Source organism: Lysobacter sp. ESA13C (assembly GCF_019970005.1).
In the GTDB taxonomy this organism is placed as follows: domain Bacteria; phylum Pseudomonadota; class Gammaproteobacteria; order Xanthomonadales; family Xanthomonadaceae; genus Lysobacter; species Lysobacter antibioticus_B.
In genome coordinates, this window is the sequence record NZ_JAHXYK010000003.1 from 1 (window position 1) to 115,343 (window position 115,343).

96 protein-coding genes, 2 tRNA genes and 1 pseudogene are annotated in these 115,343 nt (G+C 67.2%); 62 read left to right on the top strand and 37 right to left on the bottom strand.

Annotated features, from left to right (window positions below; genetic code table 11):
- The 10 genes and pseudogenes from LC490_RS06165 to LC490_RS06210 all read left to right on the top strand — a co-directional run.
- Positions 1-728: pseudogene (locus tag LC490_RS06165) on the top strand (hypothetical protein); the annotation flags it as partial.
- Between the two features lie 376 nt (positions 729-1,104).
- Complete coding sequence (locus tag LC490_RS06170) at positions 1,105-4,524, top strand: CshA/CshB family fibrillar adhesin-related protein (protein ID WP_223619625.1); 3,420 nt, start codon at positions 1,105-1,107, stop codon at positions 4,522-4,524.
- A 364-nt stretch (positions 4,525-4,888) separates the two neighbouring features.
- Entirely contained in the window at positions 4,889-7,234 is a 2,346-nt protein-coding gene (locus tag LC490_RS06175; protein ID WP_223619626.1) for a DUF11 domain-containing protein, read from the top strand.
- 1,328 nt (positions 7,235-8,562) lie between these two features.
- Positions 8,563-8,955 (top strand): transposase, encoded by a 393-nt coding sequence (locus LC490_RS06180; RefSeq protein ID WP_152566274.1) that lies wholly within the window; start codon positions 8,563-8,565, stop codon positions 8,953-8,955.
- 451 nt (positions 8,956-9,406) lie between these two features.
- Positions 9,407-10,117, top strand: a complete 711-nt coding sequence (locus LC490_RS06185) for an HAD family hydrolase (protein ID WP_031372660.1) — start codon at positions 9,407-9,409, stop codon at positions 10,115-10,117.
- An 806-nt stretch (positions 10,118-10,923) separates the two neighbouring features.
- A complete protein-coding gene (locus LC490_RS06190; RefSeq protein WP_223619977.1) occupies positions 10,924-12,081 on the top strand; it encodes a hypothetical protein in 1,158 nt (385 codons plus the stop codon).
- A gap of 840 nt (positions 12,082-12,921) precedes the next feature.
- Positions 12,922-13,380, top strand: coding sequence for a hypothetical protein (locus LC490_RS06195; protein ID WP_223619627.1), 459 nt, complete (start codon positions 12,922-12,924; stop codon positions 13,378-13,380).
- A gap of 164 nt (positions 13,381-13,544) precedes the next feature.
- On the top strand, positions 13,545-14,048 hold the full coding sequence (locus LC490_RS06200; protein WP_223619628.1) for a hypothetical protein: 504 nt from the start codon (positions 13,545-13,547) through the stop codon (positions 14,046-14,048).
- Between the two features lie 88 nt (positions 14,049-14,136).
- Positions 14,137-14,790, top strand: a complete 654-nt coding sequence (locus tag LC490_RS06205) for a hypothetical protein (protein ID WP_223619629.1) — start codon at positions 14,137-14,139, stop codon at positions 14,788-14,790.
- A gap of 91 nt (positions 14,791-14,881) precedes the next feature.
- Positions 14,882-15,412 carry a GNAT family N-acetyltransferase gene (locus LC490_RS06210; RefSeq protein ID WP_223619630.1) on the top strand — a complete coding sequence of 177 codons (531 nt, stop codon included), beginning with the start codon at positions 14,882-14,884 and terminating at the stop codon, positions 15,410-15,412.
- A gap of 52 nt (positions 15,413-15,464) precedes the next feature.
- Here LC490_RS06210 and LC490_RS06215 read toward each other — a convergent pair whose 3' ends face one another.
- Positions 15,465-17,297 carry an ABC transporter ATP-binding protein/permease gene (locus tag LC490_RS06215; RefSeq protein WP_223619631.1) on the bottom strand — a complete coding sequence of 611 codons (1,833 nt, stop codon included), beginning with the start codon at positions 17,295-17,297 and terminating at the stop codon, positions 15,465-15,467.
- Between the two features lie 226 nt (positions 17,298-17,523).
- On the opposite strand from LC490_RS06215, the gene LC490_RS06220 reads away from it, so the two are divergent.
- From LC490_RS06220 to LC490_RS06230, 3 genes are all read left to right on the top strand, one after another.
- Positions 17,524-18,345 carry a penicillin-binding transpeptidase domain-containing protein gene (locus LC490_RS06220; RefSeq protein WP_223619632.1) on the top strand — a complete coding sequence of 274 codons (822 nt, stop codon included), beginning with the start codon at positions 17,524-17,526 and terminating at the stop codon, positions 18,343-18,345.
- A gap of 307 nt (positions 18,346-18,652) precedes the next feature.
- Entirely contained in the window at positions 18,653-18,832 is a 180-nt protein-coding gene (locus LC490_RS06225; protein WP_031372668.1) for a hypothetical protein, read from the top strand.
- 84 nt (positions 18,833-18,916) lie between these two features.
- A complete protein-coding gene (locus tag LC490_RS06230) occupies positions 18,917-20,203 on the top strand; it encodes a YcaO-like family protein (protein WP_223619633.1) in 1,287 nt (428 codons plus the stop codon).
- Positions 20,204-20,233: 30 nt separating this feature from the next.
- Here the strand turns inward: LC490_RS06230 and rtcR are convergent, their stop codons facing one another.
- Positions 20,234-21,826 (bottom strand): RNA repair transcriptional activator RtcR, encoded by a 1,593-nt coding sequence (gene rtcR, locus LC490_RS06235; protein ID WP_223619634.1) that lies wholly within the window; start codon positions 21,824-21,826, stop codon positions 20,234-20,236.
- Positions 21,827-22,528: 702 nt separating this feature from the next.
- Between rtcR and LC490_RS06240 the strand changes: the two genes are divergently transcribed.
- Positions 22,529-23,755: an RtcB family protein gene (locus LC490_RS06240; RefSeq protein ID WP_223619635.1), complete on the top strand. Its 1,227-nt coding sequence runs from the start codon at positions 22,529-22,531 to the stop codon at positions 23,753-23,755.
- A gap of 123 nt (positions 23,756-23,878) precedes the next feature.
- Positions 23,879-24,898: an RNA 3'-terminal phosphate cyclase gene (gene rtcA / locus LC490_RS06245; RefSeq protein WP_036148966.1), complete on the top strand. Its 1,020-nt coding sequence runs from the start codon at positions 23,879-23,881 to the stop codon at positions 24,896-24,898.
- Positions 24,899-25,049: 151 nt separating this feature from the next.
- Here rtcA and LC490_RS06250 read toward each other — a convergent pair whose 3' ends face one another.
- From LC490_RS06250 to LC490_RS06300, 11 genes are all read right to left on the bottom strand, one after another.
- Positions 25,050-25,505: a hypothetical protein gene (locus LC490_RS06250; RefSeq protein ID WP_223619636.1), complete on the bottom strand. Its 456-nt coding sequence runs from the start codon at positions 25,503-25,505 to the stop codon at positions 25,050-25,052.
- Between the two features lie 134 nt (positions 25,506-25,639).
- Positions 25,640-26,845: a polymorphic toxin type 44 domain-containing protein gene (locus LC490_RS06255; RefSeq protein WP_051885124.1), complete on the bottom strand. Its 1,206-nt coding sequence runs from the start codon at positions 26,843-26,845 to the stop codon at positions 25,640-25,642.
- A 302-nt stretch (positions 26,846-27,147) separates the two neighbouring features.
- Entirely contained in the window at positions 27,148-28,035 is an 888-nt protein-coding gene (locus tag LC490_RS06260; protein WP_031372675.1) for a hypothetical protein, read from the bottom strand.
- The gene (locus tag LC490_RS06265) at positions 28,032-29,930 is read right to left on the bottom strand and encodes an iron-containing redox enzyme family protein (RefSeq protein ID WP_223619637.1); all 1,899 of its coding nucleotides are present in this window, start codon (positions 29,928-29,930) and stop codon (positions 28,032-28,034) included. Before LC490_RS06265 ends, LC490_RS06260 begins: the two co-directional genes overlap by 4 nt.
- The gene (locus tag LC490_RS06270) at positions 29,930-30,925 is read right to left on the bottom strand and encodes a fatty acid desaturase (protein ID WP_223619638.1); all 996 of its coding nucleotides are present in this window, start codon (positions 30,923-30,925) and stop codon (positions 29,930-29,932) included. The genes LC490_RS06265 and LC490_RS06270 overlap by 1 nt, the downstream gene beginning before the upstream one ends.
- Positions 30,922-31,689 carry a sterol desaturase family protein gene (locus LC490_RS06275; protein WP_223619639.1) on the bottom strand — a complete coding sequence of 256 codons (768 nt, stop codon included), beginning with the start codon at positions 31,687-31,689 and terminating at the stop codon, positions 30,922-30,924. The genes LC490_RS06270 and LC490_RS06275 overlap by 4 nt, the downstream gene beginning before the upstream one ends.
- A gap of 216 nt (positions 31,690-31,905) precedes the next feature.
- Positions 31,906-35,787, bottom strand: a complete 3,882-nt coding sequence (locus LC490_RS06280) for a peptidoglycan-binding protein (RefSeq protein WP_223619640.1) — start codon at positions 35,785-35,787, stop codon at positions 31,906-31,908.
- Positions 35,784-36,239, bottom strand: coding sequence for a hypothetical protein (locus LC490_RS06285; RefSeq protein ID WP_223619641.1), 456 nt, complete (start codon positions 36,237-36,239; stop codon positions 35,784-35,786). Before LC490_RS06285 ends, LC490_RS06280 begins: the two co-directional genes overlap by 4 nt.
- A gap of 73 nt (positions 36,240-36,312) precedes the next feature.
- Positions 36,313-36,717: a hypothetical protein gene (locus LC490_RS06290; protein WP_223619642.1), complete on the bottom strand. Its 405-nt coding sequence runs from the start codon at positions 36,715-36,717 to the stop codon at positions 36,313-36,315.
- A gap of 85 nt (positions 36,718-36,802) precedes the next feature.
- Positions 36,803-37,153 carry a hypothetical protein gene (locus tag LC490_RS06295; RefSeq protein WP_223619643.1) on the bottom strand — a complete coding sequence of 117 codons (351 nt, stop codon included), beginning with the start codon at positions 37,151-37,153 and terminating at the stop codon, positions 36,803-36,805.
- 54 nt (positions 37,154-37,207) lie between these two features.
- Positions 37,208-37,633, bottom strand: coding sequence for a hypothetical protein (locus LC490_RS06300; protein ID WP_223619644.1), 426 nt, complete (start codon positions 37,631-37,633; stop codon positions 37,208-37,210).
- Positions 37,634-37,942: 309 nt separating this feature from the next.
- Here LC490_RS06300 and dusA point away from each other — a divergent pair, with 309 nt between their 5' ends.
- The 5 genes from dusA (at position 37,943) to LC490_RS06325 (ending at position 42,728) form a co-directional block, all read left to right on the top strand.
- Positions 37,943-38,953, top strand: coding sequence for a tRNA dihydrouridine(20/20a) synthase DusA (gene dusA, locus LC490_RS06305; protein WP_223619645.1), 1,011 nt, complete (start codon positions 37,943-37,945; stop codon positions 38,951-38,953).
- A gap of 80 nt (positions 38,954-39,033) precedes the next feature.
- Entirely contained in the window at positions 39,034-39,975 is a 942-nt protein-coding gene (locus LC490_RS06310) for an arginine deiminase-related protein (protein WP_223619646.1), read from the top strand.
- A gap of 179 nt (positions 39,976-40,154) precedes the next feature.
- A complete protein-coding gene (locus LC490_RS06315) occupies positions 40,155-40,499 on the top strand; it encodes a hypothetical protein (RefSeq protein ID WP_343223003.1) in 345 nt (114 codons plus the stop codon).
- Positions 40,500-40,558: 59 nt separating this feature from the next.
- A complete protein-coding gene (locus LC490_RS06320; RefSeq protein ID WP_031372686.1) occupies positions 40,559-41,242 on the top strand; it encodes a response regulator transcription factor in 684 nt (227 codons plus the stop codon).
- 73 nt (positions 41,243-41,315) lie between these two features.
- Positions 41,316-42,728 carry an ATP-binding protein gene (locus tag LC490_RS06325; RefSeq protein WP_057916805.1) on the top strand — a complete coding sequence of 471 codons (1,413 nt, stop codon included), beginning with the start codon at positions 41,316-41,318 and terminating at the stop codon, positions 42,726-42,728.
- 968 nt (positions 42,729-43,696) lie between these two features.
- On the opposite strand, the gene LC490_RS06330 is transcribed toward LC490_RS06325, so the two are convergent.
- Together LC490_RS06330 and LC490_RS06335 are read right to left on the bottom strand one after the other, a co-directional pair.
- Positions 43,697-44,443, bottom strand: a complete 747-nt coding sequence (locus tag LC490_RS06330; RefSeq protein WP_223619647.1) for a M90 family metallopeptidase — start codon at positions 44,441-44,443, stop codon at positions 43,697-43,699.
- A gap of 19 nt (positions 44,444-44,462) precedes the next feature.
- A complete protein-coding gene (locus LC490_RS06335) occupies positions 44,463-44,744 on the bottom strand; it encodes a hypothetical protein (protein ID WP_031372689.1) in 282 nt (93 codons plus the stop codon).
- Positions 44,745-44,894: 150 nt separating this feature from the next.
- Between LC490_RS06335 and LC490_RS06340 the strand changes: the two genes are divergently transcribed.
- From LC490_RS06340 to LC490_RS06380, 9 genes are all read left to right on the top strand, one after another.
- On the top strand, positions 44,895-46,718 hold the full coding sequence (locus tag LC490_RS06340) for a DegV family protein (RefSeq protein ID WP_223619648.1): 1,824 nt from the start codon (positions 44,895-44,897) through the stop codon (positions 46,716-46,718).
- Between the two features lie 235 nt (positions 46,719-46,953).
- On the top strand, positions 46,954-47,634 hold the full coding sequence (plsY, locus tag LC490_RS06345) for a glycerol-3-phosphate 1-O-acyltransferase PlsY (protein WP_223619649.1): 681 nt from the start codon (positions 46,954-46,956) through the stop codon (positions 47,632-47,634).
- Positions 47,634-48,632, top strand: a complete 999-nt coding sequence (gene birA / locus LC490_RS06350; protein WP_223619650.1) for a bifunctional biotin--[acetyl-CoA-carboxylase] ligase/biotin operon repressor BirA — start codon at positions 47,634-47,636, stop codon at positions 48,630-48,632. Before plsY ends, birA begins: the two co-directional genes overlap by 1 nt.
- Positions 48,629-49,405 (top strand): type III pantothenate kinase, encoded by a 777-nt coding sequence (locus tag LC490_RS06355; protein ID WP_223619651.1) that lies wholly within the window; start codon positions 48,629-48,631, stop codon positions 49,403-49,405. Before birA ends, LC490_RS06355 begins: the two co-directional genes overlap by 4 nt.
- 22 nt (positions 49,406-49,427) lie before the next feature.
- A complete protein-coding gene (locus LC490_RS06360; protein ID WP_031372694.1) occupies positions 49,428-50,288 on the top strand; it encodes an SPOR domain-containing protein in 861 nt (286 codons plus the stop codon).
- A 98-nt stretch (positions 50,289-50,386) separates the two neighbouring features.
- Positions 50,387-50,462, top strand: a tRNA-Thr gene (locus LC490_RS06365).
- Positions 50,463-50,930: 468 nt separating this feature from the next.
- Positions 50,931-51,854, top strand: coding sequence for an arginase (gene rocF, locus LC490_RS06370; RefSeq protein ID WP_223619652.1), 924 nt, complete (start codon positions 50,931-50,933; stop codon positions 51,852-51,854).
- Between the two features lie 189 nt (positions 51,855-52,043).
- The gene (locus tag LC490_RS06375) at positions 52,044-52,193 is read left to right on the top strand and encodes an entericidin A/B family lipoprotein (protein ID WP_031372696.1); all 150 of its coding nucleotides are present in this window, start codon (positions 52,044-52,046) and stop codon (positions 52,191-52,193) included.
- A gap of 341 nt (positions 52,194-52,534) precedes the next feature.
- Positions 52,535-52,735, top strand: coding sequence for a CsbD family protein (locus LC490_RS06380; RefSeq protein WP_031372697.1), 201 nt, complete (start codon positions 52,535-52,537; stop codon positions 52,733-52,735).
- A gap of 133 nt (positions 52,736-52,868) precedes the next feature.
- Here the strand turns inward: LC490_RS06380 and LC490_RS06385 are convergent, their stop codons facing one another.
- The gene (locus LC490_RS06385) at positions 52,869-53,723 is read right to left on the bottom strand and encodes a hypothetical protein (protein WP_223619653.1); all 855 of its coding nucleotides are present in this window, start codon (positions 53,721-53,723) and stop codon (positions 52,869-52,871) included.
- Positions 53,724-53,923: 200 nt separating this feature from the next.
- Between LC490_RS06385 and LC490_RS06390 the strand changes: the two genes are divergently transcribed.
- From LC490_RS06390 to LC490_RS06400, 3 genes are all read left to right on the top strand, one after another.
- Positions 53,924-55,255 (top strand): tryptophan--tRNA ligase, encoded by a 1,332-nt coding sequence (locus tag LC490_RS06390; RefSeq protein ID WP_051885128.1) that lies wholly within the window; start codon positions 53,924-53,926, stop codon positions 55,253-55,255.
- A complete protein-coding gene (locus tag LC490_RS06395; RefSeq protein WP_031372700.1) occupies positions 55,252-55,575 on the top strand; it encodes a hypothetical protein in 324 nt (107 codons plus the stop codon). The genes LC490_RS06390 and LC490_RS06395 overlap by 4 nt, the downstream gene beginning before the upstream one ends.
- A 140-nt stretch (positions 55,576-55,715) precedes the next feature.
- Positions 55,716-56,678, top strand: coding sequence for an MBL fold metallo-hydrolase (locus LC490_RS06400; protein ID WP_223619654.1), 963 nt, complete (start codon positions 55,716-55,718; stop codon positions 56,676-56,678).
- A gap of 145 nt (positions 56,679-56,823) precedes the next feature.
- Here LC490_RS06400 and LC490_RS06405 read toward each other — a convergent pair whose 3' ends face one another.
- The 8 genes from LC490_RS06405 to LC490_RS06440 form a co-directional block, all read right to left on the bottom strand.
- The gene (locus LC490_RS06405) at positions 56,824-57,207 is read right to left on the bottom strand and encodes a VOC family protein (RefSeq protein WP_223619655.1); all 384 of its coding nucleotides are present in this window, start codon (positions 57,205-57,207) and stop codon (positions 56,824-56,826) included.
- Between the two features lie 106 nt (positions 57,208-57,313).
- Positions 57,314-58,279: a hypothetical protein gene (locus tag LC490_RS06410; RefSeq protein WP_223619656.1), complete on the bottom strand. Its 966-nt coding sequence runs from the start codon at positions 58,277-58,279 to the stop codon at positions 57,314-57,316.
- A gap of 78 nt (positions 58,280-58,357) precedes the next feature.
- On the bottom strand, positions 58,358-59,164 hold the full coding sequence (locus LC490_RS06415; protein ID WP_031372704.1) for a M23 family metallopeptidase: 807 nt from the start codon (positions 59,162-59,164) through the stop codon (positions 58,358-58,360).
- A gap of 431 nt (positions 59,165-59,595) precedes the next feature.
- Positions 59,596-60,954 (bottom strand): dihydrolipoamide acetyltransferase family protein, encoded by a 1,359-nt coding sequence (locus LC490_RS06420; protein WP_031372705.1) that lies wholly within the window; start codon positions 60,952-60,954, stop codon positions 59,596-59,598.
- 124 nt (positions 60,955-61,078) lie between these two features.
- Positions 61,079-62,110 carry an alpha-ketoacid dehydrogenase subunit beta gene (locus LC490_RS06425; protein WP_051885130.1) on the bottom strand — a complete coding sequence of 344 codons (1,032 nt, stop codon included), beginning with the start codon at positions 62,108-62,110 and terminating at the stop codon, positions 61,079-61,081.
- On the bottom strand, positions 62,107-63,180 hold the full coding sequence (gene pdhA / locus LC490_RS06430) for a pyruvate dehydrogenase (acetyl-transferring) E1 component subunit alpha (RefSeq protein ID WP_031372707.1): 1,074 nt from the start codon (positions 63,178-63,180) through the stop codon (positions 62,107-62,109). Before pdhA ends, LC490_RS06425 begins: the two co-directional genes overlap by 4 nt.
- A 709-nt stretch (positions 63,181-63,889) precedes the next feature.
- Entirely contained in the window at positions 63,890-67,453 is a 3,564-nt protein-coding gene (locus tag LC490_RS06435) for a lamin tail domain-containing protein (protein ID WP_223619657.1), read from the bottom strand.
- A 200-nt stretch (positions 67,454-67,653) separates the two neighbouring features.
- Positions 67,654-71,226 (bottom strand): lamin tail domain-containing protein, encoded by a 3,573-nt coding sequence (locus LC490_RS06440; protein WP_223619658.1) that lies wholly within the window; start codon positions 71,224-71,226, stop codon positions 67,654-67,656.
- A 172-nt stretch (positions 71,227-71,398) separates the two neighbouring features.
- Here LC490_RS06440 and LC490_RS06445 point away from each other — a divergent pair, with 172 nt between their 5' ends.
- The gene (locus LC490_RS06445) at positions 71,399-72,277 is read left to right on the top strand and encodes a tryptophan 2,3-dioxygenase family protein (protein ID WP_223619659.1); all 879 of its coding nucleotides are present in this window, start codon (positions 71,399-71,401) and stop codon (positions 72,275-72,277) included.
- A gap of 623 nt (positions 72,278-72,900) precedes the next feature.
- A complete protein-coding gene (locus LC490_RS06450; RefSeq protein ID WP_031372712.1) occupies positions 72,901-74,403 on the top strand; it encodes an oligopeptide:H+ symporter in 1,503 nt (500 codons plus the stop codon).
- 854 nt (positions 74,404-75,257) lie between these two features.
- Here the strand turns inward: LC490_RS06450 and LC490_RS06455 are convergent.
- Positions 75,258-75,815, bottom strand: a complete 558-nt coding sequence (locus tag LC490_RS06455) for a MarR family winged helix-turn-helix transcriptional regulator (protein ID WP_081931369.1) — start codon at positions 75,813-75,815, stop codon at positions 75,258-75,260.
- 98 nt (positions 75,816-75,913) lie between these two features.
- Between LC490_RS06455 and hppD the strand changes: the two genes are divergently transcribed.
- The 7 genes from hppD to LC490_RS06490 all read left to right on the top strand — a co-directional run bounded on the left by hppD (position 75,914) and on the right by LC490_RS06490 (position 83,056).
- Positions 75,914-77,005 (top strand): 4-hydroxyphenylpyruvate dioxygenase, encoded by a 1,092-nt coding sequence (hppD, locus tag LC490_RS06460; RefSeq protein ID WP_031374104.1) that lies wholly within the window; start codon positions 75,914-75,916, stop codon positions 77,003-77,005.
- A 38-nt stretch (positions 77,006-77,043) separates the two neighbouring features.
- Entirely contained in the window at positions 77,044-77,544 is a 501-nt protein-coding gene (locus tag LC490_RS06465; protein WP_152566416.1) for a hypothetical protein, read from the top strand.
- 143 nt (positions 77,545-77,687) lie between these two features.
- Positions 77,688-79,013: a homogentisate 1,2-dioxygenase gene (gene hmgA / locus LC490_RS06470; protein ID WP_223619953.1), complete on the top strand. Its 1,326-nt coding sequence runs from the start codon at positions 77,688-77,690 to the stop codon at positions 79,011-79,013.
- A 152-nt stretch (positions 79,014-79,165) separates the two neighbouring features.
- On the top strand, positions 79,166-79,798 hold the full coding sequence (locus LC490_RS06475; RefSeq protein WP_223619660.1) for a lectin: 633 nt from the start codon (positions 79,166-79,168) through the stop codon (positions 79,796-79,798).
- Positions 79,799-79,888: 90 nt separating this feature from the next.
- Positions 79,889-80,911 carry a sodium:calcium antiporter gene (locus tag LC490_RS06480; RefSeq protein WP_223619661.1) on the top strand — a complete coding sequence of 341 codons (1,023 nt, stop codon included), beginning with the start codon at positions 79,889-79,891 and terminating at the stop codon, positions 80,909-80,911.
- 47 nt (positions 80,912-80,958) lie between these two features.
- Positions 80,959-82,185, top strand: a complete 1,227-nt coding sequence (gene nhaA / locus LC490_RS06485) for a Na+/H+ antiporter NhaA (RefSeq protein ID WP_223619662.1) — start codon at positions 80,959-80,961, stop codon at positions 82,183-82,185.
- A gap of 4 nt (positions 82,186-82,189) precedes the next feature.
- Positions 82,190-83,056 carry an NAD-dependent epimerase/dehydratase family protein gene (locus LC490_RS06490; protein ID WP_031374098.1) on the top strand — a complete coding sequence of 289 codons (867 nt, stop codon included), beginning with the start codon at positions 82,190-82,192 and terminating at the stop codon, positions 83,054-83,056.
- Between the two features lie 1,056 nt (positions 83,057-84,112).
- Here LC490_RS06490 and LC490_RS06495 read toward each other — a convergent pair.
- Positions 84,113-85,000, bottom strand: a complete 888-nt coding sequence (locus tag LC490_RS06495; RefSeq protein ID WP_223619663.1) for an EamA family transporter — start codon at positions 84,998-85,000, stop codon at positions 84,113-84,115.
- 70 nt (positions 85,001-85,070) lie between these two features.
- Here LC490_RS06495 and LC490_RS06500 point away from each other — a divergent pair, with 70 nt between their 5' ends.
- Complete coding sequence (locus tag LC490_RS06500) at positions 85,071-85,499, top strand: hypothetical protein (RefSeq protein ID WP_223619664.1); 429 nt, start codon at positions 85,071-85,073, stop codon at positions 85,497-85,499.
- Between the two features lie 136 nt (positions 85,500-85,635).
- Here the strand turns inward: LC490_RS06500 and LC490_RS06505 are convergent, their stop codons facing one another.
- The 3 genes from LC490_RS06505 to LC490_RS06515 all read right to left on the bottom strand — a co-directional run bounded on the left by LC490_RS06505 (position 85,636) and on the right by LC490_RS06515 (position 87,658).
- Positions 85,636-86,127 (bottom strand): Mpo1-like protein, encoded by a 492-nt coding sequence (locus tag LC490_RS06505; RefSeq protein ID WP_031374180.1) that lies wholly within the window; start codon positions 86,125-86,127, stop codon positions 85,636-85,638.
- A 55-nt stretch (positions 86,128-86,182) separates the two neighbouring features.
- Positions 86,183-86,518, bottom strand: a complete 336-nt coding sequence (locus LC490_RS06510) for an SMR family transporter (RefSeq protein ID WP_031374181.1) — start codon at positions 86,516-86,518, stop codon at positions 86,183-86,185.
- A gap of 210 nt (positions 86,519-86,728) precedes the next feature.
- Positions 86,729-87,658, bottom strand: a complete 930-nt coding sequence (locus LC490_RS06515; RefSeq protein ID WP_223619665.1) for a phosphoribosylaminoimidazolesuccinocarboxamide synthase — start codon at positions 87,656-87,658, stop codon at positions 86,729-86,731.
- 196 nt (positions 87,659-87,854) lie between these two features.
- On the opposite strand from LC490_RS06515, the gene LC490_RS06520 reads away from it, so the two are divergent.
- The 5 genes from LC490_RS06520 (at position 87,855) to trpE (ending at position 93,075) form a co-directional block, all read left to right on the top strand.
- Entirely contained in the window at positions 87,855-88,190 is a 336-nt protein-coding gene (locus LC490_RS06520; protein ID WP_031374183.1) for a J domain-containing protein, read from the top strand.
- A gap of 68 nt (positions 88,191-88,258) precedes the next feature.
- Complete coding sequence (gene rpe, locus LC490_RS06525; protein ID WP_036149824.1) at positions 88,259-88,939, top strand: ribulose-phosphate 3-epimerase; 681 nt, start codon at positions 88,259-88,261, stop codon at positions 88,937-88,939.
- Entirely contained in the window at positions 88,936-89,409 is a 474-nt protein-coding gene (gene rraA / locus LC490_RS06530; RefSeq protein ID WP_031374185.1) for a ribonuclease E activity regulator RraA, read from the top strand. Before rpe ends, rraA begins: the two co-directional genes overlap by 4 nt.
- A 1,071-nt stretch (positions 89,410-90,480) precedes the next feature.
- On the top strand, positions 90,481-91,452 hold the full coding sequence (yegS, locus tag LC490_RS06535; RefSeq protein ID WP_223619666.1) for a lipid kinase YegS: 972 nt from the start codon (positions 90,481-90,483) through the stop codon (positions 91,450-91,452).
- Positions 91,453-91,599: 147 nt separating this feature from the next.
- Positions 91,600-93,075: an anthranilate synthase component I gene (trpE, locus tag LC490_RS06540; protein WP_031371479.1), complete on the top strand. Its 1,476-nt coding sequence runs from the start codon at positions 91,600-91,602 to the stop codon at positions 93,073-93,075.
- A gap of 267 nt (positions 93,076-93,342) precedes the next feature.
- On the opposite strand, the gene LC490_RS06545 is transcribed toward trpE, so the two are convergent.
- Complete coding sequence (locus LC490_RS06545) at positions 93,343-93,639, bottom strand: antibiotic biosynthesis monooxygenase (protein ID WP_223619667.1); 297 nt, start codon at positions 93,637-93,639, stop codon at positions 93,343-93,345.
- 317 nt (positions 93,640-93,956) lie between these two features.
- Here LC490_RS06545 and LC490_RS06550 point away from each other — a divergent pair, with 317 nt between their 5' ends.
- From LC490_RS06550 to LC490_RS06560, 3 genes are all read left to right on the top strand, one after another.
- Entirely contained in the window at positions 93,957-94,139 is a 183-nt protein-coding gene (locus tag LC490_RS06550; RefSeq protein WP_031371481.1) for a hypothetical protein, read from the top strand.
- A 124-nt stretch (positions 94,140-94,263) separates the two neighbouring features.
- Positions 94,264-94,938 (top strand): response regulator transcription factor, encoded by a 675-nt coding sequence (locus tag LC490_RS06555; protein WP_223619668.1) that lies wholly within the window; start codon positions 94,264-94,266, stop codon positions 94,936-94,938.
- Positions 94,939-95,041: 103 nt separating this feature from the next.
- On the top strand, positions 95,042-96,403 hold the full coding sequence (locus LC490_RS06560) for a HAMP domain-containing sensor histidine kinase (RefSeq protein ID WP_223619669.1): 1,362 nt from the start codon (positions 95,042-95,044) through the stop codon (positions 96,401-96,403).
- A gap of 78 nt (positions 96,404-96,481) precedes the next feature.
- On the opposite strand, the gene LC490_RS06565 is transcribed toward LC490_RS06560, so the two are convergent.
- The gene (locus LC490_RS06565; RefSeq protein ID WP_223619670.1) at positions 96,482-98,050 is read right to left on the bottom strand and encodes an endo-1,3-alpha-glucanase family glycosylhydrolase; all 1,569 of its coding nucleotides are present in this window, start codon (positions 98,048-98,050) and stop codon (positions 96,482-96,484) included.
- Positions 98,051-98,241: 191 nt separating this feature from the next.
- Between LC490_RS06565 and LC490_RS06570 the strand changes: the two genes are divergently transcribed.
- The 6 genes from LC490_RS06570 to LC490_RS06595 all read left to right on the top strand — a co-directional run bounded on the left by LC490_RS06570 (position 98,242) and on the right by LC490_RS06595 (position 102,896).
- Positions 98,242-98,598 carry a hypothetical protein gene (locus LC490_RS06570; protein WP_152566163.1) on the top strand — a complete coding sequence of 119 codons (357 nt, stop codon included), beginning with the start codon at positions 98,242-98,244 and terminating at the stop codon, positions 98,596-98,598.
- A gap of 571 nt (positions 98,599-99,169) precedes the next feature.
- Entirely contained in the window at positions 99,170-99,751 is a 582-nt protein-coding gene (locus tag LC490_RS06575; RefSeq protein ID WP_031371486.1) for an aminodeoxychorismate/anthranilate synthase component II, read from the top strand.
- Between the two features lie 42 nt (positions 99,752-99,793).
- Positions 99,794-100,828, top strand: a complete 1,035-nt coding sequence (trpD, locus tag LC490_RS06580; RefSeq protein WP_223619671.1) for an anthranilate phosphoribosyltransferase — start codon at positions 99,794-99,796, stop codon at positions 100,826-100,828.
- Positions 100,829-101,023: 195 nt separating this feature from the next.
- A complete protein-coding gene (locus tag LC490_RS06585; RefSeq protein WP_031371488.1) occupies positions 101,024-101,365 on the top strand; it encodes an antibiotic biosynthesis monooxygenase in 342 nt (113 codons plus the stop codon).
- Positions 101,362-102,153 (top strand): indole-3-glycerol phosphate synthase TrpC, encoded by a 792-nt coding sequence (gene trpC / locus LC490_RS06590; protein ID WP_223619672.1) that lies wholly within the window; start codon positions 101,362-101,364, stop codon positions 102,151-102,153. The genes LC490_RS06585 and trpC overlap by 4 nt, the downstream gene beginning before the upstream one ends.
- Positions 102,150-102,896 carry a haloacid dehalogenase-like hydrolase gene (locus tag LC490_RS06595; RefSeq protein WP_223619673.1) on the top strand — a complete coding sequence of 249 codons (747 nt, stop codon included), beginning with the start codon at positions 102,150-102,152 and terminating at the stop codon, positions 102,894-102,896. Before trpC ends, LC490_RS06595 begins: the two co-directional genes overlap by 4 nt.
- Before the next feature lie 175 nt (positions 102,897-103,071).
- Here LC490_RS06595 and LC490_RS06600 read toward each other — a convergent pair whose 3' ends face one another.
- Together LC490_RS06600 and crp are read right to left on the bottom strand one after the other, a co-directional pair.
- Positions 103,072-103,497, bottom strand: coding sequence for a global regulator CLP-associated N-acetyltransferase (locus tag LC490_RS06600; protein ID WP_343223004.1), 426 nt, complete (start codon positions 103,495-103,497; stop codon positions 103,072-103,074).
- Positions 103,498-103,544: 47 nt separating this feature from the next.
- Positions 103,545-104,234, bottom strand: coding sequence for a cAMP-activated global transcriptional regulator CRP (crp, locus tag LC490_RS06605; protein WP_031371492.1), 690 nt, complete (start codon positions 104,232-104,234; stop codon positions 103,545-103,547).
- Between the two features lie 216 nt (positions 104,235-104,450).
- Between crp and speD the strand changes: the two genes are divergently transcribed.
- Positions 104,451-105,245: an adenosylmethionine decarboxylase gene (gene speD / locus LC490_RS06610; RefSeq protein WP_031371493.1), complete on the top strand. Its 795-nt coding sequence runs from the start codon at positions 104,451-104,453 to the stop codon at positions 105,243-105,245.
- A gap of 303 nt (positions 105,246-105,548) precedes the next feature.
- Here the strand turns inward: speD and coq7 are convergent, their stop codons facing one another.
- Positions 105,549-106,190, bottom strand: coding sequence for a 2-polyprenyl-3-methyl-6-methoxy-1,4-benzoquinone monooxygenase (gene coq7, locus LC490_RS06615; RefSeq protein ID WP_057916849.1), 642 nt, complete (start codon positions 106,188-106,190; stop codon positions 105,549-105,551).
- A 37-nt stretch (positions 106,191-106,227) separates the two neighbouring features.
- Positions 106,228-107,400, bottom strand: coding sequence for a (Fe-S)-binding protein (locus tag LC490_RS06620; RefSeq protein WP_223619675.1), 1,173 nt, complete (start codon positions 107,398-107,400; stop codon positions 106,228-106,230).
- 171 nt (positions 107,401-107,571) lie between these two features.
- Between LC490_RS06620 and rplM the strand changes: the two genes are divergently transcribed.
- The 3 genes from rplM to LC490_RS06635 all read left to right on the top strand — a co-directional run bounded on the left by rplM (position 107,572) and on the right by LC490_RS06635 (position 108,523).
- On the top strand, positions 107,572-108,000 hold the full coding sequence (gene rplM / locus LC490_RS06625) for a 50S ribosomal protein L13 (RefSeq protein WP_031371496.1): 429 nt from the start codon (positions 107,572-107,574) through the stop codon (positions 107,998-108,000).
- A gap of 10 nt (positions 108,001-108,010) precedes the next feature.
- A complete protein-coding gene (gene rpsI / locus LC490_RS06630) occupies positions 108,011-108,403 on the top strand; it encodes a 30S ribosomal protein S9 (protein ID WP_031371497.1) in 393 nt (130 codons plus the stop codon).
- A gap of 45 nt (positions 108,404-108,448) precedes the next feature.
- Positions 108,449-108,523: transfer RNA gene (locus tag LC490_RS06635), tRNA-Gln, on the top strand.
- A gap of 188 nt (positions 108,524-108,711) precedes the next feature.
- Here the strand turns inward: LC490_RS06635 and LC490_RS06640 are convergent.
- Complete coding sequence (locus tag LC490_RS06640) at positions 108,712-109,200, bottom strand: GNAT family N-acetyltransferase (protein WP_223619676.1); 489 nt, start codon at positions 109,198-109,200, stop codon at positions 108,712-108,714.
- Positions 109,201-109,426: 226 nt separating this feature from the next.
- Between LC490_RS06640 and LC490_RS06645 the strand changes: the two genes are divergently transcribed.
- The gene (locus tag LC490_RS06645) at positions 109,427-109,978 is read left to right on the top strand and encodes an ECF-type sigma factor (protein WP_031371499.1); all 552 of its coding nucleotides are present in this window, start codon (positions 109,427-109,429) and stop codon (positions 109,976-109,978) included.
- 32 nt (positions 109,979-110,010) lie between these two features.
- Positions 110,011-112,797: a serine/threonine-protein kinase gene (locus tag LC490_RS06650; protein WP_223619677.1), complete on the top strand. Its 2,787-nt coding sequence runs from the start codon at positions 110,011-110,013 to the stop codon at positions 112,795-112,797.
- 197 nt (positions 112,798-112,994) lie between these two features.
- Here LC490_RS06650 and LC490_RS06655 read toward each other — a convergent pair whose 3' ends face one another.
- Positions 112,995-114,965 carry a M23 family metallopeptidase gene (locus LC490_RS06655; protein WP_223619678.1) on the bottom strand — a complete coding sequence of 657 codons (1,971 nt, stop codon included), beginning with the start codon at positions 114,963-114,965 and terminating at the stop codon, positions 112,995-112,997.
- Positions 114,966-115,343: the final 378 nt, after the last annotated feature.

Below are 115,343 nucleotides of genomic sequence, written 5' to 3' on the forward strand. Positions count from 1 at the left end.
TCGATCGTCGTGCGGTCAGCCTCAGCGGCGGCCACACCTCGGCGGCGACGCAGTGGCAGAGCAAGCTGGAATGGCGCGAGGACACCGGTGCGGAGCGTCGCGAGCAGTGGGTCACGACCAACAACCTGACCCACAAGATCAACGAAAGCTTCCGCATCGCCGCTCGCTTCAACTACTCCAAGACCACCGACCAGATCAACGCCGAGGCCGGCGCCAAGTTCATCGAAGGCAACGTCGGTTTCGCCTGGCGGCCGTGGAACAGCACCAAGTACGCGCTGCTCGGCAAGTACACGTATCTGTACGACGTGTCGGCACTGCCGCAGATCGGCGACAACGTGGCGTTCTACGATCAGCGCAGCCAGATCCTGTCGCTGGAAGGCATCTACAACCCGAACCACCACTGGGAGTTCGCCGGCAAGCTGGCGCGTCGCGAAGGCGAAGTGCGTTACGGCCGTCTGGAAGGCCAATGGGCCGATTCGGCGACGACCTTCGCCGCGGCGCAGGCGCGTTACGAGTTCGCCGAAACCTGGCATGCGCTGGCCGAGTATCGCTGGCTGGGCGTGAGGGACGGCGGCGATCGCCAGGGCTTCCTGATCGGCGTCGACCGCGACATCGGCCGCAACTTCCGCGTCGGCGTGGGCTACAACTTCACCGAGTTCAGCGACGACCTGACCAACTTCGATTACGACCACAAGGGCTGGTTCTTGAATCTGGTCGGCACGTACTGATCGCGTTAGGCCGTAACGCAAATGCGTTGCAGCCATCGCCGCGACCGCCGAGAGGATGATCGCGCATGAGCGGCGGATGGTTCTGCGGCCGCTCGGCGCCTGCGTGGGGAGGCTTTTGAGCCATTCGCGCCGCCGCCGGTTTTTCGTTGTGGATGAACGATATTAGGTAGACATATTTGCGCTTTCGTTCTGGTCATAGGCGCGTCGGCGATCGGCATGAGCGAAACCGGCGCGCAGATCCGGATACAGATCCAGCAAGAAGACTCAGCTCGGCTCCGGCCGGAGTGACCACTAGCGGCAACGATCCAGCGTCGCAGTCCCATCGATCGAATTGCAGCCGCGGCCGAACCTTCGCAGGCGGTCCATGGAGAAGGAAATGAAATCCATCGTCGCCAAGCTCCTCGCGCTGATGACGGCCGTGCTGGGCATGTTGGCTGCCGGTCCGGCGGCGGCGCAGTACGCGACCGGCGGAAGTGGCCAGTATCGAAGCCAGATCCTGTGGTTCGACTGGGGCGTCAGCGGCACCGCCATTCCCCAGGTGGGCACCTCGGTCGTCAATACGATCACCATTTCCGGTACGCCGCTGGTGATTACCTGCACCTTGAGCGGCATCAACGGCAACGGAGCCGATCCCGACCTGCAGATCTATCGGCCTGGCGGCTATTTCGAAGACGGTCTGGACGATCTGTACAACGTCGGCGGCACCGGTGGCTCCAACACGATGGACATCGGTCTGATCAATCGTGTCGACGGCACCCTGACCACGTTCACCTACAGCTGCTCGGCTTTGCTGGGCGGCAGTCCCTATGTACTGGACGGCCTGGTGTTCGCCGATGCGGAGACCACCAGTGTCACCGAAGCGATACGTACGACGTTGCCTGCGGGCGCCACGATGCGCGTGATCGAGCGCAATCGCGCCGCGGGTTGCACGACCGGTTACAACGTCAACGTGACAGGCACGACCTATGCGTTTTCTTCGTTGCCGCCGAATAGTTGTTCGCCGGCCAACCCCGCCCCGATGGGGGTGTACTTCATCGACAACGCCACCACGGCGACCCTTACGCTGCAGGCCGGCGGCCTCCAGGCGGTGGCCTTGGGCGTGATGCTCAACGTGGCCGACTACGGCGATGCGCCGAGCAGTTACGGTACGGCAGGGCACTTGCCGCAATACAACTGGAGCGGCGGCACGCTTCCGGCCGGCAACACCGACATATTCTCCGCGGGCTTCTCGCTCGCAACCCTCGTGCAGCCGACGACCGCCTTGCTCGGAAGCCGCGTCGATGTCGAGAATCCGGCCTGGGCCGGGGCCGGGGCGTCGCTCGACGACAGCAACGGCGCCGCCAACGACGAGGATGGCGTCAACGTATCGGCATTGGCTCCGCTGTCGGTCAGTCTGCGGACGCTTTCGTATTCGGTGCCGGTGGCCTGCGTCGGCACGGGCTTCATCGCAGGGTGGATCGATTTCGACCGCAATGGCGTATTCGATGCCGACGAACGATCGGCGACGGTCAACTGCAGCGGCGGCAGTGCGACGCTGGCTTGGACGGTGAACCCGGATACCAGCGCAGGTCAGTCCTATCTGCGCGTGCGCACCGCGGCCAGTGCCGCGCTTATTGCCAGCGCCACCGGCATCGCCGGTTCGGGCGAAGCGGAGGACTACGCACTGACGATTCTCGATCAGACGAGCTTCGGCACCTGCGATGCGCGCATGTGGCTCGAACAGTCGCCGGGCGCGCCGACGCCGACCACGCTGTACCAGATCAATACCACCGTCAATCCGCTGGTGTTCAACGCCGTGGGAACCGCCACCTCGGTGTATAACGCGGTGGGCTACAACCCCAGCGACAACTATCAGTACGGTTTGATCACCAATCCTGCCGGCAATACCCTGGTGCGCGTTGGCGCCGACGGCAGCACGGCGATACTGGGAGCGGTGACCGGATTGCCTTCGGCGGTCTATATCAGCGGCGCCTTCGGCACCTCCGGAAACATCCTGTACGTTAAGAACAACGTCGCTGCCGGCACCGTGATGTACGCGGTCAACATCACGACCTTGGTCGCGACGCCGATCACCCTGAGTTCGGCGATCAATATCGCCGACTGGGCCTGGGTCGGCGGCCTGCTGTACAGCGTGACGAACAGCGGTCAGCTGGTGTCGGTCAATCCGACCACCGGTGCCGTCACCAATATCGGCGTGCCGAACGGTTTGCCGGCGGGCTTCTTCGGCGCGATCTATGGCGCGCCCAACGGCTTGTACGGTTCGGGCAATAACCCGCCCAGTGGTTTTTATCAGTTCGACTTGAGTACCGGTGCGGCGACCCTGATCAGCGGCGCGCCGGGCTCGAGCTCCAACGACGGTTCCAACTGTCCGACTGCGAACATCACCTTCGGCGCCGACTTGGCGATTACCAAGACCAATACGCCTGGCGTCAACGGCGAGGTCGACCAGGCCAACGACACCTATGCGCCGGGCACGAACGTCGTCTACACGATCGTGGTCAGCAACAGTGGGCCCTTCGGCGCCCAGAATGCGACGGTCGCCGATCCGTTGCCGGCCGGCATCACCACTGCGAGTTGGACCTGCACGGGCACGGCCGGCGGCGTCTGCACGGCCAGTGGCAGCGGCGCGATCAACGACGCGACCGTCGATCTGCCGGTCGGCGGTTCGGTGACTTACCTGCTGACCCTGACGGTGCCGGCGAACTTCACCGGTGCGCTGACGAATACCGCCACGGTCACCGCCGGCGCCGGTACCAGCGAAGCCAACACCGCCAACAATCAGGCCACCGATTCGGACGTGTCGGTGGCGCGGTTGACGATTGCGAAGACCAGCCTTGGCGGGGTCGGCAGTTTCGGCTTCACTGGCAGTAACGGCGTGGTGCCACAGACCTTGACCACGACCGTAGCCGGCACGCCGGTAAGCGGCGCGGTGCAGACGTTGACCGCGCTCGGAACCGTGACGACGGTGACCGAGGCGGCGGTCGCCGGCTTCACCCTGACCGACATCACCTGCACCGGGCTGGCCGCGGGAGGCAACGCGGCGCCGGACCTGGGCAATCGAACGGTGACGCTCGATGCCGCGGCCACCGCGGCCGGAGCGAACATCGTCTGCACCTTCACCAACAGCAGGCAGCCGGTGCTGCGACTGCAAAAAGCCTTGCCGCTCGGGCGCTTCGTCGGCAGTGACCAGTTCGCGTTGACGATCAGCGGTGCAGGCGGGCCGGTCAGCGTGACCACGACCGGCACGACCAATACGCCAGCCGAGATCGCGGTCCTGGACCCGGCCACGCTGGCGAGCGTCTACACCCTGTCCGAAGCGGGCGCAGCCGGCGCCAACCTGGCCAACTACGTCACGACCTATGCCTGCACCAATGCATCGGCCGGCGGACAAACCCCGAGCGGCAGCGGCAGCAGCTTCAGCGTGACGCCGGTGGCCGGCGACGACCTGACCTGCACGCTGAGCAACACGCGTAACCCGCTCGCCGACTTGATCATCACCAAGACCAATACCCCTGGCGTGGGTCCCAGCGACCAAGCCGGCGACACGGTGACGCGAGGCGCGACCACGATCTACACCATCGCGGTGACCAACAACGGGCCGGATACGGTTACGGGCGCCGTGCTGAGCGATCCCGCTGCAGGCCGCAGCGGTCTGACCTGCACCGCGCCGCCGAGCTGCAGTGGAGCAGCCTGTCCGGCGGGTTTGACCTTGGCTCAGCTGGAAAGCGGTGTCGCCTTGGGGGCACTCGCCAATGGAGCATCCGTGGTCGTGACGTTGACCTGCACGGTCAACTGACGTGTAGCTGTGCGGTATGTCGTCGGGCGATATTTCTTATGTTGAGGTGGTCAGTCGCGCATTTGGATTTCGTGCTCGTCATAGATGTCGGAAGTCGCAGAAGTCGAGAGTCTGCGTTGGCACTTGCCGGTGTGCCGGCATTGCAGATCGCGCGGTAGTTTCCGCTGGGTTGTTTGACTGATGCATTCGTGACGAAGCCATGAACAAGATTCGCAATGAGCACGACCCAATCGTTATCGCCCGGCCAACAAGCCGGATGCGGAAGTATTCGCTGCCCCTGGCCTTTGTTCTCTCAGCGAGCCTGCCATCCAGGCGATCTTCAGTCCCGAACGCTCGCACTTCGACACAAGGAGCTCACTGCTTGATGGCACCACGCGTTGTTTCGGGCCGATCCGGTTTCATGCTTCGGGGATTCCTCGCGCTTCTCGCAAGCGGCATGGCCGTGCCCGCTTTTGCCCAATTCACCGATCAGAACTGCAACGTCATCTGGGCGGAGAACAACACCAATCCCGCCAGCGTGGGTTTGTTCCGCGTCGACCCGGTCACGCTGGTCGCTCAAGCCGTATCGGTCACCAACAGTTCGACCGGTTCGGCCGGTCTGGCGATCGACGCGCGTACCGGCTATCTCTATATCGTCGGCAACGACGACAACATCTACCGCACCAGCGGCGTGGCCGGGAATATGACCCAGGTCGCGACCGATATCGACGGGCCCGGTACCGGGCCCGCGACCAACAAGTGGGCGCGGGCGACCATCCGCAATAATGTGCTGTACGCGAACACCAGCACGCCCACGACCGGCAGCGGCACGACGACGCACACCTGGACGACCAAACGTTTCACCGTCAACGCAGACGGCAGTCTGACGCCGATCAGCGATTTCACCATTACCTTGAACAAGGCGAACACGCTGGACTACACCGGCGGCGATCTCGCCCAGGACGATAACACCGGTCGTCTGTTCATGATGCTCAATCGTACCGGCAACGATTTTCTGTACTTCTACGAGGTCAACACCACGACCGGATTGTTGACGCCGCTGATCACCTCTTTGGCCAACGGCGGAATCAACAACCCTGTCGCGGGCATGACATGGGGATCTTTCGCGGCCTACGCCGGCAACTTCTACATAGCGAGCGGTTCGGGAAACTACGCGCTGTTGCCGACCGACATCCAGAGCAATCCCGCGATCGTCACCATCACCGGTGCCCCGGTGCCCAACAACGGCCAACCGGGCGCCGCCGACATGGCCGCCTGCGGCGCGCCGAAGTTCCAGATCACCAAGGCCGGCCAGGCGCGCGACGCTCAAGGCAATACCGCCAGCGTGGTCATCGTCGGCAGTACCATCGACTACACGGTGACGATCACGAACGTCGGCAGTACGCCGGCCACCGGGGCGAGCTGGTCGGATGCGTTGCCGGCCGGAACGAGTTACGTCGCGAACACCGCGACCTTGAACGGAACCAACCTCAATCAGGCGACGTATCCGTTCGCGTCCAACTACCCGATCAATTCGGTCGGCCGTCCGGCGGGCACGATGGGCTTTCTGTCACCGAACAACGTCGCCACGCTGACTTTTCGCGTGCTGGTGAATTCCGTGCCCGCGGCGACGGTCACGAATACCGCGACGACGGCCTTCACCGGGCCGATTGCGAGCCCGACGCCGAACTGCGCGGTCGCCCTGACCGGCTACTGCGCTGTGCACACCACTCCGGTCGGCACGACTTTCGCTTTGGCCAAGATCAGCAACGGCGGCGTGGGCGCGTTCTCCTTCACCGGCACCAACGGGGTGGCGGCGCAAACCCTGACCACGACCGTCGCCGGCACCGCGGTCAACGGCGCCGTGCAACTGCTCACCGCGACTGGGGTAGCGACGACAGTGACCGAAACCGCGGCGACCGGTTATGTGGTGAGCGGCATAGCCTGCACTGGCCTGGGAGCGGGCGGCACTGCCACCCCCAATCTGGCTGGCCGTACCGTGACCCTGGACGCCGCCGCGACCGCTCCGGGCGCAACCATCGTCTGCACCTTCACCAACGCGGGGCAGGCGGCCTTGAGATTGCAGAAGGCGCTGCCCTTAGGGCGTTTCGTCACCAGCGATCAGTTTGCGTTGACGATCGCAGGTCCGGGCGCGCCCGTCAGCGTGACCACGACCGGCAGTACGAATCTTCCGGCGGAAATGGCCGTGTTGAACCCAGCCCCCACCGGTAATACCTACGCGCTCAGCGAGGCCGGCGCCGGAGGGGCCAATTTCGCCAATTACGTGGCGGCCTACGCCTGCACCAACGCATTGCCGGGTGGGCAGGCTCCGAGCGGGGCCGGTACCAGTTTCAACGTCGTTGCGGTGCCGGGCGACGACCTGACCTGCACGCTGAGCAATACGCGCAACCCGCTCGCGGACTTGGTCATCACCAAGACCAATACGCCGGGCTCCGGTCCCAGCGACCAAGCCGGCGACACGGTGATGCGAGGCGCGACCACGATCTACACCATCGCGGTGACCAACAACGGGCCGGATACGGTTACGGGCGCCGTGCTGAGCGATCCCGCTGCAGGCCGCAACGGTCTGACCTGCACCGCGCCGCCGACCTGCAGTGGAGCAGCCTGCCCGGCGGGTCTGACCTTGGCTCAGCTGGAAAGCGGTGTCGCCTTGGGGGCACTCGCCAATGGAGCATCCGTGGTCGTGACGTTGACCTGCACGGTCAACTGAGTCGGCGACTTGCCCGCGCCGCCGGATCGCCGGCGGCGTATCGATAGCGAGCGAACGCATTTCCCTGACTCGCATGCCGGCTCTGCCCGGTTATGGCCGTCGGCGCGTATTGCCGCGCCGGTCGGTATCTGCCGATACGGGTTCGTTGATCCCGCTAATAATCCGCGGCAGCCGATATGGCACCGCCGGTAACACCCCTCTCATTCCCTGAGTGTCGCGGCCTCGGGAATGGGCTGCGGTGTGCATTAAATCCAGCGATCCTGCGAAGAAAACGGATCTGGATCAGGCTCGATTGGCCAGGCTCAAAAGGTAAGTTTTGTCAGAGGCTTCTTTCGAACCCCGGTTCAGTGTCACGCGGCTGACATTTACCGTCAATTACCGCCCCAAAGCGTGGGTCCAGGGGGGCGGGAAGGGGGGCGAGCTTGCACGTAGCTGGCACGAAGAGCGCTTTCTTGGGCGATGTAAACAGTTTCATCGCGAAATTGATGAAACTTTGCCAAATTCGGCCAAAAACGTGACGGTCGGCACAGAATTTGCATCGGTATGCCTAAGAGGCCATCGGCGCGACAGGACGTCCGGCGAGGGCGGACTCATACGGCGAGGCGAAAGTCGGGTGCGTAGTGGATTCCTCTCATGGAGATTCCGGCTCGGCGCTTTTATCTTGATGCGCCAGCGCGTGTCGTATGCGGAGCAGACGATCGAGATATTCGCGAGCTCTGGCTCTATTCGCCGTCCATGCCTTGGCTGGCCTGGTTCGAGATAAAAAGCGAAGTGGGGCGTGCGCGGTCTTATGTTTCAGGTGCAATTAATTTGTGCGGGTTATTGGCGGCGTGGCGGGGTCGAAATGCATGCAGACGATCGGCGCCGAAGATAATTGCGGGTAATAACGGCTAAGGAGTCGTTGCACATATCAAATTTTCATTTCGGTTCGGGTCATATTGAACGCACGCTTCGAGCGTTCGTGTCGTGCACATGGTGTGCACCGGACAGGATTTAGTTTGCATCGCGATCCGGCGGCGCAATCCCAACAAAGAGGCCAAGGATGGCGATCATGGACGAAAACAAGCGTTGGGCCCGGAAGGATGAAAGTCCGGTTTCAGCAATCTGTCGTAGCCCGCGACAGGAATCGAAGCAGTCCGATTCCAAGGAGGTAATGCACTGCGTCCAGTCTTCCGATCCTGGTTTGTGTCGATGGAATCGCCCTTGTCGGCAATGACCCTTCGGAACCCCCCTAGACATACCCATAAGCAGATCACGCCGTGTGCAATATCCATCCGTTTAGCAACGAACAAATCGACGACCCCGTGGACGAGCTGGAAGCCGAATCCATGCCCCAGAACGACAGCGAGGAATTGAAATTCACCCGGCTCGATGAGAAGCAGTGGGCGGCCATCGAAGCCGTGTTGCCGCGGACGGTCTATACGCGCAACGCCAGCGCCGACGACGCACGACGATTCGTCGAGGCGGCGTTGTGGGTCATGGCGACCGGGCGTTTCTGGACCGAATTGCCCGAGGCGGTCTATGGGCCCTGGCGCAAGAATTACGTCCGCAGCAACCGCTGGATTTACCGCGGCATGTGGCTGACGGTCATCAACGCGCTCGGCCCGGACAGCGAACTGGCGGCGTTGATCTCCGGTTACATGAATTCGCAGCTCGAGCGCCACCGGAAATTCGGTCGTCGCAATAACTTCCTGGACGAGGGCGGCGAGCACGAAACCTGAGGCTTTGCGTTGGGGATGGTCATCGGTCCAGCCGAATCGCGGGCCCTGGCCATGGAAGAAGGCGCCGCTAGCCGCCGGGCTAGGGCTCGGGGCGGCGCCTTCTTCTACCTGCCGCGTGGTGCTCGTTCCTGCCGGAGCTCCCGTTCTCCTCCGGTCGACCCGGGCGCCGCCCGGGCGATAAACCGTTCGATGCCGGCGTTCCTTGCGGCCCGTACGGCACTTCTCTCCGTGCCGCCGGGCCGCCTCCTTGAGGTCTCTCATTAAGGCTGCCAGCCGAGGCCGCCAGCCATACCGGCCGTTGCCGCATAGGCGCTGCAATCCGGCTGCGGGATAATGCCCGTCCCGCGGTGATCCCTGCTGCGGACGCGCCGACCGAGGCCGCATCGGCCCCCGGTCCATCCCCCGGCAAGCGCGGCGAGCATCGCCTGCGCCCGATCTTCAAGGCAGACCCATGCTGGAACTAGTAGGTTTCGACGGCGACGACACGCTTTGGCATAGCGAGGGCTACTACCAGGAGGCTGCGGTCGAATTCGACAGGATCCTCAGCGCCTGGGTCGACGTCGACAACGCCTCGGTACGCCAGCGCCTGCTGGCCGTCGAGCGCAGCAACCTCGCCCTGTTCGGCTACGGCGTCAAAGGCATGGTCCTGTCGATGATCGAGGCGGCGATCGACATCACCGAATCGCGCATCTCGGCCGCCGGCATCCACAAGATTGTCCTGCTCGCCAAGGCCATGCTCGACCACCCGGTGGAGCTGCTGCCCGGCATCCGCGAGGCCGTCGAAGCCGTCGCCGCCCGCCACCGCATCGTCCTGATCACCAAGGGCGACCTGTTCCACCAGGAAAAGAAGGTCGCCCGCAGCGGCCTGGCCGATCTGTTCCACAGGATCGAGATCGTCTCGGAGAAGGACGACGCCAGCTATTCGCGAGTGCTGGCGGAGTTCGGCATCGCGCCGAGCGCTTTCGCCATGGTCGGGAATTCGCTGAGGTCGGACATCGAGCCGGTGATCACCCTCGGCGGCTGGGGCATCCACATGCCCTACCACGTGACCTGGGCGCACGAGATGGAGCACGGCATGAGCGGCGAACATCCGCGCCTGCAGACGGTGAGCGGAGCCGGCGCGATCGCCGAAGCGATCGCACGCTTCGATCGTGGAGTCTGAGGTCGCGCAGGTGCCGGCAGAGGTCGCGACTGCGACGGAGCGGCCGGCGGCGCAAGCCGTCTATGGCTCGTAACGCAAAGATCGTACCCGCCGCCTCGCGGCGGCGCCCTCCAGCAAGCCAACGACCTTTGGCCCCGGCCGCCAGCGCCGGTGTTTCGGGCGGCGAGGGTCGTAGGCGCGAAGCGGCCTGATCGGGCGGATTGGTCCGAGCGAGTGGAATCGATGGAATGCAGTTGCCGATTCGGCGTACGACGCCATCGTCCTGTGATCGCGTGTCGCCTACGGTTCCATGCGGAAGCCTGCAACGTCTAGGCCTGTATTCTTCCGTCGCTGCATAAGCGGGCTTGGAACCGGCCAGCCGCACGCCCGATGCTCCGCGGCGAACTCTCGACGGCTGGGCGAAGTTCGCAGGTCAGTCGAGTCGTGCCGGATCTGTTCGGACTCGAAGGGCGACATGCCGCGCATGCCCTCTGCGAGAGTCGCTGTGCATGCGGGGCGCGCAAGCACATGGATCGGCGATGCAGGGGGCGAGCGAGCTAAGAATTTTCCCTATGCCATATCCGATGGAACTGACCTCTAATGCATACGGGCGGAAAGACGCGGTGTTCCAGCTCTATCCAAGCAAGAGCGCAGCCGCTGCGCGATCGTGCGATGGAGGCCCGGTTGCATTGGCGGATGAGCAGTCGATCGCGTCTTTGAAGAGCATTCGCGCGATGGCATTGTGATCAACAGCATGTTGGCTGCGGCCGCGCCAGAGTCGCAGGACAGTGGCCTGCGGAAATATCGAATTTGAACAGGAGATTGTCGTGGGCAAGAATGCCGATGGAAAGAAATACGAGGATGTCATCAACCAGGTCGAAAGGGAGTTCTTGACGCCGCAACATCGGGTTGCGATCGAAGAGGCGTCGCGCAAAGGGAATTTTGCCGTCAGCTTCAGGGCGGCGGGCGCTGCCACGCTGGCCGCGCTCGAAGAGGGGGCCGCGGCCAAAGGGCACGATATTCTTGAGAAAACCATCAAGCAATCGTCGATAGCCAAGGCATATCCGGCGAACGCCGAGGGCATGTTGCAGAAGGTGCGCGACGCCGGTATCGAGGGCTATGTCGGCCATTGGGAAAAGGCCAGCGGAGAACTGACGGGCATCTATCTCAGCAGCGGTCACGGCCTGGGCGACCGGGTCAAGGGGAACATCTACCCCATCGACATGAACCGGTTGGAGGAGTCGCTGGCCCCGCTCAAAGCAAAGGAAAGCTGGAGGGCGCTGCCGTTCACCGGCGACTACGACATGCACGACATGTTGACGTTTCGCGGAGCCGGCTTGCCGCATACGCCGCTGGTTGGCTCAAAGGAAGAACTGGCGATCAGGCACGCGATCAACAGTGCGGTGGCCGCGGTCGATGCGAATCGCCCGGTCGCCGACATCGAGCACAATGTGATCCGCCACGGTCCGCAGGTCAGTTTCTCGAGCTACATGGTCAGCCATGAGGCCGGGGTGGTGAAAAAGGACGGAGGGTTTTTGGGGGCGGTCGCCAAGCCGGGCGAATTCCCGGTGGCGATCGTCGATCGCGGCAAATGGTCGATGATTCAAGATGCGAAGCAGCTTGCCGGCTACTATCGAAGCGTCGGGGCGCACATAAAGGAAACCTGGAACCCCGATGGCGTCAGGACTTTCGCCGATTCGGAGAAGCCGGGCATGGTGAAGTACGGCTGGCGCGGCGATACGCCTGCGAAGCCGCCTGTTCCCACCGCATCGCAATCGGCCGATAGTCATCCTTCCGCCATCGTCGATCGCATGCTGGCGGCATCGCAAAGCGGCGATCGCGATGCGTTTCGGCAAATGACCCAGCAAGCCGCGGCGGCGGCGCCGGGACGCGAACTGCGCAGCGAGGCGGTGGTTACGGTCGACAGCCAACAGCAGGCCGTGGAACAGCCCCTGCCGGGCTCGAGCGGACTGCGCATGAAGTGATCGGTGATCCGCGATCCGGCGCCGAGGGGGCGTCGGGTCCGTGGCGGGCCCGAGTCCAAGTCCAAAGAAATGCAGGCGCAGCTCGAGAATGCGTCGGGAAAGCGCTTGAATGCAGTAAGACGAACTGACGGCGCTGATCGGCAGGACGGCGGTCTTGATGGAGCAATTCGAACGCCGTTGCGAGGAAGTCGGAGAAGATCAACGCGCGACCTGCCTGCAGTTGAAGGAGCTATCGCAGCAGGTAGTGGGGACGGTCTTCCAGTCGGCCGACGAGCGTCTGCGCGGCCTGTCCGGAGCGGTGATCGGCAAGCTAGAGGGCAGGCTATCGCAGCCGGTGGATACGCACGAGCATTGTCTGCAGCAGGCCGGCGCGCTGCTGCAGGAGGGTTCGCAGGGATTGGCGCGGCAGATTAAGCGTCTTGAGTGGCTGCATAGGCGACTGGTCTGCATCGGCATGGCCGGTCCGCGCCGGTCCGTGCGGCGCCTCGGGCCGGTCTGGCAACGAGGTCGGGTCATTCGCGAGAGCTGTGCTTGCGCGTTGTGCGGGTCCTCCAAACGCCGCTTTCCGCTCCCGCCAGACGGAGGCCGCTGCAAAGGCGCGGACTTGCCGCCGAGCGGTCCGATCGGGTTCGATTTGGCGCCTGAACGCCGGCTGCGCAGCGGACGACTCCGCGGCCTTTGCGGGCCGGCCGGGGAGGGCCGGGCGTCCCCCCCGTGGCTGCCGTTGCAACCGCGACTGAGCGACTGGCGGCGACCTCGGAATCATTCCAAGCCGGTTCACGGTGGCGAAGGCACATTCGCATCGTGCCTGCCGAGGAGCAGGCTTTACAGGAGACCGACATGACCGCCTTGTCCCGCTGGCTTGCACCGATCGTCATCGCCGCCGGCATCGGCGCGGTCGCGATTCCTGCCCCGGCCCGAGCCGACGATCTGGCCCGTGTGATCGTCGACATCGCTGACGTGATCGTGCGCAACAACACCCCGTACTACCGCTACGGCAACTACGGTTACAACGACCGGCTGATCGTCGTGCACGACCGCTACGGCCGTCCGACCTACTACCGCAACGCGCCGCGCTACGTCGAGCACCGTTATCGCCCGGCGCCGCCGCGCTACAGCTACGGCCCCCGCTATTACGACCGCGACTGCAACCATCGCGGCAAGTGCAAGACCACGTACTACGATCCGCGTTACGACCATCGTTACGACAACCGCTACTACGACCGTCACGACCGTCACGACCGCGGCCGCTACGGCCGCCACGACAACGGCCGCTGGCGCGACCGCTACGACGACTGACCCGACGTCGGTTCGCAGCCACACGACGGCGCCTCGGGCGCCGTCGTCGTTTGACCGGCACGGCGGCAGGTCCGGGAGGGTCGTCGCCCGGCAGTGTTAGCCTCCCTCACCGGCACGACACGCCGTCGTCCATGACCGGTTCCGCCATCGTTCGAGGCCCGCCCATGCGCACCGTTACTGAAAACACCGCGAAGACCCCCGTCGCCCCCGTCCACAGCCCGTCGTCGCGCCTGCGCCCGCGACGCCTCCTGCTTGGCGCGCTCCTGCTGGCGGCGATCGCCGTGCCGGGGGCGGCCTCCGCCCGCGGCTCGGTCGACTGCAAACTCAAGTTCAACATGTCCGGCTGGTCGGTGTTCTACAAGACCTCCTCGGGCAACGGCACCATCAGCTGCAGCAACGGCCAGAGTATGTCGGTGCGGATCAGCGCCAAGGGCGGCGGCCTGAGCTTCGGCAAGTCGCGCATCGTCAACGGCACCGGTGAGTTCTCCGGCGTGCACAACATCGGCGAAACGCTCGGCAGCTACGCCACCGCCGAAGCCCATGCCGGCGCGGCGAAGTCGAGCAAGGCGCAGGTCATGACCAAGGGCGAGGTGTCGCTGGCCCTGGCCGGTACCGGCGAAGGCTGGGACATCGGCGTGGCCTTCGGCAAGTTCACCATTTCGCGCTGACCGCGCGGCGTTTCGCTGCATCGCTGGGTGATCGCCGCAATAGATTCCGGGCACGCAGCCACCGCATCCGGCCTCCAGGAGGTTCCCCATGTCCAACAAGCTCAAGACCCATTTCTTCGCCCTGACCGCGTCCGTCGCGGCCTTGCTGGGCGCTGGAACGGTCCAGGCGCAGGATGTCGTGGCCGGCTGGAATCCACGCAGCGGCGACGTCTGGGTGGACACCTGGCTCGGCGACATCAACCGCTATGGCGCGCGTTACCGCGAGCCTTTCATCGACGAAATGGTCCGCTACTACGGCGCGCCGCGCGAACTGGTCGGCGATCTGTTGAACCAACGCGGCTGGACGCCGGGCGATGTTTATTACGCCTGCGCGATCGCGCAGGTGCTCGGCCGGCCGTGCCGCTATGTGGTCGACGAGTGGGATCGCGACCACGCCGACGGCTGGGGCGCGATCGCGCTGCGCCTGGGCATCAAGCCCGGTTCGGCCGAGTTCCATCGCCTCAAGCGCGGCTTCGTGCCGACCTACGACCGCTGGGGCCGGCCGATCACCATCGACACCGAGCTGCGTCGCGACTATCCGAACCGCCCTTATCGCGATTACGAGCGCGATCGCGGCGAAGCCAAGTCGGCCAAGGCCAAGCCCGGCAAAGACAAAAGCGGCAAGGACCACGCCGGCAAGAGCAAGAGCGCCGCGCAGGGGCGGGGGGCGGGCAAGGGCGACAAGGGCAACGGCAAGCCCTGAACGCGCGGGCCGGTTGTGACGACGGCGGCTGCGGCCGCCGTCGTCGTCTTCATGGCTGCGAACGCCGTGCCGGCCGGTCTATGATCGAGGCATGAGCGATGAGACATCCAACGATTCCGCATCGGCTCCCTTGCGAGTGGTCGGCACCGTCCGCGTGGTCGATTTCGAACCGCGTTGGCGCGGCGAGTTCGCGCGCCTCAACATCGAGTGGCTGGAGCGCTGGTTCACGGTCGAACCGGTCGACCGCGAGGTGCTCGGCGATCCGCAAACGCACCTGCTCGCCGATGGCGGCCGGGTCCTGTTCGCGGTCGACGAGGCCGACCAGGTGCTCGGCACGGTCGCCTTGAAGCGCTACGAAGACGGCCTGGTCGAGCTGACCAAGATGGCGGTGGAGCCCTCGCTGCGCGGCGGCGGGATCGGCCGCAAGCTCATGACCGGGGCGATCGAGGCATTTCAACAGATGGACGGCCGCGAATTGTTCCTGGAATCCAGCACGCGTCTCGGGCCCGCGCTCAAACTCTACGAAAGCGTGGGCTTCCGCCATCATCCGGCGCCGCGGCCGGGCTCGCACTATCAGCGTGCCGACGTCTACATGGTCTGGGAATCCGACGCTTCGGCCTGAGGCCTTCGCTTTCGCCATCGGCGAGGCGAGGCGAGGCGAGGCGCCGGGCGGTTCAGGCCAGCGCCGCGTCCTCCTGACGCTGTTGCAGCTCCCACATCTGCGCATACACGCCATCGAGCGCCCGCAGTTGCGAGTGCGTGCCGCGCTCGATGATGCGGCCGGCGTCCATGACCAGGATCTGATCGGCGTCCATGACCGTCGACAGCCGATGCGCGATCACCAGGGTGGTGCGCCCGATCGCGAGCCGGTCGAGCTCGGCCTGGATCGCGCGTTCGGATTTCGAGTCGAGTGCCGAGGTGGCTTCGTCGAAGATCAGGATCGAAGGGTTTTTGAGCAGGGCGCGGGCGATCGCGACGCGTTGTTTTTCGCCGCCGGACAGTTTCAGGCCGCGCTCGCCGACCGGGGTGTCGTAGCCGTCGGGCAGGCTGACGATGAAGTCGTGGATGTGCGCGGCGCGTGCGGCCGCCACGACTTCGTCCTCGCCGGCTTCGGGCCGGCCGTAGCGGATGTTGTAGCGGATGCTGTCGTTGAACAGCACCGTGTCCTGCGGGACGATCGCGATCGAGCCGCGCAGCGAGGCCTGGGTCAGGGCGCGCAGGTCGTGGCCGTCGATGGCGATGGAGCCGGCGTCGACGTCGTAGAAGCGATACAGCAATCGCGCCAGGGTCGATTTGCCCGAGCCGGAGTGGCCGACCACGGCCACGGTCGCGCCGGAGGCGATCTCGAAATCGATGCCCTGCAGGATCTCGCGGCGCGGGTCGTAGCCGAAGCGGACGTCGCGGAAGGCGACCGTCGGATGCGAGGACGCCAGTACCTCGGCGTCGGGCGAATCGCGCACGTCCTGGCGTTCGTCGAGCAAATCGAACAAGCGCTCCATGTTGGTCAGGGCCTGCTTCACCTCGCGGTACATCATGCCGAGCATGAACAGCGGCGCCGACAGCTGCAGCAGGTAGGCGTTCACCAGGACCAGGTCGCCCACCGTCATCTCGCCGGCGACCACGCCGCTGGCGGCCAGCCACATCATCGCGGTGACGCCGATCGCGACCACCAGGCTCTGGCCGAGGTTGAGCACCGCCAATGTCTTGATCGACATGACCTGGGCATTCTCCAGGTGGCGCAGGTTGTCGTCGTAACGGCGCGCCTCGTGTTCTTCGTTGTTGAAGTACTTGACGGTCTCGTAGTTCAACAGCGAGTCCACCGCGCGTTCGTTGGCGCGTGTGTCGGCCTCGACCGAGGCGCGGTAGTAGCGCGTGCGCCACTCGGTGACCGAGAACGTCCACAGGCCGTAGGCGAACAAGGTGCCCAGGGTGATCGCGGCGTAACGCCAGTCGTAGATCCACACCAGCACGGTGGTGACCATCGCCACTTCGAGGATCACCGGGATGATGGTGTAGATAGTCCAGTCGAGCAGGTCGGCGATCGAGCTGCCGCCGCGTTCGACGTCGCGGGCGACGCCGCCGGTGCGGCGCGCGAGGTGGAACTTCAGGCTCAGGCCGTGCAGGTGGCGGAACACCTGCAGCGTGACCTGGCGCGAGGTGCGCGCCATGACCCGGGCGAACACCACCTGGCGCAATTCGGTGAACAAGGTCACGCCGATCCGCGCCGCGCCGTAGGACAGCAACAAGGCGACCGGCAGCATCAGCGGGGTGACTTCGATGTTGAGCCGGTCGATGAGCTGCTTGAGCGCCAACGGCACGTACAGATTCAACAATTTGGCCGCGACCACCATCGCCAGCGCGATCGCGATCCGGCCCAGGTAGGGCCGCAGATACGGCAGCAGCGAGCCGATCACCGACCATTCGCCGCGGCGTCCGGCGGTGCGGGCGACCGGGGCGGCGCCGTCGGTGTCGGCGGCGGATTCGCTGGTGGGAGGAATGGCGGCCATGCCGTCCTGTGCCTGGGAGTAGGAAGCCGAGCATAGGACCTCGAGCGCGCTTCAGGTCAAGCGGTCGCCGATCCGTGCCGGCCGCCGCCGCGCGCCACGGTCGAAATGCGCGTATAAGGCATGGCATCCTGGGGCGAGCAGGGTGGATGCGACGGCGAAACCCTTGGGGTTCGCGTCCCGGCCGGCCTGCCCCCGTCATTACGCCTTCGCAAGGAGCACTGCAGGCATGAAAGCTGTCCTCACCGCGGCATTGTTCGCCGTCTCGCTCTGCGGCCCGGCCACCCAGGCCTACGCCCAGTCGATGGGTCCCCCCGGCAGCGAGCCGAAGATGCAGTCCTGCTTCGTGCTGTACGACCTCAGCGGCGGCGAGATCAGCCGCACGCCCTCGGCTGCGTGCAGCCGCCGGGTCAGCCCGGGCGCGACCTTCGACATCCCGCATGCTCTGGCCGCGCTCGACGGCGGCATCGTCCAGGCGCAGGAGCGCATCGGCGCCGACAGCGGCGGCAACGCCGGCGGCAGCGACCAGACCCTGGATTCGGCGCTGCAGTTCTCCGCGCCCTGGTATTTCCAGCGCATCGCCCAGCGCCTCGGCGCCCAGCGCGAGCGCGAGTACATGGTCCGCTTCAATTACGGCAACGCCGATACCAGCAGCGGCGCCACCAATTTCTGGGACGGCGGTTCGCTGAAAGTGTCGCCGGACGAGCAACTGCTGTTCCTGCGTCGCTTCTTCCGCGACGAGTTGAGCGTCAACCGGCAGATGATCGCCGACGTGCGTTCGGGCCTGCGCCAGCCGCCGGGCGTGGTGGTCGGCAGCTTCGGGGTGGCGCCGTTCGGCGCTACGCCGCCGCGCGACGACACCTCGGTGGCGGCCAAGAGCGCCTCGACGGTGATGGACGGCCGGGAAGGCGTGCGCTGGCTGGTCGGCCAGGTCAGGCGCGGCACGCGCCAGTACGTGTTCGTCAGCTGTGTGACCGGCCCGAAGAGCCTGCCGCAGAACGCGGCGGTGTCCCTGGCCGAACGCGAGCTGCGTCGCGCCAACGTGTTCTGAGTCGAACGCGAGGCGTCGGCCGATCTACCGGTTCGCCAAGATCGGCAAGCAAGATCGGTCCGCCAAGAATCCAATGCCCGACCTGTCGGAACCGACAGCCGCGGAAGCATTCGCAGAGTCGTCGGTCTCAGTTTGGATCCGACGGCCTCCGTTTCGGTGACGGGAGTCAAGGACTCGAAGCCGCCCCACCCGGTAACCCTCGCATGCGGTTTCGACCGTATCGCGGGGACGTAGCCGTGCCGGTCCGCCGGGCCGGGGGCGACGCTTCGCTTCGCAGTTTCCTTTCGACCAAACAGGAGGTTTCGTCATGGGTACCACGCGCATCGATTTCGATAAGACTTCGCTCATCAAGCCCAAGTACATTCCGGTCACCGAATCCATCCGCGCCAATGGCACGGCATCGGGCGAAGAGCTGAAAAGCGCGATGTCCGAGCTCAACTCGCCGACGGTGCAGGAACAGGCCTTCCTCGACGAGTTCGCCAAGTAAGCGTCTCGACGCAGCGATCCCGCATGGCGCGTCGCGAGCGGCGCGCCATGCGGTCTTTACGACGAGGCAAGGCAGGAGCAGGGAATGATTCCGTACGAACGAGAGCGCAGTCTGGACGACGCCGACCGCATCATCCGCGACTGCATCGCCCGGCGCGGCTGGACCGTGGAAACCGAGGATTTCGGCGGCCAGCTGATGACGGTCAAATGCAGCTTGCGCGACGCCGGCGGCGAGTTGATCAGCCGCGGCTTCGGCAAGGGGGATGCCGCGACTTCGATGGCCGGCGCCTTGCACGAGGCGGTCGAGCACTATTACTGCAAGGCGAGCCGGGTCTCGACGCCGGTCGAATACGTCGCGGCCGAGCATTTCATCGACGATCCGCGCTACGCCGCATTGCCGTTCCTGTCGGCGTTCGCCGACAACCGCGGCCGCTACCTGGCCTGTCGCCGTTACCGCTCCTTCTTCGCCGGCCGCCAGGACATCCAGGTGCCGTTGTTCCTGAGCTTTCCGGACTATCCGGTCGGCGCGCAACTGGACGCGCAGTCGGGCCGGCGCGACGACTTCGACTACCGCAGCGTGATCCGCTACAGCTCCAACAGCGGCACCGCGATCGGCGCCAGCCTCGAGGAAGCGGCCTTGCACGGCATCGGCGAGATCGTCGAGCGCGACGCCTGGTCGTTATTCCTCCTCGCGCATTACCTCGGCGGCCCGGGCCGCTACGGCGCGCTGATCGACCCTGCCTCCTTGCCCGATGAGGTCGAGAAAGTGCTGCGCCTCACCGAGCGCCGCATCGGCCGCGGCGTGTTGCTGATCGATGTGACCTCCGACCTCGGCTATCCGACCTTCATCGCCACCGTCGCCGAGCGCCGGCCCGACGAGATCGTCTACCCGCACGGCTGCGGCGCGTCCTCGTATGGGCAGTACGCGGCGATGCGCGCGTTGACCGAACTGGTGCAATGCGTGGACATCAAGCAGCGCTCCGATCATCTGGCCGAGCTGGACCGACTCGCGCTGGAGATGCTTGCCGCTTATCCGCGGCTGCAGGCCTGCGCTTATTTCGAGGTCGATCGCGACCGGCTCGAACGCGTCGACTGGCCGCATCCGGACCGGCCGAGGTTGGCGCCGGACCTGCTGTTGCCCGAGGTCGTGGCCGATCTGGAGGCGCGCGGCATCGAGCTGTACTACGCGGTCAATCACAGCGAAGGCGAGGACTTCTGCGTGGCCAGCTGCGTGTCGTTCGAACTGGAGCGCTTCTTCCTGGCGACCTCCGGCATCCTGATGGCGCCGGGCCGGCGCGGCCGCGAGTTTCTGTCCAGGCTCTCGCCCGCGAATGCGTCCAGGGCGGTCGAGGCGGAAGAGCAGGCGGGCTGAAGCGGGGCTGCCGGTGCGCTGACGCTCGGCCTAGCCGCGTCCGCGCACCTGCTCCCAATCCAGTCCGAACCGGGCCAGGTATTTGCGCAGGCGATCGGCGTCGTTGGTGCTGGTGCGCGCCGCGCGCGAGACCGCGAACAGCTCGCGTCCGGCTTGCGACAGCGACTTCGCCTGCCGGCAGGCGCGCAGCACGTCTTCCAGTTGCACGCGGTCGAAGCGGTCGAGTTCGGCCGCACGCTCGCCGAGGACTTCGTCGAGCAGGCCGGGGCGCAGGCCGGCGCCGTGCCATTGCCGGCGCAGGCGGCCGATTTCCTCTTCGACCAGATCGCTGCGGATGCGGCCGCCGTCGGCGAGGGTCGCCAGGCGCATCACCGATGCGCCGAGGTCGCGGAAATTGCCGCCCCAGGTGGCCTCGGCGCTGCGCGAGAAGGCCAGATAGCGTTCGCGCGCTTCGCGATTGAAGGTCACCCGTTGCCGGTTCTCGCGGGAGTGGCGTTCGAGTTCGAAGTCCAGGTTCGGTTCGATGTCCTCGGCGCGCTCGGCCAGGCCGGGCAAACGGTATGTCCACAGATTGAGCCGTGCCAGCAGGTCGTCGCGGAAGCGGCCTTCGAGCACGGCCTGCTGCAGGTCGCGATTGGTACCGGCGATCAACTGGAAGTCGCTCTCGACTTCCTTGTCGCCGCCGACCGGCAGGAAACGCTTCTCTTCCAGCGCCCGCAGCAACATCGCCTGTTCGTCGAGGCCGAGCTCGCCGATTTCGTCGAGGAACAGCAGGCCTTGATGCGCCGAGCGCAACAGGCCGGCGCGATCGGTCGAGGCGCCGGTGTAGGCGCCCTTGATGTGGCCGAACAAGGTGCTCATGGCGCCGTCGCCGCGCAGGGTCGCGCAGTTGACCTCGACGAAACGGCCCGGCAATTGATGCTTCTGCTTCTTGAGCTCGAACACGCGGCGTGCGAGTTGGCTCTTGCCGGCGCCGGTCGGGCCCATCAGCAACATCGGCGATTTCGAACGCGTCGCCACCGTCTCGATCTGCTCGATCATGCGGTTGAAGGCCGGGTTGCGCGTGGCGATGCCGCTCTTGAGCAGGTCGCGGTCGTGCAGGCGCTCCTCGGCGAAGCGCTGCGCGATGCGATCGTAGCGCGACAGGTCCAGGTCGATGACCGCATAGCTGCCGGGGGCCTCGCCGTTCTGTTTGCGCGGCGGCGCGGTCTGCAACAGGCGCCCGGGAAACAGCCGGCTTTCGGTCAATAGGAACCAGCAGATCTGGCTGACGTGGGTGCCGGTGGTGATGTGGACGTAGTAGTCCTCTTCCTCGGGCTGGAAGTCGTAATTGCGCACGAAGTCGTGCAGCGCGCCGTACACGGCTTCGAAATCCCATGGGTCGGCGAGGTAGGTGTCGTGGCAACGGACCTGGGTTTCGGGCGAGACCTGGCCGAGGTCCTGGGCGACGACGGCGGCGAGCTTGCCGTAACGGCGTTCGTCGACCAGCAGCTCGATGCGGTCGAGCAGCAAGTCCTCGTGCATGCCCAGCGAAACCGTCGGCCGCCATTTCTCCCAGCGGCCCGGGCCCAGGCCGGCGTCGAGTTGGGTGCCGAGCATGCCGACCACGACCTGGCGTTTCATGTTTATACATCCATATATAAAGCGATCAGAAAGTATAGATAACGAATGGCTGATCGGGCGAGCAAAACCGGTCGCCCTGAAGTAAATGTCAATTTATTCAATTAGATAGGTCAGGCTCGGGTGGTTGGCACGGGGCTTGCGCTACTACCTGCGAGTTCGAACCGCAATGTCCCGATGGCCAACCCCGATGTATGCGTCGACCGGTGGCTTGAACCGCGCCTTCCACGCGAGCGGCTAGGAGCAGTTGCAACACCTGCCGCAGCGCACCGCGGCCGCCAAACGATTGAGCTAGCGCATCGACGAATCCGGCATCGACTTGCCGATTGGGGATGCGCGATATGGGCGGAGATTAAAGAGAAGGAAGGAGCGGATCGCCGATCCGTTCCAAGGCGGGCCAGGGATCGGTACCGCCGCGGCGCAAGGATGCGCCGCAACGCGAACGCAAGGAGTGTGTTCGCGTGGACGGATTGGAAACCCGTCGACCGCACGCGCAAGGGAAGTGCGATGCGGTTACAGGATGGCCGGCGGACATTGGGGTCCGCCGGCCGATAGGCGATCAGGAGTCGGCTGCGTTTGTCTTCGTCGTCGTGCAGCCGCTTTTCCCTCGTGCCGCACCCGCGGCCGTCGTAGAGGCCCAGCGCAACCGCGCTCGCCCTTCGAGCTTTTCCCCTTCATTGTGTGCGCAACCAAGAGAGCAAGACCATGAACACCAGCCAGTACGATGTCATCAACGAGTCCGGCGCGGTGCCGATCAAGCACTGGACCCGCGGCGTTCCGCTCGAGGACGAGGCGCGCCGCCAGTTGCAGAACATCGCCAAGTTGCCCTTCATCCATCGTTGGATCGCGGTGATGCCCGACGTGCACCTCGGCAAGGGCGCCACGGTGGGGTCGGTGGTGCCGACCGTCGGTGCGATCGTACCGGCGGCGGTGGGCGTCGACATCGGCTGCGGCATGATCGCGGTGCGCACCAGCCTGACCGCGCAGGACCTGCCGGATCATCTGGGCGAGGTGCGTGCGGCCATCGAGAAGGCGGTGCCGCATGGCCGCACGGTCGGCCGCGGCCTGCGCGACAAGGGCGCCTGGGCGAATCCGCCGGAAGCGTCTTTGCAGAGCTGGTCGAGCCTGCATGAGGGCTTCGAGCGCATCGTCGCCAAGCACCCGAAGCTCGAGCGCAGCAACCACCTCAGCCACCTCGGTACGCTCGGCACCGGCAACCACTTCGTCGAAGTCTGCCTCGACGAGGAGCAGCGCGTGTGGTTCATGCTGCACTCGGGTTCGCGCGGCGTCGGCAATGCGATCGGCAGCCATTTCATCGAGCTGGCGAAGCAGGACATGCGCCGTTGGATGATCAACCTGCCGGACCAGGACTTGGCCTACCTGCCGGAAGGCAGCGATCATTACGCCGACTATGTGTTCGCGGTCGACTGGGCGCAGCGTTTCGCGCGCAGCAACCGCGAGATCATGATGAAGCACGTGGTCGACTCGGTGCGCAAGGTCATCGCCAAGCCGTTCGAGGCGCAGGCCGAGGCGGTCAATTGCCACCACAACTACGTCAACCGCGAGCATCACTTCGGCAAGGACGTGTTGGTGACCCGCAAGGGTGCGGTGAGCGCGCGCAAGGGCGAGCTCGGCATCATTCCCGGCAGCATGGGCGCGAAGAGCTTCATCGTGCGCGGGCTGGGCAATGCCGACAGCTTCCATAGCTGCAGCCACGGCGCCGGCCGCGTGATGAGCCGCACCGAGGCGAAGAAGCGCATCAGCCTGGAAGAGCATGCACGGGCGACCGCGCACGTGGAATGCCGCAAGGACGCCGACGTGGTCGACGAGTCGCCGGCCGCGTACAAGTCGATCGATGCGGTCATGGCCGCGCAGAGCGACCTGGTCGAGATCGTGCATACGCTGCGCCAGGTGGTTTGCGTCAAGGGCTGAACGCCCGGGCCGCAATGCGGCGCGGTATCGCGCCAACAAGCTATAGCGGCGACCGGAAACGGCGCCGCGAAACGGAAAGGAGAGCGGGCGGCCGCAAGGCCGTCCCGATGGATGGATCGCAAGATGGAACTGATCGAAATCAGCGGGCAGGACGGCGGCGGACAGCTGCTGCGTACCGCATTGACCCTGAGCCTGTGCACCGGCACCGCGTTCGAGATGCAGCACATCCGTGCCAAGCGCTCGCGCCCGGGGCTGATGCGCCAACATTTGACCGCAGTCGGCGCCGCGGCGCAGATCGGCTGCGCCCACGTCCACGGCGCACAGTTGGGTGCGACCACGCTGCGCTTCATGCCCGGCGCGATCAACGCCGGCCGCTATCGTTTCTCGATCGGCAGCGCCGGTTCGGCGACCTTGGTGTTGCAGACCGTGCTGCCGGCGCTATGGCAGTGCGCCGAGCCGTCCGAGGTATTCATCGAAGGCGGCACCCACAACCCGCTGGCGCCGTGCGCGGACTTCATCGCCGAGGCCTATCTGCCGGCTTTGCAGCGCATGGGCGTGGAGGCGAGCTTCGCCTTGCAGCGCCATGGGTTCTTCCCGGCCGGCGGCGGTGCGCTGCAGTTGCGCGTAGCGCCGTGCGCGCAACTGCGCCGCTGCGTATTCGACCAGCGCGATGCAGCCCCGCGCCTGGACACGACCGTGTTGCTGTCGGCCTTGCAGGATCAGATCGGCCACCGCGAACTGGCGGTCGTCGCCGAGCGTCTGGGCTTGGCCGAGGATCAGCAGCATCTGCGCCGCGTCGTCAACGCGCAAAGCCCAGCCAACGTGTTGCTGCTGCGCGTACATGGCGAGCAGCACACCGAGCTGTTCAGTGCGCTCGGCGAGCGTGGGCTCAGCGCTGAGCAGGTCGCGATCGGCCTGGTCAAGCAGGCCTCGGCCTACCTGTCCTCGCCGGCGGCGGTCGGCGAGCACTTGTCGGATCAGCTGTTGTTGCCGATGGCCTTGGCCGGCGGCGGTGAGTTCACCACCGCCGCGCTCAGCGAGCACCTGCTCAGCAACGCGCGCTTGATCGAGAAGTTCCTGCCGGTCGAGATCGACTGGGTCCAGGAGGCCGAGAGGTGCTGGCGGGTGACGGTGCGTTCGTAAGGGTCGCGGCGGCGCTGGCCGTCGCGGCTTGCGCAATGCGAAGAGGTGGATGCGTTATGTCGCGACGATTGTTTGCGCCCAGCGACGACCGCGCAACGGCCTGCTGCCTCGAAGGCCGGGGCCGGCCCGGCGCTGCCGCCTTGCGCCGTGTCTACCGTGCCTGCTTGGGTTCCGGCGCCATGCCGCCGGCCGGCGCGGCCGGGTTGCTGACGCCGCTGCGCAACTGCAGCGTCACCGCACGCCCCGCGACCGAGACTGCAGCCGAGGCCGGTTTCATCACCCGGCCCTGCAGGTAATCGGCGCGCACGCTGTTGGCGTCCTGCCAGTGCAGATCGACGCCGTAGGCCTGGGCGCTGCGGGTCGCGCCGTACAGCTCGGCGGCGGAGGGCGCCGAGCGCCAGTCGGCGCCGTGCGGCACGATCCGGATCCGATAGATGAAGGAAGCCGTGGCGCCGGGATTGGCTTCGGTCAGCACCGCGTCGGCCTGCAGGTCGGGCGAGGCGACCCGGGCGACTTCCACGTCGGGCATGATCGCGTCGTGGCTGCAGCCGATGGCGAGCAGCGCCGTCAACACCATCGTCAGTACCGTAGCTATGCGGGCTTTCATCGTCGGCGATTCGTCTCGGTCGGGGTTCTCCTCGATCCTACGGGGGCGCGGCGCCGCGGAGTAGTGCACGCATGCCCAATACGACGAAGGCGCCGGCATGGCCGGCGCCTTCGCGATCGAATCCGGCCGAGCGGTCAATCCGCCCAGACCCGCCACATGCCGGAGTTGTAGTAGTCGTAACCGGCCTTGATCTGGGCCTGGTCGCGCGGGTCGTCGCCGTAGCTGCTGTCGCCCAGGTCGTAGGGCTTGCCCCAACCGTCCTGCGAGGTGTCGGACTGGATCTGTACGTAGCCGGCGCCGCGCAGGCCGATCTGCTCGGGGATGTCCATCGCCGCGGCGACCACGCCGAAATGGAAGTTGCCGTAGTTCTCGTACTGCGCGCCCTGGGTCTTGTAGTCCCACGGCCCACCGCCCTGGACTTGGTCCTTGAACCAGACCATGTCGCCCGGATTCGGGAACTCGTGCTTGTGGGTGTCGGCGATGTTGGCGTCCATCGACACGCCGGCCGGCGCTTCCGGAATCTTGAGCAGGCCGGCTTCCACGGCCTCGTCGCGGCTGAGCACCTTGCCCATGGCTTGGGCGACGCCGTCGACGTAGGGTTCGGCGCCGAGCAGGCCGACGTTGTCGCCCTGCATGGTCTGCAACTGCGGCATCGCCGCCTCGAACACCGCGGTGCGGGTCGGCAGGTCGGCGCCCTGGGCGGCGTTGAGGATGCCGGTCAGCACGCTCGGGTCGTACTGGGTGGTGCCGGCGGTGCGGCCGCTGAAGTCGACGATGTACTTGCGGCCCATGGCCACGTTCATCACGTCCTGCAACTGCTCCTTGCTGAGCGAGCCGACGGCTTGCTGGAACGCCTGCGGGTCGTTGGCGAGGCTGGCCAAGACCTTGCCGGCCGCTTCGGTTTCGCTGTTGCCCCAGGTGCCCTGGGTGGCCTTGTACTCGCCGTCGATGTCGCCTTTGACCGCGCCGATGAAGGCGGTCTTGGCGTCGCTGCTGCCGTGGCTGGCGATCGCGTCGGCGAAGGCTTCGAGCCCGCCCGAGCTGCCGTCGAAGGCTTCGACGAAGCGGGTGGTCTGCGGCCCGTCCAGACCCTCGGCCAAGCGGTTGAACAACTCACCGCGCTCGCCAGCGCTGAGCGAGCCCATCGCGCCGTCGATCTCCTGGGTCCAGTTCTTGATGTCGTCGTTGCTGAGCTTGCCGATGAACTCGTTGCGCTCGGCCGGAGTGAGGTTGGCGACCTCGCGGTTGATCGCATCCAGGTCGCCCTTGCTGACGTCCCAATCGAGCCAGCCCTGGCTGAGTTTGTCCTGGGTGACGGAAACGGCGGAATCGACGCTCATGGAACGGCTCCTTGCCCGGTCGGGGCAGATCGGCGGTCGCGCCGGTGCAAGCCGGAAGCCGGCCGCGGCGCAGGGGAGGACTGCAATGCCGAGCAGCCTAGACAGCCGCCGCACGCCGGTAAATCGGGGGAAACCCTAGTCAGCCTGGCCGAATGCACGATCCGCGCACATCCTCAGCGCCAGCGTTGGTCGTTGCCGGGTGGGTTGGTCGGTTTCGCCGTGATGCCCTTACAGGTCGCGGCGGCCCGGCCTCTCATCGCGAGGGGCCGAGGCGCCAGATGCGGCTACGGCTGGCCGCGGTTTCAGGCGACGGCCGCCGCTGCCGCCTGCTGGTCGCGCTTGCTCATCAGGAAGGCGTGCAGCATTTCCGTCGACAGGCCGTGCAGGGTCAGGCGGAAGCCGGCGCGCAAGGTCGACAACGGCACCAGCGGATGGCGGTTGTTGAGCAGGACCAGGTGCGAGCGTGCATCGAGGATAGTCGCCACGTACAGGCCGATGGTCTCGTCGAGCTGCAGCGAGTTGGTCGCGCGCCAGAAGTCGCTGTCGGTGAGCAGCAGTTGGTAGATCGGCGTGAACAGTTCGATCGAACTCTGCAGGTCGAGGAAATTGCGCCAGCGCCGCGGCATGTCCTCCAGCCGCAGCTCGGGTTGCTTGACCATCGACAGGTCGGGGTCGGCGACGAACTGCAGTTCGCGCCCGGCCGCCTGCAGGTTCTGGTTGAGGCGGATGACGAAATTGAACAGGTTGAGGTCGTGCACCAGGAACATGTCCTCGCGCACGTCGGCCACCGCGGCCGGGCGCAGCGGGTTGCCCTGCACCTCGACCCCGGAGTTCTTGCCGATGAACTCCAGCACCTGCGAGCCGAGATGGAAGTGGCGCAGGATCAGCCAGTTCGCCTCCGGACGCAGGAAGTTTTCCATGCCCCAGGCGAGCAGGCGGTGCAGGGTGCGCGAGAACGCGAGCCGGCGCGGGGCGAATACCTTGGCGACCTGGATCAGCACGATCAAGGTGCGCGCCAGCGGACGCATGAACGGCAGCACGAACTGGCGCGAGCGCGAGCTGGAATCGGCCAGCCAGGCGCGCTTGACCTCGTCGTCGAGCGGCGTGCTGCGATCCAGGTACAGGGCCAGCCACGGACTGGGGTCGCGCGGGTCGTAGGCCTGCTCGAGGAACTCGGGTTGGTACTTCATGCCGGCATCACGTGATCGAACTGCATGAGATAGAGCTCCGCGGTGCGTCGAGCCGTGGCGATGATGGCACGGGCGCCTTCGCCGTCGGCGTCGTGTTCGAGCACGATCTCGATCGCCCGCAGCCAGCGGGCCAGATGGTGCTCGTCGTTGCTGCCATGGTATTCGAGGAAACGGAAGGCGTCGGCCGGCAGGGACAGGCTGGCCTTCATCAGCGGCAACAGGGCCGGGATGATGCGCTGGCCGGTGCCTTCGATGATGTAGATCGCGCCGAGCAGGCCGAGCGGATTCGGCGTCGCCGCCAAGGCGTGCAGGTAGCTGTTGAGCGCTTCGCCGCCCGGGTTGCGGCGCAGGGCGTCGATGTCGGCGACGGCGCCGCCGGCCTTGCGGTAGTCCTCGTACAGGATCATGTAGTCGTCCTGTTCGTCGCCGGCATGGGTTTCGATCAGGGCGCTGAGCTCGGTGTACGGCGCCTGCACCGCGGCCGCGCCTTCGCGCATCCATTTGCTGCCTTCGCGGACCTGCGGGATCCAGTGCTGCATCCACTGCACGTAATCGGCGGTGGCGAAGCGGCGCTCGCGCAGCTTGCGGATCACCGGTGTGCGCCAGGCGCGCGATCGGTAGTCGTGCCAGATCGTCGCCAACTCGCCAAGCAGATGACGCAGGGCCGCGGGCGCGTCGGCCGGGTCGTGCGGCGGCGCGATCAGCTCGGGATCGTGCGCGGCGGCGACCGGGGCCGTCGTGGGCACGGACACCGAGGAGGTCAGCGGCGCATCGGCGGCTTCGACTTCGATCAGCACGAAGGCGACGGTGAAGCGGCCGGACTCCGGAATGAAGCACAGGATGCGTTCGCCCGGCTGCAAGGTGCGGGTGCGCAGGAACTCGTCGAGCATGATGAAGATCGACGCCGCGCCGGTGTTGCCGCGCGAGGTCAGGTTGCTATACCAACGTTCGCGCGGAATCTCCAAGCCGGCCTTGCACATCAGCTCGTCGACCACCGGGGCGAAGCGCTCGGACGAGTAATGGCAAAGGAAGTGATCGATCTTGGCCGGGTCGAACCAACCGGCGTGGGCCAACTTGGCGTACTCGTGCACGCCGACGTCGAACAGATGCGGCAGCAGGCGGATGTCCTGGCGCAAGAACAGCGCGCCGTCGGCTTCGGCGGCCTGCCAGGAGTCGTAATCGAGATGGCTGCGGGTGCGATCCGGCGTCAGGCCCAGTTGCATGCAGACCGGGTAATCGCCGGAGAACGAACGCTGATGGATGAAGCGCAACCGCAGGCGCAGGCCGTCGCGCGGCTTCGGTGCCGAACTCAGCTGCAGGGCGCCGGCGCCGTCGGACAGCATCCAGCGCAGGAAGTGCGCGTCGAAATCGGCGTTGTAGTCGCGCGCGGCATAGCGCGAACGCTTGAACAAGCGCGACGGCATTTCTGCCGCCGCGACCAGGGCGCGCTGGTGCGAACCCAGTTCGACCGCCGATGCTGCGCTTTCCCAGGCGCCGACGCCGGAGGCGCAGATGCCGTGCGCGGACAGGGTCTGCATCGGCGGCGCGGCCAGTTCGCCCTGCACCATGCAGGCGAAGCCCGGCATCAGCGCATCGCCGCCGGAGGTGCCGCAGGCGAGCAGGCCGATGCCGTCGAGCGCGGTGTCCGTGCTGGCCAGACACTGCCGGATCGCCGATGCGGCCATGTCGGCGCAGGAGTGCACGGTGCGGCCCTCGGCATCGACCGCGTAATGACGCGTCAGGATGCCGTTCTCGGCCAGGATCCGGCGCTTGATCCGGTCGGACAGCTTGCTCAGCGGCGCGATGTAGGCATCCATCGCGGCGTTGTCGACGGGCGCGCCGGGCAGGAAGCGCCCGCTGCCCTCGATGAAAGTGCGTTCGAAACGGGTGGGCATCAACAATCCTTGGCAGTGGTGGCAGGCCCGTCGACGGCCGCGCAGGTATCGGCCGGGCGCAAGGAGCGCGAGCGATACTGCGGCAGGAACGGGCCCAGGACGAATACGCGCCAGGCGTAGCCGGCGAAGCTGGCTTCGAGCAGGCGTGGGTCGATCAAAGGGCGGTAACGGTGGTGCAGCCGCGGCAGTTCGGACCAGTGCGCGCGGCCGTGTTCGTGGTGGGCGGTGTGCAAGCCGATATTGAACAGCAGCGGGTTGAGCCAGCCCTCGAAATTGCGCGCGTAGCCGAACCGCGCCGCATCGTCGGCGTGGGCATGCTGCAGGTAGTTGGCCGAGAGCAGCCAGTGCAGGCCCAGCAATTGCGGCAGGATCACCAGCGCCAGCGCCTTGCCCGGGTCGACGGCCAACAGCGCGGCCCACGAACCCAGCCATGCCGCGTACTGCAGCAGATACCAGCGATAGGCCCCGGGCGCGCGCCGGCGCACGCCGCGCAGCCAATCGAACAGGAAGGGATAGATCACCGCGATCGCCTGCAGCGGATGCAGCAGCCAGCCGAGCGCGTGATTGTGGTCGCCGAAGCGCCAGGTGCGGGCGACGTCGCCCGGGCCGTGGCGATGGCGATGGTGGTTGCGGTTGTGCGCGGGATGGAAGACGAAGGTCGGGTGACCCTGCAGCACGGTGATCAGCAGATCGGTGCAGCGATTGCGCCAGCGCCCGCGCCACATCGGCAGGTGCGCATGGTTGTGGTGGATCACGCTGACCGCGATCGCCAGGTACAGCATCAGCGCATACAGGGGCAGGCTGAAACCGTGCCGCCACTGCCACAGCGCCAACAGCGGCTGCGCGATCAGATAGGCCAGGCTTTGCAGGTCGCGGCGATGGCGCAGTGCGCCGATGCCGGGACCTGTCGCGTTGGAGCGCGCCTCCTCAGGGCCGGCCTCGTCGGGACGGGCCTGGTGGAGGCCTGCTTCATCGCGGGCCGCGCCGTCGCTCATGCCGCGCCGTCCGTGCGGGTTCGCGCCGCAGGGCGGGCGTCTTCGGCGGCGGGGTCGATCACCGTGCCGGCCCAGCGGTCGAACACTTCCAGCAGGAAGCCGTAGTTGCCGTTGTAGCGCGCGTGGTGCAAATGATGGCGGCGGCTGGCGCCGCGCCATCCGCGCGCCGGCGCGGTGCGGCTGGCTTCGTAGTTGCTGTGGCCGAGGTTGTTGAGGGCGATGCTGAGCACCGGCAGGCTGGCCAGCGCGACGAAGCTGAAATCGTGCAGCAGCATCGGGATCAGCGGCACGCTGCCGAGCATCACCGCCTCGACCGGGTGGAAGGCGTAAGTCGAGAACGGCGTGGCGACGTGCGAGCGGTGGTGCATGCCGTGGAAACGGCGCAGCCAACTCGTGTGCAGGGCGCGGTGGTTGAGATAGAAGTGCAACTCGTTCCACAGGAACAGCACGGCGATTTCGAGCAGCACGCGCCAGGCCGGCGGGTCGACCGCGAACCGCGCCCAGCCCAGCCGCAGCATGCCCCAGGGCACGACCAGGCCGAGACCGAAGATCAGGATCGAGACGGCAGAGGCGCCGAACTCGCGGCGCAACTGGCCGGGCGGCAACGGGCGCGGGTCGAGGCGGCGGCCGTAGCCGAGCGCCGGCAGCAGGGTGTGGGTCAGCCACCAGTTCAGGCCGCCGCTCAGCAGATACAGCGCGGCGAAATACAACACGCCCACGACCATCACTTCGATGGCGCTCAGCGAGACGAACCAATGACCCACGTGCGGCTCCTGCCGATTACTCCTGCCGATAGCTTGCACTATCCGGCGGCGCCAACCCAGTGCGAGGCGACTGGGCAGGCCGTGTTTGGATGACTCGATCGGGTGGCTCGCGAAGCAGGGCGAGGCTCCCGGCGCGACCGTCCGGGCATCGCCCGAGCGCGCTGACGCGCCGCGACGGCCGCCGATCGCAGCCGCCGCCCGTGGCTGCGTGCCTCGTCACTGCATGCGCGCGGCCCGCCCGGGTTCGTCCTGGGCCTTCTGCGTCGACTCCTGCGCCAAGCGCTCGTCGCGCTGTTGGTTGAACGACTGCGTCTCGCGCAGGGTGTCCTGCATCGCCGGCGCCTGTTCGGCCACCGACACGCTGGCATGGAACCCGGGGATGGTGCCCGCGACCCACAGCTTGCCGTCGACCACGGCCGCCTTGTCGATGCGGTCCGCATCCGGAATGCCGTTGCGCTTGGCTTCCAGCATCGCCTTCGCCACGGTTTCGTCCGGCACGTCCGTCGGCACGCCGGCGCGGATCTTGGCGAACATCGCCTGGTCGTTGGGCGTCAGCCGCGACAGGCTGAAGAGCGGCTCGGGCTGGGCCGTCATCGGCGCAGGCTCTCGTGCGGATTCTCTTAGGGGCTCTCGCGTAGGCGCGGTGGCTGCGGTTTCGGCGGTGCGTGGCGATGTGGTCCGCTCCGCAGCCGGGGCGAACGCATCGGCCTGCTGCGCAGGCTCGTGCGAACGAGCCGGTGCTTGCGTTTGCGGCAGTTCGTCCCGAGCGACGTAAGCGGTCTCGCGCGCCGGAGGCTGTTGCGCTTCATCGGCCTGCGGCCGCGGCGCCGCCCGTTCGTCCTGTGCGATGAACTCGGTCGGCTGTGGGCGTTCGGCACGCTGCGCGGTTCGAGCGCCTTCTTCATTCGCCGGCGCACGAGAACCGAATTCGCGCGCTGCCTGCGAAGGCGCCTCGTCGTCCCGCCGGGCGACGGCGGCGGGGCGTTCCGGTGGGGCGTCCGATTCCGGCAGGACAGGCGTGCGGGCCTGCGCCTGCGATGGGTTCTGCCCGGCGCTCTTGCTCGATTCGATCCGCGCATGTTGCGCCGCCGACATCGCCTGCTGCGTAGCCGGGTCGGCCATGCCGGTGTCGACGAGGCCCTGGTCGCGCTGGAACTGACGCACGGCCTGTTCGGTGGCCGCATCGTATTCGCCGTTCTGAGCCAGCGGCTCGCCATCGGCGCCGCGATAACCGACGCGATGCAGGCGGTATTGCAACAGCTCCACCTCTTGCCCGCGGTCGCCGGGGCGAAGCACGTCGTCCTGTTTGTTCGCAGCGGAGCTGGCCGCGATTGCAGGCGCGACGGTGGCCGGCTGCGCGGAATCGGGTTGGACGACTGCAGGCTGGATGGCGGCGGGCTGGTTGGCGGCAGGCTGGGCAGGAGCGGCTTCGGCAGGAGCGGCTTCGATGGAAGCGCCCGGCACGAAAGCAGTCGGCGCTGCCGCCGGCTCGGATGCGCGCAGCGGTACCTCGGCCTGGGGCGATTCGGGTTGGCGCGACTCGGCTGCAAGCGTTTTGGCCTGGGCTGCGGCTTCCGCTTGGGGACGCTCGGGTTCCGGGACGGCTTCGGCGATCGGTGCGGGCGCCGCGACCGTGGGCACGGGCGATGGTGCGGGCGCCGCTGTGGGCTCGGCTTCTCGGCGCAAATCCGACGGCGGAACCGGCGCGCCGGTCATACGCACGGGTTGCGCATCATCGAGCGCCGGAACCGACGGCGCGAGTTCGGGCGAGGCGGTCGCCACGGCGGCCTGTTGCGCCGCCTGCTGCACCTCGTCGCGCGACAGCCCTTGCCGGTTGGCTTCGCGCTCGGCCTGTTGGTGGGCCTCGCGTTGCTGCGGCGACAGCGTGGCGACGCGCAGTTCCGGGGTGTCGGGAATCGGGGCGGCGCGTTCGCGCCGGGCTGCCACTGCCTGCTGGATGTCCTCAGTGCTCGTGACCGCGACGATCTGGACCACGCCATTGTCGCGACGCAGATGGGCGAGCGGGCTGTCGATGTCGTAGCCGCCGTTCGGGCTGCGCTCCACGTGCAGGGAGCTGGCATGCGGGTCGATGCCGTGCGCCTCCCGCGTGCGCTGCAAGGCATCCATCACCGCGTCCAGGCGCTCTGGATTCGGCTTGATGCCGAGCGCGGCATAGGTGGACATTACGTTGGCGCGATCCTTTTCGTCCAACGACGGCGCCTGCCACTGCGGAATCGTCAAAAGGTGCCGATCGTGCTGCACGAGTTGCGTCTGCAATTCGGCGCGCGTGGTGTCGAGTTCCCGTTGCAGATTGCCCGACGCCTGGCGGCCGGCCATCAGGCCGTCTTGGCGCTGCCACTGGCCCTCGTCATCGCGGCGATACTGGTGGCCGTCCGAGGCTTGCAGGCTGTTCGGCTCGGCGAGCGCTGCCAGCACCGGCTCCGGCATCGGTCCGAACGCATCCCAACCGTTGCGGCGATAGGCCTGTTCGTATCGCGCGGCGATCGGTGCCGGGCCGCTGGCGATGTTTTCGCGGACCACTTGCTCCGACATCCGGTCCAGTTCCGCGGCGCGTTCGGGCGAGGCTTTTTCCGGATTGACCAGCGGGTGGCCGCGGTCGGTGCGCGCGATCACCACCTGGCGGACCCAGTCGCCGGTCTCCGCATTACGCTGCCAGTCGGCTTGGGCGAAGCTGTGCTTGTCGGTCTCGTTGGCCGGCAGAACGTACGGGTCGCGCGGCGGCTCCAGTTTGCCCATCGCCAAGGCGCTGGACGAATTGCTGGCCAGGTAGGTGAGTTCCCGTGCCTTGTCCGGCAAGGCGGCGAACGACTGCTTCTCGGCAATGGTGACGCCGTCGTCGCGCAGGTCGCCGGGCTCCTGCCTCAGCCATTGCTTGCCGTTGTACTTCCAGTCCACGCCGTCGCGGTCGGTCTGGTTGTAGACCTGGCGCTCGTCCCACCATTGGGCGACCTTCTCGCCGACCTCGCTGCCGGCGATCGCGCCGACCGCCACGAACGCGATCGCACCCGGCCCGGTTTCCCAGCCCACCGCGAGACCGGCCGCCGCGCCGCCGAGCCAACCGCCGGTGCCGCGCGCCGCGTAATGGGCGAACTGCGATTGCGCGGCGAGCGGATTGTCCTGCGCGAGCAAGGTGCCGATGCGGTCGCCGGTCTGTTTTGCGTCGTAGATGCTGGCGGCGACGCCGAGGCCGACAGCGGCGCCCATTCGCCTGATAGGCGCTGCGCGAGCGGCCTCCATTGCGCGCTCGCTCTGGGCTACCTGGGCCTGCCAGTCTGCGAAATGTTGTTCACCCGCGAGTACGTACTCCGTTGGCGGATTCATTCTGTCAGCGAGCGGACGAGTGAGCGTGGTAAACCCAGGTGTCTTGCCTTCAACCTGAGTGCCGACCATATAAGCGCGGCTATCCGTCAGGATAAGGCCCGAATCTCCCCGCAACGGCATGCCGGCATAGTTCACTGCCACTTGCAATTGCCCCACGTTGTCCCGAGCCCGCGCAACGATCATCTCGAATGCGGCTTGGGTGCCATGGCTAGACTGGCGCGCGACCAGTACATCGCGCGGAATCCCTTCCACGGTGGTAACGTTCGGGTTGGCGAGGACGTGCGGCACCTCTATCGCGCCGAAGACGCGACTCGGCAGCGCGTCGCTCGCGATCGCGCGGACCTCGCCGACCGTCTTATCCGCAAATCGTGCCGACGCATCGGCCCACGGGCCTTCGGTGGGATGGTAGAGCCAGTCGGCGGCGGGGCCGCGATACGAGGCATCGATTAGCGGGCGGACAGGGATGTCGTATGCATCGGCCACTGCGCTAAAGAAATCGCGTGACTTCAGGAATTTGGCTGCTTCGCTTTTATTGATGACGCGAACGTCTTCATTCGCCTCCACCATGCTGTCGATCACATCCGAAGACCACACACCTTTTGCTGTCGGTCCGCTGTAAAGAACAGTGAGCTGTCCCGGACTATCCGCATCTACCTGCGCAGCTAGCTGACGCAGCTGTTCCGGCGAGCGATAGGCTTCAGGACTCCTGCGCAGGAGCTCGATAGCTTGCTGGGAGGTCAGGGAAGGAGACGTCATAAAACGCATTCCTCACTGATATCCAGGGTGATGGTGTACTCGGTATTTTTCGAGTAAACGCCAAAGTCCTTATAGGCGATTAGTGCTTCTTCCAGATCACGGATCACTTCGTCTTTCTTTGATCTGAGGTGTGCCGGCAAGCCGTTGCTTCCGTTCAACCAGACGAGTAGCCAGTGCGACCATCCTGGTTCGCCGCGGCCTCCTGTTCCAGCTAGTAAATCCAAGCGCAAGTTCAGCAGGTCGCCCTGCCAATAGAATGTCCACAGCGTTCTGTTTCGAAGTTCCGGCTCTGCTCCGCTGCCTATCGCTACGTTTCTTAGATAGATGCTCCTGTCTCGGTCAATCGTCCAATCCCGGGCATTCGTTCCGTTGGATATGAATTTCTCGTCGATTTGTTTGAGTTGATAATTATCGGCATCTTCATCGGAAATGAATTCATTGATGAAGCTCATATATCTATCCTTTTCGAAAAACAAAGAATTACAGTATGGTTTCTTTAATGTTAGAGCATTGAGTGGGGAGCGCTTAATTCATAGGTTGTGGGGACTTTGAATTTATTTGGCTCGGCTGAAAATAGTCCCAAAGCGCTTCGTCACCGATCCAGACGTGCTTCCAGCCCGCCTGCGACATCAATCGCTCCTTATCCTTAGCTCTGGCCACTGCACTCTCGTCCTTGGTTGCCTTTGCTGCTTCCCACTCGGCTCGAGCCTCCCGGAAAAACTCCTCTAGCTGGCCTTGTAGCATCCAAGTCACAATTTCGAACTTGGTGCTCACCGAAGGTGGTTCTTCCGCTACCTGATTAAGCGTCTTTTGCAGTCGCTCCAGGTGCTCTGGGTAGTCCTTGAGCATTTCCGTCAGTCGCTTGGGTATAGGCGGCAGAAGTGAGTTATGGCGAAGGGAGAGAGGAGCAACGTCGTTCGTCATGGCCATGTTTTCCATTCTGCAGGGCATTGTATCCGGGGGCTGGCCACGTACTCGGGGATTCTTCGGTCGTGAGAACTGCGCTTTCGGTTCATTAGGAAGCGTCCTTGTTCCCTTCGAAGTAATCCCATAGATCGTGCAGTCCCTTCATGCCGCCATTGCTCGATCTGGCCCTGAACATGAGTTCCTCCTTGATCTTCGCCTGCCCGATCGAATCCATATCGCCACTGACCTCCGCGTCTTCCAACTCAGTCCTGGCTTCGCGAATGAAAGCCTCCAACCGGCTTTCCAGCACCCATATAGCCACCTCGAATGGCGGTGTCAGCGGCGACGGCTTTTCGACTACGGTGTTGAGAACTTCCTGCAGTCGCTCGATGTGCTTGGGATAGTCCCTAAGCATTTGATGCAACTTCTTTGGCACGGGTGGCGGTGGAAGACGGGTCATAACGATGCTCTTGGATAGAAGGCTGCTAGGCGAGGGAGGTCCGGAACCGAATCCTCAACACCCAGGGGCCGTCAACGCCCAGTCGTTCGCAAAAGTGACCTTCCCAAGGAATTGGCTTTCGTTCTCCATGTACATGATGACCGGCCTGTCATTGCGCTTCGTAAATTCCTCGACGAGTCCCAAGATCAACGTCTGGACCGTTCGCAGTTGATCGGATGAAAACTTCGCGATGAAAGGGTTGGTGGCGTTCATCGGCATGCCGATGTTCTCGGGCATGTGGTGGCCGAACGACACGACTTCGAGATTGAAATGCTCGCGGTCTGGCCAGGTGTTTCTTATTTCGCCGAAGTACTCGATGTCGTCCAGCTCGATGGCGAAAGTGTCGTGGCCTGATTGTTCGGCCCCACGGACGCCGCCAGCAAAGCGCGCCCGGCCATGCGGAAACTGCACCCAGTCGAACGTCCCTTCATCCGCTGCCATCCTGATGGTCCCTTCCCTGCAACGCGGGTCTGCCGTATTTGCCCGGTCGGCCTCGTAATACCGCATTGAGTATCGCTCAGGAGCAGCCGTCGTAGCATCAGACTTTTCCTACACCGGCCTCGGGTAATTACCCTGCGTTTCGATATTCCTGCAGGGCGCACTGCGCGTCGGCTGTGGCCGGATGCAAGTTAACGCAACCGGGAGTATCGCTTTCAGGTGCTCAACCCCCGCCATTGCTACACTTACGCCTTATCTCGGCCTGAGTTCAGCAGGTATCCGGGGACTCAACAGGGCAGGCGGGTTTCAGCAGTGATCGAAGCAACCGGGAAAATATTGGAATCTCAGGCCATCCGTCTGTCCGTCGCCCCGATGATGGACTGGACCGATTCGCACTGCCGGGTGTTTCACCGCACCCTGGCGCCGCATGCGCGGTTGTATACCGAGATGGTGCATGCGAATGCGGTCATCCACGGCGACCGCGCGCGGCTGCTGGCGATGGACCCGGTGGAGCATCCGGTGGCCTTGCAGCTCGGGGGCAGCGAGCCGGCCTTGTTGGCGCAGGCGGCGCGGATCGGCGCCGAGCGCGGGTTCGACGAGATCAATCTCAATTGCGGTTGCCCGTCGGACCGGGTGCAGGCCGGGCGTTTCGGCGCCTGCCTGATGCGCGAGCCGGCGCTGGTCGCCGAGTCGGTCGCGGCGATGATCGCAGCTTGCGATGTGCCGGTGACGGTGAAGTGCCGTCTCGGTGTCGACGACGATCATCGTTTCGAGGTGTTCCTGGCCTTCGTCGACGAGGTCGCGGCGGCCGGTTGCACGATGTTCGTGGTGCATGCGCGCAATGCCTGGCTCAAGGGCCTGTCGCCGAAGGAGAACCGCGAAGTGCCGCCGCTGCGTTACGACTGGGCGTATCAGCTCAAGCGCGAACGGCCGCAGCTTAAGATCCTGGTTAATGGCGGTATTGCCTCGGCCGAGGAGGCGACCTCGCATCTCGAGCACGCCGACGGCTCAATGCTCGGCCGCGCGGCCTATCACGAGCCTTACGTGCTGCATCGGATCGACACCGCCTGGTTCGGCGGCGAGTTGCGCAGTCGGGCCGAGCTGCTGCGTTCGTTGCGGCCCTATGTCGAGGCGGAGCTCGCGCGTGGGGTGTTCCTGAAGCACATCACCCGGCACATGCTCGGCCTGTTCCATGGCGAGCGCGGCGGTCGCGCCTTCCGCCAGGTGCTCAGCGAGGGCGCGCATAAGCCCGGCGCCGACTGGTCGCTGATCGAGCAGGCCCTGGCGGTGACCGAATCCTTCGCCGCCCGCGACGCCGCCTGAGCTCCTGGTACCAGCGTTTCCCGGCTCTGCCGCGTCCATAGCCCTCCGCCAACCCCACCGGCGCCTGCCTGCGAGTCCGCATGATCACCCGCGATCCCGATGCCTTCTTCGCCCAGGCCCGCACCCTCGCCGCCGATTTCGGCCCGGCCACGGCGCGCGCGGCGTTCCTGGTCGCGCCGGACGGGTTCGCCCGCGCCGAGCAGTCGGCCGGCGACAACCGCTACATGGCGCAGGCCGCCGATTTCGACCCCAGCCGCGCCAGCGCCCAGCATCGCGAGCTCCAGCGCAGTCTGTCGGCGGTACTGCCCACGATCTGCTTCGCCGGCGATCCGGACACCCCGGACGCCTTGTTCCCCAACAACGTGTTCGCGACCGGGCGACCCGACGCGGCGCGGGAGCCGGGCGGGGCGCCGCGCTACCTGGTGGGGCGGATGCGCCACCCGGTTCGCCAGCGCGAGGCCGGGCGCGCCGACATCCGCGCCTTCTTCGGCCAGGTGCTGGGTTATCGGGCGGTCGATCTGTCGCTGCAGGGCCACCCCTGCGAGCTGACCGGCGCCCTGGTGGTCGACCGGGCCCGTGGCCTGGGCTATGCCGGCCTGTCCGAGCGCTGCGACGAGACCGGCGCACGGCTCATGCACGAGGCCCTGGGCCTGCGCGCGACCCTGTTGTTCGAGCTGGCGCCGGGCGAGTACCACACCAATGTCGTGCTGGCGGTCCTGGCCGGCCGCGCCGCGCTGGTCAGCCCGGCCGGTTTCGCCGCGCCGGCGCTGGCGTCGGCCATCGCCGGCTTCTATGCCCCGCACGGGATGATTCTGTCGGCGGCCGAGCACGCCGCCTTCGTGGCCAATTCGATCGCGCTGTCGGCCGACCGGGTCTGGATGAGCGCCGCCGCCGGGCGGGCGCTGGCCGGGCCCACCCGGGCCGGACTGGCCGCGGCCGGTTTCGCGCTGGAGACGGTCGAACTGGACGCGATCGAGGCCGGCGGCGGCTCACTGCGCTGCTGCGTCGGCGAGATTTATTAGGAATGACTCTCAGCTGCGCACGGACTTTGCTGGCGCTACGTGTGATGGCGGTCGAACCGGCCTGAATGGCAGCCGGATGCAAGCGAAAAGTTCAGATCGGATTCACTGCCCCGTTCCGAAAATGCCCCCACGTCGCAAGTTCGCACATTATTGTTCCGCTGGGGCATCCTAAGATCGTCATGAGCATCCGGTCCACCCGCGTCCTGTCGTTGCTGCTGCTCGTCGCCTCGTGCGCCGCGGCCGGCAATGCCTTGGCTCAGCACGACGACGGCCGTGGCGGCCGCGGGCACGACCGCCGCGACGACCATCGCTCCCTGTCCGACGCCATCCGTCGGGTCGAGCGGGAGAGCGGCGGCGGCCAGGTCCTGAGCGCCGAGCGCATTCCTTTCGACGGCCGTGACGTAAACCGGGTCAAGGTCGTCGATTCCAGCGGCCGGGTCCGGATATACATGGACGACCCGCAGCAGCGGGGGCGCCGCGACGACGACCGCCCTACACGCCGCGACGACAATAACAACGACTAACCTTCGCTTCGACGGCCCGGACGATCCTGTCGGGCCGATATTTATACAAGGGAGTGCCCATGCGAATTCTGCTGGTCGAAGACGAAGCGCCGCTGCGCGAGACCCTGGCCGCCCGCCTCAAGCGTGAGGGCTTCGCGGTCGATGCCGCGCAAGACGGCGAGGAAGGCCTGTACATGGGCCGCGAGGTGCCGTTCGACCTGGGCATCATCGACCTGGGCTTGCCGAAGATGTCGGGCATGGAGCTGATCAAGGCCCTGCGCGACGAAGGCAAGAAATTCCCGGTGCTGATCCTGACCGCGCGGTCGAGCTGGCAGGACAAGGTCGAGGGCCTGAAGCAGGGCGCCGACGACTACCTGGTCAAGCCCTTCCACGTCGAGGAGCTGCTGGCGCGTCTCAACGCGCTGGTGCGCCGAGCCGCGGGCTGGAGCAAGCCGACCCTAGAATGCGGCCCGGTCATGCTCGACCTGGCGGCGCAGACGGTCAGCGTCAACGGCGGCAACGTCGACCTGACGAGCTACGAGTACAAAGTCCTGGAATACCTGATGATGCACGCCGGCGAGTTGGTCTCGAAGGCCGACCTGACCGAGCACATCTACCAGCAGGATTTCGACCGCGACTCGAACGTGCTGGAGGTCTTCATCGGCCGCCTGCGCAAGAAGCTCGACCCGGACGGCGCCCTGAAGCCGATCGAGACCGTGCGCGGTCGCGGCTACCGATTCGCCATTCCGCGCAGCGGCGACTGATCCAGGAACCTTTCCGGACCCCTATGCGGCCCGCGTCTCCTCCTGATGCGGGCCGTCCGGCCCGTCCGACGCCATGAGCTGGGGTCAGCCCCGCTCGCTGCGCGCGCGCCAATTGCTGGCCGCCAGCCTCGGCCTGCTCGCTTTCCTGGCCCTGGCCGGCTACGCGCTCGACCGCGCGTTCCTGGAAACGGCCGAGAGCAACATGCGCCAGCGCCTGACCAGTTATGCGCTGGCCTATGCCGCCGACACCGATTTCGGCCGCGGCGGCGAAATCATCCCGCCCTACGACCCGCCGGACCCGCGTTTCGACCGGCCCGGCAGCGGCCTGTACGCGGAAGTGATCCTGCCCAACGGGCACTGGGACTCGATGTCCGCGCAAGGGCCGGTGCTGCCCGACGGCGGCATGCTCAAGGCCGCCGAGGAGACCTTCGAAGGCCCGTTGCCGATCACCGAGATCAACGGCCATGCCGGCGAGGCCTATCGCTATGGGCGCGGCCTGATCTGGAGCGTCGACGGCGACTCCAAGTCCGAGTTCCAGTACACGATCTACATCCTCGAAGACACCAGCGCGTTGCGCCAGCAAGTCGCGGTGTTCCGCTTGTCGCTGTGGCGCAACCTCGGCGGCGCCGGCGTGATCCTGCTGCTGCTGCAGGCGCTGATCATGCAATGGAGCCTGCGCCCGCTGAAGCGCGTGATCGAGGAGCTCAAGCGCGTGCAGCGCGGCCTGGCCTCGCGCATGAGCGAGCGCCACCCGCGCGAGCTGGAACCGCTGACCGAAAGCATCAACGCCTTCATCGAGAGCGAGCGCGAAAACCTCGACCGCCAGCGCAACACCCTGGCCGACCTGGCGCACAGCCTGAAGACGCCGTTGGCGGTGCTGCGCGCGCGCCTGGACGACGACCAGAACGGTGGCGCGGCGATCGATGCCGGCCTGCGCGAAGACGTCGACGTGCAGTTGCGGCGCATGAACGACCTGGTTTCGTATCAACTGTCGCGCGCCGCGTCCGGCGGCCATGCGCTGTTCGCCGCGCCGATCGCGATCGAACCGCATGCCGAAGAGATCGTGCGCGGCCTGGAAAAGGTCTACTCGTCCAAGGGCATCCTGTGCGAGTTCGACGTCGCCGAGGGTGTGCAGTTCCATGGCGAGCCGGGCGACCTGCAGGAACTGCTCGGCAATCTGCTCGAGAACGCGTTCAAGTGGGCGAACTCGCGCGTGCTGCTGACGGTGCAGTCGGGCGAGACCGCAGCCAACCGCCGGCCGGGCTTGTTGCTTGCCGTCGACGACGACGGCCCCGGCATTCCGCCGGAAAAGATCGCCTCCATCCTGCAGCGCGGCGTGCGCGGCGACGAGCGCGTGCATGGCCACGGCATTGGCCTGGCGATCGTGCAGGACCTGGTGCGCGGGTATCGCGGCACGCTCGACGTGATTCCGTCGGAGGAACTGGGCGGGGCGCGGTTTGAGGTTAAGTTGCCGCCGGGATTGTGAGGCGCTGGGCGCGCCGCGATTGCACCTGCGCTGGTTGTGCTTCGATCTCCGTGTCGTTTCGGATGGCCCCTGTAGGAGCGGCGTAAGCCGCGACCGCGGACGTGCCGAGGCAACGAAGGCCATAGTTATTCGTCGAAGCGGCGTGCGCTTGCCAGGGTAGGAGCGGCGTCCTACTGGATTTCCTTCGGTCACAAGCCGCGACTGCGGGACGTGCCGAGTCCGCAACGCCTTCGTCATTGATCGAAGATGTGATTCGTCGCAGGGGTAGGAGCGGCGCGAGCCGCGACCGCGATGCCTCGACCTCGCGTCGTCTCGAGGAGGCCTTTGTAGGAGCGGCGTCCTACAGGGCTTTCCTCTGGCCATAAGCCGCGACCGCGCTGTAATGGTCTCGCGGCGTATCGCTCCCGCAAGATCAAGATCAAGATCAAACGCTAAAAGCTTCCGCCACTAAAGCGGCGGGTTACTTTCTTTTGTCTAAAGCAACAAAAGAAAGGTAACCAAAGAAAAATGCTTTGTTTTGAATCACAGGCCCGCACGTTCGATGCCGACGCAGGGATTTTTCATACGGGACATCCCTGTCCCGATGAAAAACGGCGCGCATCCCTGCGCGCCGCCCTCCGGGTCTTCAATTGCATCGTGTGCGCGGTGCGGCGCACAGCAAGAGCAACAGCAAGAGCAACGATAGCGGTAATCGTGTGGCTGCGATGGCTTAGGGTAGGAGCGACGCGAGTCGCGACCGCGCTGTTGCGGTCTCGCTTCGCTGACGGCCGAAGGCTTCGACAGCCTCCTGTAGGAGCGGCGTAAGCCGCGACCAACCAACGCGACGTACGCAAGCGTCATCCCCGAAGCCCGGACAATCGGCGTGGTTATCGCCGCATGCCAGACACTTCGCTTCGGCTACGAAGTGGTATCTCGCCGCTTCGGTCAGTCGCGGCTTACGCCGCTCCTACAGGGGCCCGCCGCCCCGCTCAAGCGAACGGCGACACCCCATAGAACCGCTCCAAATGCGCGGCCACCGCGGGCATCTGCTCGCGCAGCAGGGCGGGGTCGCTGAAGTGGTACTCGGTGGCGACGGCGAAGAATTCTTCGGGCGCTTCGGCGGCGTAAGGGTCGATGGCGGTGTCGCGGCCAGCGTCGACGTCGGCGACGAAGGCGTCGTAGGCTTGTTGGAAATCGCGCGCCCATTCGCGTTGCCACGGGCGCGGCAAGGGCGGGGTGCCGTCGAGCAGGTCGTCGAGCAGGTCGAGCTTGTGCGCCATCTCGTGCGCGGCCACGCAGAAGCCGGCGCGCGGTTCCTCGCAGTCGGCCAGCACGTCGGCCCAGGACAGGATCAAGGGGCCGGCTTCCCAGGACTCGCCGATCAATTCGTCCTGCCATTCGTGCAGCACGCCGGCCGCATCGGTGTGGCTGCGGTTCACCCGGAACGCATCGGGGTAGACGATCAACTGCGACCAGCCGCGCAGGCCCTCTCGGCCGAACTCGAGCAAGGGCAGGCAGCACAAGGCGGCGAGCAGGCAACGCTGGTGCGCGCCGAGTTCGAGCTCGCCGATCGGGCTGATGGTTTTTTCGTGCAGGAAACGCGCCGCCAGATCGCGCAGGCGTTGCTGGCGCTGCGGGTCGAGCGCGCGCGCCCACGGCAAGGCGGCAACGGCGTCGCGCCACAAGGCGTCATCGATCAGGGGCGGGCGCCGCAGACGGCGCAACAGGTCGAACAAAGGCGGTGCCGTCAGCGGATCAGCGGAACATGCCCGGCAGGAAGTTGTGCCAACGCGGCGACTGCAGGCGGTTGTTGCCTTCGGCGTCGCTGTGCACGCTCGGCTTGGCCTTGGTGTCGCGCGCGGTCGGCGGCGCGGCGCTGCGGCTGCTCGGGCGGGCCGCCGTGTCCTTGCGCGATGCGCTGCTTTCGGGGCAGGCATCGTTCGGGCTGAGCTTGTTGACTTCGCGTGCACCGACGTCCGCGACGGCCAAGGTCGCACTGGCGAGGGCGAACAGCAGGCACAGACAGATCCGTAACATGGCGGAATCCTTGATCGGCCCGGCCGGAATCCGGCGTCGAGCGATTTCCCGACTATAGCGCGAAACCCGCGGCCTGGGCCGTCTCGGGGCGCGCAAGATCGATGCTGCGCCGCAACAGGCGCCCGCGCCGGTTTGCCGCAGACTGCCGCCATGGCGATCGCCCATCCTCCGCTGACCGCGCCGGCCCTGCGCCGGGCCTTGATCGCGGGGGCGCGCCGGGTCATCGCCGGGCGCGATCTGCTCAACCGGATCAACGTGTTCCCGGTCGCCGACGGCGACACCGGCAACAACCTCGCGCATACCCTGGGCAGTCTGCTGAATGGGGCGCTGAGCCGGCGCAGCCGCCATATCGGCGAGCTGCTGTTGCGGATCGGCGACGACGCCATTGACGGCGCGCGCGGTAACTCCGGGGCGATCCTGGCCCAGTTCCTGCACGGGGTGGCCGAGTACGCCCGCAGCCGGCCCGAGCTCGACGCCGCGACCCTCGCCGCCGCGGTGCGCCACGGCGCGGTGAATGCCCGGGCCGCACTGGCGCATCCGGTCGAGGGCACCATTCTCAGCGTCATCAATGCCTTCGCCGACGCCCTCGACGAAGCTGCCCTAGCCAGCCGCGACGGCGACCCGCGCCCGGGTTTCGCCGCAGCGCTGATCCAGGCCCGCAACGCGCTGGCGCGCACGCCGCAGCAGATGGCGCTGCTGCAGAAGGCTGGCGTGGTCGATGCGGGCGCCAAGGGTTTCGTCGATCTGCTCGAAGGCATCGCCGAATTCGTCGACGGCGGCCCGCGCGCGCTGCGCGTGCATGCCGGCGTCAGCGCCGCCAACGAAGCCTGCGCCGGACACGGGGAAGCGCTGGCACCGGTGCACGATGCGGTCGACCCGCAGCGGCGCTGGTGCAGCGAATGCCTGGTGATCGGCAGCGGCATCGAACGCGGCCGGCTGCTGGCCGCGCTCGAAGCGGTCGGCGCCGATTCGCTGGTCCTGGCCGGCGGCGAGGCGCGCATGCGCGTGCATGCCCACGTCGGCGCGCCGCAGCGTTTGTTCGATGCCTGCGCGGCGTTCGGCGCGGTCGAGGCCATGAAGGCCGACGACATGCTGCAACAGCAACGCAGCGTCGAACGGGTGCAGCGGGTGGCGGTGGTGACCGACAGCGCCGCCGATCTGCCCGAGGCCCTGGCCGAACGCTACGGCCTGCACGTGGTGCCGGTGCGGGTGTCGATCGACGGCCGCGACTATCTCGACAAGATCGGCCTGGCCACCGCCGAGTTCTACCGGCGCATGGCCGGCAGCGCCGACTTGCCGCGCACCAGCCAGCCGCCGCCGGGCGATTTCCGCCGCGCCTTCGAGTTCCTGCTGGGGCACCGCACCGAGGTTCTGTACGTCGGCCTGTCGCGCGCGGTCTCCGGCACCCTGCAGTCGGGCGAACAGGCCGCGGCGCGTGCCGATGCGCGCCGGGTGCAGGTGTTCGACAGTTTCAATGCCGCCGGCGGCCAGGCCTTGCTGGCCTGGCGTGCGGCCGAGTTGGCCGCCGACGGCGCCGAGCTGGCGGCGATCGTGGCCGAACTCGAACGCCTGCGTCCGCTGACCCGGACCTGGGCGATGGCGCGGGATATCTCGCACGCGGTGCGCGGCGGGCGGATTCCGCCCTGGGCCGGGCCGCTGGTGCGTTACACCGGCCTGACCCCGGTTGCGAAGATGAAGCCGGAGGGGCGGCTGAGCGTCAGCGGCGGCTTGTTCGCCAAGAAGGACGCGCCCGAGGCCTTTGCTCGCCATCTGACGCGGCGCCTGCCGGACGGGCAGCGCTGGCGCGCGATCGTCGGCCATTGCGATGCCCTCGGCGACGGCGAGCGTCTGCTCGAAGCCCTGCGCCGCCGCCTGGACCTGGAACAGGCCTGGCTGGTCGAGACCGGGCCGGCATTGGGCGCCCATGCCGGGCGCGGGGCGTTGCTGGTGTCGGTGCAGCCGGCGCCGGGCTGAGGCCGCGGCCCAACGGTTACGCGGCAAGCGCGAGAGGGCGCGGTCGCGGCTCGCGCCGCTCCTACCCACCCCTAGCCGACGCCGTACAGGGGGCAAGCCGTGACCCGGCTGCGGCCCGATCGCCGGCAGTCCTGCGAAGGCTCATGTTCGCGCCCGTCGCCGCGCAACGGTGCATCCGCCGGCACGGCGCTCGAATCCGTATCGGCTCTCGTAGCGGCTCGCGCATAATTCGCCCATGTCGCTCGCCGCCCTCCCGCCGCCCCTGTCCGCCGCCATCGCGGTGGCGCCGTTGTCGGTGGTGGTGTTGTTGGCGGCGTACGCGATCGGCTCCCTGTCGGGCAGCCTGCTGTTCGGGCGCCTGCGCGGCGTCGATATCCGCCAACAGGGCAGCGGCAACGCCGGCGGCACCAATGCCTTCCGCACCCAGGGCCTGCGTTTCGCCGCGGTCGTGGTCGTGTTCGACATCGGCAAGGGCGCGCTGGCGACCTGGCTGGCGCTGCGCTTCGCGCCGGTCGGCGACGACTTGTCGGTGACCGCGCACGGTTACCTCGCTGCGTTCGCTGCCGTGCTGGGCCATGTCTGGCCGATCTGGCACGGGTTCCGCGGCGGCAAGGGCGCGGCCACCCTGGTCGGCGCGCTGATGGTGCTGTGGCCGTTCGCGGTGCCGCTGCTGTTGCTGGTCTGGGCGGCGGTGCTGATCGCCAGCGGTTATGTCGGCCTGGCCACGGTGATCGCGGCGCTGTGCCTGCCGCTGCTCGCCTGGTTCGGCGATGCCGGCCTGCCGCGGCAATGCTTCGCGATCGCCGCCGCACTGTTGGTCGTGTTTACCCACCGCGGCAATCTGGCGCGTCTGCGCGCCGGTACCGAATCGCGCTTCGCCGGCGCGCGTCTGCTGCACCGTTGGCGCCGGAGCTGATGGACGACCGCGCGCTGTTGCAGCACTTGATCGCAGGCCCCGCCACCGGCGACGCGCTCGCCAGCGCCGCCGGGCAGACCCGCGCGGCGGTGTGGAAGCGCATCGAAGCCTTGCGCGAAGCGGGCGTAGCGATCGAAGCCAAGCCCGGGCGCGGTTATGCGTTGTCGCAGCCGCTGGATCTGCTCGATGCCGAGGCGATCGCCGCGGCCCTGTCGGCGCCGACGCGGGTGCGGCTGGCCGCGCTCGAAGTGGCCTGGAGCATCGATTCGACCAACAGCGAACTGCTGCGCCGGCCGACCCCGGCGCAAGGCGTCGCGGTGTTGCTGGCCGAACGCCAGACCGGCGGCCGCGGGCGCCGCGGCCGGGTCTGGACCTCGCCATTGGCCGCGCATCTGTATCTCTCGTTGTCGCGCTCGTTCGGCGGGGGCCTGGCGCGCCTCGGCGGGCTGAGCCTGGTCGCCGGCATCGCCGCGGCCGAGGCCCTGCAAGGCCTCGGCTATGCCGCGGTGCGGCTGAAATGGCCGAACGACCTGGTCGTGCTCGACGGCGACGGCCTGCGCAAGCTCGGTGGCCTGCTGATCGAAGGCGGCGGCGAATACGCCGGGCCGGCGCGCGCGGTGATCGGGCTCGGGCTCAACGTGCGCATGCCGGCTGCCGTCGCAGCGTCGATCGACCAGCCCTGGAGCGACCTGTCCGGCCTTGCCGGCGGGCATGCCGTAGCGCGCGACACGGTCGCTGCGGCCCTGCTGGAGCGCTTGCTGCCGGCGCTGGACGAATTCGACGCCGCCGGGTTGGCGCCGTTCCTCGACCGTTACGCCGCGTTCGATGCATTGGCCGGGCAGGCGATCAGCGTGCACGGTGCCGACGCGACGCATCAGGGTATCGCCCTCGGCCTGGCCGACGACGGCGCCCTGCGCGTGCGCCTGGACGATGGCGAGGAACGTCGTTTCCATGCCGGCGAAGTCAGCGTGCGGCGCGCGCAAGGAGCATCGCGTTGAGCTCCTGGTTATTCGATCTCGGAAACACCCGGCTCAAGTGCGCGCCGCTCGGCGCCGACGGCCGTCCCGGCGACGCGGTGGCGCTGCCGCATCGTGAGGAAGACGTCGCCGCCGCACTCGCCGAGGCCTTGCCGGCGGAGCGGATCGAGGTCGCCTATCTGGCCAGCGTGGCGCATCCGGCCTTGCGCCTGGCGGTGCTCGAAGCACTGACCGTGCATTGCCGGCGGATCTCGATCGCGCGCACCCAAGCGAGTTTCCGCTCGCCGCAGGGTTTCGCCGCGGCGCGCTCCGATACGGTGCGCATCGCCTATGCCGAACCGCGCAAGCTCGGCGCCGACCGTTTCCTGGCCTTGCTCGGCGCGCACGCGCAAGGCGAGGGCGCGGCTTTGATCTGCGGCGTCGGCACTGCGCTCACCATCGATCTGCTCGACGCCGATGGCCTGCACCATGGTGGCCTGATCGCGCCGTCGCCGACCCTGATGCGCGAGGCCTTGCATGCGCGCGCGCCGCAATTGCCCGAACACGGCGGCGAGACGCTCGATTTCGCCGCCGACACCGAAGATGCCCTGGCCTCGGGTTGCGACGGCGCGGCCTTGGCCCTGATCGAACGCAGCCTGGCCTCGGCGACCGCGAAACTCGGCCAGCGGCCGCGTCTGCTGTTGCACGGCGGCGGCGCCGATGCGCTGGCCGCCGCTCTGCCGTCGCCGACCCTGGCCCCGACGCTGGTCCTGCAAGGACTCGCGATCTGGGCCGGCATCGAAACTTCCCCCTGACCCCAGGCGATAGAATCCGCGCATGCTCGTCCGTGCCCTCATCGTTCTGCTGATCGCGCTCAACATCGGCGTCGCCGCCTGGTGGGTCGCGCGTCCCGTCCCGGCCGCCGCGGCCGAGGAGACACTGCCGCTCGGCGTGGCCCGTCTGCAACTGGCCGGCGAATCCAAGCTGGCCGAGTCCAAGGCCGTAGCGCAAGCCGGGGCGACTGCGCCGTCGGCGCCGGCCGCCGCCTTGGTGGACAGCGCCGGCAAGCTGCCGGCGACGAGCGCGCGCCAGCCCGATGCCGATCAGACCGAAGCGGCCAAGGCGGAGGCAGCGGCGGCGAAGCTCGATGCTGCGAGCGGCGCGCCGCCGGCCGCACTGCCGCCGCCTACCGCCGCCGCGACGCCAGTGCCGCCGCCGGCCGAAGTGGCGAAAGCGCAGTGCTTCAGCATCGGCCCCTTCGCCGATGCCGCGGCCGCCGACGCGGCACGGGCGAAGTTGCAACCGCTCGCGCAGAAGCTGGCGACGCGCGCTCAGGCCGGCACCTCGAATCCTTCGCGCGGTTGGCGGGTATATCTGCCGCCGGCCGCGAGCGCGGAGGCCGCGCAAGCGACCGCGCAGCGCATTCGCGCCGCCGGTTTCAGCGATCTGTTCGTGATGGGCGGCGGTGGCGCCGACGCCAACGGCATCGCCCTCGGCCGCTTCCGCAGCGAGGAGTCGGCGCGCAAGCGTGCCTCTTCGCTCAGCGAAGCCGGTTTCCCGGCGCGGGTCGAAGCGCTCGGCGAGACCGCCTCGGCGACCTGGATCGATGCCGCCACCACCACCTCGAACGGCGATGCCTTGCGCCGCGCCGCCGGTGCGCAGCGTTGGCGCACTGTGTCCTGCGGCACCCTCGGCTGAGCGCGCTGTCCGTGGGAGGCGGGGGCGCGTAGAATGCGCCTGCCGTCGCCGTATCGAACCCTGGGTCCCGATCCGCACGACGCGCCGTCACGTACCTTGCCGCTTTAGCTCAGTTGGTAGAGCACTCGCCTTGTAAGCGAGCGGTCGTCCGTTCGATTCGGACAAGCGGCACCACGTGAATCCGAATAAAGACAACCGCCCGGCCAAGTGAGCTCAAGAAAAGATAGCCGCCCGGCCAATCCATCCAACGGCGCGAATCGTTCCGGCTTCCGTCAGAACACTGCCCTGGCTGTCCTGTCTCCGCCACAGCGCAGGCGAGCAGACGCCAACGCACTGCGTCCCACAGCTACCTTCCGAACGGCGTGATTGCGGTGTCGGCCCCAGAGCATCGTGAACTGCGGCAGGGGCCGAGCGCGCTCGCCCCAACCCGCACCACCCGTGCTGCAGCGCAACGCCCTAGCGCCGCTCAACAGCCCGCCCCCAGCCCCGCATCCGCCCTGCGCTAGAATGCCGGCATCGTCGGCGGCCGCAGCGCAACGCGCGGCCCTGTTGCGGCGATCGCGCGATGCCGCGGGCATCGTCTGCGTTCACTATCGATATCCCTCGTGCGTCGCAACGCCGGCGCAGGGAAGAGGAATTCACATGAGTCGTACTTATCCTCCGGTGTCCTTGCTCGGTGCGCCGACCGACGTCGGTGCAGGCCATCGCGGCGCGCGCCTGGGGCCGGAAGCGCTGCGCATCGCCGGCCTCGGCGAAGCTCTCGCCGCGCGCGGCGTCGACGTGGTCGATCGCGGCAACCTCGACGGCCCGCGCAATCCCTGGCAAAAGCCGGTCGAAGGCTATCGCCACTTGCCCGAGGTGGTGGCCTGGAATCGTCTGGTGATGGATGCGGTCGGCGCGGAACTGCGCGAGGGGCGCATGCCGATCCTGCTCGGCGGCGATCACTGCCTCGGCCTGGGTTCGATCACCGCGGTCGCGCAGCACTGCCGCGAGACCGGCAAGCAATTGCGCGTGCTCTGGCTCGATGCGCACGCCGACTTCAATACCAGCCAGGTCACGCCGTCGGGCAACATCCACGGCATGCCGGTGTCGTGCCTGTGCGGCCTCGGCCCGGAAGCCCTGACCCATCTCGGCGGTTCCTCGCCGGCGATGCGCCCCGACGAGATCCGCCAGATCGGCATCCGCTCGGTCGATCGCGGCGAGAAGCAGTTGATCCAGCAGCACGGGCTCGATGTCTACGACATGCGCTACATCGACGAGATCGGCATGAAGCGGGTGATGGAGGAGGCGCTCGAAGGCGTCGACGAAAACACCCATCTGCACGTCAGCTTCGACGTCGACTTCCTCGATCCGAGCATCGCCCCGGGCGTCGGCACCACGGTGCCGGGCGGTCCGAACTATCGCGAAGCGCAGTTGGTCATGGAGATGATCGCCGACAGCGGCCGCCTGGCTTCGCTGGACATCGTCGAACTCAATCCGATCCTCGACAAGCGCAACCGCACCGCCAAGCTCGCGGTCGACCTGGTCGAGAGCCTGTTCGGAAAGTCGACCCTGATGCGCGAATGACGCGACCGTCGCCGCGGCGATGAATCGCGGCTGACGACTTCGCGGTCGGACAGGCGCACGACGCCTTGTTTCATGGAATTCCGGGCCGGCGCTGCACGCCGGCTTCACATTCGCTCGCGTCTCATGCCAGTCAGGACGCGACTGCGTGCGCGGCCCGATCTGGTATCCGTAACCGACCAAGGAGTTCTTATGAAGCGTTTGACTGCCCTGTTGCTGCTGGCCCTGTTCTCGATGGGCACCCTGACTGCTTGCAACACCGTGGCCGGTGCCGGCAAGGACGTGAAGAAGGCCGGTGAGAAGGTCGAGCAGAAGGCCGAAGAGGTCCGCGACGGCAAATAAGCCGTAGGGCCCGACGAGATGCAAAGAAAAGGCCGGAGCGATCCGGCCTTTTCTGCGTCTGGGGTTTGGCATCCGCTGCGGCGCCGACGCATTCATCGCTGCCACGTCTTCTCGATGTCGGCAAAAGCGTGCAGCGCAACCGTGCAAGCGCAACCGCGCGCACAGAAATGGAATGAAGGGTTCATGCCGTTCACCGACATCAAGCCTCGGCTAACGCAATCGTGACCTCATCGGAACGTCTGCGCTGCGAATCTGTTTCGGCGATATCGGCAAGCTAACGACGTGTTGCGAAGTGCGTGCGTCGTGCCGAATCCGAATCCCCCAACGAAGGAGTGTTATCGATGAACAAAGACATCATTGCCGGCAAGTGGACCCAGATCAAAGGCAAGGCCCAGGCCAAGTGGGGCGATCTGACCGACGACGTGTTCGATATCGCGGAAGGCAACTCCGAATACCTCGCAGGCAAGTTGCAGGAACGCTACGGTTGGGAACGCGACCGCGCCGAAAAGGAAGTGAAGGAATTCGGCAAGACGCTGAACTGAGCGATGCGCCACGGCGTCTGATCATCGGCGCGCATCGATAGCGCAGCGCAGCGTCATCGACGAGGAACAACGGGCCGGAGCTTTCCGGCCCGTTTTTTTGTACGCGCTACGTCGACGGGCCCGGTTGCCGCGGTCACCAGCCGCGCGGCGGCGGATCGGCGACGAAACCGTTAGGGAAAGCGCGCGGTTCGTTATCGCGATACGGCGCACGATAACGCGGGACGATGCCGCGCGAGACCAGATTGCGGTAATCGTCGTAGCGGAACTGGATGACCTGGGCCGGCGAACGCGACGCGCGCACGAAGTCGGTCTGCGAGACCGGCGACCATTCGCGCGCGCTGTGGCCGGTGCCGATGGACTGCGCGGCGGCGCTGTCGGCGGCTGCTTCGCGCGCCTTGCCCGCTGCCGAGGCGGTGGCGGCCGGCGCGGCGGCGCCGTTGGAGGCGCGGCGTTCGGCCTCGGCCATGCCCTGGTCGCGGCCGTAGGGCGGCTGCGGGTAGGGATAAGGATAAGGATACGGACGCGGCGGTTCGCGATAGATCTGACGTTCCTCGAACACCGCCACGCCGATCACGCCGACGTTGTCGGGGCGTCCGGTGCGCGCGGCGTAACTGTCGGGCAGGTCGGTGAAGACGAACTGGGCGACATCGTCGAGCGATTTGCGCCAGCCGTTGATCTCGGTCGATTGCCAGGCATCGAGCACGTAGCCGGCCTGCGAGGGGTTGGCGGTCTGGCCGCTGACCGCATTGACGCCGTCGACCGAGAGTACGACCAGCACGCGTTGGCCGCTGGTGTTGGTCAGGCGCACCGAGTAGCGGTGGCCGGGCGTGCCGGCGATCCACTGCTGGCCGCGGTGCGGATAGGCCGGCAGCCAGTCGCCGCTGTCGCGGTCGATCACCGCGAGGTCGACCAGCGGACGGCCGTAGGCCGGAGTGCAGGCGGTGGCGGTCAACACGGCACCGGCGAGCAGGGCGAGGGTGCGGAACATGGCGGTGTCTCCTGGGTGGTCGTGCATGCAAACGCACCGGGCCCGGCAATGGGGTTGCGCCGCCCCGGCGGGGGCGCCGCGCCGCGCTCAGCTGCCGCTCATGCGGGGCTCATGCGCGGCTCAGGCTGGGACCTCCGGACGAGGCGGGCCCCGCCGGGCAGCGGGTACACTGACCGGCCACGTTCCACCCACGATCGGCAATGACCCAGACCCGCATCCTGACCGGCATCACCACCTCCGGCACCCCGCACCTCGGCAACTACGTCGGCGCTATCCGCCCGGCGATCGCCGCCAGCCTCGCCCCGGACGTGGAGAGTTTCTATTTCCTCGCCGACCTGCACGCGCTGATCAAGGTGCAGGAGCCCGAGCGCGTGCAGCGCTCGACCCTGGAGATCGCGGCGGCGTGGCTGGCCTGCGGGCTCGATCCGGCCAAGGTCTGGTTTTATCGCCAGAGCGAGATCGTCGAGATTCCGGAACTGTCCTGGTTGCTGACCTGCGTCGCCGGCAAGGGCATGCTCAATCGCGCCCACGCCTACAAGGCCGCGGTCGACAAGAACCGCGCCGAAGGCGAGGACGACGATGCCGCGATCACCGCCGGCCTCTTCATGTACCCGGTGCTGATGTCGGCCGACATCCTGGCGTTCAACGCCAACCAGGTGCCGGTCGGCCGCGACCAGATCCAGCACATCGAGATGGCGCGCGACGTCGGCCAGCGCTTCAATCATCTGTACGGCGAGCACTTCGTCCTGCCGGAGGCCTTGATCGAGGACAACGTGGCGACTTTGCCGGGCCTGGACGGCCGCAAGATGAGCAAAAGCTACGACAACACCATTCCCTTGTTCGCGCCGCGCGAGACTTTGAAGAAGCTGATCTATTCGATCGTCACCGATTCGCGCGCGCCGGGCGAAGCCAAGGACACCGAAGGTTCGGCCCTGTTCCAGATCTACCAGGCCTTCGCCAGCGTCGAGGAAACGCAAGCGATGCGCCGCGCCTTCGCCGAGGGCATCGGCTGGGGCGAGGCCAAGCAGGCGCTGTTCGAACGCATCGACGGCGAAATCGCGCCGCTGCGCGCGAAGTACGAAACCTTGATGGCGCGTCCGCAAGACATCGAAGCGATTTTGGTCGACGGCGCCCGCCGCGTGCGCGCGCAGCACGTCAGCCCGCGCATGAAGGCGCTGCGCGAGGCGGTGGGTTTGCGCGATTTGTCGCAGACCACGACGAAGGCCTCGGTCAAGGCCGAGAGCAAGGCGAGCCTGCCGGTGTTCAAGCAGTACCGCGAAGCCGACGGGCAGTTCTATTTCAAGCTCGCCGACGGCGATGAGGTGCTGCTGCAGAGCCGCGGTTTCGCCTCGCCGAAGGATGCCGGGCAGTTGATCGCCGCGCTCAAGGCCGGCAAGAGCGATGTCGCGGCTTTGTTGGCCGCCGCCGATGCCGTCGACGACGCGCGCCGCGATGCCGTGGCCGCAGCCCTGGCCGCGATCGTCCAGGCCGAAGCCGAGGCGCAGGCGGCGAAGGACAGCGCGACGTCGTGAGCCGGTTCGTCGAACTCAACCTGGCGCTGATCCTGTTCTTGCCCTGGTTCGCGATTCTCGGCGCGCTGTTCTGGTTGTACCCGCGGCAGCCGCGCAATGCCGCGCGGCGCTTGTTCGATGCGGTGTCGTTGGCCGCATCGGTATGCGCCTTCGTGTTGGCGATCCGCTGGGCGCATCGTTACGCCGGCGATGCCTATGGCGCGATGTGGCCGCAGATCTTCGCGACCTCGCTGGGCTACGGGGTCTTCCTGGCGACGCTGACCATCGCCGGTGTGGTGCGTTGGCGCTGGCTGAGGCGTTTGACCGACTTCCTCGATTGAAGGGGCGCGGTTGAAGGTCTTGGTGCACGGCCTGCGTCGAGCGGGCGGCAGGCGCCGACTCCTGCGACCAAAGCCGCATGTTGCCGCGGCCCACAGCGCATAGACTGGGCGCCGACTCCGCAGCGCAGTGCAGTGCCTTCATGAGCGAATCCCTGGGCATCGTCACCATCGACACCGGCTTCCAGCGGCCGATCTTCGACGCCGCGTATCTCGCCGTCGACAACGGCCGCGGCGCTTTCATCGACTGCGGCACCCAGCATTCGATTCCGGCCCTGCTCGCCGCTTTGCCGGCGCAAGGCCTGACGCCGGCCGATATCGACTGGTTGATCCTGACCCACGTCCATCTCGATCACGCCGGCGGCGCCGGTGCGCTGATGCAGCAACTGCCGAACGCGCGCCTGGTCGTGCATCCGCGCGGCGCGCCGCACATGATCGATCCGGCGCGCTTGGTCGCTGGTGCGACCGCGGTGTACGGCGCCGAGGAAATGGCTCGCAGCTACGGCGAGATCGTGCCGATCGCGGCCGAGCGCGTGGTCATCGCCCGCGACGGCCACATCGTGCCTCTCGGCGGACGGCCGTTGTTGTGCGTCGACACGCCGGGACATGCGCGCCATCACCTGTGCGTGTGGGACGAGCGCAGCCGCAGTTGGTTCACCGGCGACACCTTCGGCCTGTCCTATCGCGAATTCGATTCGGTGCGCGGGCCCTTCATCCTGCCGACTTCCTCGCCGGTGCAGTTCGAGCCGGAACCGCTCAAGGCTTCGATCCGCACCTTGCTCGCGAGCGATCCCGAAGCGGTGTACCTGACCCATTACGGCCGCGTCGGCGACGTGCAGCGGCTCGGCGCGGAGTTGATCGAACAGATCGACGCGATGGTACGGATCGGGCAAGCGCAGGCCGCCGACGGCGAACGTCATGCGCGCCTCAGCGAGGCGCTGAGGGCGCTGTACACCGAGCGCGCCTTGGCCCACGGCAGCCCGCTCAGCGAGGCGCAGATCCATGCCGGGCTCGCGGTCGACATCGAACTCAATGCCCAGGGCCTGGCTGTGTGGCTCGATCGCCAGGCCGAGCGCTCGGTCACGACGGTCGACACGACGGGCTGAACCGCTTCGGCGAGTCGGAACGCGACCGCCCCGAGCCAGTGTTCGATCGCGCCGATCAGGCTTTATGCCGGGCGAAATCCAGCCGCCGCGATCATCTTGTAGTCGATGCCAGCTGAACTCGCCGCGGCGGGCGGCGAGTCCGGCGTCAGTCCCAGACGTTCGGCGGCGCGCCCTGTTCGGGATGCTTCATGCGCACGATGCAGAAACGGTGGCCGGTCGGCGCTTCCATCACCCACCAGCGTTTGACGAAGGCGATGCGCTTGGCGCCGAGCGCTTCCAGACGCGCGGCTTCGGCGTCGAGATCGTCGCTTTCGATGTCCAGGTGCACGCGCGAGGGGTGTGCGACTTTCTGCACTTCGATGTGCAGCTCGGCGGGGCCGTTGGCGAGTTGGGCGTATTGCGCGCCGTCGTCGTCGTAGGTTTCGACCCGGGCCAAACCTAGCGCGCCGCTCCAGAAATTCGCGGCGGCATCGAGGTCGCCGGTTTCGCAATCGATGATGAATCCGGCCAAGCGGCTGCGATGGGCCATGGCAGTGCTCCGTGGATGGTAGACCGGCTTGCAGATTGCCGCGCCGACCGCGGACGGGGAAGTGCCGGCTACGATGCGATACCGCGTCGCATCGCACCACCGCGATTCAATGCAGCGGCAATCCCGGGCCCGCACCGTCGGCGCGTGCGAGCGCGGCGAGCGCATCGCGGTACAGCGCGTACTCGTCGCGATCGAGGGCGAAGTTCTGCAAGGCGAACGCGGCCGAGCGGCGCAGGTCCGATTCGGCCCGGGCATCGCCGGCGATATCGAGCAAGGCGATCTTGAGCCCATCCGAACGCGCGCCGGAAGCTTCGATGCCGGCGATGGCAGCGCGGCGCACGGCGATGTCCGGATCGAGCAGGGCGGGTTCGAGGATGGCTGCGTCGTCGCCGCGTTTGTTCCAGCGCACCGATTGCAGCACGGCGCTGGCACGCACCTCGGCATCGGCATGGCCGCGCAGGGCGGCGAGGCGTTCGAGCAAGGGCGCGGCGTCTTCGCTGGCCACGACGGCGGGCGCCAGCATGTCGATGCTTTCCTTCAGCAGGGCCGGGTCGCGTTCGTCGCGCAACTGCCGCGCCAGCGTGTCGCGCACTGCGGCCACATCGAGCGGAAATGCTTTGAGCAAGGCCAGTCCGCTGCGACGCGTGTCCGGGTCGGGGTTGCCTGCGAGTTGCCGTCCGAGTTGCAGCACCTCGTCGTTGGCCACGCCCTGCAGGATCGCGAGCAAGGCGCCGCGCCGGTCGAGATCGGTCTCGAAGCTGTAGCGGCGCAGCAGTTCGCGCAGATAGCCCGGGTCCTGTCCGGCGCGGCGGATATTGCGGTCGAGGTCGTCGGCGCCGCGGCTGCGCGGGCCGTCGCTGGCCAGGGCGTCGGCCAGGGCCGAGTGCAGCGGCTGCTTACCGCTGCGGCCCGGGGCGGGCGATGTCGTGGCGCCGTCGCGGCCCTGTGGCGTCGCAGGCGTCATCGAGCAGCGGGTGATCGCCGCGCCGACCAAGCCTCCGATCAGCGCGGACGTCAGCAGCGCCATGCCCAGCCGTGCGGTCCATGTCGGCGGAGAGTGGGCGTGCGTCATCGGCGTCCTCGGTGCGAAGCGGAAAGGGGGGCAGCGGGACGGCGGCCTCGCCGCCGCCCCGTTGCGTTTATCGCCCGATCAACAATCCGGTGCGACGCGGCCGTCGGAACCGGTGTAGGTGTAGGCATCCGGAATATAGCGGTTGCTGCCGCTGGCGCCGATGTTGTTCCACAGATTGCTGGTGCCGTACGTGCCGCTGACCGATTCGCCGGTCTTCTGGCAGCGGATGGTGACGCTGGCGCCGTTGGCGAGCGAGCCGACGATGCTGTAGCCGGTGCCCGGGCCGGAGCGCACGTTGAGCGGCGAGCCGCTGGTCTTGACCGTGCCGGTGGCGCCGCCGGCGCTGCAGCTGTTGCGGCTCTTGTAGGCCACTTCGTACTGGTCGTAGACGATGGTCGCGCCGTTCCAGACGATCTTCTGGTCGTCGCCGTTGAGGCGCTGTTCGTAGTGCAGGTGCGCGGAGATGCTGTTGCCGGGGCGGGTGGTCTTGCCGAGCGTGCCGATCTTCTGCCCTTGCGACACGCTGGCGCCGTTACCGACCGAGATGCTGTTGAGGTGGGCGTAGTAGGTCTGCCAGCCGCCGCCGTGGTCGATCACCACCAGGCGGCCGTAGCCGGTGCCGGGATGCGGGTTGTAGGTGTGCGCGGTGCCGCCGGCGGAGGCGACCACGGTCGAGCCGAGGTCTGCGTCGCTGAGCGGGCGCGGCTTGTGGTTGAGGTCGACCGCATAGCGCAGGCCGTGGCCGGGGTAGGTGTCGCCGTACCAGGTCTGGCCGCAGGGGAAGGGCATCTGGAAGGCCGGCCGGGCGGCGTTGGCGGTCGGCGCGATCAGGCCGAACGCCACGACTGAAATGCACGACAGCATCGTGCGCAGGGAACGCTTCATTCTGGAACCTCTCGACTGTCGATGACGACGGGAAGGGTGGGCCGGGGGTCCGAAACGGGCGCCCGGCGCCGGGATTGCGGGCCGACGCTAGCGCGATTCCTGATTAATTGATTTAGGGAATTATTTATTCCTAAACGCAATCGAAGCCGCGAGCGTGATGGCTATCGCGGTTGCGGAATGAGGGTCTCGGCCAGGGCCCGGAGGGAACGCGGGCGGGCGGCAACGACGGCGGCCCCGAGGCGCGGTAGGGGGGCAAGATGGGGCGCATACGACCCGAAGCGGGTCAGGATCGCCGTGGGCGGCACTCGCGGCGAAGGCGAGGCCTGATCCGCGAGTACGGCGCATGGTCGGCGCCGTGGCGGTCGATCGCAGGGCTTGCGGTGGCCCGAACCGCTCCCGCGCGATGCGGGAGCGGTGTCTTTCGCTCGGACTCAGTTCGGACGCGCGAGGTCGTCGATCATCGCCTTGAGGAAGCGCGCCGCTTCGCCGCCGGTGCAGGCGCGGTGATCGAAGGTCAGCGACAGCGGAATCACCTTGTGCGATTCGAAGCCGCCCATCACCGGGGTCATCTGGTGACGGCCCTTGCCGGCGGCGACGATCGCCACCGTCGGCGGCACCACCACCGGCGTCGCGTAACGGCCGGCGAACATGCCGAAGTTCGACAGCGAGATGGTGTAACCGCTGAGTTCCGAAGCCGGAATGCTGCGGTCCTCGACCTGCGCACGCAGGCGGTTGATCGCCTCGCGCACGCCGCGCGAATCGAGCACGTCGGCATTGCGCAGCGCCGGCACGAACAGGCCGTCGTCGGTGTCGACGGCGATGCCGATGTCGACCTGCGGATGCAGGGTGCGGGTGAGCTTGTCGCCGTCGAACCAGGCGTTGAGCGCGGGCACGGTCTTGCAGGCGACGACGATCGCGCGCACCAGGCGGCCGGTGATGTCGTTGCCGGGCTGCCAGGCGTTGATGTCGGCGTCGTCGGCGAGCGTGGTCGGCACGACCTTGCTGTGCGCATCGGCCATCACCCGCGCCATGTTGCGGCGCACGCCCTTGAGCTGCTCGGGCTGACCGGTGACGGCGACGCCCGGCGGCTGGGTACGCATCGGCCGGCCGGAGGCCGACAGCGCACTGCGTACCGGTGCGGCGACCGCAGCCGGTGCCGCGGCGGGCGCGGGTGCGCGGTCGGCCGCGCGCTGCACCGGCGCGGCGCCGGCTTGCGCGCTGCCGTCGGCGGAGGCGCGCTTGACGTCGTCCATGGTCACTACGCCGTCGGCGCCGGTGGCGCGTACGCGGCTCAGATCGACGCCGAGCTTGCGCGCCAACGCGCGCACCGCCGGCATCGCCTTGACGCCGCCGACCGCGACCGCCTGCTCGCTGCGCACCGCATCGGAGGACTGCATCGCACCGACCACGGTACCGCTGTCGGCGCGCTCGGCGGCCTCGGCGGGCTTGGCCGCCGCCGGAGCGGGTTCTGCCTGCGGCGCCGGCGCATGGCCGCCGCCGTGGTGATGGCCGGTGTCCTGACCGTCGGCGCGCTGCGGCAGGTTCGGGTCGATCTCGAACTCGGCCAGCATGGTGCCGGTGACGATCACATCGCCGGCGGCGCCGGCGAGCTTGAGTACCTTGCCCGACACGGGCGAGGGCACTTCGACCACGGCCTTGGCGGTTTCCATCGACACCAGGGTGTCGTCGAGACGGACGGTGTCGCCGACCTTGACCGACCATTCGACGATGGTCGCGTCGGGCAGGCCTTCGCCGAGGTCGGGGAGCAGGAAGGTCTTGGTATCGCTCATGACTCGTTCTCTGAGAGGGTGATGAACGAAGGCCCGCACTCGGCCTTCGTCTTGCATGCTGCGCATCGCCGGTCGGCGACCGGACGATGCGATCGTGGGAGCCCGTCGTGTCGAAGCGCGCGCGTCAGCCGTTGGCCATCGCGCGCTTGGCCGCAGCGACGATCTTGTCGACGCTCGGCAGGTACTTCATCTCCAGACGGAACAGCGGGATGTGGGTGTCGTAGCCGGTGACGCGTTCGACCGGCGCGAGCAGGTCGTACATCGACTCCTCGGCCAGGCGCGCGGCGATCTCGGCGCCGAAGCCGGCGGTCTTGGGCGCCTCGTGCACGATCACGCAACGGCCGGTCTTGCTGACCGACTCGGCGATGGTGGCGAAGTCCAGCGGCTTGAGCGTGGCGACGTCGATGACTTCGGCGCTGATGCCTTCGCCGGCGAGCTTGTCGGCCGCTTCCAGCGCTTCCTTGACCTGCGCGCCCCAGGTGACCAGGGTGATGTCGGTGCCGTCGCGCAGCACGTAGCACACGTCCAACGGCAGGGCTTCGCCGTCGTCGGCGACGACTTCCTTGTACTGGCGGTAGATGCGCTTGGGTTCGTAGAAGATCACCGGGTCCGGATCGCGGATCGCGGCGAGCAATAGACCGTAGGCGCGCGCCGGCGACGACGGCAGCACCACGCGCAGGCCCGGCACGTTGGTGAACAGTGCTTCGTTGGCTTCGCTGTGGTGTTCCGGCGCGCGGATGCCGCCGCCCCACGGCACGCGCAGCACCATCGGGCAGGTCAGGCGGCCGCGGGTGCGGTGACGGAAGCGCGCGGCGTGGCAGATGATGTGATCGAGCATCGGATAAACGAAGCCGTCGAACTGGGCTTCGGCGACCGGCTTCATGCCCTGCGCGGCCAGGCCGACGGTGAGGCCGGCGATGGTGGTTTCGTCGAGCGGCGTATCCAGCACGCGTTCCGGGCCGAACACCTGCTGCAGGCCGGCGGTGGCGCGGAACACGCCGCCGTTGACGCCGACGTCTTCGCCGAGCACCAGCACGCTGTCGTCGTGGCGCATCTCATAGGCGAGCGCTTGAGTGATCGCTTCGATCAGGGTGATCGCGGCGGGCGTGGCGACCGGCTGGGCGGTATCGACGGTGGTCTTGGTGGCGACGTTCATCGACGGCCCTCCAGAGCGAGTACGGCGGCGCGTTGGGCGAGCAGGTCCGCCGGCATGTCGGCGTAGAGGTAATCGAACATGGCTTCGACCGGTTGCACCGGGGTTTCCAGATAGGCGTTGATCTCGACGTCGACCTTCTTGCCGCATTCCTCGGCCCAGGCTTTTTCGAGTTCTTCGTTCCACACGCCCTGCGCGGTCAGATAAGTGCGCAGGCGCGGCATCGGATCGCGCGTCCACGCGTCCTTGACCTCGGCCTCGTCGCGGTAACGGCGCGCGTCGTCGGCAGTGGTGTGGTCGTGCAGGCGGTAGGTCATGAACTCGATCACGCTGCCGCCTTGTCCGCTGCGCGCCAGTTCGGCGGCGCGGCGCATGCCTTCGAGCACCGCGATCAGGTCGTTGCCGTCGACCTGCAGGCAGTGCAGGCCGCCGGCCAGGCCCTTCTGGGCCAGGGTCTTGGCGCCGGTCTGGGCCGAACGCGGCACCGAGATCGCCCAACCGTTGTTGATCACGCACAGGATCAACGGCAGTTGGTAGGCGCCGGCCGAATTCAGCGCGGCGTAGAAGTCGGTCTTGGACGAACCGCCGTCGCCGCAGCAGGCGACCGCGAGATTGGTTTCCTTGCGCAGCTTGAAGGCGAGCGCGGCGCCGGCGGCGTGCAGGCATTGGGTCGAGATCGGCACCGACCAGGCGAAGTCCTTGCGCGGACCGGCGAAGTCGTTGCCGCGTTCGTCGCCGCCCCAGTACATCAGCACTTCGCGCGGTTGCACGCCGCGCATGAACTGCGCGCCGTACTCGCGATAGCTCGGTGCGAACACGTCGTCGGGCAACATCGATGCGCCGATGCCGACATGGGTGGCTTCGTGGCCCAGGCAGGCGGCGTAGGTGCCGAGCTTGCCGGTGCGCTGCAGGGCGATGGCCTTGGTGTCGAAGGTGCGCACGAACAGCATTTGCTTGAACAACGGCAGCAGCGTGTTGGCGTCCTTGAACGCGGCCGGAATCTCGGCGACGGGTCGACCGTCTGCGCCGAGGTATTGGAGATACTCGATTTCGAACGTCGCGGCGACGGTCATCGGGGGAAGGTCCTCACAGAATAGGGATGAGGTCCGAATCATTCCGGTCCCGGATCCAGTGCCGGGCGCGCTGGTCAGCTTCAGACTGGCTGGGTCCGGATTCTCCGTGCGAACGAGAGGATTCCGGGCCGGGCTAAAGCCGCGGCGCCCGGCGGGCCGGGCACTGCGTCATGGCGCGGATGATACCGAAACGCTTGTTAAGCGCCGTTGCGCGCTGCGACATGCATTGCGAGGCGAAACCGGCTAGGCGTCGCACTCGCCGTGTGCGGCGCGCGGGGGTTTCGGCGTTCGGATCGGCATCGCCGCAGGCGCGGCCGGCGGCGTTTTTCCGTTGCCGGGTGCGTACTTGCGTGTCTGCCGCGCTCGCATCGGCGAGGCATCGGTCGCGCGCGCCGCTGTGGGTTGCGGAAACGCAACATCGACCGCGGCCAGACGCGCGCCGCGATGGCGTTCACGACTTTGCGTGCCGGTTGGCGCACGAAACGGCGCAGTACGGAGTGTGCCGCGCGCTTGCGGCGGTCGTTCGCGCAGACGCCCATTCCGGCAAAGCCGTCGGGCCTTGCACGCGTGTCGCTGGCCTGCGTGCTTCCGGCGATGCCGACCGAGTTCATCGCGAGCGCAAACGCCGGGCAAAAAAAAAGCGCGGCCGGAGCCGCGCTTTTGTGTTGCCGATCGAATCACGCCGGGCGGCGTGGCGCCGCCCGCGGACTTACCACCACCACGGTCCGGCGAGTTGGACGTGGTGCAGGGCGAAGTCGTTGAACGGATTCGGATCTTCCACTGCCGATGCGGCGAAGCCGAGCAGGGTCAGGCTGCGATCCCACAGGCGCGGACGCGGTGCGACGATGACGAAGTCGAAACGCTGTTCGCTACGCGCCGCCAGTCGGGTGCCGTTGCAGGTCGCTTCGAAGCCGTTGCCGTGCGCGGCGACGGTGCAGGTCCAGCCGCTCGGTGCGGCGATCGAGACGTTGCCTGCCGGCGCATCGCCGTACAGGTTCAGGCTCGGCAGCACCGCGACGTCGCCGCCGCGGTTGCGCACGGTGACGGCGAACTGGCCGTTCTGGCCGCCACGCAGGGCGCGCGGGCCGTCGACGTCGATGGCCAGGTCGGCGCGCGCGGTGGTTTCGATGCTGACGCTGGCGCCGTCGTTGCCCGGCACCGGGTCCAGCGACTGCGACTGCGCCGCGACCGCCAGGGTGGTGGTCTTGCCGATCATCGCTTCGCTGGCGACGGCCGAGAGCGCGAACGTCGCCGTTTCGCCGTTGGCCATGCTGGTGCGGTTACAGGCGACGCTGGTCGAACCGTCGACCACGGCCGGGGCATCGCAGCTCCAGCCGGCCGGGGCGACCACGCTCAAGGCCGGCAGTTCGGCGTTGATGGCGAAGCCGATGCCGGGGTAGTCGGCTTGCTCGGGGCCGGCGTTGTTCAGCGCGACGCTGAAGTTCACCGGCTGGCCGACGCGCACCGAGGCGGTCGAGGTCGAAGCGGTCACCGCGAGATCCGCGCGGCGGCGGAAGTCGATGTAGGTGATGACCGGGTCGTGGTCGGACAGGCGCGACGGCGAATCGCCGAGGCTGCGGTTGATCTCCGGGAAGTCGGCGTTGATGCGCGCGTGATCCAGCTTGAGGCCGGTCGCCGCGGCGATCAGGGCCTGGTTGGCCAGGACCTGGTCGATGGTCTGCGCATTGCCGCCGAAGGTGTAGGAGTAACGCTGATCCGGCGTGGCCAGTTCGCCGAGGTTGCTCAGGTTCGGCTCGACCAGGTCGGCGCCGTCGCCGGGCACCGCGGTCTGATCGTCCGGCGTCGGCGTGCCGGCGACGGTGTTGATCACATCGACGAGGCCGTCGTTGAACTCGAACGCGTTGAAGTCGCCGAGGGTGACGATGCGTTCGGCCGGATTGGCCAACTGGCGCTGCTGGATGAAGTTGGCGAGGAACACCGCCTGGGCCTGGCGCTTCATGCGCACGCGATGGCCGGCGTCGGTGTCGAGTTCGCTGTCGATCAGCGAGCGCTGGTGCACCAGGATCACGGTGATCGGGAAGCTGCGTCCGTCGCCGTTGTGGACTACCGCTTCGAGCACCAGCGGCGGACGATCGTTGAGCAGGGCGCTGTTGCCGTCCGGCTGGGTCCAGGTCGCGGTCTTGCCGGCCTGGGTCACCGACAGCACTTCGACGCGGGCGGTGCCGGCGGCGATGTCGGCGGTCTTGATCAGATAACCGACATCGATGCCGCCGATGTCGTTACCTTCCAGCAGGTAAGCGACGTACTTCGGATCGGGAAGACCGGCTGCCACCGCATCGGCGTTGACGCGCGCGGCGATGTCCTGAGCGGCGCTGATGTTCTCCACTTCGACCAGGCCGAGGATGTCCGGACGCTGCAGGTAACCGATGCCGAGCGAGATCTTGTTGAGACGGCGGGCATACGCGTCCGGCGTCAGCACCGGTTCGCCGATCGCCGGGTCGTTGGCGGCGTCGAAGAAACGCTCGACGTTGTAGGCCGCGACGGTGAACTCGCTCATGTCCGGCAGACGGGCCGCGGTCGGTTGGCGCTCCTGGGTGATCGTGGTCAGTGCATTCGGATCGCGCAGGATCGTGTAGCGGCGGAAGCCGTAGTCGAGCGGGCCGGTCAGGTTGGTCAGCACGGTGCCGCTGGACAGGTTGAACGCAGTGCCGCCGATCGCGTCGCTGTCGACGGTGATCAGCTCGGGGTTGAAGTCCCAACGCGGGATCGGCGGAATGCTGCCGCCGCCCGGAGCGCTGTCCGGCGCCTGGATGCCGGGTTCGCGGAACGGACGCGCCACGCCGGTGACCACGACGTTGAAGATGCCGTTACCGCTGCCGGTGGCATTGGTTTCGTTCTTCGAGCCCTGGGTCGGCGAGACCACGGTCGCGCTCGGGATGGTCACGCGCATGCCTTCGAGGCGTTCGAGCTGGTCGAGACCGCCGGACGGATCCGGGAAGGTCGGGTTCAGCGCGATCGCGGCGGGCAAGGTGCTCGGACCGATCACCGGCGGCACCGAGATCAGCACCACCTGCGGGGCATTGCCGAGCTCGGTGAGCGGCGCCTGGCCGGGGTCCGCGCCGGGCACGAACTCGATCACGCTGGCGTTGACGCGCACGACGTTGCCGACGGCGGCGATGGCCGGCGGCGCACTGCCGACGAACACGAACACGCCTTCGGAGGTGGCCGGATCGGCATCGATCTGGCTGTCCGGCGTCTGCAGGAAGAAGCCGTTGCTCTTGCGGCCGGTGACGATGCCGGTGGTGTAGACGCGCTGGCCGAGCAGCGGCGATTGCGCGCCATTGCCCTGGATCGCATGGATCGGGGTCAGCTCGACTTCATCGGTGACGATGGTGCCGATCGCTTCGGCATCGCCGAGGTTGGCGCCGACCGGAGCGCTGAGGCGGACGAAGAAGGTCTCGTCGTTCTCGTTCGCGTCGTCGACGGTCACGTGGATCACGATCGTCGCCGAGCTGGCGCCTTCCGGAATCGTCAGCGTGCCGGCGATCGAGGAGTAGTCGTCGCCGCCGGTCGCGGTGCCGTCGGCGGTGGCGTAGGACACGCTGACGCCGCCCGGGCCGGCCGCTTCCGACAGGCTCACGGTGAAACGGAAGTCCGGCGAGGACTCGATCTGGGTGACGTCGGCGATGCTGAGCACCGGCAGGTTGGCGCCGGCGCAGGAGAACGCGACGCTGGCGCGGTTGCGCGGCGCCGGTGCGGCGGTATCGAAATCGGCACCGTTGACGTTGCTGTCGGTGCAGCCCTTGCCGGCGCGCACCGCGGCGAGCACGGCGCTGATCGTCGCGGTCGGCTGGCTGCCTTCGGCGCAATTGGCGGCGGTGCCGTAGCCGACGAAGTCGACGTTGCCGAGCGGGCAACTGCCGCTCAGTGTGGTGGTGTTGTTGACCAGCGCGACCTTGCCGGCGCCGGCCGCCATCGGGATCGTGCCGACCGTATCCGGCGTCGGCAGATCGACCGAGCCACCGGTGCCGTCGGCCTGCTTGACCAGGTAATAAGCGCCTGGCGCGAGGCTGCCGCTGAGTGCGGTGCGCTGCCAGGTGGTGCCGGCGCTGGAGGCGTACTGCACGCTCCAGCCGCTGAGATCGACGGCGGTACTGCCGTTGTTGTGCAACTCGATGAAATCGCTTTTCAGCGTGGCGCCGGAATTGCCGCCGCCGCCGTAAACCTGACTGATGACCACTTGCGCCTGCGCCGAACCGGCCGCCGCAAAGGCCAATACCGCCGCCAACAGGCGGCCCCCTAACTTATCCATGTTTTTCCCCATGTGGACGCCTGGATCCCCCCGGAAGCAGACAGAGGGGATTGTGCATCAATGCTCACTTTTTGGCGTTGCAAGGGCATGACGGCCCGGAAAATCGCGACCTGGATCACTCTCGGCGGGCCTCGGCGCCGCCCGGGACGGCCCGGGCGGCGCCGAAGCCCCCGGCTTGCGCCGGGGGCGGGCGAGGCGACTCAGGGCTGAGGCGCGCCGCCGGGGGCGAGGATCCGCAGCGTGGTCCGCGCGGCGTTGTCGGCCGGGTCCGGATCGGCCGACGGGGACGTCACCGAGGCGGCGAGCTCGACCGTGCGCCCGGCCATCGAGGCGTCGGTAGCGGCGCGCAGATGGAACCACTGCGAGACATGGCCGCTGCTGTCGACCTGTTCGCCGGTGCAGGCGAGGCTGGTGTGGTCGTCCTCGACCACCGGCACTCCACAGCGCCAGCCCGGCGCGACCGCGCTGACCTCCAGGTTCGGCCAGGCCCCGGACAAGGCCAGGCCGAGGCCGACCTGGCGCGCCCAGTCAGGACCGGCGTTGTCGACCGACACCGATAGCTCCAGGGGGCGACCGGCCTCCAGCGTCTCGCCGCCGTTCATGGGCCCGGCCCAGACCGACAGATCGGCCCGGGTGCGCGGCACCAGCCGCAGGTGTAGCGGGTCGACGTCGCCGGCGCGCATCGGCACGCCTTCCGCATCGCGCAGCACCGCCGGATAGCCGGCATTGCTGCGCAGGCGCTGGACCTCGATCCGGTCGGTGGCGCCGATCAGGCGCTCGTCGGCGAAGGCGTGCTGCAGCTCCTGACGGCTGCCTTCGTCGATCGAGGAATAGCGCTCCGATCCCGGCTCGGTCGCGGTGAGGTTGAGCAGATCCGGATCGAAACGGTCGATGCCGTCGCCCAGCACCATCGTGCTCACGCCTTCGGTCGGACGGCCGGTCAAGGTGCCGACCGGATCGACCAGGCCGTCGTTGAACGCATGCGCATCGAAGCGGCCCAGCACCAACAGCGGTGGCGCATCGGGTTCGTCCTGCTGCTGCCGCACCCAGCCGGCGATGAACTCGGCTTGCAGGTGGCGGCGATCGCGCTGGCGTTCGGCCTGTGGCGTGTCGGCGTCGCTGTCGGCCATCGGCGCCAGTTGCACCAGCAGCAAACGCTGGCGGAAACGGTGGCCGTCGATGGACTGGGTGGTGGCATCAACGCTCAGCGGCGCTTGATCGAACAACAACGGCGAAGGGCCGGCGCTATTCGGCAGCAGTGCATCGCGGCCGATCTGGACGACGCGTTCGACGATCACCCGCGAACCCCAACTGCCGACCTGTTCGCTGCGCGCGAGCAGACCGATATGCGGCTTGATCGGATCGACGTTGGGCAGGGCGATGGCGCGGTACTGCGGGTTGCCGTTGCCCGACGCGGTCGCATCGCGGTTGATGCGTTCGGCCAGGCGCTGCAGCAGGGCTTCGTTCTCGATGCCGGCGATCGCGACCAGGTCCGGCATCAGCAGGTTCTCGCGCACGCTGCGCGAGATTTTGCCGAGGCGACGTTCCAACGCCGGCATCGGCGTGGTCGGCTGACCCGAGTTGGGCGGGCTGTACTCGTCGTAGAGATCGCCGAGGTCGTAGCTGACCACCGCGGTCTGACGCTGCTGCGGGTCGCCCGGCTCGATGCGCGGCGGCGCCTGCAACGATTCGCGCACGAGCAACTGCGCATCGTGCTGCAGGGCTACGGTGTAGCGCCCGCTGCGCTGATCGAGCGGACCGATGATCCCATCGATGCGGGTGTCGATCGCGACATCGAGCGGCGCGTGGCCATCGGCATCGCTGTCTACACCGATCGCCTCGGGATTGCCGTCCCAACGCGGCAGCCAATCCTGCGGCTGGCCGTGGAAGATCGGCGGGTAGCGCGTGCCCGGCTCGCGCATCGGCGCCGGCTGGTCGTAGGGACCGAGCGCGACATGAAAGCGGCCGTCGCTGCGGGTACGTTCTTGCATCGCATCGAAGCTGCCACCGGTCGGACCGACCACGCGCACCTCCGGCAAGCCCACGCGCATGCCTTCGAAGGCTTCGTAGTCGGGCGCGCCGTAGAACGGCTGCCAGGGCAGCAACGGCGCCGGCGGCAGCGGTCGCGGCGAACTCGTCAGCAGGACGATCGCCGGCGAGCCTGCGATTGCGGTCATCGTGCCGCGCAGCGGGTGACTGCCGCTGTCGGACAACTCCGTCACCGTGCCGGTCGCACGCACGCGCAAACCGCGCCACTTCGAATCGGGGCGATGGCCGGTCTGCACGAACAGGCCCTGCGAGGTCGCCGGATCGCCGTCGCTTTCGAACTCCTCGCTCTGCAGATAGAAACCGTCGTCGCTCAGCGCCGTGACGAGGCCTTCGACCGAGACGAATTCGCCGCGCAACGGCGAGACCGCCTCGCGGCCCTGTACGGCCGCGATCGGCACCACCCGCAGATCGTCGTCGACGATGGTGACCAGGCCTTCGAGGTCGACGCCGCCGTTGTCGGCGATCGCGCCGGACAGGATTTGTCCTTTGATCCTGACCGTCTCGTCGCCTTCGTAACGCGTGTCGCCGCGCACCCCGAAGCTGACGTGGGCGCGATCCTGGCCCGGGCCGATCACCGCTTCGTACTCGAACGGCAGATAGTCCTCGTGGCTCGTCGCCGAGCCGCCGTCGACCGAACTCAGCCGGACCCGCACGCCGTCGCTGCCGGCGGGACGGTCCAGGCGCAGTTCGATCGGGAACGGCGCGATGTCGGCGTCTCCCTCGTTAAGTGCGTTCGTCTGCAGGGATACACGCGGCGGCGGCTGTTGCGGATCGTCGTTGACGATGGTCGCCTGGACGTTGAGGTAATCGCCGTTGGCGGTGACCGCGCCGGAATGGACTTTGATCTGAAGGGCGACGGTTTCGTCGCTCTCGGTCAACCGGTCGCCCCTGACCGGCAAGGCGAAGCTGGTCTCGGTCTGGCCGGCGGCAATGGTGCCGCGCAGATCGATGGGCAGGTAGTCCTGGTCCGGCGTTGCACTGCCCTGGCCGTTGCTGAAAACGCTCCAGCTGACCCCGCCGGGGCCGGCGGGACGATCGAGCTTGAGCCGGAACACGAACGGCGCGATGCCATCCTGTCCTTCGGTTTGGGTCACGTCGTTCGCCGACAGGCGCGGCGGCGGGCCGGCCGGACAAATTCGCCTCGCCGAGTTGCGGTTGCGCGGGGTTGGCGCGCCGAGACTGAAATCGACCGAGTTGGCCTGGGTGTCGACGCAACCGCCGTCCCTGCGCAGTTGCGCGGTGACGAGGCCGCCGGCCGGCGCCGGCGCCGAACCTTCGGCGCAGTCGATGCTGCCGTAACCGACGAAGTCCATCGAACCGGTCGGGCAGGAGACGACGATCGGACTGGAGTGATCGACCAGTGCCAGCTTGCCGTTGAGGTGGTTGAGCGAGACGTTGCCGCTCAGATCGTAGCTAGTCAGCGCAGTCGAGCCGATCGAAACGCGTTGGCGGATCAGGAAGTAACCGCCGGGCGCGATGACGCCGCTCAACGGCGTGCGTTGCCAGCCATAGGCGCCGTTGGCCGGCGCGTAATGCAGGTTCCAACCGTTGAGGTCGACCGCGACGCTGCCGTTGTTGTGCAGTTCGACGAAGTCGGCGCTATAGCGTGCGCCGCTCTGGCCGGCACCGCCGTAGACCTGAGAAATGACCACCTGTGCCTCGGCTGCGCCGGCCAAAGCCAAAGCGATGCCGGCCGCGAGAGCGCGGCTTGCGAGTTTGTGCATGGATTCCCCTCGAGAATGCGCCTGCGGGACGTGCTTGGCAGGCCCGGTTATTGTGCGTTTTAGGCGTCGCACAGGCCGCGACGGGGAGACGTAACTGCCTGCTGCAATTACGAAAGCCGACCCCGGCGCAGGCGATGCGTTACGCTTTGCGCCCCTGCCGTGAGTGCCGCCGATGTCCGTCGAGAAAAACCAGCGCGAACTGGAAGCCGGTATCCATACCGACCTGTCCGGACGCATCAGCTACGGCGGCTATCTGCAACTCGACCGGTTGCTGTCGGCGCAGCGCGCGCTGTCGGACCCGGCCCACCACGACGAGATGCTGTTCATCATCCAGCACCAGGTCTCGGAGCTGTGGATGAAGCTGATCATCCACGAGCTGAGCGCCGCGCTCGAGCATCTGCGCCACGACCAGGTCTGGCAATGCCAGAAAGTCCTCGCGCGTTGCAAGCAGGTGTTGCGCCAGCTCACCGAGCAGTGGTCGGTGCTGGAGACGCTGACGCCGTCGGAATACATGGGCTTTCGCGAAACCCTGGGGCCGTCGTCGGGTTTCCAGTCGCTGCAGTACCGCACCATCGAGTTCATGCTCGGCAACAAGAACGAAGCCATGCTGCGGGTGTTCGCGCACGACCCGCAGGGCCAGGTCTCGCTGGAGAAGGCGCTGTCGGCGCCGAGCCTGTACGACGAGTTCCTGATGTATCTGTCGCGCTTCGGCCACCCGATCCCGGCGATCCATCTGGACCGCGACTGGCGCCAGCCGCACGTCAGCGACCCGGCGCTGCAGCCGGTGTTCGAGCGCATCTACGAGAACACCGACCTGTACTGGCGCGAGTACGCCCTGTGCGAGGACCTGGTCGATCTGGAAACCCAGTTCCAGCTGTGGCGCTTCCGCCATATGCGCACGGTCATGCGCATCATCGGCTTCAAGCGCGGCACCGGCGGCTCCAGCGGCGTGGGCTTCCTCAAGCAGGCGCTGGAACTGACCTTCTTCCCGGAGCTGTTCGAGGTGCGCACCACCATCGGCCCCGCCGACGGTTACGGCTCCGGGACCTGAGGCTGCAAGGTTTCGATACCGCTCCGTATCGAGTGGGTGCTGTTAAAGGATAGGAGCAGCGTCCTGCCGGATTTTCCGCGGTCGCAAGCCACGACCGCCTCGCTGGATGCGTCGACGGCGAAGTTACTGGAATGACCAGGCGACTGTCGGTGAATCCCGCTGTCATTCCTGCGCAGGCGGGGATCCAGGGCTCTCGTGCCGCAACGTTTGAGGTCTCTGGATCCCCGCCTGCGCGGGGATGACGGCTGAAGGTTCTCGTGGCGATTGGAGTTCGGCCGGGCTCGCCGTCCTGCAGCTTCCGGGTTGGAGCAGCGTCCTGTTGGAGTTCCTGCGGTCGCGAGCCGTGACCGCGAACTCACACTAACTGCGCCGGCAACACCGCGCCGGGGCGCCCAGTCTGGGTCTCCCAGGGAGCCCGGATCGCCGCAAACCGGCACCTCCAACCGCCGCATCGCGCAAAATTCTCCCCCGTTCATGGGTTTGTAAGCGTGATTGTTGCGTCGCAACAAAGCGCAATGCGTGGAATAAAGGTTTGACGGGACCGGTCCAGGCCGGTAAATCTCCCCGACCCGTGCCGTTGGCGTGGGATTTTCATTCAGTTTCGACACGACAGGGGACACCGCATGAGCGGAGCCGCGATACCGACCCAGGGCCAGGCGCCCATACCCGAGTTCAAGCAAATGCTGGGGCATCCCAAGCCCTTGTGGATGCTGTTCATGACCGAGTTCTGGGAGCGCTTCGCGTTCTACGGCATCCGCTGGGCGCTGGTGCTGTACATCGTGGCCCAGTTCCACGGCGGCGACGCCGCCGGCGAAGCGCCTGCCAACCGCATCTACGGCGCCTACCTGGCCCTGGTCTATGCCGCGGCGATCTTCGGCGGCTACATCGCCGACCGGGTGCTCGGCTATCAACGCTCGATCCTGCTCGGCGCGGTCATCATGGCCACCGGCCTGTTCCTGATCGCGATCCCGAACGACCAGGTGTTCAAGCTCGGCCTGGCCACGATCGTGGTCGGCAACGGTCTGTTCAAGCCGAACATCTCGACCATGGTCGGCAAGCTCTACAGCGTCAGCGACGGCCGCCGCGACTCGGGCTTCACCATCTTCTACATGGGCATCAACGCCGGCGCCTTCATCTCGCCGATCCTGACCGGCCTGCTCGCCGAAAAGGTGTTCGGTACCGCGGCCATGCCGGTCTACAAGATGGTGTTCATCGCCTCGGGCCTGGGCATGATCGCCAGCCTGGTGTGGTTCTGGTTCGGTCGCCGCCAGCTCGAAGGCATCGGCCGCCCGCCGTCCGACAGCGCCGGCAAACAGAAGGTGCTGTACGTGTTCCTCGGCGCCTTGGCCGCGATCCCGGTGGTGTACTTCCTGCTCGCCGTCGGCGCGACCACCCTGCAGTGGGTGCTGCTGGCGATGTTCATCGCCCTGTGCGCCCTGTTGCTGGTCGAGGGCTTCCGCGAGGGCAAGGTGCAACGCGACAAAGTGATCGCGATGCTGATCATCTTCACCTTCAACATCCTGTTCTGGATGTTCTTCGAGCAGGCCGGCAGTTCCTTCACCTTCCTCGCCGACAAGATCGTCGACCGCCAGCTCGGCGACTTCCTGTTCCCGAACGCCTGGTTCCAGTCGGTGAACTCGCTGGCGATCATCACCCTGGCACCGATCATCGCCCTGATCTGGGTCAAGATGGGTTCGGCCAATCCGTCGATTCCGCGCAAGTTCGGCCTCGGCCTGATCTTCAACGGCCTGGCGTTCGCGCTGCTGATGTTCGCCTTGTCGGGCCTGGTCAACGACGCCGGCAAGATTCCGTTCTGGACCTTGTTCATGGTCTACGTGATCCAGTCGGTCGGCGAGCTGTGCCTGTCGCCGATCGGCTTGTCGATGGTGACCAAGCTGGCACCGATGCGCCTGGTCGGTTTCGGCATGGGCGGCTGGTTCCTCTCGACCGGCATCGGCAACAACCTGTCGGGCATCTTCGCCGGCGTGGTCAGCGGCGAAGGCGGCATGACCACGACCTCGGCCTTGAGCGGCTACACCTTCGGCTTCTACGCCTTGGTGGGCGCGGGCGTGCTGTTGTTCCTGATTGCGCCGCTGGTGCAGAAGTTGATGCACGGCGTGAAGTGATCGCTCTGCCGCGCTTCGCGCGCGGCCAGGTGGCGAACGAAAGACGACGGCTACGGCCGTCGTCTTTTTTTGTGGGTCGGGGGCGGCGATGTCCGGGGCGCGATGACGGTGAGGGGGCTGCCGCCAACCATCGGGCTACCGGTTTCGTTGCCGTTGCTGTTGTTGTTGCTGTGCGCCGAGCCGCACTAGCGAAGGCAATAGAAGACCCGGAGGGCGGCCCGCAGGGATGCGGGCCGTTTTTCATCGGGACAGGGATGTCCCGTATGAAAAATCCCCGCGTCGGCATCGCGCGTGCGGGCTTGTGATTCAAAGAAAAGCATTTTTCTTTGGTGACTTTCTTTTGTTGCTTTAGACAAAAGAAAGTTACCCGCCGCTTTAGTGGCGGAAGCTTTTGGCGTTTGATCCTGATCTTGTTTTTGAAGAGGCCGTAAGCAAGAGCAGAGCTTCCGCCCCCTAAAGGGTGCGGGTTACTTTCTTTTGCTAAGCCCAAAAGAAAAGTAACCAAAGAAAAGGGCTTTCCTTGCAAGGGCACAGGCCACGAGTGCGATGCTGTCGCCGGGATTTTCCGATAGGACATCCATGTCCTATCGGAAAACGCCGCACGTCCTGTGCGGCGCCCTCCGGGTCTCCATTTGACCGGCAAAGCAGATCAAAATCACGGCAACGGCAACGGCTCGCCCGGTACCAGGGTAGGAGCGGCGCAAGCCGCGACCGCGGGCTTGCCAGCTCGCCACGCAAACGGCCGCCTTGCCCAATAGAACGTCGGCAACGACTTCCCTCCAGCGCGCCAGATGCCTGCAACCGGGACTCGGCAACGCGGCCCAAGGCCACCGCCACCTACGACATCGACCCGCCTAGCGCGTCGTCGCCGCCATCTCCGCCTCGGCCTGCATCTCCAACTCGTCGAGACGATCCAGCAGCCGGAACAGCGCCTCGCGCTCGGGTGCCTCGATGCCGTTCAACAGGCGCTGCTCGAAAGCCAGCGCCATCGGCGCGACTTCGTCGTAGATCTTGTAGCCGTCCAGCGACAGCTGCAGCACCGACCGACGGCGGTCGTCGTCGTGGGTGTCGCGCTCCAGGCGGCCGGCTTCGATCAAGCGGGCGACCGCGCGGCTGACCGCGACCTTGTCCATCGCGGTGCGCTGGGCGACCTCGTTGGCCGACAGGCCGGGGTAGCGGCCCAGGACCGCCATCACCCGCCACTCGGTCACGCTGAGGGCGAAGCGCTCGGAATAGACCCGGGCGATCGCGCTGCTGACCCGGTTGGACAGGACCGAGAGGCGGTAGGGCAGGAAGTGTTCCAGGTCCAGTTCGGCATGGCGCGCCCCGCCGGCCTTGCCGATTGGCGCGGTCTGGGGGCCGGACGGGACCGATTCGGGGACGGCATCGGGGTCGGATTGAGATCGATTCATGTTGCACTGTGCCTTGCTTATGGTTTCATGTGAAACTATAACGACCCTTTCGACAAGGCCGTCCGCAGCGGACCCGGCCGCCACCTGAGAACAATGCCATGAATGCGCAGCCCAACCTCGGCATGCAGGTCACCACGTTTGAGAATCCGCTCGGCATCGACGGGTTCGAGTTCGTCGAGTTCGCCGCCCCGAAGGGCCGCAGCGACCTGCTCCACGATTATTTCCGCAAGCTCGGCTTCAGCGCCGTGCTGCGCCACAAGACGCGTCCGATCACCGTCTACCGCCAGGGCGGGGTGAACTTCCTGGTCAACGAATCGCCCGACAGCTTCGCCGCGGCCTTCGCCGAGGCGCACGGCCCCTGTGCCGCGGGCTTCGCGATCCGCTTCAAGAAGCCGGCGAACGAGGTTTACCAGGCCGTGCTCGGCAACGGCGGCGAAGCGGTCAGCGAGCGCGCCGACACCCGCGCGATCGATGCGCCGGTGGTCAAGGGCATCGGCGACTGCATGCTGTATCTGGTCGACCGTTACGGCGACCAGGGCACGGCCTATGAAGACTACGAGCCGATCCCGGGCGCCGAGCAGAACCCGGCAGGGTTCGGCCTGACCTTCATCGACCACCTGACCCACAACCTGTACTTCGGCAACATGCAGAAGTGGTCGGACTATTACGAGCGTCTGTTCAACTTCCGCGAGATCCGCTATTTCGACATCAAGGGCGCCAAGACCGGCCTGGTGTCGAAGGCGATGACCGCGCCGGACGGCGTCGTGCGCATCCCGCTCAACGAGTCCAGCGACCCGAAGAGCCAGATCAACGAATACCTGGACGCCTACAAGGGCGAGGGCATCCAGCACATCGCCTGTTTCACCGACAACATCTACGAGACCGTCGAGGCGATGCGCGCGCAGGGCGTGGAGTTCCTCGACACCCCGGACACCTATTTCGATGTGATCGACCAGCGCGTGCCCAATCACGGCGAGGACGTCGCTCGCCTGGCCAAGAACAAGATCCTGATCGACGCCGACCGCGAGACCCACCAGCGCAAGCTGTTGCAGATCTTCACCCAGAACGCGATCGGGCCGATCTTCTTCGAGATCATCCAGCGCAAGGGCAACGAAGGTTTCGGCGAAGGCAACTTCCAGGCCCTGTTCGAGAGCATCGAGCGCGACCAGATGAAGCGCGGCGTACTATAACGGCCGACCAAAACCGCCGGCCAAGCCAGGGAATGCGCATGCTCAGGGAACTCGTCGATCTGTTGACCTGCCGGGAACTCGAGCCCGAGGAACTGCAATCGCTGGTGGCCGCGATCGACGGCGCGGCGGAGGATCCCGATCTGGACTGGATCGTGGATCCCTCGCCGGAAGAGCTGATGCAGAACGCGCTCGTGTTCAAGCTGATGGATCACATCGCTGTCGGCGACAAGATCGACGAGGTGCACGAGCAGATCAGCGACTTCTTCGCCGAGCCCCTGGCGGATTTCCCGCGTCATGCCGACGGGCGGTGGTTCCTGCCGGACGAGTATTTCGCCTGGCTGGACCCGCTGCTGGCCGAGCGCGGCGTCGACGGCGGCGGTTACGAGTTGATGCTGCTCGAAGACACTTTCAGCGAGAACCTGCACGCCCTGCTGGTCTGGCGCAAGGACAGCGCACGGGTGCTGGAGCTCGCCACCGAGCTGGCGCTGAGGATCGAACGCTCGACCCAGCGCTCGCTGGGGCTGCGCGCGATCATGTAACGCCGCGCCGCCCGCGCCGTACCGTTGCAGACACCGCTCCGCCGCCGCACCGATCCGATCTGCGCCCCGACCAATGGTGGCGCCCCACCGCATAGCGAGCCCGTATGAGCACCGCAGCCAACGACATCGACAACGTGATTCCGATGCCCAGCACCGACGCCCAACGCCAGCGTCCGCGCGGCTACATGAGCGGCTTCGGCAACGAATTCGCCAGCGAGGCCGTCGCCGGCGCCCTGCCGCAGGGGCAGAACTCGCCGCAGCGCGCGGCGTTCGGGCTGTATGCCGAGCAGCTCAGCGGTACTGCGTTCACCGCGCCGCGCAAGGAGAACCGTCGCAGCTGGCTGTACCGCATTCGTCCGGCGGCCATGCACGGCACCTTCGCGCCCTACGGCCAGCCGCGTTTCCATAACGACTTCGGCAACGGCCCGGTCTCGCCCGACCAACTGCGCTGGGACCCGTTGCCGCTGCCCGAGGCGGCGACCGATTTCGTCGACGGCCTGTATACGATGGCCGGCAACGGCTCGCCGGCGGGCCAGCACGGTTGCGGCATCCACTTGTATGCCGCCAACCGTTCGATGGAGGGACGCTATTTCTACAGCGCCGACGGCGAGTTGCTGATCGTGCCGCAGCAGGGCCGTTTGTTGGTCGCCACCGAGTTCGGCGCGCTCGAAGTCGAACCGCTGGAAGTCGCGGTGATCCCGCGCGGCGTGCGCTTCCGTGTCGAACTGCTCGACGGCCCCTCGCGCGGTTATGTCTGCGAGAACTTCGGCGCCCTGCTGCGTTTGCCCGACCTCGGCCCGATCGGCGCCAACGGTCTGGCCAATCCGCGCGATTTCCTGACCCCGCACGCGTCCTACGAGGACCTCGAGGGCGAGTTCGAGCTGGTCGCCAAGTTCCAGGGCCATCTGTGGCGCGCCGACATCGGCCATTCGCCGCTCGACGTGGTCGCCTGGCACGGCAACTACGCGCCGTACAAATACGATCTGCGCCACTTCAACACCATCGGCTCGATCAGCTTCGACCATCCCGACCCGTCGATCTTCACCGTGCTGACCTCGCCGAGCGACACGCCCGGCACGGCCAACATCGACTTCGTGATTTTCCCGCCGCGTTGGCTGGTGGCCCAGCACACCTTCCGGCCGCCGTGGTTCCACCGCAACATCGCCAGCGAGTTCATGGGCCTGATCCACGGCGCCTACGACGCCAAGGCCGACGGCTTCGCGCCCGGCGGCTCGTCGCTGCACAACTGCATGACCGGCCACGGCCCGGATGCGCAGACCTTCGAAAAGGCCTCGGCTGCGGACCTCTCGCAGCCGCACGTGATCGTCGACACCATGGCCTTCATGTTCGAGACGCGCGCGGTGATCCGTCCGGCCGCGCAAGCCTTCGACGCCGCGCATCGCCAGCGCGACTACCAGGCCTGCTGGGCCGGCTTGCGCAAGCACTTCGACCCGTCCAAGCGCGGCTGAGCGCGGGCTTCATCGCTGCATCCTCGCGCGGCTTCGGCCGCGCGAGTCGTTTGCACGGTCCTGCCGGCCGTGGCGTTTCGCGCCGCATTCACGCAAAACGGCTAGGCTGCAGCGGCCACCCGAACCGCGCCCCGCGCGCCGGAGTCCTGCCGATGAAGCGTTTGCCACTCCCCGTCGTGTTGCCCACCCTGTTGCTGGCGCTGGCCTTGAGCGCCTGCCAGCGCGAGGCCGCCGGCCCGAACGACACCGCGACGGCGCAGACCCCGCCGGCCAACGATCAACCCGTCGAAGACGTGCCGCCGGCGACCGCACCGGCCGTAACGCCACCCGCGAGCGACACCCTGGCGCGCTTCGACGGCTACGGCGACCTGCGTTTCGGCATGAGCGCCGAGGACGCCAGGAAGGCCTGGGGCGGCGAGCTCAAGGGCGAGGCCGCGGCCGACGGCGGTTGCTACTACCTGAGGCCGATCTGGGCGCAGAACGCGGCCGAGTTCGGTTTCATGATCGAGAACGGCAAGTTCGCCCGCGTCGACGTCGGCAACGACAAGGAGACCGCGCCCGGCGGCGGCAAGCGCGGCATGAGCGCGGACGAGATCCGCAAGCTCTACGCCGGCCGGGTCGAGGAGCAGCCGCACAAGTACGTCGACGGCGGCAAGAATCTGCGCATCGGCGACGCCGGCGGCGGTGCCGGCGCCCTGGTGTTCGAGACCGATGCCGCCGGCAAGGTCACCGCCTGGCGCATCGGCGTGCCGCCGCAGGTCGACTATGTCGAAGGCTGCTCCTGAGGCCGGCAACGAACGAAGCGGCCGCCGCGAGGCGGCGAAAGCGCAACCTGGCCCGGCCTGAGCATAGAATCGGCCATTGACCGCAAGGGGATGATCGTCATGTTCGAAGCCGTCGGCTTATTCGTACTCGGCCTGGTACTGCTGGCCCTGGGCGGCGATTCGATCGTCAAGGGCGCCTCGGGCCTGGCCCAGCGCTTCGGCGCCTCGCCGTTCGCGGCCGGCCTGGTGTTGGTCGCGTTCGGCACCTCGCTGCCGGAACTCGCGGTCAACCTGCAGGCGGTGGTGCGCGGCCAGCAGGCGCTCGCGCTCGGCAATGCGGTCGGCAGCAACGTAGTCAATTTCGGCCTGACCCTCGGCCTGGCCGCGCTCGCCGCGCCGCTGTTGGTGCGTTGGCGCGCCTTGGCGCCGCTGCTGCTGGTGCTGTTGCTCGGCACCCTGGCAGTGATCGGCCTGGGCCTGGACGGCGTGCTCAGCCGCGGCGAAGGCATCGTCATGTTGCTGGCGTTCGTCGCGGTGGTCGCCTATGCGATCGCGCGCACCCGTCGCGAGGCGCCGGAGTTGCAGGACGCCATCGCCGCCTTCGCCCAGACCCAGACCCACCTCGGCCTGAATCTGGTGCGGGTGCTGATCGCGCTGGTGCTGATGCACCTGGGCGCCTATTTGATCATCGGCGGCGACGGCCTGTGGAGCCTCGGCGCCTCGCCGGCGCTGGCGGCCGGTTTCGGTTCGCCGAATGCGGCCATCATCGGTGCCGCGATGGGTCTTTCGCCGCTGCTGACCGGTCTGCTGCCGGTGGCGATCGGCACCGCGCTGCCCGAGGCCATGGCCGCGGTCGTCGCGGCGCGGCGCGGGCAGGGCGACATCGTCGTCGGCCACGTGGTCGGCTCGAGTCTGTTCAATCTGCTGATCGTGATCGGCGGCATGGCGGCCTGGCACAGCGTGCCGCTGCCGGCCTCGTTCGTGCGTTTCGAGCTGCCGGCTGCGGCGGTGTTCGCGCTGATGCTGTACCCGATGCTGCGGGGCGACCTGCGCGTGAGCAAGCGCGAGGGCACGATCCTGCTCGTGGGGCTGTTGGGCTGGATCGGCTTCGAAGTGCTGATGCTGCTGCGCTGAGCGGCCATTGACGCGGGGCGGACCGTTGCCGTCGATATAATGGCCGGATGAGCGAACTCACCCCCACGCGCTTGCCGCGACGCGCGTTGCGCGCGCTGAGCGAATTCTTCCGTCTGGAAGCCGCCGGCGGCATCGTCCTCATCGTCGCCGCGGTGCTGGCCCTGATCGCCGCCAACTCGCCGCTGCAAACCGCGTACGAGGCCTTCCGCGAGATCCCGGTGCAGGTGCGCATCGGCGCGCTCGACATCGCCAAGCCTTTGTTGCTGTGGATCAACGACGGCCTGATGGCGGTCTTCTTCCTGGTCGTCGCCCTGGAGATCAAGCGCGAGGCCCTCAGCGGCCAATTGGCCGAGCGCTCGCAACTGGTGCTGCCGATGGTCTGCGCCGCCGCCGGCGTGATCGTGCCGGCCCTGCTGTTCGCCGCGCTCAACCGCGGCGACGCCGCCGCGATGCGCGGCTGGGCGGTGCCGACCGCGACCGACATCGCCTTCGCACTCGGCGTGCTGGCCCTGCTCGGTTCGCGTGTGCCGGTGGCGATGAAGCTGCTGCTGTCGACGATCGCGGTGGTCGACGACCTGATCGCGATCCTGATCATCGCCTTCTTCTATTCGCACGGCCTGTCGGTCACCGCGCTGATGTGGGCGGCGGTGGCGCTGGCCGCCATGTGGGTGCTCAATCGCCGCGGCGTGACCTCGCTGGGGCCCTACCTCGCGCTCGGCGTGGTGTTGTGGGTGTGCGTGCTGAAGTCCGGCGTGCATGCGACCCTGGCCGGCGTCGCCACCGGCCTGATGATCCCGCACGTCGACAAGCGCAATGCGATCGACGACGAGCACGAGCATTCGCCGCTGGAAACCCTGGAACACGCGCTGCACCCGTGGGTGGCCTACGCGATCCTGCCGTTGTTCGCCTTCGTCAACGCCGGCCTGTCGCTGAGCGGGGTCAAGCTCGAAGACGCGACTGCGGCGCTGCCGATGGGCATCGTGCTGGGCCTGGTGGTCGGCAAGCCGGTCGGCATCGTCGGTGCGGCGCTGCTGATGCGCGTGCTCGGCTGGGCCCGGTTCCCCGCCGGCATGGACCTGCGCGCGATGATCGGCCTGGGTTTGATGTGCGGCATTGGTTTTACGATGAGTTTGTTCATCGCTTCGTTGGCCTACCAAGACCCGTTGCGTTACGAAGAGGCCGTGCTCGGCATCCTCGGCGCGTCGCTGTTGTCGGCGGTGGTCGGTTATTTCTGGTTGCGCGCGGTGCTGCCGGCGCGGAGTGCGCAGGGCTGAACGCATGAAACACGCTTTGGTTTTGGGGGGCAGCGGCCAGATCGGCGTGCCCTTGCTGCAACGGCTGTATCACGCCGGATGGCGGGTCACCGGGATCTCGCGCCACGAGCAGCACGACCGCCCCGGCTTGCATTGGCTGCAGGGCGATCTGTCGTCGATGCCGGCGTTGCCGGCGCGCGTCGATGCGATCTTCAGCTGCGGTCCGCTGCTGAAGTTCGCCAAGTGGTACGAACAATCGGGCATCGAGGCCTCGCGCGTGGTCGCGTTCGGCTCGACCAGCGCCGAGACCAAGCGCGGTTCGGCCGATGCCGACGAGCGCCGGGTCGCCCAGGAACTGCGTGAGGGCGAGGCCGCCTTGTTCGCCGCGGCGGTGCCGCGCAACGATGCGGTGACCGTGTTGCGCCCGACCCTGATCTACGGTGCCGGCCGCGACGCCACCCTGACCCGGATCGCGCAACTGGCGCGCCGCCTGCGTTACTTCCCCTTGCCGCGCGGCGCCAATGGCCTGCGTCAGCCGGTGCACGTCGACGACCTCGCCGATGCCGCCTTCGCCGTGCTCGACGTGCCGGCGACCTTCGGCCAGGTCTATGCCGTGCCCGGCGGCGAAGTGCTGAGCTATCGCGACATGGTTGCGCGCACCCTGGCCTGTCTGCGCCCGCCGGTGCGCCTGATCGAGCTGCCGTCGCCGCTGTTCAACCTCGCGTTGCTTGCCGCGCAGGCCACCGGCCGCGCCTCAGGCCTCGGCGAAGCCGCGGTGCGGCGCATGCGCGGCGACATGACCTTCGACGCGGGTCCGGCGCAGCGCGATTTCGGCTATGCGCCGCGGGCGTTCCGGCCGAGCGCGGAGATGTTCGAGCCGCCGCGGGAGTAGTCGCGATAGTTCTATCTCGCGTCGTTCCTCCTGTAGGAGCGGCGTGAGCCGCGACCAAGGGACGAGTGGAGACTGCATCGCCGTCGTCAATGATTGAAGCCTTGGACTGTCGCAGGGTAGGAGCGACGTCCTACTGGATTTCCTTCGGTCACAAGTCGCGACCGCGCAGTTGGCGGTTGCTGCGCGTCTTGCTGCAGAGCGATGAAGCAACATCAAGAGCAAAGCTTCCGCCCGCTAACGCGGCCGGGTTACTTTCTTTTGCTGGCCCAAAAGAAAGGTAACCAAAGAAAAGGGCTTTCCTTGACGAAGCTCCCCTGCGAGTACACAGCGCGCGCCGGGATTTTTCGATAAGACGTCCCTGTCTTATCGAAAAACGGCGCACGTCCTGTGCGCCGCCCTCCGGGTCTACGGTTGCATCGCTAGATCGGAACTGCGCCAGGCTTTTCACAACAACAGCAACAACAGCAACAGCAACGTTGCTGTTGCTGTTGCTGTTGCTGTTGCTGTTGCTGTTGCTGTGCGTCGCTTCGCACTAGCGAAGGCCATAGAAGACCCGAAGGGCGGCCCGCATGGATGCGGGCCGTTTTTCATCGGGACAGGGATGTCCCGTATGAAAAATCCCTGCGTCGACACCGATCGTGCGGGCAGGTGATTCAAAGAAAAGCATTTTTCTTTGGTTACCTTTCTTTTGTTGCTTATGACAAAAGAAAGTAACCCGCCGCTTTAGTGGCGGAAGCTTTTAGCGTTTGATCTTGTTTCTTTAGAAGCCTCAAGCAGAGCAGAGCTTCCGTCCGCTAACGCGGCCGGGTTACTTTCTTTTGCTAAGCCCAAAAGAAAGGTAACCAAAGAAAAGGGCTTTCCTTGACGAAGCTCCCTTGCGAGTACATAGCGCGCGCCGGGATTTTTCGATAAGACGTCCCTGTCTTATCGAAAAACGGCGCACGTCCTGTGCGCCGCCCTCCGGGTCTACGGTTGCATCGCAAGCTCGGAACTGCGCCAAGCTCTCACAGCAACAGCAACAGCAACAGCAACAGCAAAGCCTTCGTTACTCTTTGCTCACGCATCCGTCGCCGGCACCGGTGTGCGCGATTTCGCCAGCGACCGCAGGGCGATGATCAGCACGCCGCCCAGCACCATGGCGCCGCCGATCCACAGGCGCGGACCGGGGCGGTCGCCCCAGAAGGCGACGCCTAGGGCGATGGCGAACACCGGCACCAGCAGCAGCCAGGGGGTGACCTTGGCGACCGGGTGGCGCTGCACCAGCACGTAGTACAGGCCGTGGCCGAGCAGCGACGAGACGAACGCGGCATAGGCGACGCCGAGCCAGGCGACCCAGCTCACCGAGCCGAGTGCGGCGAGGCCGCCGGGCTCGACGGCGACGCTGAGACCGATCAGCGGCAGCACCGCGATCAGCGCGGTCCAGCCTTGCTGGCTGTAAGCGTCGAGGCCGCGCAGGCCTTTCATCAGCACCGTGCCCAGGGCGAGGAACGCGGCCGAGATCAGCATCAGCACCACCGCCATCGGCTTGTCGAGCACCAGCGGATCGAAGCCGAGCACCAGCACGCCGGCGAAACTCAGGCCGATCGCCACGCCGGTGCGCCAGGCGAAGCGTTCGCCGAGCAACCACCAGGCCAGCACCGCGGTCATTGGGACATAGCTCTGCAATACGATGGCTGGCGAAGACAGGTCGCCGGCGGCTTTGAGCGCGCTGAAGCTCAGGCCGAAATGCAGCACGCCGATGCACAGGCAAACCGCGATCAGGCGCGGCCACTGGCCCGGCGCCGGGCGTTTGACGAAGAAGGCCAGCGGCAGGGCGAGCAGGGCGAAACGCAGGCCGGTGAACAGCAACGGCGGGATCTCGCGCAGCGCATAGGCCGAGGTCAGGAAGTTCAGCGCCCAGGACAGGACGACGAGCAGCAACAGGACGATGTCGCGAACAGGCATGGGGGAGGTCGATTGGGCTATCGTGACGGCCGCTCGAGCGGGTCGCGAATGGCGTGACGGGAGAAGCATTGTGAAGTATGCGTTGCAGACTGCGGGCCCGTTCGTCTGGGGGATGTTGGCGGTCGCGGCCTTGGTGTTCTGGCTGATGCCGAGTGCGTGGCTGTTGCGCGGCTGGGTATCGCACCTGGTCAAGGCACGGCCAGCCTATGGCGCGGCGCTGTGGTCGGTGGTGTTCGCACTGGTGCTGTGGGCGATGCTGGCGGTGACGGCGATGATCGTCCTGCACGGGCAGGCCGCCAGCTCCGGCTGGCCGTTCGCGGCGATCGCGTTCGTGCTGTCCTGCCTGGCCTTGGCTTTCAGCGTGCGTATCCATCTGCCCGGCCCCGACGGGGTGCGCCTGAGCTGGTCGCGGGCCTTGCCGGTGTCGGCGGCGACCTGCGTGGTGCTGTGGGCGCAGGCGGGGTTATGCGTTTATTTGCTGGGCCGTTATTACCTGTGATGCGTCGGGATGCCGATCCGGCCCGAGGTTAGAGGGCGCCATACGATCGAAAATCGTGGCTGGCGACGTCGTCGTTACGACGCGGTCGCGGCTCGCGCCGCTCCTACCCTGAAGCAACGGTCGCCCTCTTGCTCGATCAGTACGACCAGCCGAATTTGCGGTACAGCTTCGACAGCACCCAGGCCGGGCCGATCAGCAGATAAGTCAGGTCGGTGAAGAAGCTCGGCTTCTTGCCTTCGATCTTGTGGCCGATGAACTGGGCGATCCAGGCCACCACGAACACGGCGATGGCGGTGTACAGCAGCACGGTGATGCCGAAGCTCTGCGCGATCCAGTGCGCGATCAGCGACAACACCACGAACTGCACCAGCATGCCGAAGCCGAGTTTGCGCGAGGCGCGGTAATAGAACAGCAGTGCGGCGAACATCGCCAGCGCGGCCCAGGCGCCCGGGCGGAAGTACGTGCCCGGGGCGGGGATGCACCACAGCAAGGCGATGACGCTCCACAGGATCGCCGGCACCGCGACGACGTGGATGCGCTGGTTGGTGGCGTTGCGATGGTCGCCGGAATAACTGGCGAACCAGCGATCGATGGGGCGTTGCGACGACGACTCGGCGACGGTGCTCATGGTCGACTCCCGTTGCGGCGGGGCGGACGCGCTGTCCGCGGGTGGGGGCCTGCGGCTAGTGGGCCGCGGACTTCGAGAATAGCTGGATCACCGCCACCCCCGCCACGATCAGACCGATGCCGGCGAGCGCGCCGGCGTCCAGGGTCTGCTTCATGAACAGCCAGCCGATCGCGGCGATCAGGACGATGCCGACGCCCGACCAGATCGCATAGGCGACGCCGACCGGCACCGTGCGCAGCACCAGCGAGAGGAAATAGAACGCGGTGGCGTAGCCGATGCCGACGATCAGCGAGGGGACGGTGCGGGTGAAGCCTTCGGAGGCCTTGAGCGCGCTGGTCGCCACCACTTCGGCGGCGATCGCGATGGTCAGGTACAGGTAGCCGATATTCATGCGGTTCTCGCGAGAGAGAAGATCGGGCAAGGGTAACGCGCATGGCGGCAGGGCTGAATCCGTGGACGGGCCCTGAGTGTGGCGCGGATCGCGCGGCGCATGAGGTGCGCGCCTGCAGGTTGGCCGCGCCTGCGCACGCGATTGGCCGGGCAGGCCCCGGTGCGGCGCGCTTAAAACCGAACCGGCCCGCGTGTGCGGGCCGGCGGGGTGTCAGTCGATCGAGATGCCGGCGAGTTTCTGCAACGCCTCGGCGTACTTCGCGCGGGTGCGCTCGATCACTTCGGCCGGCAGGTTCGGACCCGGCGGGGTCTTGTCCCAGCCCAGCGTCTCCAGGTAATCGCGCACGAACTGCTTGTCGTAGCTCGGCGGGCTGGTGCCGACCTGGTACTGGTCGGCGGGCCAATAGCGCGAAGAGTCCGGCGTCAGCATTTCGTCCATGACGTAGAGACGGCCGTCGGCATCGGTGCCGAACTCGAACTTGGTGTCGGCCAGCAGGATGCCGCGCTCGGCCGCGTAGTCGGCGGCGTAGCGGTACAGGCGCAGGGTCGCATCGCGCACCGCTTCGGCGAGCCCGGCGCCGACCGTGCGCACGGCGGTGTCGAAGTCGATGTTCTCGTCGTGGTCGCCGACGGCGGCCTTGGTCGAGGGGGTGAAGATCGGCTCGGGCAATTGCTCGGCCTGGCGCAGGCCGCTCGGCAGGGCGATGCCGCTGACCCGGCCGGTGCGCTGGTAATCCTTCCAGCCGCTGCCGATCAGATAACCGCGTGCGATGCACTCGATCGGCACCGGCTTGAGCCGTTTGGTCACGACCGTGCGCTTGGCGTAGAGGCGGGCGTCGACGCCCGCGGGCAGCACGGCGGCGACGTCGATCCCGGTCAGGTGGTTGGGAATGATGTGCGCGGTCTTGCCGAACCAGAAGTTGCTGATCTGGCAGAGCATCTCGCCCTTGCCCGGGATCGGGTCGGGCAGCACGACGTCGAACGCGCTGAGGCGGTCGGTGGCGACCATCAACAGACAGTCGCCGCCCGGGGCGGTGCCCGCGGGCAGGCGATCGGCCGGAAGGTCGAAGACATCGCGGACCTTGCCGCGGTGGCGCAAGGGCAGGCCGGGCAGTTCGGATTGCAGCAGTGTGGTCGTCAACGTGGGGACCCCTGATGGCGGCGGCATAGATGATTCCCCCCATCGCTTCGCGCCGCCGGAGCCGGACGGCTCGCGCGCGCAGGCGCGACGGGGCCGGGCAGTGTACGCCGGCTGGCGTCCGCGTGCAGGTAGACTGGGGTCCGGCGGCCCGCAGGGGCCTGGACGGGCCGCGAACGGCCCCGGACGATGGGCGCGGATGAAGCGCTGGTACGGCAAATTGCTGGGTTTCTTCGCCGGCGCGGCGCTGCTGCGCGGCAACCCCTTCCTGGGGGCCATCATCGGCCTGCTGATCGGTCACGCCTTCGATACCGACTGGTTCAAGCTGCGCGGCGACAACCCCTACGCCGTGCTGGGCCTGAGCACCGACGCCAGCGACAGCGAGGTCGACCAGGCCTACCGCCGGTTGATGGCGCAGTACCACCCGGACCGGGTCACCCAGGCCGCCCCGGAACTGCGCAGCCAGGCCGAGCAGCGCGCCCGCGAGATCAACCGCGCCTACGACCGCATCAAGACCCTGCGCCAGCGCCGCTGATCCGTCCGCGCTTGGCCCCCCGGCTGGGGGAGGCGACAATGGCCGCCTGTCCGTACCGGCCCCGTCGCATGTCCCTGCAATCCACCGTCATCGCCCCTTCGATCCTCTCGGCCAACTTCGCCAAGCTCGGCGAGGAGGTCGACAACGTCCTCAAGGCCGGCGCCGACTGGGTCCATTTCGACGTCATGGACAACCATTACGTACCGAACCTGACCATTGGCCCGATGATCTGCGAGGCGCTGCGCAAGCACGGCGTGACCGCGCCGATCGACGTGCACCTGATGGTCGAACCGGTCGACCGCATCGTCCCCGACTTCGCCAAGGCCGGCGCCAGCATCATCAGCTTCCATCCCGAAGCCAGCGGCCACGTGCACCGCACGATCCAGCTGATTAAGTCGCACGGCTGCCAGGCCGGCCTGGTGCTGAACCCGGCGACCCCGATCGAAGTGCTCGACTGGGTGCTCGAAGACCTGGACCTGGTGCTGCTGATGTCGGTCAACCCGGGCTTCGGCGGCCAGAGCTTCATTCCCTCGGCGTTGGACAAGCTGCGCCGCGTGCGCGAGCGCATCGACAACAGCGGCCGCGCGATCCGGCTCGAGATCGATGGTGGCGTCAAGACCGACAACATCGCCGAGATCGCCGCGGCGGGCGCCGACACTTTCGTCGCCGGTTCGGCGGTGTTCAACGCACCCGACTACGCCGAAGTGATCGGCAAGATGAAGGCGGCGGTCGCGGCGGTACGCGGATGAACACCTGCGACCTGTGCGATCTGCATGAGGCACGGGTTCGCATATTGGACCTGCCCTTGCGCGACTACGGCGGGCGCCTGGCGTTCGATGGCGTGGTCAGCACGATCAAGGCCTACGAAGACAATTCGCTGGTGCGCGAAGCGGTGGCCGAAGCCGGCAACGGCCGCGTGCTGGTGATCGACGGCGGCGGCTCGATGCGCCGCGCGATGCTCGGCGATCTATTGGCGGCCAAGGCGGTCGAGAACGGTTGGGCCGGTGTGGTCGTCTACGGCGCGATCCGCGACAGCGGCGCGATCGGTGCGATGGAGCTCGGCGTCAAGGCGCTGGGCACCTGCCCGCGCAAGACCGACAAACTCGGCCAGGGCGCACGCGACGTCGTGGTCGAGATCGGCGGCCTGGTGATCCGGCCGGGGGATTGGCTGTGTGCGGATGAGGATGGGGTGGTGTTGGCGGACGAAGTTTTGCGCTGAGGCGTTGATGCCCGCCATGGCGAAATGGCAACGGTGTAAATCGTGTCTGCAGACGTTCGTGGCGTCGTGACGAAGATCGTCGTTACGAACGGTCGGCTTGCTTTGTTCTTTGAACTGCTTTGCCGCTTTGCCGGTCAACCGTAGACCCGGAGGGCGGCGCACAGGACGTGCGCCGTTTTTCGATAAGACAGGGACGTCTTATCGAAAAATCCCGGCGCTAGCATCGCACTCGTGGCCTGTGCCCTTGCAAGGAGAGCCCTTTTCTTTGGTTAGCTTTGACCGAAGGGAATCCAGACGGACTTTTGAGCTTAGCAAAAGAAAGTAACCCGGCCGCGTTAGCGGACGGAAGCTCTGCTCTTGCTGACGCAACCGAATGTTGCGAGTCCCCCCTGTAGGAGCGACGTAAGTCGCGACCGCGCTGTAATGGTCTTGCGGCGCCTCTCTCAAGCAAGATCTAGATCAAACGCTAAAAGCTTCCGCCACTAAAGCGGCGGGTTACTTTCTTTTGTCATAAGCAACAAAAGAAAGGTAACCAAAGAAAAATGCTTTTCTTTGAATCAAGGGCCCGCACGAGCGTGGCATGCGCAGGGCTTTTTCATACGGGACATCCCTGTCCCGATGAAAAACGGCGCGCATCCCTGCGCGCCGCCCTCCGGGTCTTCGATTGCCTTCGCAAGTGCGTCGCGACGCACAGCAACCGCAAAATCTTTACGGCAACGGCAACGGCAACGGCAACGGCAACGGCAACGGCAACGGCAATAGCCGACGATGCGGGGCGACGGCGAATGGTGCAGGGCGTGTTCAAGCCCGGCAAAACGCCCCAAAGCAAAAGGACGCGGGCCTTGCGGCCCGCGTCCCGGAATAATTGGAGGCAATCCAGCCTCCGCCCGTCGTCCCTGATATGGCCTCCTATACTCCGGATCAACCGTGACCGGTGTGTGACAAAAGTGGCGGATTCGGATGTCCGTGGAACGGGCGTCGACGGTCCGATATCCGCCGCCACGCCGGTGTTCACCGGTAGTTCCCCTAAGGCTGTTAGCCTCGCGAGCTCCGTCCGGGACTCACTTCTCCATGCCTAAGCCTCGTTGGCGCTTGATTCTCAACGGCAAATCGGCCGGCGACGATGACTTGCGCGAGGCCGTGGTCGCGATACGCGAGCGCGGCATCGACCTGGACGTCCGCGTCACCTGGGAGGGCGGGGACGCCGAGCGCTACGTGGCCGAAGCCATCGCCGACGGCGTCGATACCCTCATCGCGGCCGGCGGCGACGGCACCCTCAGCGAGGTCGCGACCACCTTGGCCCATCGCGACGAAGCTGCCGACGCGCTGCCCTCGCTCGGGCTGGTGCCGCTCGGCACCGCCAACGATTTCGCCAGCGCCGCGCTGATCCCGACCGATCCGGCGCAGGCGCTGGATCTGATCGCACGCCGGCCGCCGCAGCCGATCGACCTGATCCGTCTGGAAGCGCCCGACGGCGTGCACTGGGCCGCCAATCTCGCCAGCGGCGGTTTCGGCACCCAGGTCACCATCGAGACCGACGCCGGCCTCAAGAAGATGCTCGGCGGCCTGGCCTATCTGGTCACCGGCATTTCCAAGCTCGGCCGTATCGAAACGATGCGCGCACGTATCCACGGCGAGGGATTCGAGTGGGAGGGCGACTTCATCGCCCTGGGTATCGGCAACGGCAAGCAGGCCGGCGGCGGCCAGGCCCTGTGCCCGGACGCGCTGATCGACGACGGCCTGCTCGACGTCACCGTCGTGCCCGACCTGTCCGGCGAAGTCGGCGCGACCGTGCGCACCCTGTTGACCGAAGGCAAGCATGCCGCGCTCGATCGCGTCGCCACCCGGGTGCAGTTGCGCTGGGTCGAGATCGAATCGCCGCGGGCGCTGACCCTCAACCTGGACGGCGAACCGGTGTGCTCGCACCACTTCCGCATCGACTGCGTGGCCGGCCGCGTGCGCATGCACCTGCCGGTCGCCTGCCCGTTGCTGTCGGCCATGGCGCCGACCTTACAAGGATCGTCGCGGGCGGCCGCCGGCTGAGGCCGTCGCGCCGCGCCGATGAAGCGGCTACAGTAGCGGCCATGAAAGCCTGGGCGAACCCGCATTTCCTTTGTGCCGACGTGGGTTGGCGATGGTGGCCGTCGGCCATCGTCGCTCCTGCCCACTCGTCCATGAAGGAACTGCCGCGTGATTTCGCACGAACTCTTCCAGCAACAGGCCGCTAACGGCTACACCCGTATTCCGGTCGTTCGCGAGGTCCTGTCCGACCTCGACACCCCCCTCTCGGTCTATCTCAAGCTCGCCGACGGCCCGCACACTTACCTGTTCGAGTCGGTCGAGGGCGGCGAGCGCTTCGGCCGTTATTCGATCATCGGCCTGCCCGCACAGCGCGTGTACGCCTTCGCCGGCCACACCTTGTTCGTCACCGAGCACGGCGAGCTGGTCGACAGCCGCGTCGTCGACGACCCGCTGGCCGAGGTCGAACGCCTGCGCACCGAATACCAAGTACCCAAGATCGACGGCCTGCCGGGGTTCACCGGCGGCCTGGTCGGCTGGTTCGGGTTCGAGTGCATCCAGTACATCGAGCATCGTTTGACCGGAGACAACAAGCCGGACGAGCTCGGCACCCCCGACATCCTGTTGATGCAGAGCGAGGAGATCGCGGTATTCGACAACCTCAAGGGTCGTCTGTACCTGATCGTCCACGCCGACCCGCGCGAGCCGCAGGCCTTCGCCCGCGCCAACCGCCGACTCGACCAGCTCGTGCACCGGCTGCGTATCGGCGGCGCGAGTTATCCGGAGACGCTCGACCCGGCCGGGCTCGACGAAGGCGATTTCGTATCCGGTTTCACCCGCGAAGGTTTCATCGACGCGGTCGAGAAATCCAAGGAACTGATCCGCGCCGGCGACATCTTCCAAGTGGTGCTGTCGCAGCGCCTGAGCGTGCCGTTCAAGGCGCGGCCGGTCGACGTTTACCGCGCGCTGCGGGCCTTGAATCCGTCGCCGTACATGTATTTCCTCGATGTCGGCGGCACCCAGGTGGTCGGCTCGTCGCCGGAAATCCTGGTGCGCCTGCAGGACGGCGAGGTGACGGTGCGACCGATCGCCGGTACCCGTCCGCGCGGCAAGACGGTCGAGGAAGACAATGCGCTCGAAGCCGAATTGCTGGCCGACCCGAAGGAACGTGCCGAGCACCTGATGCTGATCGACCTTGGCCGCAACGACGTCGGCCGCGTGTCCGAACCGGGCACGGTCGAAGTCGGCGAACAGTTCGTGATCGAGCGCTACAGCCACGTCATGCACATCGTCAGCGAAGTCACCGGCCGTCTGAAGGCGGGCATGAGCTACATGGACGTGCTGCGCGCGACCTTCCCGGCCGGCACCGTCAGCGGCGCGCCGAAAATCCGCGCGCTGGAAGTGATCCGCGAGCTCGAACCCATCAAGCGCAATGTCTATTCCGGCGCGGTCGGCTACATCGGCTGGCACGGCGACGCCGACACTGCCATCGCGATCCGCACCGCCGTGATCCAGGACGGCCGCCTGCACGTCCAGGCCGGCGCCGGCATCGTCTACGACTCCGACCCGCAGAAGGAATGGGAAGAGACGATGAACAAGGGCCGCGCCCTGTTCCGCGCCGTGGGCGAGGCCGCGCGCGGGTTGTAGGAACCGCGCAAACCCGCCTTGGGGTAGGAGCGGCGCAAGCCGCGACCGCGCCGGTCGGCGAGATGGCGCGGTCGCAGCTTACGCAGCTCCTACAAAGAGCTGCGCTGCCGTTGCCGTCGTTCATGCCGGGTCGCCCGAATCCGCTTTGGGTAGGAGCGGCGCAAGCCGCGACCTGCGCCGGTTGGCGAAATGTCGCGGTCGCAGCTTACGCAGCTCCTACAAAGAGTTGCGCTGGCGCTCTCGCCGGCCCCGACTGATCGAGCGGGCTCACACCACGCTGTAATGCTGCACCAGCGGCTCGAATTCGAGCAGGAAATCGCGGTCTTCGTCGTAGTACTTGGCTTGCAGCAGGTGCTCGCCGGCGAAGGCGCGGATCGCGGCTTCCGATTCCCAGTGGGTGACGGTCAGGAAATGAGTCACCTCGCCGTCTTCGCGCCGCAGGATCTGCACCTGCAGATTGCCGGGCACCGAACGGTAATCCGCCACTGCGCGCTGCTGTAGGAAGGCGGCGTAGGCATCGGCCTGCGAGGCGTGGGTACGGCCATGCCAGATGCGACAGATCATGGGGCGGCTCCTAAGGTCCGTGGCTTTCGCCGGTAACGGCGCGGCGGGACGTCACGCTTCGGCGTTCGTCTCGATCCTAGCGTGGGCGAGCCGCCGGTCACAGCCTCTCTCGTGTGGTTTCGGCATCCGTCCGCGGCGCATCCGACGACAGCCGCAGCGATGCCGCCGATGACGGCCGAATGCGTCGGCCGCGCCACATTAAAAAAAGTTCATGCGGCGGAAAGCTCGCGGCGAGGCCCGGCGGCGCAACCTGTCTTCGCGATGGGGACGCCCCCACCGGCAGGAATCCCAACCGAATCGTTTCCAGGAGCCCACCCATGAACGTCCGCAATGCCCTGATCGCCGTCGCTCTCACCGCGTTCGCCGGTTCCGCGTTCGCCGCCGCGCCGGCGACGTCCGCTTCGAGCGCCGCCCCCGCCGCCAAGACCGTCAAGCACAAGCATCACCAGGCCAAGAAGGCGGCGAAGACCGCTTCCGCCGCGGCGCCCGCCGCCAACTGATCCTTCGCCCGCTCCCCCGAGCCCCACGCATCGTCGGCGTGGGTTCCATGCCCCGCCGGCTCGCGCCGGCGGGGTATCCTTTTTCTCTCCCGCCCCAGGCACCGCCCGCGATCCCGGAGTCGGCATGCGCGTCCTGCTCGTCGAAGACGATCCCCACACCGCCGGCTTCATCGCCAAGGGGCTGCGCGAGGACGGTCATGCCGTCGACCACGCCGGCAACGGCAAGGACGGCCTGTTCCTGGCCACTACCGAGCGCTACGACAGCATCGTGCTCGACCGCATGCTGCCCGGGCTCGACGGCCTGGTCGTGCTGCAAACCTTGCGCGGCGCCGGCAACCGCACGCCGGTGTTATTGCTGACCGCGCTGGGCGAGGTCGACCACCGTGTCGAAGGCCTGCGCGCCGGCGCCGACGACTACTTGGTCAAACCCTTCGCCTATGCCGAGCTCAGCGCGCGCCTGGACAGCATCCTGCGCCGCGGCCAGGCCGGCGGCAGCGAACCCACCCGGCTGCGCGTGGCCGATCTCGAACTCGACCTGCTCAGCCGCGAGGCGCGTCGCGGCGACAAACGCATCGAGCTGCAGCCGCGCGAATTCCGCCTGCTCGAGTACCTGATGCGCCAGGCCGAGCGGGTGGTGACGCGGACCATGTTGCTGGAAGCGGTCTGGGACTATCACTTCGACCCGCAGACCAACGTCATCGACGTGCACATCAGCCGCCTGCGCCAGAAGATCGACCAGGGCCACGCGCGGCCGCTGCTGCACACCGTGCGCGGTGCGGGCTATCGGCTCGGCGCATGAGCGCATTGCATACATTCGCGCCGAATCCTGGCGCCCTGAACTCCCCCCTTTGCAAAAGGGGAGCTGGGGGGATTTGCGCTTCGTGCGGGCACGACACATGCGCATGAGCCCGCGCTCGACCAGCGCGCGCCTGGCATTGGCGGTGACCGCCTCGTTCCTGCTCGCCTTCGTTCTGCTCGGCATCGGCGTGCATTACGCGGTCTCGGCGATGCTGACCCAGGATGCGCGCGAGCTGGTGCGGGTGGACGCCGCCGGCCTGGTCGAGGTGTATCGCGACGAAGGCCGCGCCGCCTTGCTCGGCGAGTTGCGCGAACGCATCGCCACCGATGAAGACCCGGATGCGGTGTATGCGCTGACGGCCACAGACGGCCGTGTCGTCGCCGGCGACTACCGCGACCTGCCCAGGTATCGCCAAGGCGCGCGCTGGATCGAGTTCACCGAACACGGCGCGGACGGCGACCTGCGGGTGGTCGCGCAACTGCAACGCTTGCCCGACGGCACCACTTTGCTGACCGGCACCCGCACCCGCAGCCAGGATCGTTTTCTCGCCCTGATGCTGCGCACCGCGTTGGCGGCCTTGCTGGTGGCGGCCACCCTGGGCGCTCTGATCGGCTGGCTGACCTCGCGTTGGGTCTCGCGCCGGCTGCGTCACCTCGACGATACCGCGGTGCGCGTGGGCAGTGGCGAGCTGGGCCTGCGCGCGGGGCTCGACGGCAGCGACGACGCTTTCGACCGGCTCGCGCGCCGCTTCAACGGCATGCTCGACCGCATCGAGGAATTGCTCGGCGGCGTGCGCCATGCGACCGACCATATCGCCCACGACCTGCGCACGCCGTTGACGCGCCTGCGCAACCGTCTCGAAGAGCTGCGCCGGCGCCAGGACGCGGGCGAAGCCGGTACTCAGCTCGACGCGGCGATCGGCGAAACCGACCAGCTGCTGCACTCGTTCGGAGCCTTGCTGCGTCTGGCGCGGATCGAAGCACAGCCGCCGGTGCACGACGAGCCGGTATTGGATTTGTCGGAACTGGTGCGCGATGCGGTCGAGCTGTACACGCCGATCGCGGCCGAACGTGGCATCGCGCTCCGCGCGAACCTGGCCGGTTCGGGCGAGTCGCGCATGCGCGGCGATGCCGATCAGTTGTTCCAGATGTTGGTCAACCTGCTCGACAACGCGGTCAAGTACGCGCCCGCTGCCAGCGAGGTTGCGTTGAGCCTGCAGCGCGAGCGCCAGGCTCTGATCGTGCGGATCGACGACCGCGGCCCCGGCATTCCCGAAGCCGACCGCGAGCGAGTGTTCGACCGGTTCCAGCGCATGGAATCGCATCGCGGCTCGCCCGGCACCGGCCTGGGGCTGAGCCTGGTGCGCGCGATCGTGCAGCGCCACGGCGGCCAGGTCGGTCTCGGCGACAACACGCCGGGATTGCGGGTCACGCTGGTGCTGCCGACCGAGCCGAATGTTCGCTGACTGCCGCCGATAGCGTCTCCAGCGCGATGTCCGCATCGCGCTGGAGACGATCATGCAGCTAAGCGGCCGTCGCCGGACTTACAGCGGACGCGCGCACTCGATGCTGCCGCCGGCGTAGTAGGTCATGTCCTGGTAGTCGACCGAGGCGTGCACCGGCGTTGCGCTGGTCAACGACTCGACCACTTGATTGCCGCGGCTCAGCTCGAACTGCGGCGTCGTGCCCGCGACCAGCGGCACTTTGAACGAGGTCATGCCGGCCGCGGCCGACAAGGTCCGCAGGTCGCTGCCCTGGCGGATGCTGAGCAGGCCGGGTTCGGTCAGGAACGCGAGCAGTTCGACCTGGTTCTCGGCGACCGGCCCGAACGGAATCGTGAAAGGGCCGGCGGTCTGTTTGGCGGTGTCGTAGGGCGCGTCGGTCCGGTGTTTGCGATGGAAGTAGTACAAGGCATCGCGGGCGATCGGCGGTGCTTGGCCGGTCTTGAACCAGGTCGTGTAGTAGGCGAGCAAGTCGGTGACCGCGTAGCCGCGATCGCGCGAGGGGGCGACCTGGGTTTCGCCGTAGTCGTTCCAGGTGAGGATATTGACCATCTGCACATCGCTCTCGATGGCCTTCTCGAACAGTGCACGCAGGGTGACGCTGTTGGACGACTCCCAATGGCGCAGTTCGACCTTCTCGGCGCTCTTGCGCACGCGCATGTCCTGGAACGCGACCCGCGCCATCCAGTCCAGCCCGTATTTGCGCGCATCCACCGCTTCGCTGACGTTGGAGGCGGCCTGGCTGGCGGTCTTGCCTTCGAAGATCGAATAGCCGGCCATGGTCGCGCGCCACTCGGCCAGGTTCGGGATCGAGTTCATCGCCGTGCGCGACAGGAACATCGGATACCAGGCCGGCTCGACGCCTTGCGCGCGCAGCAGGTCGAGCAATTGTTGCCACCACAGGATCGGCTTGCCGCCGTCCTTGGCCGGCCGCTCCGGCGAGAACGTCGCCAGCGGCACGCGGCCGTCGGGCAAGCGAAACACCGAGGGATGGTCGATCACCGCCAGCAGGGTCTGCGCCAGTTCCTCCGGCGTGTCCTGCGCGCCCTTCGGGAAGCCGGGCGCGAGCAGGATGCGGAACTCCGGGTCGACCGCCTTGGCCGCGGCCAGCATGTCGCGCACGCGGTTGAAGCGGTCGTCGGAATGGACCTGCCGGTACGACATTTCCAGGATGAAACCGTCCAACCCCATGGCGATGGCCTGGCGGATCTCGACCTCGAAGTTGAGCTGTTTCCAGTTCGGCTCCGGACGTTTCGGCATCGGCAGCGGGCGATCGCGCAGCAGTCCGCCGGTGCTGAGGTACTCCAGGTTGCCGCTGCTGGCGCCGGTCGGGCTGAGCCAGCGTTCGTACCAGTTCTTGCTGTCGAGCTCGTTGTGGGTCGAGAGCTGGAACGGCGGGAAGTACCAGGCGAACACTTTCTTGCCCGACGCGCGCAGGGCTTGCGGGCTCGGTTGTACGAAGGGATAACACAGCGCCGAGGCGGCGGCGTCGCCGGGCGCCAGTAGCGGCGAGCGGATCCGGTCCGGGCCGCGCGCGATCGCGGCGGGGACGATGGCCAAGGCCGCCAGCAGAATCGCGCAGCGAAGTAACGAGGAACGTGGAGCGTGCATGACGTCCATCCTTCAGTAGGGATCGGGTTGCGGAGCGCAACGGAACTGCCGGAGCGATGCCGCGCAGAGCGGCCGGCGGAACTCACGCTATCGGTCGGCCCGGTCCGAGACTGCGTCGTTTCTTGCTATTGCCAACTGGCACACACTCGGGGCAGGGGCCGCGCATCGGTGGTCGCGAGTCGCGCAGACCGATGCGCGGTGCGATGGCGGTGCTCGGGCTATGCTGCGCGCTCGCGTGCCTTTCGCCGCGCTATCGAAGCCCAGGCATGTCGGCATCCACACTCAATCGGCCCGGCGCGCCGCGAAGCCGGTGGCGATGGGCAACCGGCATCGCGATCGCGACCGCATTGGCGGCCGGCCTGTGGACGATCGTCTTCGTGCGCATCGGTACCGGCGTGTACTGCGGCGAGTCGCCGGCGGTGCGCTGGCGGTTGGCGATCCATGCCGGCGAATGCGACGCCGAAACCGGCTGCCACTTCGTCAGGCAGGACGATACCGGCGCGGCCGAATACTTCGGATTCAAGCCGATTCCCTGCGGACGCGAGTAAGCGGGCTCCTGGCCGATGTGGCCATCGCCAGGGGCCGCGGCCCTTGCCTCGACGGCGGCCCGGGCCCGGCCGCTGCCCGTCGATGGGGCCGATCCGGGCGCCCTCGCACAGACCGGCGTCCAGCGGTTACAGTAGCCGCATGATCGTTCGCGCAATCCCGCAGAACTCCCCGAAAGCCGGCCAGGCTTGGCGATGGTGGCGTGCCGCCGTCGTCCGTTTCCTGCCGCCCTACGAGGACTCCCTGCGTGACCCCGCCTACGATTCGATGCTTTCCGGCCGCTGAGCGCGGCAAGTACCTTTCGGCCGCCAATCGCGGCAAATACCCTTCGGCCGCCCAGCGTGGCCGAGGCCTCCCCGACGCGGGAGCGCTTTTCCAGCCCCGACCCCTGTCTGCGGCCTCATCGAGGCGGGATAATCGCGGGCTGTCGCCTGTGAGCGCGGCCGGGCCGTACCGCAGCGCACGGCCGCAGGCGAGTGCGCTGCATCTCCCGCAACACGTCACCGGCACGATGGCGGGCCCATGGCCCGCGATCGCGCAGCTTTCCGGTATTCCCCGCATTCGAGGCGCGTCATGTCCGTTCTGATGATCGACAACTACGACAGCTTCACTTACAACCTCGTGCAGTACCTGCAGGCGCTCGGGGCGGAAGTGAAGGTGATCCGCAACGACGACCTGAGCGTGGCCGAGATCGACCGGCTGGCGCCGGAACGCATCATGATTTCGCCCGGGCCGGGCACGCCGAACGATGCCGGCGTGTCGTTGGACGTGATCCGCGAGCTCGGCCCGCGCGTGCCGATTCTCGGTGTCTGCCTCGGTCACCAGAGCCTCGGCCAGGCCTACGGCGGCGACGTGATTCGCGCCCAGACCATCATGCACGGCAAGACCTCGCGCATCCGCCATGAAGGCCGCGGCGTGTTCGCCGGCCTGCCGGACGCCTACCAGGCCACGCGCTATCACTCGCTGGTGGTGTCGCGCGACAGCCTGCCCGACTCGCTCGAGATCACCGCCTGGACCGAGAACGAGGACGGCAGCTTCGAAGAGATCATGGGCCTGCGCCATCGCGAGCATCCGGTCGAGGGGGTGCAGTTCCACCCCGAGTCGATCCTGACCGAGCACGGCCACGCGCTGTTGAAGAACTTCCTGACCCGATAAACCGCCGTGGCGCGACCCGCGCCTGCCAGGACACGAATCACGATGCCTCTCACCGCCCAAGAAGCCCTGCAACGCACGATCGAGCACCGCGAGATCTTCCACGACGAGATGGTCGACCTGATGCGCATGATCATGCGCGGCGAGATCTCGCCGACCATGACCGCGGCCATCCTCACCGGTCTGCGGGTCAAGAAAGAAACCGTCGGCGAAATCGCCGGCGCGGCGACGGTGTTGCGCGAATTCGCGCGGCCGGTGCAGGTCAGCGACCGTACCCATCTGGTCGACATCGTCGGCACCGGCGGCGACGGCGCCCACACCTTCAATATTTCCACCGCGAGCATGTTCGTGGTCGCCGCCGCCGGGGCCAAGGTGGCCAAGCACGGCAATCGCAGCGTGTCGTCGAAGTCGGGCAGCGCCGACGTGCTGGAAGCCCTCGGCGCGGCGATCGAGCTGCAGCCCGAGCAGGTCAGCCAGTGCATCGACCGCGCCGGGATCGGCTTCATGTTCGCGCCGGTGCATCACCCGGCGATGAAGGTGGTCGCGCCGGTGCGGCGCGAGATGGGCGTACGCACCCTGTTCAACATCCTCGGCCCGCTGACCAACCCGGCCGACGCGCCGAGCATCCTGATGGGCGTGTTCCATCCCGACCTGGTCGGCATCCAGGTACGCGTGCTGCAGGAAATGGGCGCGCAACGCGCGCTGGTGGTGTGGGGGCGCGACGGCATGGACGAGTTGTCGCTCGGCGCCGGCACCTTGGTCGGCGAATTGCGCGACGGGGTGGTGCGCGAGTACGAGGTGCACCCGGAGGACTACGGCATCGCGATGGCGGCCAGCCGCAATCTGCGCGTCGCCGACGCGGCCGAGTCGAAGACCATGCTGCTGCAGGCGCTGGAGAACCGTGACGGCCTGCCGCGCGAGATCGTTGCCCTGAATTCCGGTGCCGCGCTGTACGCCGCGGGCGTGGCCGAGAGCATCGCCGACGGCATCGAGCGCGCGCGTACGGCGCTGGCCTCCGGCGCGGCGCGGGCCAAGCTCGACGAGTTCGTCGCGCTGACGCGGGAGTTGGCGGGGGCGTGATGGGGCGCGGGACGAGCAAATTCCCTCTAGCCCCCCTTTTGAACAGGGGGGAATGCTTACGTAGCGGCGTGGGCGTATGTTCCGGCGTCGCCGTATTCCTCCCAATTCCTGCTGTTGCCGTTCTCCCCCGTTTGAAAAGGGGCAGGGGGGATTGGCCTTTGACTTTCGCCTTTTGAACCTAGCCCAGGAGCCAGCATGTCCGCCAGCTTCGCCGAACTACCGAAACCTCCGTATTACGCGGTCATCTTCAGCTCGCAGCGCAGCGACGGGGACGACGCCGGCTACGGCGAGGCAGCCGAGCGCATGGTCGAGCTGGCCGCGCAGCAGCCGGGCTTCCTCGGGGTCGAGTCGACCCGCGGCAGCGACGGCTTCGGCATCACCGTAAGCTATTGGTCCGACGAGGCGGCGATCGCCGCCTGGAAACGGCAGGCCGAACACGCCGCCACCCGCGCCTACGGGCGCGAACATTGGTATCGACATTTCGAGTTGCGCGTGGCCAAAGTCGAACGCGCGTACGGGAGCAAGGGCAAGGCATGAGCGACATCCTCAACACCATCCTCGCGCGCAAGCACGAGGAGATCGAACAGCGCAGCCGGGTGCGTTCGCTCGCCGACCTGCGCGCGCGCGCCGCCTCGCAGGCGCCGGCGCGCGGCTTCGTCGACGCGATCAAGCGCAAGCACGCCGCCGGCGAAGCCGCGGTCATCGCCGAGGTCAAGAAGGCCAGCCCGTCCAAGGGCCTGATCCGCGCCGACTTCAAGCCGGCCGAGATCGCCCGCAGCTACGAGGCCGGCGGTGCGGCCTGTCTGTCGGTGCTGACCGATGTCGACTTCTTCCAGGGCAGCAACGCCTACCTCGGCGAAGCCCGCGGTGCCTGTTCGCTGCCGGTGCTGCGCAAGGACTTCACCGTCGATCCGTATCAGATCTACGAGGCGCGCATGATCGGCGCCGACGCGATCTTGCTGATCGTCGCCGCGCTCGAGGACGGGCCGATGATCGAGATGGCCGGGCTGGCGATGGAGCTGGGCATGGACGTACTGGTCGAGGTCCACGACATCGACGAGCTCGAACGCGCGCTGCAGACCGATTGCGAGCTGATCGGCGTCAACAACCGCAATCTGCGCACGTTCGAGGTCTCGCTGGACACCACCATTGCCTTGCGCGCCGCGGTGCCGCGCGACCGCACCCTGGTCACCGAAAGCGGCATCGCCACTTTGGCCGACGTGGAGCGCATGCGCGGCGCCGGCGTCGAAACCTTTTTGGTCGGCGAAAGCTTCATGCGCGAACGCGACCCGGGCGCGGCGCTGCGGCGGTTGTTCGCGGCGTGAGCGCGGTCCGTCCCGCGCGTTTCCCGCCGGTGCGCGCGGACGCGCCGCTGATCGTGTTCGATTTCGATCACACCCTGTACGACGGCGACTCCGGCAGCCATCTGTTCGCCTGGCTGATCAAGCGCTCGTGGTGGCGCATGCTGCTGGCGCTTGCGATCGCGCCGGTCGCCGGGCCGATGGTGGCCTGGCTGAAGACGCGCCGCCTCGGCATCTCGGCCTTCGTCTGGGTCGGCACCATCGGCATGCACCGGGTCGGCTCGCTCGACGCGATGATCGACCGCTACGTCGCCCTGCACACCGCGCAGATTCGCGAGCGGTTGCTGCCGATCGCGCTCGACGTGTTGCATCACCACCGCGAACAGGGCGATCACGTGGTGATCGCGACGGGCGCGCCGCCGGAACTCGCCCGCGCCATCCTGGCCTTCGTCGCCCACGAGGACGTGCCGGTGGTCGGCACCCTGGTCGGCCCGCGCCTGGGCGCGCTCGGCGCCAGCCGCCATTGCCATTCCGAAATGAAGATGCGGATGCTGCGCGAGTCCGGCTTCACCGGGCCGGTCGAGGCCGCTTACTCCGACAGCAGCGCCGACCTGCCGCTGCTCAAGGCCGCGCGCAAGCCGGTGGTGGTCAATCCCAAGGTCGCGCGCGTGGAGATGTTCCGGCGTGTGCTGCCGGCCGGCACGCCCATCCTGAACTGGGGTTGCCCGGGGCGGGGCGGGGACGCGGTGTCGTCGGCAGCGAAGTAGGCGTCTGGAATTCGGCTTTCGTCGACACGGGATAGAGCGTGGTCGCGGCTTGCGCCGCTCCTACCCTTTGCTGCGCGGCTCTGGGGCAGGAGCGGCGCAAGCCGCGACCGCCATCCAGCCGATGCTGCGGGGTTTCGATCTTGAGACGAATGCGCCCAGGCCGCGGCCCAGAGCTTCAATCGCCCAGTGTCTTCACGAACTTGACCGACGAGCCGTCGGAATAGCCGCAGGCGCGGTAGAAGTCGTGGGCGTCGGTGCGGCGGATGTTGCTGGCGACCTCGACCCGGCCGACCCCGTCGCGGCGGGCGCGGCGCTCGACCTCGCGCAGCAGCAGGCGGCCGATACCCTGGCGATAGCAGGACGTGGCCACCACCAGGGCGGTGATGCGGGTCAGCAGGTTGCCGCGGGTCAGCGAATAGCGGGTATGGCTGGCGATCAGGCCACAGGCGTGGCCGTCGAGTTCGGCCAACAACAGGTCGTGGCGTGGGTCTTCGCGCAGCACGGTGATGCGCTCGATGGCCTCATCGCGGGTGCAGGGATAGCCGAGCTGGCTGAGCAGCTCGGCGACGTCGCTGGCATCGCCCAGCTCCGCGAGCCGCACCGTCGGTGCGGTCCCGGAGGAGGGCGCGATGCGTCCCACCGGGGCCCTTAACGGGTCCCGTAGAGGACGACGGTCTTGCCTCGGGCGTGCAGCTTGCCGTCGGCCTGCAGCTTCTTGAGCACGCGACCGGCCATCTCGCGGGAGCAGCCGACCAGGCGCGAAAGCTCCTGGCGCGACACCCGCAGCTGGGTGCCCTGCGGATGGCTCATGGCCTCGGGTTCCTTGGCAAGGTCGTGCAGGGCACGGACGATGCGGTCGGTGACGTCGAGGAAGGCCAGGCGGCCGGCCTTGCGGCTGGTGTCGAGCAGGCGCCGGGAAATCTGCGCGCCGATCGCATACAGCAGCTTGGGCGCGTCCAGCGAGAGCCGGGTCAGCAGCAGGTCGTAGAGGCGCTCGTGTCCGATTTCGGCCAGTTCGCAGGTGCTGCGCGTTCGCAGGATCACCTCGCGATGGTCGCTCTCGATGAACAGGCCGAGCTCGCCGACGAACTCGCCGGGGCCGAAATAGCCCAGGACCAGTTCACGGCCGTCCTCTTCCTCGGTGATGATGCTCACCGAGCCTGAGACGACGTAATACAGCGTGCTGGCCGGATCCCCGGGGCGAAACACGTCCGTGCGGGACGGGTAACGACGACGGTGGCAATGGGCCAGGAAGCGTTCGATCGTTGCGCCGTCCGGCAACAACGGGCTATTGGTTCTGCGTAATGCAGTCAAGGGGGCTACCGGGTTGGCGGACATTGGGAATGGGCTTTTGGCTTTCGGCCGAGCTTAGGGCGATACGGCCGCATGAGCAAATCCTGCCGCTGAAACTCCCGGTCCGATAGAGAGCGATGATGGAAGCGCAGAGACGGTCACGCTTTTGTAATCGACGCAGTCCAAAACCTAGCTGCGTTTCCCCCCGGGGCCAATTGCCTCATAATCGCGGCCCTCGCCGTCCGTCCGGATATTCCTACAGTGGTCAAGCCGTTGCCGCGCCTGCGGTTGCAGGGTTTTAACAACCTCACCAAGGCCCTCTCGTTCAATATCTACGATGTTTGCTTTGCCGCCTCGGAAGACGAGCGCGGGCGCTATATCGAATACATCGACGAGGCGTACAACGCCGACCGCCTCACCCAGATCCTCACGGATGTGGCGGAAATCATCGGCGCCAACATCCTCAATATCGCCCGCCAGGACTACGACCCCCAGGGCGCCTCGGTGACGATTCTGATCTCCGAGGAACCGGTGATCGACAAGAAGGCGGCCGGCAAGGAGATCATCTCCGACGCCGTGGTCGCCCACATGGACAAGTCCCACATCACCGTCCACACCTATCCCGAGACCCACCCGGACAGCGGCATCGCGACCTTCCGGGCCGATATCGACGTGGCCACCTGCGGCGTGATTTCGCCGCTTAAGGCCTTGAATTACCTGATCGAAAGCTTCCAGTCCGACATCGTGGTGATGGACTACCGGGTGCGCGGCTTCACCCGCGACATCAAGGGCAAGAAGCATTACATCGACCACAAGATCAACTCGATCCAGGACTACCTGGCGAAGAACATCAAGTCGCGCTACGAGATGATCGACGTCAACGTCTACCAGGAAAATATCTTCCACACGAAGATGCACCTGAAGGAATTCGACCTCGACACCTACCTGTTCGAGGAAAAGGCCAAGAACCTCTCGTTCAAGGAGCGCATGAAGATCGAGGCGCGCCTGCGCCGCGAGATCGAAGAGCTCTACCACGGCCGCAACCTGGTCGATTGAGCCCTGCGCGATGCATGCGAAAAGGCCGGCGAAAGCCGGCCTTTTTCGTTGCTGGGCGGGCGCGGCCCCCGAGCCGGCGCCGCTTGTCTCCCTCTCCCGCCTGCGGGAGAGGGCCGGGGTGAGGGCGCGAAGGCCCGCGACCGTCGCCAGCGCGGCGGGAGGGGCGAACCCTCACCCCAACCCTCTCCCGTGAACGGGAGAGGGGGCTCAAAGCTTTGCAGCCAGGGGCGCGTCTCCCCTCTCCCGCTCACGGGAGAAGGCCGGGGTGAGGGCATAGAGGTCCGGGGGCGTCGCCAGGGCGGCTCAGACCCGGTAAGCCACGGCCTTCATCAGCTTGGATGCCGCCGCCATCAGGGCCGGCACCGGCATCGGCAGGATGCGCGCGCCGGCGGCCTCGGCGTTCTCGGCGTGGCGCGCCTCGTCGGCCTTCATGGTCCGCAGGATCGCCCGGCTGCGCTGGTCGCCTTCGGGCAGGGACTGCAGGTGCTCGTCGATATGAGCCTCGACCTGGCGTTCGGTCTCGACCACGAAGCCCAGGTTCCAACCGTCGCCGCGCAGCCCGGCGAGGGCGCCGATGGCGAAGCTGCCGGCGTACCACAACGGGTTCAGCAGGCTCGGGCGGCTGTCGAGTTCGCGCAGGCGGTCGGCGCACCAGGCCAGGTGGTCGGTCTCTTCCTGGGCGGCTTCGAGCAGGTGGCCGCGGGTGGATTCGTCGCGGGCGACCGCGGCCTGGCCGCAGTACAGGGCCTGGGCGCAGACCTCGCCGACGTGGTTGATCCGCATCAGGCCGGCCGAATGGCGGCGCTCGTCGGGTTCGAGCACCAGTTCGGCGGTGTTGCCGGCGGGGTTGGGGCGTTCGGCGCCCGGGGCGCCGAATACGGTATCGAGCGCGCGCTGTGCTTCGCTGAGCACGCGGTCCAGGGGGCTGAGTTCGCGGGTCGTCATGACGCCGATTCTAAGGCGAGGCCGGCGTAGAAGTCGGTTAATCGGCTGCCGGCCCGGCCGCGCCGTCGTCGAGCAGGCCGGCCAGGAATTCGAGCGGGTGCTGGACCGGGATCGCGGTGCCGCCGCCCAGGTGCAGGCGGCAGCCGATGTTGGCGCTGAGCAGCACGCTGGCGCCGCTGTGCGCCAATTGTTCGAGCAGCGGAGCGCGGTATTCGGCCGCACGCGCCGGGTCGGTCAGCATCTGGCTGCCGGCAGCGCCGCAGCAGCCGTAGCCGGCGTCGAGTTCGACCACCTGCAGTCCGGGCACCCGCGCCAACAAGCGCCGCAAGGCCGGGACCGACTTGACCACGTTGCGCTGGGTGCAGGGCAGGTGCACGGCGATGCGCTGATGGGAGGTGCGCAAGCGCAGGCCGGCGCCGGCCTGATCGAGATAGGCGATGGCGTCGACCACTTGGGTCTGCGGCGCGAGCGCATGCGCCAGTGCGGTGTGGCAGCCGCTGGCCAGGCTGAGGACGGTGGCGTGGGCCGTGAAGGCGCTGCGGTTGGCCTGGGCCAGGTCCTGGGCCGCGGCGGCGTTGCCGGCGTGCTCGTGCAGGGCGCCGCAACAGCCTTGGCCGGCGACCGGGTCGAGTGCGACGCCGAGCGAGGCGCACAGCCGCACCGTGGCGGCGCGCACGGCGCTCTCGTAGGCACCGGCCACACAGCCCACGAACAGTCCGGCGCGGGCCTGTCCGGCCGTCTGGAGGCGTGTTGCGGGCATCGGCAGCCGTCGTGGCGGGCGCGGCAGCGAGCGCCAGGCCTCGGGCAGCCAGGGGTGGCCGATCCGGTACAGGGACAGCGCCGCCGCCAGCCAGCGCGGCCGCGCCGCCAGGCCCTCGATCAGCCGCTGGCGCCAGGCCGGCGGCCGGCGATCGCGTTGGCGGGTGCGGGCCAGGACCAGCAATCGGCCATAATCCACGCCGGCCGGGCACACCGACTCGCAGCTGCGGCAGCCCAGGCAGTGGTCGAGATGAGCGTCCGAGGTCGGGGTCGGGACGATACTGTCCAGGGCCCAGGCCCGGGCCAGGGCAATCCGGCCGCGCGGGGACTCGGCTTCGAGCCGGTCGCGGCCGTAAGTGGGGCAGGAGGGCAGGCACAGCCCGCATTGCACGCAGCGGTCGGCCAGAGCCACCAGGGGATCGGCGGAGGGCGGGCGACGGTCGTGCGGCATGACCATCGATGCTAGCACGGGCAAAACCCAGGCTTGCACGATCCTGGGCGGCCCGCTATCATTCCGCCTCTTTCGTTCCGCAATCACAACGCGAGGCGACGTTCCGACGCCCTTCCCGCACCGGGAAACGGCGGAACCAGCCCGACCACTGTGCCCACATAAAGAGTTGTCATGAAGACTTTTACCGCCAAGAACGAGACCGTCCAGCGCGACTGGTACGTCGTCGACGCGTCGGGCAAAACGCTCGGCCGCTTGTGCTCCGAACTCGCGCGTCGCCTGCGCGGCAAGCACAAGCCTGTCTATACCCCTCACGTCGATACCGGCGATTACCTGGTGGTGATCAACGCCGAGAAGATCGCCGTCACCGGCAATAAGCTGCAGGACAAGATGTACTACCGGTTCACCGGTTACGTCGGCAACCTGAAGAGCGAGACGCTGGGTCAGGCGCTCGAGCGCCACCCGGAACGCGTCATCGAGATCGGTGTCAAGGGCATGCTGCCGAAGAATCCGCTCGGCCGCGCCATGTATCGCAAGCTCAAGGTCTACAAGGGCTCCGAGCATCCGCATACCGCCCAGCAGCCGCAGCCGCTCGACATCTAAGGTAAAGACCATGGCTATCCAGCAGAATTACGGCACCGGCCGCCGCAAGTCTTCCACCGCTCGCGTGTTCCTGCGCAAGGGCGACGGCAAGATCACCATCAATCAGCGTACGATCGAAGAATTCTTCGGCCGCGAAACCGCGCGCATGATCGTCCGCCAGCCGCTCGAGCTGACCCAGTCGACCGACAAGTTCGACGTCAACGTGACGGTCGCCGGCGGCGGCATCACCGGTCAGGCCGGCGCGATCCGTCTCGGCATCGCCCGCGCACTGGTCGAGTACGACGAAACCCTGAAGGGCGAACTGCGTAAGGCAGGCTTCATGACCCGCGACGCCCGTGAAGTCGAGCGTAAGAAGGTCGGTCTGCACAAGGCTCGCCGCGCAACGCAGTTCTCGAAGCGCTAATAGTTCTTTTTTCGCGTCGCGTTTTTGCGTTAATATCGGTTTTATAGCCCCGTCGCCAAGCGGTAAGGCACCTGACTCTGACTCAGGCATTCGGTGGTTCGAATCCATCCGGGGCTGCCATACCCAAGCCCGATTCCAGCTCAACGGCTCGAATCGGCGACCTGAAACCCGCCGCAAGGCGGGTTTCTTGTTATATGAGCCCGCCGCAAGGCAGGTTTCTTGTTTTGTGGGGTGAGCCCGCCATCAGGCGGGTTTCTTGTTTCTGCGCCTCGCGCCGCCCCGCTGAAGCATCGTCGCCATGCCTGCCTTCAGTCCGCGCCCAAGCTCCTGATCAGGCTGATCTCATCGCGCAGCGGGATGCCGTGCCGCCCCAGCAACGGGATGGCCGGGTCGGCCTCGCGTTCCAGATCGATGGCGCCGGCGACGAGCCGGTGCAGGCGGAAGCCGCGGCGCTGGTAGAAACGCAGTGCATCGAGGTTGTCGTTGGTGGTGCGGGTCAGCAGCCGGCTCAGGCCCAGTGCGCGTGCACGCCCGGCCGCGAGTTCGACCAGGCGCGTGCCGAGGCCGGCCTGGGCCCGCACCGCGTCGAGGGTGACGAGCTCCGACTGGACCGTGTCGTCGAGCAAGGTCACCAGGCCGACGATGGCGCCGTCCGCATCCACGGCGATGAAGCCTGGCAGGGCGGTGGCGTCGATCGCGCGGCCGTCGAGCATGATCGTCGGGCCGCCCCAGCGCAGGTCGAGGAAGGTGCGGATGCGTTCGCGGTCGTTGGCATCGATGGTGCGGGTTGTCGGCATGGCGTCCGGGCGTAAGGGGCGCAGCGCGACACTGTAGCGCCGGTGCCGGCGTAATCGTGGCCGATGGCGGGCACAGCCTGTGCGCGAACCCGCCGCAGCGCAGGCGCTGCCGTACGCTACCGGCCGTCGCGACTGATCGCAGCTGTGACCGCCTGGTCTCCGCGGTTCGCGCTACTCGGCTACCATCCGCGGCGCAGGGGCCGCGCAGCGGCGTTGGAGAGCGCGCATGAGCGAGGATCTGACTCGGTTACTGCATGACTGGCGCGGCGGCGACGTCGCTTCGCGCGACCGCTTGTTCGCACTGGTCTACGACACCTTGCGCGGCATGGCGGCGGTGCGCCTGGGCGCGCGCAACGGTCAGCGCACCCTGCAGCCCACCTCGCTCGTCAACGAAGCCCTGATCCGCCTGATAGGCGGCGAGGTCGATTGGCAGGACCGCGCTCACTTCTATGCGCTCGCGGCCCTGAAGATGCGTGCGGTGTTGGTCGATCAGGCGCGTGCGCAAGCGGCGGCGAAGCGCGGCGCGCGGCCGGTGATGCTGACCTTGTCGCACGCCGACCTGCACGGCGGGCAGACCGTCGGCTTCGACGTGCTGGCTCTGCACGATGCCCTCGAACGCCTGGCCGAGCGCGATCAACGTTCGGCGCGGGCGGTCGAGATGGCCTACTTCGGCGGCATGGAGCACAGTGAGATCGCCTGCGTGCTGGAAGTCTCGGTGCCGACCGTCGAACGCGACCTGCGTTTCGCCCGGGCCTGGCTGGGACAGCAGTTGGGCTGAGCGAGCGGCGATCCGACGCGACAGGAGGCGACATGGAAACCCAGCGTTGGCACGACCTGCGCCGATTGTTCGATGCGGTATGCGACCTGCCGGCCGAGCGTTGGTTGGAGGAACTGCACGCGATCAGCGACGATCCAGCGCTGATCGCCGAGGTCATGGAGTTGCTCGGTGCGCAGACCGGGCAGTTCGATCGCGTCGTGCAACCGCTGAACGATCTGGTCGCGGGCCTGCCCGACAGCGAACTGCAGGCCGGCGACCGCCTCGGCGCCTGGGTCCTGATCGAGCGCGTGGCGAGCGGCGGCATGGGCACGGTGTTTGTGGCCGAGCGCGCCGACGGCTTGTTCCGCCAACAGGTGGCGATCAAATTGCTGCGCGGCAGCGGCTTCAACCAGGCCGAATTCGCCCGTCGCCTGGCGGTGGAGCGGCAACTGCTGGCCGAGCTGCAGCACCCCAACATCGCCCGCCTCTACGACGGCGGCACCACGCCGAGCGGGCAGCCGTACCTGGTCATGGAGTACGTGCTCGGCCGCGATCTCGACGAATACTGCGAGCAGCGCCAGCCCGACCTGCTGCAGCGCCTGCAGTTGTTCCAGCGCATCTGCGCGGCGGTGCAGAGCGCGCACCAGCGCCTGATCGTGCATTGCGACCTCAAGCCCGGCAACGTGATGGTGCAGGACGACGGCGAGCCGGTACTGCTCGATTTCGGCATCGCCCAGGTGCTCGATCACCAGGCCGGCGACGACAACGCCTCCTACGGTAGCTTCTGCACCCCGGCGTATGCGAGCCCGGAATTGCTCGGCGGCGCGCGGGTCAGCGTGGTCAGCGACGTGTTCGCGCTCGGCGTGTTGCTGACCGAATTGCTGGCTTGCCGTTCGGTCGAACGCGGGTTGGGCGATCGCGACGTCGCGGTGCCGCTGCCGAGCGAATGGGCCGGGCCGGACTGCGCCTGGCGCGAGCGCCTGCGCGGCGACCTGGATGCGATCGCCGCCTGCGCCTGTGCGCTCGATCCGCGGCAGCGCTATTCCTCGGTCGAAGCCTTGTCCCAGGACATCGGGCGTCATCTCGCCTGGCGTCCGGTGTCGGCGCGCACGCCGACGCTGGGCTACCGCTTCGGCCGTTATCTGCGCCGGCATTGGCGCGAGACCGCGGCGGCGGCGCTGGTGCTCGCGCTGGCCGGCGGCTTCGTCTGGCGGGTCACCGCCGAGCGCGCGCGCGCCGAGCGCGAGGCCTCGGTTGCACGCCAGGTCAGCGATTTCCTGGTCTCGGCTTTCGACGCCGCCGACCCGCGCATGCGCGGGGCGCAGGCCGGGCAGGACTTGAGTGCGCGGCAGGTGTTGGACGCCTCCGCCGCGCGCATCGAACAAGGGCTCGACGACACTCCGGCGATCCGCGCCCGCCTGCGCGCGGTGCTCGGCCGAGCCTATCGCAACCTCGGCCAGCCGCAGCGCGCCGAGGCGCTGCTCGACCAGGCCGCTCGCGAGTTCCTCGACCCGGCGGTGGACCGGCCCGACCAGGCCGCACAAGCGCTCGCCGATCTGTCGCGTTCGCTCAGCGACCGCCAGTACGGCGCCCAGGCCGTCGCCGCCGCGCGCCGTTCGCTGGCCCTGCGCGAGCGCGACGGCGACCCGCGCGGCCTCGCCGATGCCTACGACACGCTCGGCCTGGCCCAGGTCGCCGACAGTCGGTACGTGCAGGCCGAACGCAGCTTCGAGCGCTCGCAGCAACTGCGCAGCGAACGCGGCCTGCGCCAGTCGCCCGACGAACGCGCGGCGATGCTCGCCCGCCTTGCCCAACTGTACCGGCGCCGCGGCGAACTCAAGCGCGCCGAGCAGACTTATCGCGATGCGCTGGAGATCAACCGCGAGACCGGCAGCGATCCGGTCGCCACCCAGCTCAACCAGTTCGGTCTTGCGAGCACGTTGTTCGGCCTCGGGCGGGTCGCGGAAACCCGCCGCGAACTGGTCGAGAACCTGAGCCTGGCGCGCGACCTGTACGGCGAGCAGAGCGACATGGTCGCCAACATCCATGTCGACCTGGCCAACGCCACCCAGGACCTCGGCGATTATCGCCAGGCCGGGGAACACTATCGGGCCGCGCTGGAGATCATGGCCGTGGTCGCCGGCGAGCGCAGCCTCGATTACGCCCGCATCCTCAACAACTATGCGGCCCTGTCGCTGGAGCGCGGCGACCTGGCCGAATCCGAGCGCCGCCTGCGCCAGGCCTTGTCGATCCGTCGCGAGCACTTGGCGCCGGACGAGCGCCGGGTGTTGCGCACCGAGAACGGTCTCGGCCTGGTGCTCGCACGCGGCGGCCGCAATGAAGAGGCGCGGTCGCTGGTCGAGCGCAGCGCTTCGGTTTGGCGCCGTCGTTATGGCGAGGACCATGCCGGGCTGTTGATGGTGGCGCTGACCCGGGTCGAATGGCTGTTGAGCCGCGACCGCCTCGACGAGGCGCAGGCCGAGTTGACGGCGATCGACCTCAGTCGCGGCGAGTACAACGCCTTCATGCTGGCGCGGATTCCTAGCCTGCAGGCCGAGCTCGCGCAACGCCGCGGGCAGTGGGACGAAGCCGAGCGGGGCTGGGCCAAGGCGATCGAAGACAGCCGAGCCGCCTACGGTGCGCAGCAGGTCAAGACCGCGAGGTTGCGCGTGCCCTATGCCGAGGTCCTGCTCGCGCGCGGCGACGCGCGCGGCGCGGCGGCGCAGGTGCAACTTGCCGAGGCGGTGCTGCGGCGCGAGATGTACAGCGAGTCGGCGTTGTTGCGGCGCCTGCAGTCGGTGAAGCAAGGCGCGCCGCCGGTGCAGGTGGCGGCGCGCTAGGCGGCCTGCCGGTTCGCGGCTTGTGCCATTCTCAGGGGCGGAGCGGCGCAAGCGGCGACCCGCTGTGCGCGCATCGCTGAGCCATCGCTGACGCATCGATCCTTCGCCAAAAAACACGCCGCCCGAAGGCGGCGTGTCGGTTCGCTACGGCAAGGAACGTTACGCCGGCGATATTTCGCCGATGCGGTCGGGGCCGATCATTCGACCGCTTGCACGTCGACCAGACGCAGGCCCTTGGTCGCGTACTTCTCGGCCGACTGATACAGCGTCTGGTAGCTCTTGACCGCTTCCAGCGCATAGCCGCCGGTGCCGGCGCGGAACACGCCGACATAGTTGCGCACGCCGTCTTCGACGAAGCTGTCGACGTCGATCAGGCGCAGGCCGTTGTCGCTGAGCTCGTCCCACTTGCCGGTGAACGCGGCCCAGCTGTTCGAGCGCCACAGGGCGTGGTTGTCGGTGCCTTCGCGGTACACGCCGATGAACTGGCGCTGGCCGTTGCCGATGTCGAAGCTCTCCATGTCGATCAGGCGCAGGCCCAGGCCCTTGGCGATCTCGCGCTGATTGGCGAAGGCGGCGAAGCCGGTGTGGCTCCACAGGCCGGCGTTGCCGTTGCCGGCGCGGAACACGCCGACGTAGTGGCGCTTACCGCCGCTCAGGTAGGTGGTGAGGTCGAGCAGGCGCTGGCCGTCGTCGGACAGCTCCTTCCACTTGGCGGTGAAGTCGTCCCAGTTGTCGAAGTTGTACAGCGCGCCGGCGCCGTTGCCGCGCTTGTACACGCCGACGAAGTGGCGGTCGCCGTTCTCGACGTAGTTCTCGACCTGTTCGAGGCGGAAACCGTCGGCCGACAACTCCGACCACTTCTGGGTGAACGCGGTCCAGCTAGGACGATTGACCCGCAGCTCGATCTCGCTGCTGGCCTTCCACACGCCGAGGAAGGTCTTGGCGTCGGTCTCGGCGGCATCGAAGGGATAGGCCGTGCTGGACGGATAGACCAGGCTGTAGGGATGCGGCGCGGAGTGGTTGCTCAGCGGGGTCCAATCGGTCGGGTCCATGCTGTTGGCGCCGGCCATGGCCTTGGCTTCGCCCCAGGTCAGGCTCTGGATCTGGGCGAAGGTCATCGGGCGCGGACGCAGGTCGTTGCCGTCGCAGGGCGTGCTGGTGCTTTCCTGGGTGACGTGGACGTGCACGTGCGGGCCGCTGGACTTGCCCGAGTAACCGACCTTGCCGAGGTACTGGCCTTGCTTGATCGTCGCGCCCGGCACCAGCAGTTCGGCCGGGATCGAGCCGGGCTGCATGTGCGCGTACAAGGCGATCTCGTCGCCGCTCTTGACCTTGAGGAAGTTGCCGCCGGCCGAGTACTGGCCGGTGCTCGGCGCGATCGGCTCGGGTTCGATCTCCTTGCTGACGCGCGGGTAGTTCTTCCATTCCGGCAAATCGTTGAGCGCGCTGCAGACGATGCCGTCGGCCATCGCGTACAGCGGCAGGCCATAGGCGCGCTGGCCTTCGGCCTTGTTCGGGTCGGCGCCGGGGCGCTTGGCGTCCCAGGTGGTGCCGGTCCAGCCGGTCACGCTGGTGTCGAGGCCGAAGGACTGGCTGTCGCCGGGGTGATTGCTCGAGGTCTGCCAGGCTTCGTTGGCGCGCAGGTCGGTGACCTTGCCCGGGTAGCGCAGCGGGCCGTTGTCGTTGGTGGCGGGCGCGAACGACAGGTTCTTGATGACCGGGTTGCGGTAGCCCTGCACGTAGACCGCGATCTTGACCGTGCTCGGGTAGGGCGCGGTGATCACGATCGGGTAGGACGACGGCACCTTCGGTGCGTCCGGGTCGGGATTGAAGTAGTTGCACTTGCAGTTCTGGAAGGCGTAACTCTTGCCCGGGTCGATCTGCACCGGGGCGAGGAAGTTCGATGCGAGCTGGTCGAGGATCTCGACCTTGGTGATCGACAGCGGCACGGCACCGTCGTTGCGGATGCCCATGCGCAGGGACACGCGGCCTTGCTTGGCGCCGCCGACCTGGGCCGGGCCGATCGCTTCGAACACGACCCGGCCGTCCTTGATCGGATTGACCACGTCGATGGTAAGGGCCTGGGCGTGGACGCCGGCGCTGGCCCCGAACCACAGGGCGAGGGCGGCGGGCAGGGCGCGCAGGACGAGAGCGGATTGCGATTTCATGAGAAAACTCCGAAGGCATGATTGAGGAATCACGCGGTCGCAGAGGGCCATGCCCTCAACTCGCTGGTGCCAGGGGAATCGTCGACTCCCTGTTCCGGCTCCAACTGGCTGGGCCTGCCCCGGCGAACCCGGGCGTGACCACGCCGCGCTTAACTCAACAAACCGGCAAAGGGCGGCCGGACCCATCACGGCCGCGAAACTTTTTTTCGGGGTAGGCTGCCGGGGCTCGAAACGGCGCCCGCGGACCCCGGGGCGCGCCCCTCGCGACAGGCGATCCGGTCGGCCCGAATGGGCCCGGCCGCCGCCGGCCGGTGATTACCGGCGCGCGAGTGGTTACAATTGAAACCATCGCGCTGCGGCGCCCTGCATCGACATCGA

Bases quoted from the DNA above. Each gene is read 5' to 3' on its own strand.
- LC490_RS06170 (WP_223619625.1), top strand. From the start codon at position 1,105: ATGAAATCCATCGTCGCCAAGCTCCTCGCGCTGATGACGGCCGTGCTG.
- LC490_RS06175 (WP_223619626.1), top strand. From the start codon at position 4,889: ATGGCACCACGCGTTGTTTCGGGCCGATCCGGTTTCATGCTTCGGGGA.
- LC490_RS06180 (WP_152566274.1), top strand. From the start codon at position 8,563: ATGCCCCAGAACGACAGCGAGGAATTGAAATTCACCCGGCTCGATGAG.
- LC490_RS06185 (WP_031372660.1), top strand. From the start codon at position 9,407: ATGCTGGAACTAGTAGGTTTCGACGGCGACGACACGCTTTGGCATAGC.
- LC490_RS06195 (WP_223619627.1), top strand. From the start codon at position 12,922: ATGACCGCCTTGTCCCGCTGGCTTGCACCGATCGTCATCGCCGCCGGC.
- LC490_RS06200 (WP_223619628.1), top strand. From the start codon at position 13,545: ATGCGCACCGTTACTGAAAACACCGCGAAGACCCCCGTCGCCCCCGTC.
- LC490_RS06205 (WP_223619629.1), top strand. From the start codon at position 14,137: ATGTCCAACAAGCTCAAGACCCATTTCTTCGCCCTGACCGCGTCCGTC.
- LC490_RS06210 (WP_223619630.1), top strand. From the start codon at position 14,882: ATGAGCGATGAGACATCCAACGATTCCGCATCGGCTCCCTTGCGAGTG.
- LC490_RS06215 (WP_223619631.1), bottom strand. From the start codon at position 17,297: ATGGCCGCCATTCCTCCCACCAGCGAATCCGCCGCCGACACCGACGGC.
- LC490_RS06220 (WP_223619632.1), top strand. From the start codon at position 17,524: ATGAAAGCTGTCCTCACCGCGGCATTGTTCGCCGTCTCGCTCTGCGGC.
- LC490_RS06225 (WP_031372668.1), top strand. From the start codon at position 18,653: ATGGGTACCACGCGCATCGATTTCGATAAGACTTCGCTCATCAAGCCC.
- LC490_RS06230 (WP_223619633.1), top strand. From the start codon at position 18,917: ATGATTCCGTACGAACGAGAGCGCAGTCTGGACGACGCCGACCGCATC.
- rtcR (WP_223619634.1), bottom strand. From the start codon at position 21,826: ATGAAACGCCAGGTCGTGGTCGGCATGCTCGGCACCCAACTCGACGCC.
- LC490_RS06240 (WP_223619635.1), top strand. From the start codon at position 22,529: ATGAACACCAGCCAGTACGATGTCATCAACGAGTCCGGCGCGGTGCCG.
- rtcA (WP_036148966.1), top strand. From the start codon at position 23,879: ATGGAACTGATCGAAATCAGCGGGCAGGACGGCGGCGGACAGCTGCTG.
- LC490_RS06250 (WP_223619636.1), bottom strand. From the start codon at position 25,505: ATGAAAGCCCGCATAGCTACGGTACTGACGATGGTGTTGACGGCGCTG.
- LC490_RS06255 (WP_051885124.1), bottom strand. From the start codon at position 26,845: ATGAGCGTCGATTCCGCCGTTTCCGTCACCCAGGACAAACTCAGCCAG.
- LC490_RS06260 (WP_031372675.1), bottom strand. From the start codon at position 28,035: ATGAAGTACCAACCCGAGTTCCTCGAGCAGGCCTACGACCCGCGCGAC.
- LC490_RS06265 (WP_223619637.1), bottom strand. From the start codon at position 29,930: ATGCCCACCCGTTTCGAACGCACTTTCATCGAGGGCAGCGGGCGCTTC.
- LC490_RS06270 (WP_223619638.1), bottom strand. From the start codon at position 30,925: ATGAGCGACGGCGCGGCCCGCGATGAAGCAGGCCTCCACCAGGCCCGT.
- LC490_RS06280 (WP_223619640.1), bottom strand. From the start codon at position 35,787: ATGACGTCTCCTTCCCTGACCTCCCAGCAAGCTATCGAGCTCCTGCGC.
- LC490_RS06285 (WP_223619641.1), bottom strand. From the start codon at position 36,239: ATGAGCTTCATCAATGAATTCATTTCCGATGAAGATGCCGATAATTAT.
- LC490_RS06290 (WP_223619642.1), bottom strand. From the start codon at position 36,717: ATGGCCATGACGAACGACGTTGCTCCTCTCTCCCTTCGCCATAACTCA.
- LC490_RS06295 (WP_223619643.1), bottom strand. From the start codon at position 37,153: ATGACCCGTCTTCCACCGCCACCCGTGCCAAAGAAGTTGCATCAAATG.
- LC490_RS06300 (WP_223619644.1), bottom strand. From the start codon at position 37,633: ATGGCAGCGGATGAAGGGACGTTCGACTGGGTGCAGTTTCCGCATGGC.
- LC490_RS06310 (WP_223619646.1), top strand. From the start codon at position 39,034: ATGATCACCCGCGATCCCGATGCCTTCTTCGCCCAGGCCCGCACCCTC.
- LC490_RS06315 (WP_343223003.1), top strand. From the start codon at position 40,155: ATGAGCATCCGGTCCACCCGCGTCCTGTCGTTGCTGCTGCTCGTCGCC.
- LC490_RS06320 (WP_031372686.1), top strand. From the start codon at position 40,559: ATGCGAATTCTGCTGGTCGAAGACGAAGCGCCGCTGCGCGAGACCCTG.
- LC490_RS06325 (WP_057916805.1), top strand. From the start codon at position 41,316: ATGAGCTGGGGTCAGCCCCGCTCGCTGCGCGCGCGCCAATTGCTGGCC.
- LC490_RS06335 (WP_031372689.1), bottom strand. From the start codon at position 44,744: ATGTTACGGATCTGTCTGTGCCTGCTGTTCGCCCTCGCCAGTGCGACC.
- LC490_RS06340 (WP_223619648.1), top strand. From the start codon at position 44,895: ATGGCGATCGCCCATCCTCCGCTGACCGCGCCGGCCCTGCGCCGGGCC.
- plsY (WP_223619649.1), top strand. From the start codon at position 46,954: ATGTCGCTCGCCGCCCTCCCGCCGCCCCTGTCCGCCGCCATCGCGGTG.
- birA (WP_223619650.1), top strand. From the start codon at position 47,634: ATGGACGACCGCGCGCTGTTGCAGCACTTGATCGCAGGCCCCGCCACC.
- LC490_RS06360 (WP_031372694.1), top strand. From the start codon at position 49,428: ATGCTCGTCCGTGCCCTCATCGTTCTGCTGATCGCGCTCAACATCGGC.
- rocF (WP_223619652.1), top strand. From the start codon at position 50,931: ATGAGTCGTACTTATCCTCCGGTGTCCTTGCTCGGTGCGCCGACCGAC.
- LC490_RS06375 (WP_031372696.1), top strand. From the start codon at position 52,044: ATGAAGCGTTTGACTGCCCTGTTGCTGCTGGCCCTGTTCTCGATGGGC.
- LC490_RS06380 (WP_031372697.1), top strand. From the start codon at position 52,535: ATGAACAAAGACATCATTGCCGGCAAGTGGACCCAGATCAAAGGCAAG.
- LC490_RS06385 (WP_223619653.1), bottom strand. From the start codon at position 53,723: ATGTTCCGCACCCTCGCCCTGCTCGCCGGTGCCGTGTTGACCGCCACC.
- LC490_RS06390 (WP_051885128.1), top strand. From the start codon at position 53,924: ATGACCCAGACCCGCATCCTGACCGGCATCACCACCTCCGGCACCCCG.
- LC490_RS06400 (WP_223619654.1), top strand. From the start codon at position 55,716: ATGAGCGAATCCCTGGGCATCGTCACCATCGACACCGGCTTCCAGCGG.
- LC490_RS06405 (WP_223619655.1), bottom strand. From the start codon at position 57,207: ATGGCCCATCGCAGCCGCTTGGCCGGATTCATCATCGATTGCGAAACC.
- LC490_RS06410 (WP_223619656.1), bottom strand. From the start codon at position 58,279: ATGACGCACGCCCACTCTCCGCCGACATGGACCGCACGGCTGGGCATG.
- LC490_RS06415 (WP_031372704.1), bottom strand. From the start codon at position 59,164: ATGAAGCGTTCCCTGCGCACGATGCTGTCGTGCATTTCAGTCGTGGCG.
- LC490_RS06420 (WP_031372705.1), bottom strand. From the start codon at position 60,954: ATGAGCGATACCAAGACCTTCCTGCTCCCCGACCTCGGCGAAGGCCTG.
- LC490_RS06425 (WP_051885130.1), bottom strand. From the start codon at position 62,110: ATGAACGTCGCCACCAAGACCACCGTCGATACCGCCCAGCCGGTCGCC.
- pdhA (WP_031372707.1), bottom strand. From the start codon at position 63,180: ATGACCGTCGCCGCGACGTTCGAAATCGAGTATCTCCAATACCTCGGC.
- LC490_RS06435 (WP_223619657.1), bottom strand. From the start codon at position 67,453: ATGGATAAGTTAGGGGGCCGCCTGTTGGCGGCGGTATTGGCCTTTGCG.
- LC490_RS06440 (WP_223619658.1), bottom strand. From the start codon at position 71,226: ATGCACAAACTCGCAAGCCGCGCTCTCGCGGCCGGCATCGCTTTGGCT.
- LC490_RS06445 (WP_223619659.1), top strand. From the start codon at position 71,399: ATGTCCGTCGAGAAAAACCAGCGCGAACTGGAAGCCGGTATCCATACC.
- LC490_RS06450 (WP_031372712.1), top strand. From the start codon at position 72,901: ATGAGCGGAGCCGCGATACCGACCCAGGGCCAGGCGCCCATACCCGAG.
- LC490_RS06455 (WP_081931369.1), bottom strand. From the start codon at position 75,815: ATGAATCGATCTCAATCCGACCCCGATGCCGTCCCCGAATCGGTCCCG.
- hppD (WP_031374104.1), top strand. From the start codon at position 75,914: ATGAATGCGCAGCCCAACCTCGGCATGCAGGTCACCACGTTTGAGAAT.
- LC490_RS06465 (WP_152566416.1), top strand. From the start codon at position 77,044: ATGCTCAGGGAACTCGTCGATCTGTTGACCTGCCGGGAACTCGAGCCC.
- hmgA (WP_223619953.1), top strand. From the start codon at position 77,688: ATGCCCAGCACCGACGCCCAACGCCAGCGTCCGCGCGGCTACATGAGC.
- LC490_RS06475 (WP_223619660.1), top strand. From the start codon at position 79,166: ATGAAGCGTTTGCCACTCCCCGTCGTGTTGCCCACCCTGTTGCTGGCG.
- LC490_RS06480 (WP_223619661.1), top strand. From the start codon at position 79,889: ATGATCGTCATGTTCGAAGCCGTCGGCTTATTCGTACTCGGCCTGGTA.
- nhaA (WP_223619662.1), top strand. From the start codon at position 80,959: ATGAGCGAACTCACCCCCACGCGCTTGCCGCGACGCGCGTTGCGCGCG.
- LC490_RS06490 (WP_031374098.1), top strand. From the start codon at position 82,190: ATGAAACACGCTTTGGTTTTGGGGGGCAGCGGCCAGATCGGCGTGCCC.
- LC490_RS06495 (WP_223619663.1), bottom strand. From the start codon at position 85,000: ATGCCTGTTCGCGACATCGTCCTGTTGCTGCTCGTCGTCCTGTCCTGG.
- LC490_RS06505 (WP_031374180.1), bottom strand. From the start codon at position 86,127: ATGAGCACCGTCGCCGAGTCGTCGTCGCAACGCCCCATCGATCGCTGG.
- LC490_RS06510 (WP_031374181.1), bottom strand. From the start codon at position 86,518: ATGAATATCGGCTACCTGTACCTGACCATCGCGATCGCCGCCGAAGTG.
- LC490_RS06520 (WP_031374183.1), top strand. From the start codon at position 87,855: ATGAAGCGCTGGTACGGCAAATTGCTGGGTTTCTTCGCCGGCGCGGCG.
- rpe (WP_036149824.1), top strand. From the start codon at position 88,259: ATGTCCCTGCAATCCACCGTCATCGCCCCTTCGATCCTCTCGGCCAAC.
- rraA (WP_031374185.1), top strand. From the start codon at position 88,936: ATGAACACCTGCGACCTGTGCGATCTGCATGAGGCACGGGTTCGCATA.
- yegS (WP_223619666.1), top strand. From the start codon at position 90,481: ATGCCTAAGCCTCGTTGGCGCTTGATTCTCAACGGCAAATCGGCCGGC.
- LC490_RS06545 (WP_223619667.1), bottom strand. From the start codon at position 93,639: ATGATCTGTCGCATCTGGCATGGCCGTACCCACGCCTCGCAGGCCGAT.
- LC490_RS06550 (WP_031371481.1), top strand. From the start codon at position 93,957: ATGAACGTCCGCAATGCCCTGATCGCCGTCGCTCTCACCGCGTTCGCC.
- LC490_RS06555 (WP_223619668.1), top strand. From the start codon at position 94,264: ATGCGCGTCCTGCTCGTCGAAGACGATCCCCACACCGCCGGCTTCATC.
- LC490_RS06560 (WP_223619669.1), top strand. From the start codon at position 95,042: ATGAGCCCGCGCTCGACCAGCGCGCGCCTGGCATTGGCGGTGACCGCC.
- LC490_RS06565 (WP_223619670.1), bottom strand. From the start codon at position 98,050: ATGCACGCTCCACGTTCCTCGTTACTTCGCTGCGCGATTCTGCTGGCG.
- LC490_RS06570 (WP_152566163.1), top strand. From the start codon at position 98,242: ATGCGCGGTGCGATGGCGGTGCTCGGGCTATGCTGCGCGCTCGCGTGC.
- LC490_RS06575 (WP_031371486.1), top strand. From the start codon at position 99,170: ATGTCCGTTCTGATGATCGACAACTACGACAGCTTCACTTACAACCTC.
- trpD (WP_223619671.1), top strand. From the start codon at position 99,794: ATGCCTCTCACCGCCCAAGAAGCCCTGCAACGCACGATCGAGCACCGC.
- LC490_RS06585 (WP_031371488.1), top strand. From the start codon at position 101,024: ATGTCCGCCAGCTTCGCCGAACTACCGAAACCTCCGTATTACGCGGTC.
- trpC (WP_223619672.1), top strand. From the start codon at position 101,362: ATGAGCGACATCCTCAACACCATCCTCGCGCGCAAGCACGAGGAGATC.
- crp (WP_031371492.1), bottom strand. From the start codon at position 104,234: ATGTCCGCCAACCCGGTAGCCCCCTTGACTGCATTACGCAGAACCAAT.
- coq7 (WP_057916849.1), bottom strand. From the start codon at position 106,190: ATGACGACCCGCGAACTCAGCCCCCTGGACCGCGTGCTCAGCGAAGCA.
- LC490_RS06620 (WP_223619675.1), bottom strand. From the start codon at position 107,400: ATGCCGCACGACCGTCGCCCGCCCTCCGCCGATCCCCTGGTGGCTCTG.
- rplM (WP_031371496.1), top strand. From the start codon at position 107,572: ATGAAGACTTTTACCGCCAAGAACGAGACCGTCCAGCGCGACTGGTAC.
- rpsI (WP_031371497.1), top strand. From the start codon at position 108,011: ATGGCTATCCAGCAGAATTACGGCACCGGCCGCCGCAAGTCTTCCACC.
- LC490_RS06640 (WP_223619676.1), bottom strand. From the start codon at position 109,200: ATGCCGACAACCCGCACCATCGATGCCAACGACCGCGAACGCATCCGC.
- LC490_RS06645 (WP_031371499.1), top strand. From the start codon at position 109,427: ATGAGCGAGGATCTGACTCGGTTACTGCATGACTGGCGCGGCGGCGAC.
- LC490_RS06650 (WP_223619677.1), top strand. From the start codon at position 110,011: ATGGAAACCCAGCGTTGGCACGACCTGCGCCGATTGTTCGATGCGGTA.
- LC490_RS06655 (WP_223619678.1), bottom strand. From the start codon at position 114,965: ATGAAATCGCAATCCGCTCTCGTCCTGCGCGCCCTGCCCGCCGCCCTC.